The organism is Desulfosoma sp. (genome assembly GCA_037481875.1).
In the GTDB taxonomy this organism is placed as follows: Bacteria; Desulfobacterota; Syntrophobacteria; order Syntrophobacterales; family DSM-9756; genus Desulfosoma.
In genome coordinates this window covers 1-115343 of record JBBFKY010000007.1, presented here as the reverse complement: position 1 = coordinate 115343, position 115343 = coordinate 1, and the positions used below count along the sequence as shown (strand labels likewise).

The 115343-nt window shown below is 54.3% G+C and carries 94 protein-coding genes, 1 tRNA gene, 1 other RNA gene and 1 pseudogene (1 of these 97 running past the window's edge); 42 read left to right on the top strand and 55 right to left on the bottom strand.

Annotation, left to right across the window (positions count from 1 at the left end; translation table 11 throughout):
* Positions 1–271 carry the 5' portion of a LysR family transcriptional regulator gene (locus WHS46_10720; GenBank protein MEJ5349144.1) on the bottom strand. It extends 101 nt beyond the left edge of the window, so the window shows 271 of its 372 coding nt (coding positions 1–271); its start codon is at positions 269–271; its stop codon lies beyond the left edge, outside the window.
* Between the two features lie 194 nt (positions 272–465).
* Between WHS46_10720 and glp the strand changes: the two genes are divergently transcribed.
* On the top strand, positions 466–1737 hold the full coding sequence (glp, locus tag WHS46_10715) for a gephyrin-like molybdotransferase Glp (GenBank protein MEJ5349143.1): 1272 nt from the start codon (positions 466–468) through the stop codon (positions 1735–1737).
* 134 nt (positions 1738–1871) lie between these two features.
* On the opposite strand, the gene WHS46_10710 is transcribed toward glp, so the two are convergent.
* The 6 genes from WHS46_10710 to WHS46_10685 form a co-directional block, all read right to left on the bottom strand.
* Complete coding sequence (locus WHS46_10710) at positions 1872–2528, bottom strand: UpxY family transcription antiterminator (GenBank protein ID MEJ5349142.1); 657 nt, start codon at positions 2526–2528, stop codon at positions 1872–1874.
* A gap of 123 nt (positions 2529–2651) precedes the next feature.
* On the bottom strand, positions 2652–5594 hold the full coding sequence (locus tag WHS46_10705) for a DEAD/DEAH box helicase (GenBank protein MEJ5349141.1): 2943 nt from the start codon (positions 5592–5594) through the stop codon (positions 2652–2654).
* A 34-nt stretch (positions 5595–5628) separates the two neighbouring features.
* Positions 5629–6996, bottom strand: coding sequence for a hypothetical protein (locus tag WHS46_10700; protein ID MEJ5349140.1), 1368 nt, complete (start codon positions 6994–6996; stop codon positions 5629–5631).
* Positions 6997–7308: 312 nt separating this feature from the next.
* The gene (locus WHS46_10695) at positions 7309–8415 is read right to left on the bottom strand and encodes a DegT/DnrJ/EryC1/StrS family aminotransferase (GenBank protein MEJ5349139.1); all 1107 of its coding nucleotides are present in this window, start codon (positions 8413–8415) and stop codon (positions 7309–7311) included.
* A complete protein-coding gene (locus tag WHS46_10690; protein MEJ5349138.1) occupies positions 8412–8825 on the bottom strand; it encodes an FdtA/QdtA family cupin domain-containing protein in 414 nt (137 codons plus the stop codon). The genes WHS46_10695 and WHS46_10690 overlap by 4 nt, the downstream gene beginning before the upstream one ends.
* Entirely contained in the window at positions 8822–9262 is a 441-nt protein-coding gene (locus tag WHS46_10685; protein ID MEJ5349137.1) for an FdtA/QdtA family cupin domain-containing protein, read from the bottom strand. The genes WHS46_10690 and WHS46_10685 overlap by 4 nt, the downstream gene beginning before the upstream one ends.
* Positions 9263–9538: 276 nt before the next feature.
* Here WHS46_10685 and WHS46_10680 point away from each other — a divergent pair, with 276 nt between their 5' ends.
* The 8 genes from WHS46_10680 (at position 9539) to thiD (ending at position 17076) form a co-directional block, all read left to right on the top strand.
* The gene (locus WHS46_10680; protein ID MEJ5349136.1) at positions 9539–10168 is read left to right on the top strand and encodes an MBL fold metallo-hydrolase; all 630 of its coding nucleotides are present in this window, start codon (positions 9539–9541) and stop codon (positions 10166–10168) included.
* Between the two features lie 14 nt (positions 10169–10182).
* Positions 10183–11109: a radical SAM protein gene (locus WHS46_10675; GenBank protein ID MEJ5349135.1), complete on the top strand. Its 927-nt coding sequence runs from the start codon at positions 10183–10185 to the stop codon at positions 11107–11109.
* A gap of 11 nt (positions 11110–11120) precedes the next feature.
* On the top strand, positions 11121–11765 hold the full coding sequence (locus WHS46_10670; GenBank protein ID MEJ5349134.1) for a metallophosphoesterase family protein: 645 nt from the start codon (positions 11121–11123) through the stop codon (positions 11763–11765).
* A gap of 25 nt (positions 11766–11790) precedes the next feature.
* On the top strand, positions 11791–12873 hold the full coding sequence (locus tag WHS46_10665; protein ID MEJ5349133.1) for a type IV pilus twitching motility protein PilT: 1083 nt from the start codon (positions 11791–11793) through the stop codon (positions 12871–12873).
* A 47-nt stretch (positions 12874–12920) separates the two neighbouring features.
* On the top strand, positions 12921–14090 hold the full coding sequence (locus WHS46_10660) for a PilT/PilU family type 4a pilus ATPase (GenBank protein ID MEJ5349132.1): 1170 nt from the start codon (positions 12921–12923) through the stop codon (positions 14088–14090).
* 116 nt (positions 14091–14206) lie between these two features.
* Positions 14207–14857 carry a thiamine phosphate synthase gene (gene thiE / locus WHS46_10655; protein MEJ5349131.1) on the top strand — a complete coding sequence of 217 codons (651 nt, stop codon included), beginning with the start codon at positions 14207–14209 and terminating at the stop codon, positions 14855–14857.
* Positions 14854–16008: a thiamine-phosphate kinase gene (locus WHS46_10650; GenBank protein ID MEJ5349130.1), complete on the top strand. Its 1155-nt coding sequence runs from the start codon at positions 14854–14856 to the stop codon at positions 16006–16008. The genes thiE and WHS46_10650 overlap by 4 nt, the downstream gene beginning before the upstream one ends.
* A gap of 258 nt (positions 16009–16266) precedes the next feature.
* The gene (gene thiD / locus WHS46_10645) at positions 16267–17076 is read left to right on the top strand and encodes a bifunctional hydroxymethylpyrimidine kinase/phosphomethylpyrimidine kinase (protein MEJ5349129.1); all 810 of its coding nucleotides are present in this window, start codon (positions 16267–16269) and stop codon (positions 17074–17076) included.
* 89 nt (positions 17077–17165) lie between these two features.
* Here the strand turns inward: thiD and WHS46_10640 are convergent, their stop codons facing one another.
* The 3 genes from WHS46_10640 to WHS46_10630 form a co-directional block, all read right to left on the bottom strand.
* Positions 17166–17735 (bottom strand): hypothetical protein, encoded by a 570-nt coding sequence (locus WHS46_10640; protein MEJ5349128.1) that lies wholly within the window; start codon positions 17733–17735, stop codon positions 17166–17168.
* 218 nt (positions 17736–17953) lie between these two features.
* Positions 17954–18814: a PAC2 family protein gene (locus WHS46_10635; GenBank protein MEJ5349127.1), complete on the bottom strand. Its 861-nt coding sequence runs from the start codon at positions 18812–18814 to the stop codon at positions 17954–17956.
* Position 18815: 1 nt separating this feature from the next.
* Positions 18816–19493, bottom strand: coding sequence for an HAD family hydrolase (locus WHS46_10630; protein MEJ5349126.1), 678 nt, complete (start codon positions 19491–19493; stop codon positions 18816–18818).
* A gap of 544 nt (positions 19494–20037) precedes the next feature.
* Here WHS46_10630 and WHS46_10625 point away from each other — a divergent pair.
* The 7 genes from WHS46_10625 (at position 20038) to cobA (ending at position 26167) form a co-directional block, all read left to right on the top strand.
* A complete protein-coding gene (locus WHS46_10625; GenBank protein MEJ5349125.1) occupies positions 20038–21042 on the top strand; it encodes an aminotransferase class IV in 1005 nt (334 codons plus the stop codon).
* Between the two features lie 35 nt (positions 21043–21077).
* Complete coding sequence (locus WHS46_10620) at positions 21078–21710, top strand: D-sedoheptulose 7-phosphate isomerase (GenBank protein ID MEJ5349124.1); 633 nt, start codon at positions 21078–21080, stop codon at positions 21708–21710.
* Positions 21711–21720: 10 nt separating this feature from the next.
* Positions 21721–22692: a hypothetical protein gene (locus tag WHS46_10615; protein ID MEJ5349123.1), complete on the top strand. Its 972-nt coding sequence runs from the start codon at positions 21721–21723 to the stop codon at positions 22690–22692.
* Positions 22670–23047 (top strand): cyclophilin-like fold protein, encoded by a 378-nt coding sequence (locus tag WHS46_10610; protein MEJ5349122.1) that lies wholly within the window; start codon positions 22670–22672, stop codon positions 23045–23047. Before WHS46_10615 ends, WHS46_10610 begins: the two co-directional genes overlap by 23 nt.
* 50 nt (positions 23048–23097) lie before the next feature.
* Positions 23098–23331, top strand: a complete 234-nt coding sequence (locus WHS46_10605) for a zinc ribbon domain-containing protein (protein MEJ5349121.1) — start codon at positions 23098–23100, stop codon at positions 23329–23331.
* A gap of 223 nt (positions 23332–23554) precedes the next feature.
* Positions 23555–24490 (top strand): hydroxymethylbilane synthase, encoded by a 936-nt coding sequence (gene hemC / locus WHS46_10600; protein ID MEJ5349120.1) that lies wholly within the window; start codon positions 23555–23557, stop codon positions 24488–24490.
* A 144-nt stretch (positions 24491–24634) separates the two neighbouring features.
* A complete protein-coding gene (cobA, locus tag WHS46_10595; protein ID MEJ5349119.1) occupies positions 24635–26167 on the top strand; it encodes a uroporphyrinogen-III C-methyltransferase in 1533 nt (510 codons plus the stop codon).
* 144 nt (positions 26168–26311) lie between these two features.
* Here the strand turns inward: cobA and WHS46_10590 are convergent, their stop codons facing one another.
* A complete protein-coding gene (locus tag WHS46_10590; protein MEJ5349118.1) occupies positions 26312–27280 on the bottom strand; it encodes a calcium/sodium antiporter in 969 nt (322 codons plus the stop codon).
* 28 nt (positions 27281–27308) lie between these two features.
* Positions 27309–28103, bottom strand: a complete 795-nt coding sequence (locus WHS46_10585) for a VacJ family lipoprotein (GenBank protein ID MEJ5349117.1) — start codon at positions 28101–28103, stop codon at positions 27309–27311.
* 180 nt (positions 28104–28283) lie between these two features.
* On the opposite strand from WHS46_10585, the gene WHS46_10580 reads away from it, so the two are divergent.
* From WHS46_10580 to glnA, 6 genes are all read left to right on the top strand, one after another.
* On the top strand, positions 28284–29864 hold the full coding sequence (locus WHS46_10580) for a DUF4301 family protein (GenBank protein ID MEJ5349116.1): 1581 nt from the start codon (positions 28284–28286) through the stop codon (positions 29862–29864).
* Positions 29865–29911: 47 nt separating this feature from the next.
* The gene (locus WHS46_10575) at positions 29912–31459 is read left to right on the top strand and encodes a sigma 54-interacting transcriptional regulator (GenBank protein MEJ5349115.1); all 1548 of its coding nucleotides are present in this window, start codon (positions 29912–29914) and stop codon (positions 31457–31459) included.
* Positions 31460–32066: 607 nt separating this feature from the next.
* Positions 32067–32231: a hypothetical protein gene (locus tag WHS46_10570; protein MEJ5349114.1), complete on the top strand. Its 165-nt coding sequence runs from the start codon at positions 32067–32069 to the stop codon at positions 32229–32231.
* Positions 32228–32566 carry a P-II family nitrogen regulator gene (locus tag WHS46_10565; protein MEJ5349113.1) on the top strand — a complete coding sequence of 113 codons (339 nt, stop codon included), beginning with the start codon at positions 32228–32230 and terminating at the stop codon, positions 32564–32566. The genes WHS46_10570 and WHS46_10565 overlap by 4 nt, the downstream gene beginning before the upstream one ends.
* A gap of 35 nt (positions 32567–32601) precedes the next feature.
* A complete protein-coding gene (glnD, locus tag WHS46_10560; protein ID MEJ5349112.1) occupies positions 32602–35208 on the top strand; it encodes a [protein-PII] uridylyltransferase in 2607 nt (868 codons plus the stop codon).
* A gap of 179 nt (positions 35209–35387) precedes the next feature.
* Positions 35388–36800, top strand: a complete 1413-nt coding sequence (gene glnA, locus WHS46_10555; protein MEJ5349111.1) for a type I glutamate--ammonia ligase — start codon at positions 35388–35390, stop codon at positions 36798–36800.
* 242 nt (positions 36801–37042) lie between these two features.
* On the opposite strand, the gene WHS46_10550 is transcribed toward glnA, so the two are convergent.
* From WHS46_10550 to WHS46_10505, 10 genes are all read right to left on the bottom strand, one after another.
* Entirely contained in the window at positions 37043–37477 is a 435-nt protein-coding gene (locus WHS46_10550; protein ID MEJ5349110.1) for a GtrA family protein, read from the bottom strand.
* A 513-nt stretch (positions 37478–37990) separates the two neighbouring features.
* Positions 37991–38788 (bottom strand): tryptophan synthase subunit alpha, encoded by a 798-nt coding sequence (gene trpA, locus WHS46_10545; protein ID MEJ5349109.1) that lies wholly within the window; start codon positions 38786–38788, stop codon positions 37991–37993.
* 13 nt (positions 38789–38801) lie between these two features.
* A complete protein-coding gene (gene trpB, locus WHS46_10540; protein ID MEJ5349108.1) occupies positions 38802–40034 on the bottom strand; it encodes a tryptophan synthase subunit beta in 1233 nt (410 codons plus the stop codon).
* Positions 40031–40681 (bottom strand): phosphoribosylanthranilate isomerase, encoded by a 651-nt coding sequence (locus tag WHS46_10535; GenBank protein MEJ5349107.1) that lies wholly within the window; start codon positions 40679–40681, stop codon positions 40031–40033. The genes trpB and WHS46_10535 overlap by 4 nt, the downstream gene beginning before the upstream one ends.
* Positions 40682–41036: 355 nt before the next feature.
* The gene (gene trpC, locus WHS46_10530; GenBank protein MEJ5349106.1) at positions 41037–41885 is read right to left on the bottom strand and encodes an indole-3-glycerol phosphate synthase TrpC; all 849 of its coding nucleotides are present in this window, start codon (positions 41883–41885) and stop codon (positions 41037–41039) included.
* A gap of 33 nt (positions 41886–41918) precedes the next feature.
* A complete protein-coding gene (gene trpD / locus WHS46_10525; GenBank protein MEJ5349105.1) occupies positions 41919–42986 on the bottom strand; it encodes an anthranilate phosphoribosyltransferase in 1068 nt (355 codons plus the stop codon).
* On the bottom strand, positions 42976–43560 hold the full coding sequence (locus tag WHS46_10520; protein MEJ5349104.1) for an aminodeoxychorismate/anthranilate synthase component II: 585 nt from the start codon (positions 43558–43560) through the stop codon (positions 42976–42978). The genes trpD and WHS46_10520 overlap by 11 nt, the downstream gene beginning before the upstream one ends.
* A complete protein-coding gene (locus WHS46_10515) occupies positions 43535–45313 on the bottom strand; it encodes a chorismate-binding protein (GenBank protein ID MEJ5349103.1) in 1779 nt (592 codons plus the stop codon). The genes WHS46_10520 and WHS46_10515 overlap by 26 nt, the downstream gene beginning before the upstream one ends.
* A gap of 22 nt (positions 45314–45335) precedes the next feature.
* Complete coding sequence (aroF, locus tag WHS46_10510) at positions 45336–46394, bottom strand: 3-deoxy-7-phosphoheptulonate synthase (protein ID MEJ5349102.1); 1059 nt, start codon at positions 46392–46394, stop codon at positions 45336–45338.
* Positions 46395–47395: 1001 nt separating this feature from the next.
* Positions 47396–47632 (bottom strand): hypothetical protein, encoded by a 237-nt coding sequence (locus WHS46_10505; protein ID MEJ5349101.1) that lies wholly within the window; start codon positions 47630–47632, stop codon positions 47396–47398.
* A 95-nt stretch (positions 47633–47727) separates the two neighbouring features.
* Here WHS46_10505 and WHS46_10500 point away from each other — a divergent pair, with 95 nt between their 5' ends.
* Entirely contained in the window at positions 47728–49932 is a 2205-nt protein-coding gene (locus WHS46_10500) for an ATP-dependent RecD-like DNA helicase (protein MEJ5349100.1), read from the top strand.
* Positions 49933–50187: 255 nt separating this feature from the next.
* On the top strand, positions 50188–51696 hold the full coding sequence (locus tag WHS46_10495; GenBank protein ID MEJ5349099.1) for a hypothetical protein: 1509 nt from the start codon (positions 50188–50190) through the stop codon (positions 51694–51696).
* Here WHS46_10495 and WHS46_10490 read toward each other — a convergent pair.
* Genes WHS46_10490 through WHS46_10480 form a run of 3 tightly spaced genes read right to left on the bottom strand, consistent with a single transcriptional unit; the run spans position 51656 to position 55566 of the window.
* Positions 51656–53023, bottom strand: coding sequence for a hypothetical protein (locus WHS46_10490; GenBank protein MEJ5349098.1), 1368 nt, complete (start codon positions 53021–53023; stop codon positions 51656–51658). The genes WHS46_10495 and WHS46_10490 overlap by 41 nt on opposite strands.
* Before the next feature lie 21 nt (positions 53024–53044).
* Positions 53045–53860 (bottom strand): HAD family hydrolase, encoded by an 816-nt coding sequence (locus tag WHS46_10485; GenBank protein MEJ5349097.1) that lies wholly within the window; start codon positions 53858–53860, stop codon positions 53045–53047.
* 32 nt (positions 53861–53892) lie between these two features.
* Positions 53893–55566, bottom strand: coding sequence for a hypothetical protein (locus WHS46_10480; protein ID MEJ5349096.1), 1674 nt, complete (start codon positions 55564–55566; stop codon positions 53893–53895).
* 83 nt (positions 55567–55649) lie between these two features.
* On the opposite strand from WHS46_10480, the gene WHS46_10475 reads away from it, so the two are divergent.
* From WHS46_10475 to WHS46_10455, 5 genes are all read left to right on the top strand, one after another.
* A complete protein-coding gene (locus tag WHS46_10475; protein MEJ5349095.1) occupies positions 55650–56912 on the top strand; it encodes a glycosyltransferase family 4 protein in 1263 nt (420 codons plus the stop codon).
* Positions 56913–57623: an orotidine-5'-phosphate decarboxylase gene (gene pyrF, locus WHS46_10470; GenBank protein ID MEJ5349094.1), complete on the top strand. Its 711-nt coding sequence runs from the start codon at positions 56913–56915 to the stop codon at positions 57621–57623.
* 214 nt (positions 57624–57837) lie between these two features.
* On the top strand, positions 57838–58329 hold the full coding sequence (locus WHS46_10465) for a YbaK/EbsC family protein (GenBank protein MEJ5349093.1): 492 nt from the start codon (positions 57838–57840) through the stop codon (positions 58327–58329).
* Between the two features lie 40 nt (positions 58330–58369).
* Positions 58370–59179: a hypothetical protein gene (locus tag WHS46_10460; protein ID MEJ5349092.1), complete on the top strand. Its 810-nt coding sequence runs from the start codon at positions 58370–58372 to the stop codon at positions 59177–59179.
* A gap of 39 nt (positions 59180–59218) precedes the next feature.
* Entirely contained in the window at positions 59219–60046 is an 828-nt protein-coding gene (locus tag WHS46_10455; GenBank protein ID MEJ5349091.1) for a DUF169 domain-containing protein, read from the top strand.
* A 56-nt stretch (positions 60047–60102) separates the two neighbouring features.
* On the opposite strand, the gene WHS46_10450 is transcribed toward WHS46_10455, so the two are convergent.
* A complete protein-coding gene (locus tag WHS46_10450; GenBank protein ID MEJ5349090.1) occupies positions 60103–60768 on the bottom strand; it encodes a hypothetical protein in 666 nt (221 codons plus the stop codon).
* Between the two features lie 551 nt (positions 60769–61319).
* Between WHS46_10450 and WHS46_10445 the strand changes: the two genes are divergently transcribed.
* The 3 genes from WHS46_10445 (at position 61320) to murI (ending at position 64483) form a co-directional block, all read left to right on the top strand.
* Complete coding sequence (locus tag WHS46_10445) at positions 61320–62480, top strand: iron-containing alcohol dehydrogenase (protein MEJ5349089.1); 1161 nt, start codon at positions 61320–61322, stop codon at positions 62478–62480.
* 243 nt (positions 62481–62723) lie between these two features.
* Positions 62724–63473 carry a hypothetical protein gene (locus WHS46_10440; GenBank protein ID MEJ5349088.1) on the top strand — a complete coding sequence of 250 codons (750 nt, stop codon included), beginning with the start codon at positions 62724–62726 and terminating at the stop codon, positions 63471–63473.
* Between the two features lie 197 nt (positions 63474–63670).
* The gene (gene murI, locus WHS46_10435) at positions 63671–64483 is read left to right on the top strand and encodes a glutamate racemase (protein MEJ5349087.1); all 813 of its coding nucleotides are present in this window, start codon (positions 63671–63673) and stop codon (positions 64481–64483) included.
* Between the two features lie 694 nt (positions 64484–65177).
* Here the strand turns inward: murI and WHS46_10430 are convergent.
* From WHS46_10430 to WHS46_10410, 5 genes are all read right to left on the bottom strand, one after another.
* On the bottom strand, positions 65178–67517 hold the full coding sequence (locus WHS46_10430; protein MEJ5349086.1) for an FAD-dependent oxidoreductase: 2340 nt from the start codon (positions 67515–67517) through the stop codon (positions 65178–65180).
* A gap of 28 nt (positions 67518–67545) precedes the next feature.
* Positions 67546–69180, bottom strand: coding sequence for a glutamate synthase-related protein (locus WHS46_10425; GenBank protein ID MEJ5349085.1), 1635 nt, complete (start codon positions 69178–69180; stop codon positions 67546–67548).
* Entirely contained in the window at positions 69159–70274 is a 1116-nt protein-coding gene (locus WHS46_10420) for a glutamate synthase (protein MEJ5349084.1), read from the bottom strand. Before WHS46_10420 ends, WHS46_10425 begins: the two co-directional genes overlap by 22 nt.
* Before the next feature lie 351 nt (positions 70275–70625).
* Entirely contained in the window at positions 70626–73388 is a 2763-nt protein-coding gene (gene glnE, locus WHS46_10415; GenBank protein ID MEJ5349083.1) for a bifunctional [glutamate--ammonia ligase]-adenylyl-L-tyrosine phosphorylase/[glutamate--ammonia-ligase] adenylyltransferase, read from the bottom strand.
* A gap of 592 nt (positions 73389–73980) precedes the next feature.
* Positions 73981–75339: a hypothetical protein gene (locus WHS46_10410; protein MEJ5349082.1), complete on the bottom strand. Its 1359-nt coding sequence runs from the start codon at positions 75337–75339 to the stop codon at positions 73981–73983.
* 241 nt (positions 75340–75580) lie between these two features.
* Between WHS46_10410 and WHS46_10405 the strand changes: the two genes are divergently transcribed.
* Complete coding sequence (locus tag WHS46_10405; protein MEJ5349081.1) at positions 75581–76033, top strand: hypothetical protein; 453 nt, start codon at positions 75581–75583, stop codon at positions 76031–76033.
* A 42-nt stretch (positions 76034–76075) separates the two neighbouring features.
* Here the strand turns inward: WHS46_10405 and ffs are convergent.
* The 3 genes from ffs to WHS46_10390 form a co-directional block, all read right to left on the bottom strand.
* An RNA gene (gene ffs / locus WHS46_10400) (signal recognition particle sRNA large type) lies at positions 76076–76332 on the bottom strand.
* A gap of 674 nt (positions 76333–77006) precedes the next feature.
* The gene (locus tag WHS46_10395; GenBank protein MEJ5349080.1) at positions 77007–77765 is read right to left on the bottom strand and encodes a hypothetical protein; all 759 of its coding nucleotides are present in this window, start codon (positions 77763–77765) and stop codon (positions 77007–77009) included.
* Positions 77762–78487, bottom strand: coding sequence for an HAD family hydrolase (locus WHS46_10390; protein MEJ5349079.1), 726 nt, complete (start codon positions 78485–78487; stop codon positions 77762–77764). The genes WHS46_10395 and WHS46_10390 overlap by 4 nt, the downstream gene beginning before the upstream one ends.
* Positions 78488–78655: 168 nt before the next feature.
* Here WHS46_10390 and nadB point away from each other — a divergent pair, with 168 nt between their 5' ends.
* Positions 78656–80335, top strand: a complete 1680-nt coding sequence (gene nadB / locus WHS46_10385; protein ID MEJ5349078.1) for an L-aspartate oxidase — start codon at positions 78656–78658, stop codon at positions 80333–80335.
* 222 nt (positions 80336–80557) lie between these two features.
* Here the strand turns inward: nadB and WHS46_10380 are convergent, their stop codons facing one another.
* From WHS46_10380 to WHS46_10315, 14 genes are all read right to left on the bottom strand, one after another.
* Positions 80558–81007, bottom strand: coding sequence for a hypothetical protein (locus WHS46_10380; GenBank protein ID MEJ5349077.1), 450 nt, complete (start codon positions 81005–81007; stop codon positions 80558–80560).
* 24 nt (positions 81008–81031) lie between these two features.
* Positions 81032–81820, bottom strand: coding sequence for a hypothetical protein (locus WHS46_10375; protein MEJ5349076.1), 789 nt, complete (start codon positions 81818–81820; stop codon positions 81032–81034).
* A 240-nt stretch (positions 81821–82060) separates the two neighbouring features.
* On the bottom strand, positions 82061–83302 hold the full coding sequence (gene qrcD, locus WHS46_10370; GenBank protein MEJ5349075.1) for a menaquinone reductase integral membrane subunit QrcD: 1242 nt from the start codon (positions 83300–83302) through the stop codon (positions 82061–82063).
* Positions 83303–83340: 38 nt separating this feature from the next.
* Positions 83341–84102 (bottom strand): menaquinone reductase iron-sulfur cluster-binding subunit QrcC, encoded by a 762-nt coding sequence (gene qrcC / locus WHS46_10365; GenBank protein MEJ5349074.1) that lies wholly within the window; start codon positions 84100–84102, stop codon positions 83341–83343.
* A gap of 71 nt (positions 84103–84173) precedes the next feature.
* Entirely contained in the window at positions 84174–86582 is a 2409-nt protein-coding gene (locus WHS46_10360; GenBank protein ID MEJ5349073.1) for a molybdopterin-dependent oxidoreductase, read from the bottom strand.
* A 75-nt stretch (positions 86583–86657) separates the two neighbouring features.
* Positions 86658–87173, bottom strand: a complete 516-nt coding sequence (gene qrcA / locus WHS46_10355; GenBank protein MEJ5349072.1) for a menaquinone reductase multiheme cytochrome c subunit QrcA — start codon at positions 87171–87173, stop codon at positions 86658–86660.
* 461 nt (positions 87174–87634) lie between these two features.
* Positions 87635–88678 carry a cytochrome d ubiquinol oxidase subunit II gene (cydB, locus tag WHS46_10350; protein MEJ5349071.1) on the bottom strand — a complete coding sequence of 348 codons (1044 nt, stop codon included), beginning with the start codon at positions 88676–88678 and terminating at the stop codon, positions 87635–87637.
* A gap of 26 nt (positions 88679–88704) precedes the next feature.
* On the bottom strand, positions 88705–90021 hold the full coding sequence (locus WHS46_10345; GenBank protein ID MEJ5349070.1) for a cytochrome ubiquinol oxidase subunit I: 1317 nt from the start codon (positions 90019–90021) through the stop codon (positions 88705–88707).
* A 52-nt stretch (positions 90022–90073) separates the two neighbouring features.
* The gene (locus tag WHS46_10340) at positions 90074–91270 is read right to left on the bottom strand and encodes a flavodoxin domain-containing protein (protein MEJ5349069.1); all 1197 of its coding nucleotides are present in this window, start codon (positions 91268–91270) and stop codon (positions 90074–90076) included.
* Positions 91271–91340: 70 nt separating this feature from the next.
* Positions 91341–91916 carry a rubrerythrin family protein gene (locus tag WHS46_10335; GenBank protein ID MEJ5349068.1) on the bottom strand — a complete coding sequence of 192 codons (576 nt, stop codon included), beginning with the start codon at positions 91914–91916 and terminating at the stop codon, positions 91341–91343.
* Between the two features lie 120 nt (positions 91917–92036).
* Positions 92037–92426 carry a transcriptional repressor gene (locus tag WHS46_10330; GenBank protein MEJ5349067.1) on the bottom strand — a complete coding sequence of 130 codons (390 nt, stop codon included), beginning with the start codon at positions 92424–92426 and terminating at the stop codon, positions 92037–92039.
* A 408-nt stretch (positions 92427–92834) separates the two neighbouring features.
* Complete coding sequence (locus tag WHS46_10325; GenBank protein MEJ5349066.1) at positions 92835–95525, bottom strand: M1 family metallopeptidase; 2691 nt, start codon at positions 95523–95525, stop codon at positions 92835–92837.
* 124 nt (positions 95526–95649) lie between these two features.
* Positions 95650–96192, bottom strand: coding sequence for a nitroreductase family protein (locus WHS46_10320; protein ID MEJ5349065.1), 543 nt, complete (start codon positions 96190–96192; stop codon positions 95650–95652).
* Between the two features lie 287 nt (positions 96193–96479).
* On the bottom strand, positions 96480–97298 hold the full coding sequence (locus WHS46_10315) for an RNA pseudouridine synthase (protein ID MEJ5349064.1): 819 nt from the start codon (positions 97296–97298) through the stop codon (positions 96480–96482).
* A gap of 62 nt (positions 97299–97360) precedes the next feature.
* Between WHS46_10315 and rsmG the strand changes: the two genes are divergently transcribed.
* Complete coding sequence (gene rsmG / locus WHS46_10310) at positions 97361–98836, top strand: 16S rRNA (guanine(527)-N(7))-methyltransferase RsmG (protein ID MEJ5349063.1); 1476 nt, start codon at positions 97361–97363, stop codon at positions 98834–98836.
* On the opposite strand, the gene WHS46_10305 is transcribed toward rsmG, so the two are convergent.
* Entirely contained in the window at positions 98817–99488 is a 672-nt protein-coding gene (locus WHS46_10305; GenBank protein ID MEJ5349062.1) for an OmpA family protein, read from the bottom strand. The genes rsmG and WHS46_10305 overlap by 20 nt on opposite strands.
* Before the next feature lie 211 nt (positions 99489–99699).
* Here WHS46_10305 and WHS46_10300 point away from each other — a divergent pair, with 211 nt between their 5' ends.
* Positions 99700–100893: an MFS transporter gene (locus WHS46_10300; protein ID MEJ5349061.1), complete on the top strand. Its 1194-nt coding sequence runs from the start codon at positions 99700–99702 to the stop codon at positions 100891–100893.
* Positions 100894–101087: 194 nt separating this feature from the next.
* Here WHS46_10300 and glyS read toward each other — a convergent pair whose 3' ends face one another.
* On the bottom strand, positions 101088–103172 hold the full coding sequence (glyS, locus tag WHS46_10295) for a glycine--tRNA ligase subunit beta (protein MEJ5349060.1): 2085 nt from the start codon (positions 103170–103172) through the stop codon (positions 101088–101090).
* A gap of 42 nt (positions 103173–103214) precedes the next feature.
* Positions 103215–104099, bottom strand: coding sequence for a glycine--tRNA ligase subunit alpha (glyQ, locus tag WHS46_10290; GenBank protein ID MEJ5349059.1), 885 nt, complete (start codon positions 104097–104099; stop codon positions 103215–103217).
* 320 nt (positions 104100–104419) lie between these two features.
* Here glyQ and WHS46_10285 point away from each other — a divergent pair, with 320 nt between their 5' ends.
* Together WHS46_10285 and WHS46_10280 are read left to right on the top strand one after the other, a co-directional pair.
* On the top strand, positions 104420–105706 hold the full coding sequence (locus WHS46_10285; GenBank protein MEJ5349058.1) for an HlyD family secretion protein: 1287 nt from the start codon (positions 104420–104422) through the stop codon (positions 105704–105706).
* Positions 105703–107256, top strand: a complete 1554-nt coding sequence (locus WHS46_10280; GenBank protein MEJ5349057.1) for a DHA2 family efflux MFS transporter permease subunit — start codon at positions 105703–105705, stop codon at positions 107254–107256. Before WHS46_10285 ends, WHS46_10280 begins: the two co-directional genes overlap by 4 nt.
* Here WHS46_10280 and WHS46_10275 read toward each other — a convergent pair.
* The 3 genes from WHS46_10275 to WHS46_10265 all read right to left on the bottom strand — a co-directional run bounded on the left by WHS46_10275 (position 107243) and on the right by WHS46_10265 (position 110599).
* Positions 107243–109153, bottom strand: a complete 1911-nt coding sequence (locus WHS46_10275; protein MEJ5349056.1) for a PAS domain S-box protein — start codon at positions 109151–109153, stop codon at positions 107243–107245. The genes WHS46_10280 and WHS46_10275 overlap by 14 nt on opposite strands.
* Positions 109154–109256: 103 nt before the next feature.
* Positions 109257–109982, bottom strand: coding sequence for a DUF72 domain-containing protein (locus WHS46_10270; GenBank protein ID MEJ5349055.1), 726 nt, complete (start codon positions 109980–109982; stop codon positions 109257–109259).
* Positions 109983–110263: 281 nt separating this feature from the next.
* Positions 110264–110599, bottom strand: coding sequence for a hypothetical protein (locus WHS46_10265; protein MEJ5349054.1), 336 nt, complete (start codon positions 110597–110599; stop codon positions 110264–110266).
* Positions 110600–110953: 354 nt separating this feature from the next.
* On the opposite strand from WHS46_10265, the gene WHS46_10260 reads away from it, so the two are divergent.
* The 3 genes and pseudogenes from WHS46_10260 to WHS46_10250 all read left to right on the top strand — a co-directional run bounded on the left by WHS46_10260 (position 110954) and on the right by WHS46_10250 (position 113120).
* Positions 110954–111802, top strand: coding sequence for a hypothetical protein (locus tag WHS46_10260; GenBank protein MEJ5349053.1), 849 nt, complete (start codon positions 110954–110956; stop codon positions 111800–111802).
* A gap of 370 nt (positions 111803–112172) precedes the next feature.
* Positions 112173–112248, top strand: a tRNA-Arg gene (locus WHS46_10255).
* Positions 112249–112328: 80 nt separating this feature from the next.
* Positions 112329–113120 (top strand): annotated as a pseudogene (locus WHS46_10250) (CpsB/CapC family capsule biosynthesis tyrosine phosphatase).
* Positions 113121–113392: 272 nt separating this feature from the next.
* Here WHS46_10250 and WHS46_10245 read toward each other — a convergent pair.
* Positions 113393–113935: a hypothetical protein gene (locus tag WHS46_10245; protein MEJ5349052.1), complete on the bottom strand. Its 543-nt coding sequence runs from the start codon at positions 113933–113935 to the stop codon at positions 113393–113395.
* Positions 113936–114756: 821 nt separating this feature from the next.
* Between WHS46_10245 and WHS46_10240 the strand changes: the two genes are divergently transcribed.
* The coding region (locus WHS46_10240) for an IS1380 family transposase (GenBank protein ID MEJ5349051.1) at positions 114757–115343 on the top strand (587 nt) is incomplete at its 3' end.

Below are 115343 nucleotides of genomic sequence, written 5' to 3'. Positions count from 1 at the left end.
CCTTGGCAAACGGTGTGAGAGCCGAACCTCCGCCTTTGAGTCCGCCAATCTTCTTCTGCAGCATGGGGCGCCCCAAACGTTCTTCGGTGGCTCGAATCTTTCCCCACACAGCGGAATAACTCATGCCTAGTTCCTTGGCCGCTCCAATGATCGACCCAGCCCTTTCCACGGCTTCCAAAATGCGAAGACGCCCGGCACCAAAAACCAGGTTTCCGGAGTCGTCTTCTACCCATACCTTACAGTGGACAACGAGCCTTTTCCCCTGAGCCACGGTGCCTTTCCCCCTTTGACGTCTGCGTCGCCTGTCTTGTCTTAGCGCCTTCCGTTCGATACAAGAATCTTCGCACGGGGTGCGCTTGGGGTCAATCGGTGGGCTGGGCAGGTGTGTATAGGTCCCGGACGCATTTTTTGTCCTTCACCGAAGTGGAGAGGAAGATATTCGATCTGAAAGCAAAGGTGGTAAGAATGCCTGAATTTCTCAAGGTTAAGACAGCCGAAGAGGTCCTGAGTCTCATTGAAAACTTTACCCCTTTGGAAGAAGAAATGGTGCCTCTTGAGGAGGCTCTCGGGCGGGTTGTGTCCCGAAATGTTTCGGCCTCATGCGATGTGCCGCATTTTCGCCGCGCCGTCATGGACGGCTATGCCGTGAGGGCTCGCGATACCTTTGGTGCTTCGGAATCTTTGCCGGCCCTTTTGACCGTCGTGGGCGAGGTGTTCATGGGAAAACCTGCGGAGCGAAGTCTGGGTCCCGGCGAAGCCATGGCTGTGCCGACCGGTGGGTGTATTCCCGTCGGAGCGGACGCTTTGGTCATGGTGGAGTACACGCAGGAGGTGGGTGACGGAACCATTGAAGTCACCCGGCCTGTGGCTCCCGGGGACAACATATTGGAAACGGGAGACGATATCGCCCAAGGCAGGTTATTGTTCCAACCAGGTTGGCAGTTGCGGGCTCAAGACGTGGGGGTGCTTGCGGCTGTCGGAGTGCGTTCCGTGCCCGTGTTTCGTGTTCCCCGTGTGGCGGTGCTTTCCACGGGAGACGAAATCGTTTCCCCTGATTCCCTTTCGGTCCCTGTGGGCAAAATCCGCGATATCAACACCTTTGTCCTGGCGGCTCAGGTGCGGGAAGCCGGCGGCCTTCCGGGATGGATGCAGGTGGTTCCGGACGATCTGGATCTTTTGGCGTCCGCTTGCAGGAAAGCTTTAGACAATCATGACATGGTGCTTCTTTCCGGCGGTAGTTCCGTAGGGGTTCGTGACTACACGGTGCAGGTGCTGGAAAAGCTCGAGGGATCCGAGCTCTTGGTCCACGGTGTGGCTATTCGTCCAGGAAAACCCACCATTTTGGCCCGCATTGGATCTCGTATTTTGTGGGGTCTTCCCGGACAGCCGGCTTCGGCCATGATTGTTTTTACGGCCTTTGTGCGCCCGAGCCTTCTGCGGTTGCAGGGTTTGAAAGTGGATCGATCTTCCAAGACCCAGACCTGCCAAGCGGTGCTGCGCCGTAACATGCCTTCGGTGCACGGGAGAGCGGATTACATTCGAGTCCAACTCTGGGAAGAAAAGGGTCAAATGTGGGCCGAGCCGGTGTTTGGATCTTCGGCCATGATCAGCACTCTGACCAGAGCCGACGGCTATGTCATTGTTCCCGAACATGTGGAGGGCTTGGAGGTCGGAACGGTTGTCACCGTACACCTTTTCGGATCCATAGGGCGTCGTGCCATCAGCAACAACGTGTAGGCGACGAGCGGCATGCCCTCATCACGGCTTCCCACCTAGCGCGGACCGATGAGGCCTCTCGACAAATATTCGGTTTCGAGTGGGTAATCGGGCGCACACGCCGCTGCGCCCCTACAAAGCCAGATTCTTGGTGTTCACACGTCTTTCGCGGAATCTGAAAACGACTGACGACCTCGCATGTCACGGCGCCTGTCGGGAGGGCCGTCGATTCGCACAACATCTTCGATGGCCAGTTGAATGCTGGCCGCCTGGCGAATGACATCCACGTTGATGACCAGAGTGCCTTTCTTGGGATTAAGTCGCTGCAGAATGCCCACACATCCCGTAAAAGGCCCGCGAACCACTTCCACCCAATCGCCTTGGGTGAGGTAGGGATGCAGGGTAAGTGTATCCGCATGATCCAGGACTCTGCGCAGGCTTTCTACCTGATAGTCTGGAATCAAGGCAGGTCCTTGACTGCTTCGCACGATGTAGACACTTCCGGGTATTTTCAAAATTTCCACGTGGACTTCGCTTTCCAAGACCGTGTGCACGAACACGTATCCAGGGAACAAAGGCACCTGAAGCCGTACACGCCGATCACGCCTTTTGCTCCAGGTATGTAGCAGAGGAAGGAAGCATTCGATGTTTTTCTTAAGAAGCTGATCCGCCACTTTTTTTTCGTGATTGACTTGCACATACAGGGCATACCAGCCCGGTGCGTCTTCCCGGGATAAAAGGGGACTTTCTGTTCTCAAGGCGATCGGCGCATGCACCTTTTTGATTGAGGCGTCCATCTTGTCCGTCAGCATAAAGGCACCTTTTTTAGTGGCTTGTTTTGCGCCGATGCGGTCAGAAAAATCTTTGCATCGCTTCGTCCTTTCTCAAAGCTTTCATCGGCGAAAAGCAACAAAGCCTTAAACATCCCCGAAACGTCAGTACAGCCTTTTTGCGTCATCTTTGTCGCCTTTTCTTCCGTATTCTTCAAGGATCTTTTCAAGGTCCCACGGGGTTGACAGGCGCAATCGCTTTCCCGATCGATCTTCGTAAACAAGATAGCCCTTTTCCAGGGCGTGAAAGAAAAGGTCCCGTGTGAGCGACACATCCTCTTGGCAATAGCGGATAAGAAGATCCCACTGGTTTTCGCGGAACCACTGGACGGCTTGAATGCCGTCCGCCGTCTTCTTTCGACCTAAGGTTTTTTCACCTAGGTGATCCAGACTCAAGCGAAACCCTAACTGTCGTCGAAGCACCTCCAGCATATCAAAAGCCGGAAGAGCCCGCAGAGGTTTGGGTGTATAGACCTGCAATACCTGAAAGTCGAAATGCTTAATGTTAAATCCCACGATGAGATCAAAGGCGTGGAGTCGTTCGATGAGTACGGGCACGTCCGGTTCTTGAAACACTTCAAATTCGCCGCGGCTGTGATCATATAGGACGGCTACGGAAACACGCATGAGGTGTTTATAGTCCCAGCCGCCCACATCTTGAGCTAAATTTTGGGTTTCTAGATCGAAAAAGCCGATGGCCGCCTCTCGACGTTCCAGCGTTCGATCCTTCAGTTTCACCCTTTGGGGCTCTTCTTGCGGTTCTTTTCGAGTGTCTTCCGATTTCAATGGTTTCCGTCCCAGCATATACCGAAGTATTTCCAGGGCCGCCGCTTTGTCCAAAGGCGTATTCCCGGCACCGCATTTGGGTGAATGAATACATCCGGGGCACCCCTCGTCACAGGAACAGGTTTCAATGAGCTCCAGGGTCCGTTCCAAAAGGGATTCCACAATCTCATAACCGCGAGCGGCAAGGCCGATACCTTCCGGGTAACCGTCGTAGATGAAAACGGCACTTTTTCCCAATTGCGGATGTAGGGGTATGGAAATGCCACCGATATCGTTTCGATCGCATAGGGCAAACAGGGGAAACATGCTGATGGCTGCGTGTTCCATGGCATGAATACCGCCCATGAAATGGAGTCCGGCCCGCCGGATCTTTTCCACGATGATTTCTTCGATTTCCACCCAGAAACCTACGGTTTCAAAAACCTGCTCAGGAAGATCCAGGGGAGAGAAATCCAAAAGCTCCTGGGTGAAAAGGCGTTTCTTTTCGTAGCCCAGAATGCGCTCTCGCACTCGAAGGCGGCCGAGTCGCGCCACAAACGCCGTGCAGGGCTTGGAAGCCAAAGTTTCCAGAATTTCGGTCTCTTTTTCGCTCTTCACCCATGTGTAATATTCGGCGTTTTCCGGAACAGCTCGAGCAATTCGCTTTTCCAAGTCTAAGCTTTGCACCACATAGGTTCGACCACGATGCAGGTAGACCGCTCCCGGATGACATTCCTTAAAAGCACGCACCCCGTCCGTTGTGCCGATGGGGATCCATTGTGCGTTGTTTTGCGCATTGGGGCTCAGAATGGTAAACGACGGTCCGACACTGCGAATATCCACACCGCGATGCGGGTAGGACGAGGCGGCGAACCATCTTTGTCCGTCTTCCGATTGCACCAATGACCCTCGATGTGTGGCGGCCATCAAGGCCTGTTGGCGGGCTGGATTCCACGGGAGCGTTTCTTCGGCATGCAAGGGAATTTCGGCGGCGGCACAAGGGAGATGTTCCGCCACGATAGCCGGGTTGTCCGGATCGGTCACCGCGGTTTCACAGGAGCCGTCAAGAAATGTTTCGGGATGCCGCACAATGTATTGATCCAAGGCGTCAGGTTGAGGAAGAAGGATGACCGCACTCTCGCGACCGCTTCGGCCCACGCGGCCGCCTCGCTGCCACGTGGTCATGATGGTGCCCGGGTATCCCACAAGAAGGCACACATCCAGCCCCCCAATGTCGATACCCATTTCCAAGGCGCTCGTGGAAATTACCGCGGCTATACGCCCAGCAGCGAGCCCTTGCTCAATGCTTCGCCTTTCGGACGGAAGAAATCCTGCGCGGTAGGAACTCACTTTGGAGGCCAAATCCGGGGCCGCCCGCATCAGGCTCATGTGCACCAATTCCGTCATTCGACGTGATTGGGTGAAAACGATGGTTTTTAATCCTGAGCGCACAGCTTCGAGAGTGATTCGAGCCGCCAAGGTGGCCAGAGGGCCTTCCGTTTCCATGAAGACAAAGTGGCGAAGGGATTGAGGAGAACCGGATTGCGAGACGGTTTCCACTGGCTGGTCAATAAGTTTTTGGGCCAGTTCGCCGGGATTACCGATAGTGGCTGAAAGGAAGACATACTGGGGATGCGAGCCGTAGAGATTGGTGATACGGCGTAATCGCCGAAAAATCTGGGCCACATGGCTACCGAAGATGCCTCGATACGTGTGCAGTTCATCCACCACGACGTAGCGTAGCCCTTGAAAAAAGGACTGCCATTTGGCGTGGTAAGGCAAAAGGGCATAGTGCAGCATGTCCGGATTGGTTACGAGCACATGGGGAGGATTTTGGCGAATAGCCGCGCGCTGATGGTTGGCTGTGTCCCCGTCGTAAACCGCCGCTGTCAACGGTACAGCACTGGGCACTGCTTGAAAGAAAGTGGTGAGTGCCTCCAATTGGTCTCGACTCAGAGCTTTGATGGGAAAAAGGTACAGTGCGTGGCTGTGAGGTTCCTCAAGCAAGGCTTCGGTGACGGCAATGTTGTAAATAAGCGATTTGCCACTGGCGGTCGGAGTCGCCACCACCACGTGGCGGCCGGATCTTAGGTGATCCAGAGCGGCCGCCTGGTGGCTGTAGAGGCGACGTATACCCATTGCATGGAGAGCTTGTCGAATGGGTTGGGGAAATGGGTCTTGAGGGGCGGCGTAACGCGGTTCTTGAGCATTGATGACGGCGTGGTGAGCCACTCGAGCCGTTTTCCAATCTTTTGTCAGCAGCCGTTTGAGAAAGCTCTTCATGAATGAACGACCGATAAGGGCTTCATGGATCCGCTTAGAAATCCTGGTCCCATTGGTAGCTCAACACCACAAGAATGCCCTTTTCGGTCGCCTGCTCCAACAGTTTAGGCTTGGCGTAATGCGTGACCAGAATAGGCACGAGCTCTGACGGGGCGACGCGCCCGATCTTCTGCAGCTTTCGATGGAGAGTTTTTAGTTTGGAAGCGTCGTCCAGTTTCAGAACGGATTCTCCCACAAGCTGCACTTCCTTGCCGTTTTTCAGCGCCTTGGCCCAGAAGTTCACTTCTTCATCGGCGATCTCGGTCCGAATGAGACTTTCCAGCACACGAATGTTATGCACCTTATGCAGGTACGCCGGGAGCTTACGGTAGGCTTCATTTTCCAGTGCGTACGCCATGCTGTGGGCGAGACCTCCGACTTGTTCTCGCAATCCCTGAACCGCTTTGGCCAGAGAAGCCACTTGGGTTTCCGTGCGTTCCTGAGCCTCCACCAATCGATTGAGTCCTTCTTCCGTACGTTTCTGAGCCTCCACCAATCGGTTGAGTCTTTCTTCGGTACGAGCCTGGGCTTCTGCCAGCTGGTTCAGTCTTTCTTCGGTACGTGCCTGGGCCTCCGCCAACCGGTCGAGTTTTTCTTCCGTGCGTTCCTGAGCCTCCACCAATCGGTTGAGTCTTTCTTCGGTACGAGCCTGGGCTTCTGCCAGTTGGTTCAGCCTTTCTTCGGTACGTGCCTGGGCCTCAGCCAACCGGTCGAGTCTTTCTTCCGTGTGTTCCTGAGCCTCCACCAATCGGTTGAGTCTCTCTTCCGTGCGTTCCTGAGCCTCCACCAATCGGCTGAGTCTTTCTTCGGTACGAGCCTGGGCTTCTGCCAGTTGGTTCAGTCTTTCTTCGGTACGTGCCTGGGCCTCCGCCAACCGGTCGAGTTTTTCTTCCGTGCGTTCCTGAGCCTCCACCAATCGGTTGAGTCTTTCTTCCGTGCGTTCCTGAGCCTCCACCAATCGATTGAGTCCTTCTTCCGTACGTTTCTGAGCCTCCACCAATCGGTTGAGTCTTTCTTCCGTGCGTTCCTGAGCCTCCGCAAGTTTATTCAGTCTCTCTTCCGTGCGTTTTTGGGCTTCAAAGAGTTCGTTAAGCCGTTCCTCAGTTCGTTTTTGGGCTTGAGCGAGTTCGTTAACCCGTTGTTCGGTACGCTTTTGGGCTTCGGATAAATCACGCACCGACACGGCCAAATCGGTAACGGCGGCTTTGAGTTCAGCGAAATCGTCTTTGGTAACCACGTTCCGTCGATGATGCTCCAGTTCTTCGATGATCGCAAAGAAAGCTTCACGAAGGTCCGGAGGAAACTGTTCAAGTTTTCGAATCAACGAAATGGTGATAGCCATGGTTCGAAGTCCTCGATTCATGAGCACGTAAAGCTCGTCTAAGACCGCCCTTGAATTTAAAGTTATCTTACCCGAACGGTTCCGGCCAAGCAAGTTTCTCTGCGCATTCGCTGCTCAAAGGTATCACAGGGACACAAACAGATTCAGCAAGCGTGTGAAGGCCCCGCTTTGTGAATACACCCGCCTATTTTATCTTCCAAGTCATGCGCTTGGAGGAAACACTCAGTCCTGCCTCGTTAAAAAGCAAGAAAAGACTCTTGCGGCTACAAAAAGGCAGAACCCAAGGTCTTCCCCTTCAGATGGGCACAGACCATGGTCAGGCTAAAGCAGTGATCACCCTTTTCGTCGCAAGCTCAGCTCAAGGACTTCCAGAACACGATCCACGTCAGCTTCGGTCATGGTGGGTCCCATGGGCAGGCTCAGAACCTGTGCATGAAGGCGTTCAGTCACAGGATAAGACCGTTCGTGCATTTCTCCATAAGCCCTTTGCTTATGAGGGGGCACCGGATAATGAATCAGCGTTTCGATCCCTTGCTCTGTTAGGGCACGCTGAACATGGTCCCTATTATCGACACGGATGACGAACAAGTGCCATACGGGTTCAGCCCAGTCAGGCACCCAAGGCGGAACAATCTCGCAAAACTGATGCAGACCCATTAGATACCTAGATGCCAGCTGCCTACGCCGCTCGTTCCAAACATCGAGCCTCTCAAGCTTCACTCGAAGGAAAGCTGCCTGAAGCTCATCAAGGCGGGAATTCCATCCTCTGATTTCATGGAGGTATTTTATGGGGGATCCATAGTTGCGCAGGGAGCGAAGTCGTTCCGCCAGCTCATCATCATTGGTGGTGATCGCGCCCCCATCTCCAAAGGCTCCCAGGTTCTTGCCTGGATAAAAACTGAAGGCCGCAGCGTCCCCGAGTCCCCCCGTTCTTTTTCCTTTGTACCGTGCTCCATGAGCCTGGGCTGCGTCTTCGATGACATGCAACCTGTATCTTCGGGCAATCTCAACAATGGGATCCATATCGGCGGGCTGGCCGTAAAGATGCACGGCGATGATCGCCCTTGTCCGCGAAGTGACCGCCGCTTCAACCTTTTCAGGATCTATATTATAAGTGGATTCTTGAGGGTCTACGGGTACCGGTGTGGCGCCCGCCAAGCTTACAGCGAGCCAAGTGGCAATAAAAGTATGGGCTGGAACGATCACCTCATCCCCCGGCCCTATGTCCAGGGCTCGCAGAATCAGGTGCAGAGCGTCTAGTCCGTTTCCTGTGCCTACGCAATGTTTCACGCTGCAGTAGCGAGCAAACGCCGATTCAAAAGCCGCGACCTCCTCACCGAGTATGTACCGGCCCGAAGTCATGACCCGACGGTACGCGGCATCCAGATCGTCCTCCAACTCAAGATATAGGGCTCGAAGATCCAGAAAAGGCACCTTCATGAGCTTTTTTCCCGACGAAACAGATTGTAATCGCGTATGTAATCGGCTTCATCAAAGGGCAAAGAAGCGAGCACAAGACAAATTCCTCCTGAGGAAAAATTCTCCAGTTCCCTCCAAATCATGCTCGGTACATATAACCCGTAATAAGCCCGGTCCAGGTGGACTCGGCGCCGCTCGGTGCCATCGTCCAGGACAACATCAAAAGCGCCCATGACGGAGACGATAAGTTGTTGCAACTCCCGGTGCGCATGCCCGCCACGACTCACGCCGCCGGGGACATCGTAGAGGTAATACACACGCTGAATGGAAAACGGAATGTGCCCACCTCCGTAGATCGGAGTGATGGCTCCTTGGCGGTCGTGGATTTTGGGCAGATGGATAAGTCGGCAATCGTGGACGGTTGTTTTCACGCCTTCAAGTTGGTCCTTTGAAATTCTTTGTAATCTCGAATGTAATCATTCGGATCATACGATTTGGAGGCCAAAACCAGCGCCACGGCGTTGGTGGAAAACTGTTGCATACGACGCCAGATGAGGTTTGGCACATAGAGTCCGTAGTAGGCTCTGTTGAGCACCACCGTTTTCTGAGCCATGCCGTCATCCAAAAAGACCTCAAAGCTGCCCGACAGCGCAATGATAACCTCGTGCAATGTCCGATAGGCGTGGCTTCCCCTGGACTCACCCCCTGGAACATCGTAAATCCAATAAACACGCGTGATATCGAAAGGGATATGTCTTCGGGCTTCGATAAAGGTGAGGTTCCCCCGGTCGTCAAGAATCTTGGGGAAGTGAATGATGGCTGCATCGTAGACCGACCGCGATGCCAAAAACGCAACTTTGGAAACCACGCCGGCCTCCTTCATATAAGATACCGCTTTCGCGGATGAAAACTTTCCATAAGGAAAACGTCGCTGATCTTTCACGGCTCTCGTTTTTTGTCAAGCGACAAATGTGAGATATTTGAAGCGATCTGGACGCCTTCTCGGCCCTAAAGGGCCAAAGCGATAATGTGACGGCCTTGGGGATTGACACGGTCGGCGGGACCCGGTTAGGAGTCCATGGCAGGAGACTTTCAGCAAAACAGAGACGTCACGCATCGAGCCACGAAAGACAAGGAGGAGGCCATGAACCTGGATGAGGTTTTAAAAAAAATTCATTGGCTTGGTCATGATGCCTTTCGTGTGGACGGCTCAAAAATCATCTACTTCGATCCCTACGAAATCCAAACAGGTCCTTCGGCCGACGTCATCTTCATCAGCCACGAACATTTCGACCATTGTTCTCCTTCGGATGTGGCCAAGATTCAAAAACCCGAAACAGTCATTGTCACTGATGCTGCATCGGCCAAGAAGCTTTCAGGGAACGTACGGGTCGTTCGACCCGGAGATCACCTGGAACTGGATGGGGTGCTTGTTAAAGTGCTTCCCGCCTATAACGTGAACAAGAAATTCCATCCCAAAACATCGGGAATGCTTGCCTTTGTGGTCACCATGGACGGTGTTTCCTATTACCACGCCGGGGATACCGACCTCATTCCCGAAATGAAGGGACTTCAAGTGGACATCGCCTTTTTGCCTGTTTCCGGAACCTATGTCATGGATGCCGAGGAAGCTGTAGAAGCCGCCAAGACCATTTCACCCAAAGTGGCCATTCCTATGCATTACGGAGCCATTGTGGGTTCGGAACAGGACGCTCGAAGGTTTCAGAAAGCCCTGGAGGGCCAAGTGCGCGTGGTCATTCTCAAGAAAGAATAACGGGGGAGGAACCCATGGAGGCTGCCTACCTTCAGGCGTATCGCACCGGTCTTCTGCAGCGACGCATCGAAAAGGCCTTACGGTGGCTTAGAAAATGTACCCTGTGTCCTCGCCTATGCCGCGTGAATCGTCTGGCAAACGAAAAAGGTTTCTGCCGCACGGGGCGATATGCCATGGTGGCCAGCTACGGGCCTCATTTCGGTGAAGAAGACCCTCTCGTTGGCCGTAACGGTTCCGGAACCATATTTTTCACCCATTGTAACCTGCTGTGCTTGTTTTGCCAAAATTACGACATCAGCCACCAAGGTCATGGGGAGACGGCATCGCCGGAGCAGTTGGCGGGTGTCATGGTGGAATTGCAGCATCGTGGCTGCCACAATATCAATTTTGTCACACCTACCCATGTGGTCCCCCAAATTCTGGAAGCTTTGCCTTTGGCCGTAGAACATGGCCTGAAGGTGCCTCTAGTCTACAATTGCGGCGGATACGAAAGGGTGCCGACCCTAAAGCTTTTGGAAGGCATCGTGGATATCTATATGCCCGATTTCAAGTTTTGGGATCCTCAGGTGGCCAAGACCTTGTGTCAGGCCGAAGATTACCCGCAGCGGGCTCGCGAGGCGCTCTTGGAGATGCACCGACAGGTGGGGGACCTGACCTTGGATCCCACAGGGATCGCTCTTCGAGGACTCCTGGTGCGTCATCTAGTCATGCCGGACGGTCTGGCCGGAACGAATGAAGTTTGTCGGTTTCTGGCCCGGCAAGTCTCTTCTAACACGTATGTCAACATCATGAACCAGTACCATCCCTGTGGAAGAGCTATGGAAATTCCGTCTCTGAGACGGCGAATCACCATAGAAGAATATGAAAACGCCCTTGAGGCCGCTCGGCGTGCCGGGTTGACACGCTTGGACCGTCGAACCCGCCGGTTTATTCTATGGTAACAAAGGGGCACATGCGCAAGGAATCCGGTAAGATCTTCGCCATCGGCGATGTGCATGGCATGCTGTTCAAGCTGGAAAGGCTTCTGGACCGCCTTCCCCTTCGAAAAGATCGTGACCAACTCGTCTTCGTGGGGGACTACGTGGATCGAGGCCCGGATTCTCGAGGGGTTATCGAGCGTGTGCTCCAGCTGATGAAGGAAGGCTTTCACGTGGTCTGCCTTCGCGGCAATCACGAACTCATGATGGAAAACTACCTAAGGGATCAGGAAGTGGAATTGTTCTTGATCAACGGCGGCGCTGTCACGGTGCATAGCTATTCGGTGGGAAACGACGGCGGTCAATGTCTCGTTCCTGAAACCCACAAAAATTTCCTGCGTGGACTCAAGAAGTTTTATGAAACGGACGATTACCTTTTTGTCCACGCAGGGTTTCGACCGGGCGTCGCGCTCGCGAACCAGGCAGACCAAGACGTGTACTGGATTCGAAATGAATTCATCACCTCCGATTATGACTTCGGCAAAAGAGTCATTTTCGGCCATACGCCTTTCCTGAAACCCTTCGTGGACAGACGAAAGATCGGGATCGACACGGGCGCCGTCTACGGCAACAAGCTCACCTGTGTGTGCCTTCCCGATGAGGTGTTTTACAGCGTCTGAGATTCACCACGGAGGGCTCTTTCAGATGGCGAGAATCGATGCGTTTTTCAAGCTCATGCACGAACAGAAGGCGTCGGACCTGCACCTGGTGTCCGGGCAACAACCTGTGCTGCGTATTCGCGGGGAACTGGAACGCGTCAAGTACAAGGTGCTGGACGACGACGAACTCCGGACCATGCTTTACGAAATCACCCCGGAAGATAAGATCAAAATCTTTGAAGAGACCGGAGACTTAGACTTTTCCTACGAAATTCCAGGCCTTGGCCGATACCGAGCCAATTATTTCATGCAAAAGAACGGCATCGGTGCCGTATTTCGCGAGATTCCCGAAGAGATTCTCACCGTGCAACAATTGGGACTGCCTCCGGTCATCTCGCGCCTGGCCTTGTTGCCTCGAGGTTTGGTGCTCGTGACGGGTCCTACCGGAAGTGGAAAATCGACGACCTTGGCGGCTATCATCGACGAAGCGAACCGCAAGCGGAAAGATCATATCATCACGATTGAAGATCCCATTGAGTTCGTGCACAAGAGCAAGAACTGCGTCATCAACCATCGTGAAGTCGGGACTCATACACGAACGTTTTCCAGCGCGCTTCGAGCGGCCCTCCGTGAAGACCCGGACATCATTTTGGTGGGTGAAATGCGCGATCTGGAAACCATGCGTTTGGCCATCGAAGCTGCCGCCACAGGCCATTTGGTGTTCTCCACATTGCATACCACCAGCGCCGCCAAAACGGTGGATCGTATCATCGAAGTTTTTCCCACCGGGGAACAAGCCCAAATTCGATCCACGCTGGCCGACGGGTTGCGTGCGGTGGTGTCTCAAGCCCTTTTCAAACGTGTTGACATCAAGGGCCGGATCGCCGTTCTGGAAATCCTCATCGCCACCCATGCTGTCCGAGCCCTCATTCGAGAAGGCAAAACCCATCAGATTCCTTCGGCCATTCAAACCGGGAAAAAATACGGCATGCAGACCCTGGACGACGGCATTATGGAACATCTACGAGCCGGCCGCATCAGCCCCAACGAAGCGTACATGAAGTGCGTGGAAAAAGAAAAATTCAAACAGTACCTCACCGAGCCGCCCACGGACTTTACCGAGGTGTGATGGTTTCGGCATGGTGACAACTTCCACCACAAGGGAGCGGTCCTTCCATGAAGCGTCAAGACATAAACCGCGTCTTACATCGGCTTCTCGACGAACATCCTAATTTGTCGGACATTAATTTCACCGTGGGTAAACCTATTCAAGCGGAAGTGGACGGGGTGCTGCGCCCATCGTGCCTTGACCTGGGTCTTGGAATCCTTACTCCGTATCATACGGAACATATCGCGCTGGCCCTCATCGGTCCGGACAAGCGTCTTGTCAAAAACCTCCTGGATACCGGATCCTGCGACTTATCTTACGCGCTGGACGCTCGCGCTCGTTTCCGCGTCAACGTTTTTTCGCAACGTGGCTATTACTCCGTGGTCATGCGCGTGCTGCCCACTCGAGTCATGAGTATCGACGAGTTGGAGTTGCCTCAGGTTTTTAAAAAGATCGCGGAAGAAAGAAACGGTATCGTCTTTGTGACGGGCGCCACAGGAAGCGGCAAGACCACGAGCCTTGCGGCCATCCTCAATGAAATCAACCGGTCCAAATCGGTGCATGTGGTGACCTTGGAAGACCCCGTAGAATTTGTTCATCCGCAACTCAAAGCCACCTTCAACCAAAGGGAACTGGGCCAAGACTTCGACACCTTTGCCAATGGTTTGCGGGCTGCCTTGCGTCAAGCCCCCAAGGTCATACTGGTGGGGGAAATGCGGGATCGAGAGACGGTGGAAATCGGCTTGAGCGCCGCCGAAACAGGCCATTTGGTCCTTACCACGCTGCATACCATCGATGCGTCCCATACGGTGAACCGTATTGTGGGCATGTTTGAGCTGGAAGAGGAGCGACTGATTCGCATACGGCTGGCCGACGCCATGCGCTGGACGGTGAGCCAGCGGTTGCTGCCCAAGGTGGGAGGCGGGCGTGTGGCCGCCTTTGAAATCATGGGAAACAATCTGCGGGTTCGAGAATCCATTATTCACGGGGAATCGGAAGGCAAAACCTTTTACGAAATGATGCAGCAATCACGTCCGTTTGGATGGACAACATTTGACGATTCCATTGTCTCGTTGTACGAAAAAGGGCTGATCACAGAAGTGACGGCCCTGGGGTATGCGTCCAACCGAGCGGAAGTGAAACGCGGTGTGGACCGCATCAAGGCGGCTCGAGGCGAAAAAACCACAGACATTGAAGGGCTCGGCATCGACCAGGACTATTCCCGAAAAATCGCCTGATCCCATCCCTACCGGGCCAAAATCCTGACAGCGACCACCTTGTAGGGGCGGACCTGCGTGTCCGCTCCCATTCGTCCGCGCCGTCATGACGGCGCGGCGACCAGGACACGCGAACCATGACAGACTCTGCCAAACACCTGGACTTATCCCTTTACCTCATCACCGATGCCCGCATCATCGGTTCTCGTTCCCTTGAGGCCCTGGTGGAGGGGGCTTTACGGGGTGGTGCCACGGTGCTTCAGTACCGTGAAAAAAACAAGTCCACGCGGGCCATGGTGAAAGAAGCCATGACTCTGGCTGCCTTGTGCCGGCGATACGGGGTCACGTTTATCATCAATGACCGGATCGATGTGGCGTTGGCCGTGGATGCCGACGGCGTGCATCTGGGTCAGGACGATATGCCTTTGCCGCTCGCTCGGCGTCTTCTCGGGGCTGATCGCATTATCGGTGTCACAGTGCACAATCCGGAGGAAATACGAGAAGCCCAGGAGCATGGAGCGGACTATCTGTCTCTGGCACCAGTGTTTGCCACGACCACTAAGCCAGATCATCAGAAACCCTTGGGTATAGACGGCCTGAAAAAGCTTATGACGTGGGTGGAATGTCCGGCTGTGGCCATCGGAGGCATCAACGCGCAAAATATTCGAGACGTTCTGCTGACAGGTGTCGACGGTGTCTGCGTTGTTTCCGCCGTCCTGGCTCAGGACGATCCCGAACTGGCGGCTCGAACCTTACGGAGCCTTATGCCTACAAAGCCTGCATCATGAAATCTTTGAAACCTACCGTCAAAGATCTCGGCGAATTCGGCCTCATCGACCGCCTTCGACGGCTTCTTCCTCAGGAACCCTCATCGGTTCTTGTGGGTCTCGGAGATGATGTCGCTGTGCTTCGTTCCATGCCGGATCGCCTTCTTCTAGCCACCTGCGACAGCCAAGTCGAAAGCGTTCATTTTCTTCGACAATCCATTCCACCTCGTTTTCTGGGACAACGTGTCGCCGCTGTGAACCTCAGCGACATAGCCGCCATGGGGGGAACTCCACTGTGGGCCTTGATGTCCGTGATGCTTCCGGAAAGCACGCCGGTGGACTGGGTGGAAGATCTGTATGAAGGTGTCATCGAAACCCTGAGGACTCATGGCGCCGTTCTGGTAGGAGGTAATACGGCTCGACATCCAGACCGTATCGTCCTCGATATGACATTGTTAGGGGAGGTGGATGCCAATAGAGTGCTGCTGCGCCGTGGCGCGCGCGTAGGAGACGTGATTGTAGTGACGGGAAGTCTCGGTGCGTCTAAGGCTGGCCTGGAATCTCTGCGGATGTTCCCCTTTCTGGTTGAAGAAGCTGCCGAGGCATTTAACGCATGGAAAAAGGAACGGTCCAGTGGGATGGATGTATTGCAGGCGCAACCCCTGTCGAGAGGTGAAAATTTCAAAAACCCCTTGTCGGCACTGGATCGAGAGATATGGTTACAGGCGGTGTTCAAGCATTGGGTGCCTGAGCCTCGAGTCCGAGAAGGGCGGCTTATGGCCGCCTCAGGCTGGGTTCATGCCATGATTGATGTCAGTGATGGGCTTTTGGGGGATCTGGCTCATCTGTGTGAAGCGAACGGTGTGGGTGCCGTGATTGATGTGGACGCCTTACCGGTGGATTCGGCATGTGAGGCTGTGGCACAGGCTTTAGGGCAAGATGCGATCCTTTGGGCCTTGAGCGGAGGCGAAGACTACGAGCTTTTAGCAGCGGTGGATCCGGTGGGACTTGATAACATCGTGGAAAACCTGGCTCAGGCAGGAGCTGTTCCTTGCCGGGTTGTGGGGCGGATTGTGCCTAGGGATGACGGGATTCGGTGCATGCGCCGGGACGGATCTCTCATGGAAATCACATCCGGTCATGCCTGGGATCATTTCGGCGGGAAACCTTGATCCCTCGACGACTCCAAAAAACATGACGCTCCTTTGAAATCATTTCTAGAGGGCACACCTGCGTGAGCGCCGGAGATGCGCCCCATCCAGATCATGTTCGGGGCAGATTCATAGTTCTGCCCTAAAAAGTCGTTTTCCGATGACGAAATCCCGGTACCATGGACTTTGGTGTTTGTTTCCGCAGGAATGTGGCCGAGACCGTTCTGAGCCCAGGGGTTGGGTGGGGCTGAGTTCCAGGTCGTGAAAGGAGGTGGATTCATGAAGATTCCGCGAGCCTTGACCATTGCGGGTTCCGATTCTGGAGGCGGCGCTGGAATCCAGGCGGATCTTAAAACCTTTGCCGCTTTGGGAGTCTACGGCATGAGTGCTCTTACGGCTCTCACCGCCCAAAACACCGTGGGAGTGCGCGCCGTCTTGGAAGTGGATCCCGAATTTGTCTCCGCCCAAATACACGCCGTGGTGGAAGATATCGGCGTGGATGCAGTGAAGACAGGCATGCTGGCTACGTCGGCCGTCATCCAGCGAGTTGCTCGAGATGTGCGGGATCTAGGCCTGACCAAGCTGGTGGTGGATCCTGTCATGGTTGCTAAAAGCGGTGATTCCTTACTGCGAGCAGACGCCGTCACAGCTCTGGTTGAGGAACTCCTGCCTTTGGCTCTCGTGGTGACACCCAATCTGCATGAAGCCGAAGTCTTGGTGGGTTTTCCGGTCAGGAATACGGCGGATATGGAAAAGGCGGCTCGCAAGATTAAGTCGCTCGGCCCACGGTATGTGGTGCTCAAAGGAGGACATTTGCCGGGAGATCCCATGGACATTTTGGACGACGGCGAAACCGTGTCTCGTTTTCCAACGGTTCGATATGACACACCGCACACCCATGGTACCGGGTGCACCTTTGCTTCGGCCATCGCCGCAGGTTTGGCCAGGGGCTTGGATGTGCCTACGGCCGTGGCGCAGGCCAAGGCATACATCACAGGAGCCATTCGAGAAGCCCTACCCTTGGGTAAAGGTCATGGGCCCGTGCATCATTTTCATGCCCTGTATCGCCTTGCCGGATGGAAATTCTAACCGGTTTGACAAAAGACCGACGATAAAGACCTGGCCCTCCATAAAACATGTGGGATTGTTGAGGCTGATGTTTATCGCCACAAGAGGAACTAAAACTTCAGAATTCCAATAAGGACGGCTAAGAACGAAAAACCGATGCCCATAGTCCACTGGAGCATCGTAAACCTCTTGTCCATGGCCTCAAAGCGTTTGTCCACAGCCTCAAAACGTTTTTCCATAGCTTCAAAGCGTTTGTCCATGGCTTCAAAGCGTTTGTCCATGGCTTCGAAGCGTTTATCAACAGCTTCAAAGCGAGCCTGGATTTCCCGCATTAAGGCTTCAAAGCGTTTGTCCGTGGCTTCAAAGCGTTTATCAACAGCTTCAAAATGGGCCTGGATTTCCCGCAGTAAGGCCTCAAAGCGTTTGTCCAAGGACACAAAGCGGTCGTTGATGGCCTGGAAGCGGTCTGCTTCTATTTGTCGAAGGGCCTTTAGTTCCTCCTCTACACGAATAATGCGCTCCAGTAGGGACAGCTCTTTGGCCCGCTGCTCATTTGCCCGGACAAACTCCACGATCTTTTCACCGATCAGGCTTTGTGCTTCTTCCTGCACAAGCCGGCGAAGGGTGGCAATGATCTCTTCGTTCAGGGGAGGATTTTCAGGAATTTGTGATAAACTCATAAGGGTTTTCCCGTTTGGCGGCGTTGTGGCGCGTAATCCTCTGACCCCAAAAAACTATCATCTTGACGCCAATGAGGCAAGACATCCCGTCGACCGAGGCCGTCGTTCAAGCCGCCCGATCCATGTATAACAAATTCAAATACCGTCACGAGAGCCGGAGATCTGGATCTTTTATCGATGGAAAAGACCTTGCGCCGTGTGGGTTTTGGGAAGTGTCATCAAGAGTTTTCGACGTCGTTTTTACCTTTTTTCTTAAATTTTTGGAAATTGATGACTTCAGCTCGTTTGTTTTGACTTTCTATCCCATGGGACGAAATTCCCTCCTTTTTCAAGGCCCGTATTTGTTCACGAAGTGATGGATCTTGAGAAAGGATTTCCTCGATTTCCATTTCCCGGCTTTTCCATTCAACCAGAAGATCATCGAGATTCCACTCAATATGGGCGAGATCTCCGACGATTCTCATCACAGCGTGCACAAGAAGTTCGTGCGGACCTTTAAGGTAAAAGGGCACATGAGCCCAAAGACTGACGGCGGTTATGGGGCTTCGGCGCAATTCGTGAAGTATGGCCGAATACACCGAGGCCGGACCTTGGTAAAAGGCCGGCCGACATTGCCAATGCCGAAGAAGATTGTATCCAAGCGAGTTTACCGCCACACCTGAAATCTGGATTTCATCGTAGAAGATGTGATCGTAAAGACTTCCCACAAGAAGCAGCTCTTCACATTTCCAGGATGTTACCACGGTGATAAATTCGGAAACAAAGCGTCGCCATTGCATGGCAGGTTCCGGCCCAAAGGCAAACACCATGTCGTGATGAGTCGGATCGTCGGGGCGATAAAATTCCAGAGCGGGCCAATGAAAGTCTTTGAGGACACCGTGCTGAATGTGGACCGTCGGACGATTTTCCGAGGCCTGGACAAAAACGTCCATATCCATGCGGGCCACGACTTGACATGGAAGCCTTTTTTGAATGGCCTCAAGGACTGTATCCGCCAGGCCCCCGGCATCGGACCATCCCCTTAGAAAAACCACGATCTTAGAAAAATGCATGCTCTCTTCACGCGCCGTCAGGGCCATCTTATGCCTTTCCCGGAAGGAGTTTCTGGGCATCAAGAATCTGGATCAAAGCCTCGCAGTCATGAGCCACCCAATCGGGATGGCAGGCATGAAGGTCCTTAAAGGAAATTCGACCGCTGGCCACGCCCGCTGTACGCAAACCGACACGCTTTCCTGTTTCTATATCCAAAGGATGATCTCCAATCATCAAGGCATGGTCGGGGGAAGCTCCCAAAGCACTCAAAGCCGTGTGCAGATGATCGGGGTGAGGTTTTACGCGATGCACATGGTCTCGGGCAAAAAGCTGAAAGGAGTACCGGTTCGCATCGGGAAAGACGGTACGGACCGCTTTCGCGCAATTTCGAGTCACGACGGCGACCTTGACCCCTCGATCCGTCAGATCCTCAAGCATAGGCCGCGTAAAAGAAAATAGATTTCCTTTAACCGCAGCCTCCATTTCTATGGCTTCTACCGCCGCCAGAGCTTGGGATCGAAAAGCCTGGGCCAACCCGTTGGATCCGTCACGAAGTTCTTGGGCGATGGTGTCAATCCATTCCAGGACCGGCATGGTTGAAGCCTTCGGGTGACGCTTTGAATAAAGCGCAGCAATATCGGCAACCCGCCTTTTCATCTCGGAAAAATCAATATGCAATTCGGCCAGAGTGCCGTCAAAATCAAAAAGGACGGTGTCGATAACCATGCAGACCTCACGCTTAGAGAGCGTTTTTCAAGAAGCCTTTCAGCCTTTCTTTGAAAACTATAGCATTCCCTTTTGAAAGCGCAACAAGCCTTGCACATCGTATGCGGCTTGACTATTGTGAAGCCCTTCTTCTTTCAGGGTGTTCGACAATGAAGAAGACCGATGGTCTTGTTGGGAGCGTAGAAGAGTGACTTGGTTCGAATGCGGCCGGGAAGAACACGCTCTTTGGAAAACGGACGGTTTCGTACGTAGGGGCACGGCGCGCCGTGTCCCTATGGGCCATAGCGTTGCCTGGAGTGACTGATCATGAGTTTTAAGACATGCTCTCACGAGCTTGTTCGAGAACGGATTTTTCCCTGGGAGCGCTGGCGTTCCGCCGACACAAAGGGAAGGTCAGCGGTTCGCGCTTGCAGGAAAAGCATCGCTCAATGTCCTTGTTGGACAAGCTCTTTGGTGGTTCCACGCCCACGATTACGTGCCGAGGATTCGAGCCGTGATAGGAAGCATGGGCCTGACAGCAAAGAGGGGTTAAGGAGGATCAAAAATGGGCTTAAAGGTGGCCACATTGAGCTTTGACGCCGTGGTGGATCGGTTGTTAGAAAAAAAGGAACCGTTTCATGCCGACTATTTGGCCATGTATTCGTCTTGGTACGGAGGGATCTGCACCGATCCTCGCATGATGCTTCTCCCTATGGATGACCATTTGGTCCACCGCGGTGACGGCGTCTTTGAGGCCTTCAAATGTGTAAATGGCTTCCTTTATCTTCTGGACCGGCATCTTGAACGACTGGCAAGGTCATCCGAAATAGCTCAACTCACTTGGCCTGTGGACCGTCACGAGCTGGTTTCCCTTATCAAACACACGGTACGTGCGGCCGGTGTCCGTGATTGTCTGGTGAGGCTCTACATCTCTCGAGGTCCAGGTGGGTTCAGCGCCGATCCTTATGAGTGCCCGGCGAGTCAACTTTACATCGTGGTCACACGCGTCCATGAAGTCCCCGAGGAGAAGCTGGTTCGAGGGGTTTCTCTCAAAAGCAGCCGTATACCCATCAAAAAATCGTACTTTGCCAATGTCAAAAGCTGCAATTATTTGCCCAACGTTCTGATGACCAAGGAAGCTAGAGATTCCGGGGTGGATTTCACCGTTTCCATCGACGAAAACGGCTTTCTGGGAGAAGGTGCCACCGAAAACGTGGGCATTGTCACACGGGACTCCCGGTTTCTGGTGCCGCGCTTTGACCGGATTCTTCAAGGGACCACCGTGATCCGTATGATGGAACTGGCTCGAGAACTGGTTTCTGAGGGGCAACTAGCGGGAGTGGCGGAGGAGGACATTCGGCCTCAGGACGCCTACGAAGCGGCGGAAATCATGATTTTTGGTACCACCTATCCCGTGCTGCCGGTGGTCTTCTACGACGGGCGACCCATTGGGAACGGCCTGCCGGGTCCCTGGTTTCGTCTGTTTCGTTCCCTGCTCCTTCAAGATGCCCAATCCGGCGAAGGCGTGAGAACCCCGGTTTGGTCTGACGATGATGAGGAAACGAGCTGAACGAGGACGGGATCTTTCTGGGAGGAAGCGACATTATGGAACATGACCTCCTCCAGTGGGTGTCACGGGTGCACGGAATCTTTGAAGCGACCATGCTGGCTTTGGCTGCCGTCAAGGATCGCGATGCCGAAACCATCGTTCGAATGGCTCAGGTGGTCACCGACGCCTTTCGATCCCATAGACGGCTCTATCTTTTTGGTAACGGAGGAAGCGCCGCCGACTGTCAACATCTGGCGGCGGAATTCATCAACCGGTTTCAAAAAGAAAGAGATCCTTTGCCGGCCATGGCTCTGACCACGGATACTTCTGTGCTCACAAGCATTGCTAATGACTACGATTTTCGTGATATTTTTGTGCGTCAACTTCGAGGTTTGGGAGAAGCAGGGGACGTGGCTGTGGGTTTGAGCACCAGCGGGCGCTCGGAAAATGTGCTGCGAGCCTTGCGATGGGCTCGAGAACACGGCCTGCACACCTTGGGTTTGGCCGGCGTTCAGTCAACGGATATGGATGTTTACTGCGATCTGATTCTTCATGTGCCCGACACCGTGACCGCTCGAGTGCAAGAAGTCCATCTTACCGTAGGGCATGCCATCTGTGACCTGGTTGAAGAGATGCTTTTCGGACTCGGAACCTCCACGTCCTCGGCGCCCCCAGTGCCCTGTTGCTGAGTGATGTGACATGGAACCCTTGTCGTTAAAAAATGTGCGCAGGGTGAGCCTTTATGATCGGCCCTGCAAGGTGACCCTCAAGGATGCGGCAACACCCTGGAGACCCGGTGGATCCTTTGCCCAATTTCTTGAAGGCCTTCCCAAGCAGCTTGCAGGATCGGCATTCATGGAAGCCGTGGACCGAACGGCTCAAGCTGTTCGAACCGATCGTCTCGTGCTTTTGGGCATGGGCGCTCATCCGATCAAAGTGGGGTTGAGCCCGCTGGTGATCGATTGGCTTTGTGCGGGTATTCTAAAAGGAGTGGCTCTCAACGGAGCGGGTGTCATTCACGATGTGGAAATGGCTCTGGTGGGAAGAACCTCGGAAGATGTGGGATCGGAACTCCATGCCGGCCGTTTTGGGATGGCCAGGGAAACGGCGGATTTCATTCACGAGGCTCTGCGCCGTGCAGCGGATCAGGAATCTGTGGGATTTGGCCGCGCCGTGGGAGAAGCCTTGATCGAGGCCTCGGCACCCCATAAAGACCATAGCATTTTGGCGACGGCCGCGGCCCTTCACATTCCTGTCACGGTCCATGTGGCCATTGGCACCGACATCATTCACATGCATCCTTCCATGGACGGAGCGGTCACGGGGAAGCTGAGTTACAAGGATTTTCGTTTATTTTGCGCCTTGGTGTGCGACTTGGCCGGCGGGGTCTATATCAACCTGGGCTCGGCTGTGATCCTTCCCGAAATTTTCCTCAAAGCTGTGGCGATTGCTTTTAACCTGGGGCATGATCTAAGTGGCCTGACGACGATTGACATGGATTTCATTCGGCAGTATCGGCCTCGAGTGAACGTCGTGGAACGCCCGACGGCCGGTACCGGACGCGGCTTTTCTTTTGTGGGACATCATGAAATTCTTTTCCCTTTGTTCTGTGCCACGGTCAAGGAAAGGCTGTATCAAGGAGGAGCCCATGCCGACACGCATTCGTATTGAAACACCCACGTTGGTCATGGACGGCATGTTAAACGACAGTGCGACGGCACAGGCCATCGTGCGGGCTTTGCCTCTGGAAGCGGAAGCCAACAGATGGGGGGACGAAATCTATTTTTCCATCCCCGTGAGCATGCCTCTAGATGAGCGGGCCAAGGATCTGGTCCAAGCCGGGGATTTGGGCTATTGGCCTAGAGGAAAAGCCTTTTGCATCTTTTTCGGCCCCACACCGATCAGTGCTCCGGGGGAGATTCGCCCCGCCAGCGCCGTCAACATTGTGGGAAAAGTGTGCGGTGATCCCATCCATTTCAAAGCGGTCAAGGACGGGGACCTTGTTCGCATTGTCTTGGCGACTTAAGATGAAAGGGCACGAAAAGTACCGAGGAAACGAGAAGTGAGGTGATGATTATGCCCATTTACGAGTATCGATGTGGAAGCTGTGGAGAGCATTACGAATGTTTGGTGTTTCGAAGTGATGAGACAGTCTGCTGTCCCAAATGCGGGTCTTCGGAAGCGCATCGGGAAATGAGTGTCTTCGGGTTCAAGAGTGGTGGGGACAAGGGCGCTGCCAGTAGCCGTATGGGTTCAGGAACATCGTCATGTTCGGGATGTGCTGGTGGCAGTTGCGCCACGTGCCACTGATCGATCGCCCAGGAGCGAATCCGATAACGGATTTTCTGTTGGGAGCGCTGGGGCCCGCTCAAGCAATATGCGGGCCAAAGACTCGCGCTCCCAGGAAAACAAAGGGTTTGGGACCAGGGGCACGGCGCGCCGTGCCCTTACGTCTTGGCCTGGAATGGCTCATTCTAAATTGTCGGATAGGCTCCAAGGAGCGAGTGGGCGGCTTGAACGCGAGGAGGAATGCTTGAAACCGCACCTGGTTATCGGGACTCGAGGAAGTCTTCTGGCTCTGCGTCAGGCGGACATGATCAAGCAGGCGTTGGAAGACCAGTGGCCCGGCCTGCGAGTGACCTTGGAAATCATCAAGACCACGGGGGATAAAATCCTGGATGTGCCTCTGGCGAAAGTGGGGGGCAAAGGGCTTTTTGTCAAGGAAATCGAAGAAGCCCTCATGGACGGTCGTGTGGATTTGGCTGTGCACAGCATGAAAGATGTGCCGTCAGAATTACCAAACCTTTTGACCCTTGCGGTGGTTCCGCCTCGAGAAGATCCTCGGGACGTTCTCGTCGCCCATCGAGCTTCCGGGCTGGATGCCTTGCCTTCGGGGGCCGTCATCGGCACCAGCAGCCTACGCCGAGCTGCCCAGATTCGGCATCTTAGGCCGGATCTACGCGTGGAAAACCTTCGAGGGAATCTGGACACGCGCCTTCGCAAGGTGCGAGAAGGTCTATTCGATGCCGTCATTTTGGCCGCGGCGGGACTTCACCGTATGGGCTGGCAGGACGCTATCACCGCCGTGATGGACCCGGATGAATTCGTTCCCGCCATCGGCCAGGGGGCGCTAGGGATTGAATTACGAAAGGAAGATAGGGCGGTTCAGGAGCTGGTCGCCCCTTTACATCATGAACCCACATGGCGGGCTGTGACGGCGGAACGTGCCTTTCTGGATGAACTTCAGGGAGGATGCCAAGTTCCCATTGCCGGACATGCCAAGGTGCATGACGGCACCGTGACCCTCACAGGTCTGGTAGCATCCCTGGACGGGGCAACTGTGTATCGTCTGACAGACGGTGCGCCTTTTGGTCAAGAAGAGCACTTGGGACGGGATCTTGCTCGACGTCTTCTTCAGGCGGGGGCGCAAAGCATTTTGGAAACCTTGTTGCCTTGGAAGGCTGGTTGAGAAGGTGCTATACCAGGGCATGAAATGCCGGTTTAAAGAAGGGGGTGAGACGCGCCTCGCCTCTTCAATCTGTGTCTTATCCGCGGGTTTGAATCATAAAACCCCGTGGCTTGGCATCGAGCTGAACCTTGGAGTGAGGAACCTGTGAAAAAAGGGAAAGCGTACCTTGTGGGGGCGGGCCCAGGTGACCCGGGTCTGCTCACCGTGAAAGGCCGGGATGTGCTGGCCATGGCCGATGTGGTCATTTACGACTATCTCGCTAACGAAGAACTCCTGAAATATGCTCCACCGCACGCGGAACGAATTTACGTGGGTAAAAAGGGTGGGGAGCATACCCTAAGCCAAGAAGCCATCAACCGTCTTTTGGTGGAAAAGGCTCGGAATCACGTGGTGGTGCGTCTGAAAGGAGGGGATCCTTTCGTCTTCGGCCGAGGCGGCGAAGAAGCTCAGGAATTGGCGGCTCTCGGAATCGACTTCGAGATTGTTCCGGGAGTCACCGCAGCTGTGGCTGTCCCCGCGTATGCAGGGATTCCTTTGTCCCATCGGGATTACGCTTCCAGCATGGCTTTCATCACAGGTCATGAAAGAGCCGACGGTGCCGCTCCGGAAAGCAAAGAAGGTATCGATTGGGAAAAGGTGGCCTCAGGCATTGGAACCCTGGTTTTTTTCATGGGGGTGAAAAACCTTCCTGAGATTACCCAACGGCTCATGGAGCACGGCCGTTCCCCCAAGACTCCAGCGGCGGTCATTCGCTGGGGTACCACGCCGCAGCAGCAGACCGTGGTGGGAACTCTGGCGGATATCGCCGATAAAGTCCAGGCCGCGGGTTTGAAACCTCCGGCCGTCATCGTGGTCGGCGAAGTGGTGCGTCTTCGAGAATCCCTGAATTGGTTTGAAAAAAAACCCCTTTTTGGCAAAGCGATTCTTGTGACGCGAGCTCGAGAGCAAGCCAGTGATTTGCGAAAAATGCTGGAAAATCTGGGTGCCCGATGTGTGGAATTTCCCACCATCGCCATTGTTCCTCCGGCATCCTGGGAGGCTTTGGATACGGCCTTGGAATCCCTCGACCAATACGACTGGGTGGTCTTTACCAGTGTCAACGGCGTGAAATTCTTTATGGAAAGACTCTGGGCTTCGGGCCGTGATGTGCGTGCTTTGGCCGGAACACGCCTGGCGGCCATCGGTCCCAAGACGGCGGAATCCTTGGAACACCGAGGTCTTCGCCTGGATGTGGTGCCCAAAGAATACAGAGCGGAATCTCTTTTGGAAGCTTTGGGTGAAAAAGCCGTGCAAGGCCGCCGCTTTCTGCTGCCTCGAGCCGCCCAGGCTCGGGATGTTTTGCCGCAAACCTTACGCCGGTGGGGAGCTCATGTGCATGTGGTTCCGGCGTATGAAACCGTTCCTGCCGCCGAAGGGGTGAGTGAAGTGACGGCCATGCTGGAACGCGGTGACATTCACGTAGTGACCTTTACAGCATCGTCGACCGTTACTTTTTTTGTCCAAGCTCTTGGAGACCGCCATGCAGCCGAGCTTTTGAAAAAAACAACCGTCGCCTGCATTGGGCCTATCACGGCGTACACTGCTCGATCCTTCGGCATCACGCCGAACGTGGTGGCCGAAGAATACACCATGGACGGTTTGGTGCGCGCTCTGACCTCCCACATCACGGCGTCATAGATTTGCTCGCCTCTACGCCACACCCAACCGGATTCTGATTTCTCTGTAGGGGCGGACCCATGTGTCCGCCACGAAACACATTCCCCTGGGGCTCGCCTTCAGCTGCACACAATGGTGAGCGCCTACGAAGCTTCCTGCTTTTTCCTACGATTTGAACAGGTAGACCGAATACACCACATACCCGACCAACAAGGCGCCGCCTTCCATCCGGTTAACACGGCCTTGACGGCCGCTCCAGGATCGACACACGGGCCACAGGACAAGGGTAGCCAAAAGCATCACAGGAAAATCCCGATGATACGCTTCGGGGGAAACGATCAAGGGTCGAATCGTGGCGGGAATCCCCAGAATGGCCAGAGTGTTGAAAAGATTGGATCCCACCACGTTGCCGACGGCGAGATCATGCTGCTTCTTGATAGCACCGACCACCGATGTGGCCAGTTCGGGAAGACTTGTGCCCACGGCCACTAAGGTGAGCCCAATAACCAATTCACTGACGCCAAGAGATCGAGCCAGGGCCACCCCCCCCCACACCAAGCCCCGGCTTCCCGCCGTCAGGCCTATCAGGCCCAGGATCAAAGAAAGGAGCGATTTCTTAAGCGAAACATTCTGTGGACCCATGGGGTTGCTGAGGGTTGTTTCATGAAGGAGGACTTCCGAAGCGGTTAGTTTGGCGTCGGCTACCATTTTGGCAAGGAAAAGCAGGAGACCCGCAACAAGAAGAATGCCCTCGAAACGACTGAAGGTACCATTTTGTGCCATGAGCCACGCGATGACGGAAACACACACCAGAAAGGGATATTCTTGGCGCAGGATGGATTTGTGAACCATGAGAGGCCGAAACAGGGAAGCGGCCCCCAAGATAAGTCCGATGTTGGCGATGTTGCTTCCTACCACGTTTCCGACGGCCACATCGGGATGCCCCATGATCGTGGCGGTCAGACTCACCAGCAATTCGGGCAATGACGTGCCCATGGAGACCACCGTAAGACCGATGATAATCGGTGAGATGCCGAGACGACGGGCGAGAGCCGCAGCCCCGTCCACAAAACGGTCGGCTCCCCATACCAACAATAGGGTTCCTAAAACGACGGCTGTCACATGAAGGAGCATAGGCGACTCGATATCCAGATGGAGTCAGTTATTTTCGAACTTGCCGGTTTCGATAGTTAATGTAGGCATCACGCATGGAAACATATGGATCTACGGCCGAGGCCTTGAAATCCTCGTATTCGCCTAAAGTCAATGAGGTGCGGTTGACCTCACGAACCCCTTTGGCGATGCCGTATGGTTGCCATGAAAGGTAACTTAAGGGATCCAAAAAATGATCGCCTGCCAACCCCACAGTGTCTCTTAGGGAGGACGGCCCTAGGATAGGCCAGATGAAAAAGATACCGTTCCCTAAGCCGTAATGGCCCAGGGTTTGACCGAAATCCTCGTCATATGGCTTCAGACCGAATTCCTGTTCTGCGGGGTCGAACATGCCAGCGGCCCCGAGGGTGGAATTGATGGCAAATCGAGCCAGCTCGGTGCCGCTTTGTTGGAATTTCAATTGCAGCAGATTGTTGGCGACGCGCACCGGGGCCATGAGGTTCGTAAAAACGTTACGGACACACAGGCGCACACCCGTGGGGACAAAGGTTTTGTAGACTAGGGCCGTTGGCTTGAGAACCCAGAAATAGATCTTGTCATTAACATGAAAGAAGGCTCGATTCAGCGGCTGCAAAGGGTCCGCCACCGCCAGATGCTTGTCGGCAAAGGGATCGTGCAGGTAGCTGTCGTCTTCTTCCTCATTGGTTGCAGCCCATACCGTGGAAGGGCCTGCCAAAGAACTCTGGATTGGCCAAAGATGACTCACCACTCCAACGGCTGTGACGAGAAGAGCCATCATCCAGACAACAATACCGAGCCGTTCCAATCTTGCCTTGTGTTCCATAGTGTCCTCCATGGCTCGTGAAGAAGAAGTTTCAACGTGGTTCGCCATTAAAGTCGTCCCTTGGTGGTCTTGTCAATGACTAAGGGACTCTTTTGTCAGTGACGGGGTTTGTGTTATGTGACAAGACAAGACCGCAGTGCAAAGGAGTGGGGCAGGACGGATTCCCCGGAGGACGCCTTGATGGACTTAACGATCTTTACCGAAGCGGATCTGAAGCAAATGCAAGAGTTGGGCATTTCCCGCTGGGAAGTGGAACGCCAGTTGGCCCTTTTCGAAAAGAGAAAAATCACCTTGGAACTGCACAGACCATGCACCCTTGGCGACGGTATTGTCGGCCTAGACTCGCAGATGGCCCAACTATGTGAAGAAGCCTACAAGAAGGCCCTTAAAAAGGGGCGCTTTCTTAAGTTCGTGCCGGCTTCCGGGGCGGCGACCCGCATGTTTCAGGATCTTTTCGCCGTGCTTGATCGAAAACCGGTCCCCAATCTTGCCACCCTCGCGGAACAAGCGGCCTCGGGGGACACATCGGCGCAAAGGGTCTGCAATTTTTTTAGGCATGTCCGTCGGTTCCCCTTTTATGAAGCTTGGTGCCAGGCCATGGCGAAGTTGGGAGCGGACCTGGATGAGGATCTGCGTGCCGGAAAAATCGATAGAGCCCTTCAGGTGCTGCTCACGTCCAAAGGTTTGGATCTGGGACGCCTACCGAAGGCGCTCATCCCCTTCCATCGTTATGAGGATGGACCTCGCACAGCCCTGGAAGAACACCTGGCGGAAGCCGTGGGCTACGTGCGTATGCCGAACGGATTGTGCCCTGTGCATTTCACCGTGAGCCCCGAGCATGAAGAGCGATTTCTGGAACACATCGCCCGGGTGCGTCCGCGTCACGAAGCTCTTTGGGATTGTTCTTTTCAGATCACTTTATCCAAACAAAGTTCGGCGACGGATACCATCGCCGTGGATGAAAACAACCGCCCGTTTCGAGACGCCGCAGGTCGACTGGTGTTTCGGCCTGCTGGACACGGAGCCCTGCTTGAAAACTTGAACCGGCTTAAAGGCGACCTCATTTTTATCAAAAACATCGACAACGTGGTTCCGGATCACCTCAAAGGCGAAATATGGCGATGGAAAAAAATCTTGGGTGGGTTTGCCATTCTGATTCAGGAACGGATTCATCGGCATATGAAGGCGCTTCGACAAAAGTTGTCGTCGGAAACGGTGGAACAGGCTCGACGCTTTATCCAAACCACTTTTTGGGGAAGCACGTGCGCCATTGGAGGTGCTTTAGTGGCGCAAAGGGATTTGCTTCTTCACGTGTTGAACCGGCCCATTCGAGTCTGCGGCATGGTGCGTAACGTGGGGGAACCCGGCGGTGGTCCTTTTTGGGCTTGGGACCGTGAAGGACGCCTCACATGTCAGATTGTGGAAAAAGCCCAAGTGGACATGACCGATCCACGGCAGAAGGCTATATGGGAACGAGCGACCCATTTCAATCCCGTGGATTTGGTCTGCGCCGTAAGGGATGTGGACGGGAACCCTTATGACCTGATGCGATATCGAGATCCTGACGCGGTGATCATCACCCAAAAATCTCTCAACGGACGGCCTCTCAGAGCCCTGGAACTTCCCGGCCTGTGGAACGGTTCCATGGCTATGTGGAATACCATTTTCGTGGAAGTTCCATCACAAACCTTTAACCCCGTCAAGACGGTCCTGGATTTGTTACGGCCGGAACATCAGGCCAAGGAAAGCGTCAATGAATAAGCGGCGAACCCTGCTTCCTGATTTGCAGACGAGTGTGCATGTAAGGCATGAGCGAAAAATATAGTCTTAAAGAGCTTGTCGTGTTGCATCATGTGGCCCGCATCTTGGCTCGCCCTGATGACATCAAGGAACAGTTTCAGGGTGTTTTGGCGGTCCTCAGCGAAGAACTGGGCATGCAACGTGGCATGATTTCCATTCTGGACCACAAGACCGGAGAAGCCTGGTTGGATGTGGCTCTCGGTCTCGATGTGAGCGCAGGGAGCATCGTTTACCGGCCTGGGGAAGGCATCACGGGCAAGGTGGCTCAGACGGGACGGCCCATGGCCATTGCCGATCTCGGGGAAGAAGCCCATTTTTTGGACCGCACCGGAGCCCGAAAGAAACTCGACCGCAAAGAACTGGCCTTTTTATGCGTGCCCATTTTTCACCAAGGACGAGTGGTAGGTGTTCTTTCCGCAGACAAGCTGAGCCGGGACGTGGAGGATCTGAGTCGGGAAGTGGAGCTGCTGGAGGCGGTGGCGGAGCTGCTGGGAAGAACGGTTCATTTTCGAGCGGTGGAAGAAGAAAACCGTAAACTTCGCAGCATACTCGCCGAAGCGCACCGTCCCAAAACACAAATTCTTGGACGTTCCAAGGAAATTCGGGATGTGCTTCGCCTCATCGATCAGGTGGCCGACACCAACACCACCGTGCTCATTCACGGCGAAACAGGCACGGGCAAGGAACTGGTGGCTAAAGCCATTCACGACAACAGCTCTCGAGCTTCCGGGCCGATGGTGCGGGTTAACTGCGCCGCCATGCCGGACACGCTTCTGGAAAGTGAACTGTTCGGCCACGAAAAAGGAGCTTTCACGGGAGCTGTGGCTCGTCGCAAGGGCCGTTTTGAAGAGGCGCAAGGGGGCACGATCTTTTTAGATGAAGTGGGGGAGCTGTCCCCCGTAGCCCAGGCGAAACTGCTGCGGGTGCTTCAGGAAAGGGAATTTCAGCCCCTGGGGGCCTCACGAGTGGTCAAGGTGGATGTGCGTGTGGTGGCCGCCACCAACAAGGATCTGGAACAGGAGACGGCTCACGGGCGGTTTCGTTCGGACCTGTATTACAGGCTAAATGTTTTCCCCATCTTTCTTCCTCCCTTGCGGGATCGAGGGCCCGACATTTTGCTTCTGGCCGATTACTTTGTCCAAAAATATGCCCAAATCTTGGGAAAGACCGTCAACCGCATTTCCACTCCGGCCATTGACCTTCTCATGGCCTATCACTGGCCCGGGAACGTGCGTGAGCTGGAAAACTGCATCGAACGTGCCGTCGTGCTGGCCACCGGGGATGCCATTGAAGCGAGGCATCTGCCACCCACGCTGCAAATGAAACCTATGGAACTGCAAAGACAGTCTCGAGGAAAACTGGAAGCTCTTGTGGGAGCCTTTGAACGGGACATTCTTGTGGAAGCCTTAAAGGACGCTCGAGGCAACCAAGCACAGGCGGCTCGACTATTGGGCACCACAAAGCGTATCGTTCAATACAAAATTCGAAAATACGGGATCGACCCCCGCCGCTTCCTGGACCGAACCCGTACAGTTCTCGAAGCACCTTTGGACTGATAACGTCAAATGACCCTTGGCGGTCTCTATGTCCCCGCCTCGAAAAACCGACCCTCCATGGCGACAGCCGGCCATGTCCACCCAGCCCCCGTAGGGGCGGACCCATGTGTCCGCCCGCAAATTGACGGGTCATGGGAAAAATGGGGGCGCACACGCCGGTGTGCCCCTACAGATTGTTGCCACGTGCATGCGATCCGGGAAAACGCGGTCTTTCGTAGGGGCGGTCCCATGTGTCCGCCCCAAAAATCCTCTGCCGCCACCCAATAACCATGTGAACCCTGCCCACCCTTGGGGCCCTTCAATCCTTTCTCCAATACCTTTTACTTTCTTGTCCAAATACTCAAAATAGGCCATACCAGACACTGGAATGACAGGGGCAGGGGAAGGGCCGGGGTTCGAGGCGTCGCCTCGCCCCTACAAGGCTGAAACCGGGCTGTTCCGTAGAAACGCAAGTTTTCGGCCGGGTTTTTGTGTGGGCGGGACGCCCTCGGTTCGCGGAACCTACCCTAAACAAAAGGACCAGGACAGGCTGCCACCCTATGAGGTTCTGGACCCCACTCTCAAGGCCCATATGGAAGAAGGGAAATCCGTGGACGACATGTGAGCCGTGGGATGGGATGAAGATTTGGTAAGGTTGGTGGTGCGCCGCGTCGATGGAAACGAGTCCAAAAGGCGCCAGACACCGCCGGTGTTGTCCGTGACCACCAAGGCTTTTGGGTCCGGGCGGCGCCGGCCCATAGCTCATGGGTATCGAGAGGATGATGACGCATGAAGAAAGTGGAAGCGATAATCAAGCCGTTCAAGCTGGATGATGTGAAGGAACGTCTCACGGAACTGGGCATCAAGGGCATGACGGTCACGGAAGTGCGAGGATTCGGCCGCCAAAAGGGTCATACGGAAATCTATCGAGGCGCCGAATACGTGGTGGACTTCATTCCCAAACTCAAGATCGAAGTGGTGGTCGGTGACGATCAACTGGACGAAGTGCTGGACGCCATTCAAGCATCGGCTCGCACGGGAAAAATCGGAGATGGCAAGATTTTTGTAATACCCGTGGAAGAATGCCTGCGTATTCGAACGGGGGAACGCGGTGAACAGGCGGTGTGAACGGCACAAGCGGCCTTTGGGCTGAAAAAAGGATCATGGACTGCTCAAATCTAATACAACTTCGAAAAGATTTTCAAGAAGCCTGTGCCCGTGATGTTCCGGGTGTCATGGCGGCCAGGACCTACGCGACAAGGGTTCTGGAAGAACTTCGCCGCCTTATAGGCGCCTCAAGCGAAGCCGAAAAGGACGGCTGGTGCGCGGCGGCGGTAGGGGGATTCGGTCGAGGCCAGCTTAGTTTTTTTTCCGACCTGGACCTCGTCTTTCTTCATCAGAAACGCCTGCCTTCGGGCTTGGAAGCCTGGATTCGTCATATCATTCCAAGCCTTTGGGATGCCGGCTTTGAAGTGGGCCATATGGTCACCTCCCCCAAGGGCCTGAAAAAACTCATGGCCCAAGATTTCAGTGTTCAGACCACCTACGTGGAAGCTGCTCCGGCCGGAGGAGATGCCGAGTTTTACCGACGATGGCGTAAGGATTTTCTCGGGGATTTTTCCAGATCCAAGCGGGCTCGATTTCTGGAAAACCTTCGTCAGTATCGAAAGGCTCGGTACAGCCGTTACGGAGAAAGCAGTTATCTTCTGGAACCGCACTTGAAGGAAGGTGTGGGAAGCTTGCGGGACATTCACACCATTCGCTGGGTGGGAGTCATCTTTTTGGGGACCCCTTTGGTGTCCGCCCTTCAGGAGGCAGGGTGGCTGTCCGCGGAAGAAGCCCTGTGGCTGGAACAGGCGGAAGATTTTCTGTGGCGTGTTCGCCTTCAACTGCATCGTCTCAGCGGCAAGCGCCAAGATCGGCTTCTTATGACGGATCAGGAAATTCTCGCCAAGCGTCTGGGTTTTCTGGACGGAACGGCAGGCAGTGCCGTTGAAGCTTTCATGCACCTTTATTATCGTCACACGGCCCGTATTCGCCGAATCGTCGGGTTTCTTTTGGATCGCCTCACCCACGAAACCCAAAAGCCTCAACGCTTCAGAACCCATCGAAAAACCGTGCTGCCCGGCCCGTTTCTTTTGGAAGACAACCACTTATCCTTTCTGGAACCGGAACGGATTCGAGAAAGGCCGGAATGGCTCATGACCCTCTTTTGGGAAGCCGCCAAAAGAGGTGCCCATTTCCATCATCAAACGGGGCGCCTTGTACGGGAAAATCTTTCCGCCGTCACTGACGCCGTGCGCCGTGACCCGACGGTGGTGGAAAAGTTCTTTGATATACTGTTGCATCCCGTCCATGCCTTTTCGGTCCTGCGGGTCATGATGGAAACGGGTTTTCTTGAGACCTTCATCCCGGAACTGGCATCGGTGCGCTATCGAGTTCAGCACGATGTTTACCACCTTTACACCGTGGATGAACATTTGCTGCGCACGGTGCGGGAAATGCACCGACTGGAACAGGGCCTTTCTTCCTTGGAACCTCAGCTGGACTGCCGGCACCTGTTTCATGAGCTTCCACATCAGCGTGTGCTGTACCTGGCTGCTCTTTTGCACGATGTGGGGAAAGGGCAGGGGAAGAACCATTCGGTGCGTGGCGCCGAAATGAGCCGAACCATTGCGGATCGTCTGGGACTTCAGGCGGAAGAAAAAAACCTGCTGGAATTCCTCATTCGCCATCATCTGCTGCTTCCGGACACGGCCCTCAAGCGTGACCTGAGCGATGAAAAACCCATCGTGCGTTGTGCCATGCAGATCGGCAGCCGCGCGAAACTTAGACTGCTTTATCTTTTGGCCGTGGCCGATTCCCGGGCTACGGGACCCGGAGCGTGGAACACCTGGCGAGCCTCCCTCATGGAAGAGCTTTATGCCAAAGTGGACCGTGTCCTTCTGCGCGGTGAATGGCTGCCGGAAGATGTGACACAAAGGGTGGATGCACTGCAGGAGCACGTTCTGGCCTTGTGCGAGCCGGCCCAACGAGCTGGCGTGGAGCGCTGGTTGGAAAGTCTCTCCCTTCGATATCTTCTGTCCCAGACGCCTTACGATATGCTGCGCCATTACGCCATGGAAAATGAGGTGCCCGAAAAGATTCTTGTGCTGGAGGCCCGCCCGCTGGAGGGGGAACTCTGGCAGGTGACCACGGCATGCCGGGATCGGCCCGGCTTGTTCGCGACCATCTCAGGCGTGCTCTGGCTGCACGGCCTCAACATTCTTTCGGCGGACATTTACACACGATCCTCCGGGATCGCTCTGGACATACTCATCGTCGAAGATGTGCCGGACCCTTTGCATCCTGAAGAAAGCTGGCGTCGTGTGCAAGAAGATCTCACACGCTGTGTGCAGGATCCCGCGGCTCTCACGGCTCTCAAGGAACGGTATCGCCCCCCGATTCCTCGAAAAGCCGTCCTGGGGCCGAGAAAACCCGACCGAGTCGTTTTGGACGAAAGTGCTTCCGATTTCTACACGGTCATTGAAGTTTACACTTGGGATCGTCCGGGCGTGCTGCACGCCGTCACACAGACCCTTTATGAACTGGGCTTGACCATTCAGCTTGCCAAGATTTCCACACCCGGAGCTCAGGTGGTGGACGTCTTTTACGTCACGGACCTGGAAGGAGCCAAGATTCAGGATCCCGAAACGCACGGCCTGATCGAAGAACGCCTGCTGGCCTGTCTACAATCCTGGGATGTTCCCCATTCCAAAGGTCGAGGATGACGAATTTGTCCTTTTCATGCCGGAATTTGGGAACAAAGTGACAATTTTGTTCTGTGGACGTGGGGCCATGGGGAGGGATTTTCAAAAAGAGGGCTTTGGCAAAGACTTGGCCTGAAATTTGCCCTCTTCGCCATGGAACCGGACATATTATCCACATGATTCGACAAGGAGGAAACTGCATGACCCCTCAGGAAGTGATGGCTTTTGCCAAGGAACACAACGCTCAAATGGTGGATTTTCGCTTTTTGGATTTTCCGGGTATCTGGCAGCATTTTACGGTGCCCATCAGCGAATTTGACGAATCATCCTTTGAAGACGGTTTCGGATTTGACGGATCCAGCATTCGTGGCTGGCAGCCTATCAATGCCAGTGACATGTTGGTGATTCCGGATCCCGACACGGCCGTCATGGATCCTTTCTTTCAGGTACCTACCCTCACGCTCATCTGTAACATCGTGGATCCCGTGACCAAGGAACGTTACACTCGGGATCCTCGCTACATCGCCCACAAGGCGGAATCGTACCTCAAGTTCACAGGCATCGGGGATACGGCCTATTTCGGTCCGGAAGCGGAATTTTTTATCTTCGACGACATTCGCTACGCCTCGGCGGCCCATTACAGCTACTACTTCATCGATTCCGAAGAAGGCATTTGGAACAGCGGTCGGGAAGAAAACCCGAACCTGGGCTACAAGCCGCGTCATAAGGAAGGCTATTTCCCTGTGCCACCTACCGACACCCAGCAGGACATTCGTACGGAAATGGTGCTCATGATGCAGCAGGTGGGCATTCAGGTGGAATGTCAGCATCATGAAGTGGCCACGGCGGGTCAGGCGGAAATCGACATGCGCTTTGCACCGCTTGTCAAGATGGGTGACCAGCTCATGTGGTTCAAGTACATCATCAAGAACGTGGCTCGAAAACACAAGAAAACGGTGACCTTCATGCCCAAGCCACTCTTCGGCGACAACGGCTCGGGTATGCACACGCATCTAAGCATCTGGAAAGAAGGTAAACCTTTGTTTGCCGGGGACCGCTACGCGGGGCTCAGTGAAATGGCCTTGCATGCCATCGGGGGTGTGCTGCGTCATGCGGCGGCTCTGTGTGCCTTTACCAATCCCACCACCAATTCCTACAAGAGGCTTGTGCCCGGCTATGAAGCGCCGGTGAATCTGGCCTATTCCAGCCGAAATCGCAGCGCCTCCATTCGTATTCCCATGTATTCGCCGTCACCCAAGGCGAAACGCATCGAAATTCGCTTCCCCGATCCCTCCTGCAACGGGTATCTGGCTTTCAGCGCCCTGCTCATGGCCGCTTTGGACGGCATTGAAAACCGCATCGATCCTGGAGAACCTCTGGACAAAGACATCTATGCTCTGAGTCCTGAGGAACTGGCCAATGTGCCGTCTACGCCGGGATCTTTGGAAGAAGCCCTCAAGGCTTTGGAACAGGATCACGACTTTCTGCTCAAAGGCGATGTGTTCACGGAAGATGTCATCGCCAAGTGGCTGGATTACAAACGTTCCAACGAAGTGGACCCCGTTCGGCTGCGCCCGCACCCTTACGAGTTTATGCTCTACTTCGACATCTAAGAGCTCTAAGATACTCCGTTCTTTTCCCCGCTCTCCCCTCAAAATCTGCCCTCTCGCTTGCAAAGGCGAGAGGGTCTTCCCAAAAGGGTCAGCCCACCGGTCGTCCTCGCCCCTTTTCTGCTTTGTTTCCAACCTGGCAGAGGTCCTGACGGCTGCAAGAGACGGACAACTTTAAGAGCCAATTGAGGTTTGTAAACTTAGATATGCCAGCCGATGTGAGTGGGATAATCCATTTTTTCTATTTATGATCGAGATTGGAGCGCGGTGAAAGCGAGATAGCGGCTGCCGAGGAAACCCACGAGGGTGTATACGCCGCCGGCGACAATCTGAGCCACATAAGGATTTACGGCGAGAAATTTCAGGAGCGAAAAGAGGACGGCGAGATTGGCTAGATAGGCGGTCCCGAGGGAAGCCAGAAAAAGGGGAAAGGCGATGCGGTCGGGAGCCGAGGATCGAAAGCTGAAACGTTTATTAAGAACATAGGAGAAGGAAATCCCAATCATGTAACCTAGGGCATTGCTGAGATACGGGTTGAAGCTGCAGGCCATGAGGCCGAAGATGATTCCATAGCCTAGGACCGTATTTAACACGCCTACCAAAATGTATCTAGAAAAATAGGGAATTTCCTTAGCGACCACACGCCGTGCCGTGCCAATGGCGCTCTTTTTCGACCCCATTTCTCAGTCCAACCCCTTCGATGGCGATCGCCACGAAAAAGGATTCGTAAACGGTTTGCATATCCTTCAGGCGCTGTTCCTAAATCAGATAGATTCCCGGCGTTCAGAGGAGCCTGAAGCGAGTGCGTTCATAACACGCCGCGCTTTCGGTCCTTATCCAGGCAATAAACCAAACACTGCTGTGAGATGCAAGGACGATGGCACCCAGGTTGTCTGAGAGAGCACAATGACCGTTGCTACGAACGTTTTGTCAAGGGAAGGGCGAGGCACCGCCTCCTTCCTAAAGGCGGACACATCGGTCCGCCCTTCCAGGGTCATGTGCCCTGGCTGTATGGGCGCTCCGGTGTGTGCGCCCCCTATTCTCCAGGTGGCGTATGTTTTTGGGGCGGACACATCGGTCCGCCCCTACAAGTCTGAATCGTGTTTTTCCCTGAGAAAACGACGCTCTGGCCCGCTCATGAAGCGAGCGGATCGCCTGCGCTTCCAGGGCTGGGTCCGTTGTCGGACACGATCCTACTTGCGGGTGGCGGCCTTGAGGGACCGGGCATAGCGGCCGATGCGTTCGGCAAGGTCCGTGGCTTCCAGGTTTTCTTCGATAAGCCGCTCAAAAGCGCTTCCTACCACAGCCCCTTCGGCCATGCGGCAGACGGCCGTTACATGTTCCGGTTGAGAAATGCCGAAGCCCACACAGACCGGAAGGGAAGTCACCTGTTTCAAACGCCCGGCGGTTGCGGCCACTTCTGAAAGATCCAACCCTGAGCTTCCCGTCACCCCGGTCATGGACACAAGGTAAAGAAACCCGGAAGCTTCACGGGCGATGGCCGCCATGCGTTTAGTGGGTGTGGTCGGGGCCACGAGCCGAATGAAATCCAACCGGTTTCCGGCCCATTGGTCCAGAAGTTCTCGGGATTCTTCAGGGGGCAGGTCCACCACAAGGACAGCGTCGGCTCCGCACCTAAGACTTTCCTCATAAAACCGAGCATTTCCCATCGCCAGAATGGGATTATAGTAGCTGAAAATCACAACGGGAATATCGGTCCATTCCCGTAATGCTCGGCACATTTGAAGGGTTTTTTCCAAGGTCATGCCTTGAGCCAGCGCCCTTGCCGAAGAGCGCTGAATCACAGGGCCGTCGGCTGTAGGATCCGAAAAGGGGACACCCAGCTCGAGAATATCCACCCCTCCGTCGATCATGGCTCGAAGAAGGCTCATGGAAGTTTCCGGGTTGGGATCCCCTGCCGTGACAAAACCCACCAGAGCGCCTTCGCCTTTTTCCTTGAGTGTTTCAAAGGTGTGTTGCAATCGGCTCATCGTGTGCACCTTTCTAAAGATCCTTGAAGACGATACCCAGGTCCTTGTCGCCGCGACCCGAAAGATTGACGATGAGAATATCTTCGGAGGGTCTTCGGGCCGCTTCCTTTATGGCATGCGCGACGGCATGGGCACTTTCCAGCGCGGGAATGATCCCTTCCAGAGTGGACAAGGTGCGAAAGGCTTCAAGAGCTTCCGAATCGGTGATGGAAACATAGCGTGCTCGGCCGCTGTCTTTTAACCAGGAATGTTCCGGACCAACACCCGGATAGTCCAAACCGGCCGAGATGGAATGGGCTTCAAGGATCTGTCCGTAAGCGTCTTGAAGCACATAGGATTTGGATCCGTGCAAAACTCCTATGGATCCCGCTCCCAAAGTTGCGGCGTGTTTTCCCGTATGAAGACCTTTTCCGGCCGCTTCTACGCCGATCAGTTCCACAGGATCTTCCAGAAAGGGGTAAAAAAGGCCCATAGCATTGCTGCCGCCTCCCACACATGCGATAAGAGCCTTGGGCAGCTCGCCCTCCTGTTCCAGAATCTGACGACGGGCTTCATCGCCTATCACGCGCTGAAAATCCCGAACCATGGTGGGGTAGGGGTGAGGTCCCGCCACGGACCCGATGACATAAAAGGTGTCTCGAACGGCACTCACCCAATAGCGCATGGCTTCGTTCATGGCGTCTTTGAGCGTCCCCGTGCCGGAAGCCACGGGAATCACTTGCGCTCCAAGAAGTTCCATGCGGCGTACATTGGGGGCTTGGCGTTTCACGTCTTCGGTACCCATGAAGATGCGGCATTCCATGCCAAAAAGAGCCGCTGCGGTGGCGGTGGCCACCCCATGCTGACCGGCTCCCGTTTCCGCAATGACCTTTGTCTTCCCCATGCGTTGCGCCAGCAAGACCTGACCCAGCGTGTTGTTGATCTTGTGGGCTCCGGTATGGGCCAGATCTTCGCGCTTGAGGTAAATTTTGGCGCCGCCGCCATAGGCCGTGAGACGTCGAGCGAAGAAGAGGGGCGTGGGGCGGCCGGCGTAATCCTGTAAAAGCCGATGAAAGGCTTTGTGAAAGGAGGGATCTTTTTGAGCATCCATGTACGCGGCTTCCAGCTCCAGTAGGGCCGGCATGAGGGTTTCCGCCACATAGCGGCCTCCGTAGGGGCCGAAATGGCCTCGAACATCCGGCATGGGGTGTCGGGGTTCGAATTTGGGGTTAACCTGAACGGGTGTCACGGCGATTGTGGGATTCATGCGAAAATGCCTCCTTGCATGGGCCGTGGCCGCAAACGGCGCACGGCGTTGACGAATCTTTGCATCTTTTCAGGATCCTTTCGGCCAGGTTGACTTTCCACACCGGAACTTACATCCACACCGTCAGGTTCCGCGATGCGAATGGCTCCCTGAACATTTTCGGGTGTGAGGCCTCCGGCAAGAATCATGGGTGTGCCGTGGACGATGCCTCGGGCTTGACCCCAGTCCCAAGCCAAAGCGTTGCCTCCGGGACGGTGAGTTCCGGCGCATTCCACCAGAAAGGCCGAAGGCGCGTAGCGAGGGTGATCGAGAAGAGAAGGGTTTCGATTCACAAAGAGAGCCTTGATGACGCAAAGTCCTGCAGCTTTGAGATGGATGATGTCTTCGGGGGGTTCTAGACCGTGCAGTTGTACGGCATGAAGCCCCAGGGAATGGGCCGTGGCCAGGATGGCTGTCGAAGGGACATCCACGAAGATACCGACGGCCAGGATGTGGGAAGGGAGTACGCGCACGATGTCCCGGGCGGTGGCTTCAGGCACGTAGCGTGGGCTTTTGGGGTAAAAGACGAGCCCCACCGCCTGAATGTCCAAAGATGCGGCCTCTTGGGCGTCTTCAGGGGAAGTGATCCCGCAGATTTTAATGAACATGGTGAAAGCCTCGCAGGTGAAGTGGGACTGTGGGTCGGTGTCCAGGTTTGGAAAATCGTGCGCAGGGACCGACATCTGTAGGGGCGTACCCATGTGTGCGATCGAAATCGGGCCCTATGGGTGCCATTTGGGATGGACAAGTCTGTGCGCCGCGACAGGGTCCCCCGGTAGTTGGGCGACACATGAATGGAACGGTAACGGGTCCCGCGATGGGGAGCTGACAGATCGGTCCGCCCGTAAAGGGTTCTGCTAGTGGGGACGGACACATGGGTATGCGAAGACGGGTAGGGTCGGTTGAAGAATTTTTAATGGGGTGACGATGCCTCATGGCTCCCTTTTCCTCCATATAACGGCTTCACGGGTTGCCGACCGTGGTCCTAACTGTTCCAGACCCAAAGGGTTCGGCCAATGTTCGTACGGCGGCTTCGGGATTTGGAGCCTTGACCAAGGATTCTCCCACCAACACGTTAAAAATTCCTGCTTCCAGAAGCCGTTCGATGTCCGAGCGGTCTCGAATGCCGCTTTCCGCCACCATGATGCGGTCTTCGGGAATAAGGCGCCTCAACCGAATCGATGTCTCCACTCTGGTTTCAAAGGTTTTAAGGTTTCTGTTGTTGACCCCCACCAGCCGGGCACCGTACCGAAGAGCTGTTTCCAGTTCCGTTTCATCGTGGACTTCGGTAAGTGCCGCTAAACCCAGAGCATCACACAGAGCGAGAGCATCCCGCAGGAATTCCGGGGAAACCGCCCGCACGATCAAAAGCACCGCATCGGCTTCAAAGGCTCGAGCTTCATAGATTTGGTAGAGGCTGACCGTGAAATCTTTGCGGAGCACCGGAAGGGATACAGACTTTCGAGCCGCCTGCAAATCTTCCAGAGATCCGGCAAAAAAGGGGCCGTCCGTGAGAACGGAAAGGGCGGCGGCTCCACCGCGGGCATAGGCTTGAGCATAAGCCACAGGATCCAGATCGGGACAAAGGATCCCTTTGGAAGGAGACGCCCGTTTGATTTCAGCAATGAGCCGAACTCTTTGGCTTTCAAACTGGTCATTAGACGTTCCCCCGGCGTAAAGGGTCGAAGCGAACGGGCGCGGTTTCGGCATGGCTTCCGCCATGCGACGAAGTTCTGCCAAAGGCCTTTGAGCCGATCGAGCCGCCACTTCTTCATGTTTGGTCTTCAGGATTTTCGAAAGAATGTCACTCATGAATGAAAACCCCCACAAAGCCCCTAAGCCTCTTCAGTTTCCCGAAGTGAAAGCCGTCTTAGGCGGTGGCTCGAGCGATTCACTTGGTGCTTTTTCACGCGTGAGACGCACAAGGCTTTTCAACTTGTCAAAGGCGGCGCCGGAATCGATGCTTTGTTCCGCCATACGAATGCCTTCTCGAAAATCCTCTGCCTTGCCTGCGGCGATCAATGCCGCCGCCGCATTGAGCACCACCACATCCCGGCATGGTCCTGAGGATCCTTGAAGGACTGATTGCAGAATCCGCGCGTTTTCCTCAGAAGATCCCCCGCGCAGGGCGTCAGGATCGGCCGTTCGGCCCAGAAGACGTTCCGGATCCAGGTCGTAGGTCCGCACAAGACCGTCCTGAAGTTCTGTGACACGTGTCGGTGCACAAGCGCTGATTTCATCCAGGCCGTCATGGCCGTGGACCACAAAAGCACGACGTGTTCCCAAAAGTTGCAAGGCTTTGGCGAACATTTCCGTTAATTCCGGAGCAAACACACCAAGCACCTGGCAGTTGGCTCCTGCCGGGTTGGTCAAAGGGCCCAGCATGTTGAAAATGGATCGAATCCCCACTTCTTTGCGCGCTTTGGCTGCGTATTTCATGGCGCCGTGATAAAGCGGCGCAAAGAGGAAACCGATCCCGATATCCCCAATGATTTCTTCCACCACTTCCGGATCCACATCCAGCCGAACCCCCAGGGCTTCCAGCACATCGGCGCTACCGCAACGACTGGAAACAGAACGATTCCCATGTTTGGCCACAGTGACACCACAGCCTGCCACCACAAAGGCGGCTGTCGTGGAAATGTTGAAAGTTTGAGCGCCGTCACCGCCCGTGCCGCATGTATCCACCACGGTGGAGGCGGGTACGTGCAGACGATAAGCTTTTCGGCGCATGGTTCGAGCGGCCCCCGCCAGTTCGGTAAAGGTTTCGCCTTTGGTGGCCAGAGCCGCCATGAAGGCTCCGATTTGAGCGTCGGTAAGAGCTCCGGACATGAGCTGTTCCATAAGGCCGCTCATTTCGTCTTCCGTGAGGTCGATTCGTCGTGTGAGACGCTGAAGCAGATCAACAAACACGGCTGTTCCCTCCTTGCCCGTTCAGGAAATTGCGCAAAAGGCGTTTTCCCACAGGAGTCATGATGGATTCGGGATGAAACTGAATGCCTTCACAGGGGTAGGTTTTGTGGCGAATGCCCATGACTTCGCCGTCATCGGCCTGGGCGCTGATTTCCAAACATTCAGGCAGCACTGCGGGGTCCACGGCCAAAGAATGGTAGCGCATGGCCTGAAACGGCCCCGAAATCCCTCGGTAAATGCCGCGACCGTCCGAATGCACCATGGATGTTTTGCCGTGCATCAGATGACGGGCCGAACCCACACGTCCTCCATAAGCCACGGCGATGGCCTGATGGCCTAAGCAGACCCCGAGAACGGGGATGGAGCGAGCAGCTCGAATAAGAGCTACCGAGACGCCTGCATCTTCAGGCCGACCGGGTCCAGGAGAAATGACAATGCCCTGAGGACGCCAGGACAAGATTTCTTCCACCGACGCCGCATCGTTACGGATTACCCGAACGTCGGCTCCTAGCATCTGAAGATACTGCACCAGGTTGTAGGTAAAGGAATCATAATTGTCGATCATGACAATCATGGAAAAGTCCTCCTTCACTTTGGTGATTGAAGGTTTCGGCGTTTTGAAGCAAGGCCACGGCCTTGAGCATCGCCTTGGCTTTGTTCACGGTTTCCTCGTATTCCCGTTCGGGGACGGAGTCGGCCACAATCCCGGCACCCGTTTGAACGGTCATGAGGCCGTCGTGCAGGCAAGCGGTGCGAATGGTGATGGCCAGATCCATGTTGCCCGTGTATGAGATGTAGCCCACCGCCCCGCCGTATGGACCTCGCGGTGTGGGTTCCAGCTCGGCGATGATTTCCATGGCTCGAATCTTGGGGGCTCCGGTGAGGGTTCCCGCCGGAAAAGTGGCGCGCAACAGATCCCAGGCATCATAGTCCCGCCTAAGGTCGCAGGTGATGTTGGACACCAGGTGCATCACATGGGAATACCTTTCCACCACCATGAGGTCGGTGACCTGCACGGTCCCGGTTTCGGCCACTCGCCCCAGGTCGTTTCGGCCTAGATCCACCAGCATGAGATGCTCAGCACGTTCCTTGGGGTCTTTGAGAAGTTCGTCGGCCAGACGTCGATCTTCCTGTTCGGTGGCACCTCGAGGCCGTGTGCCGGCAATGGGCCGAAGTGTGGCCACACCGTTTTCCAGACGCACCATGGTTTCCGGAGATGAACCCACAAGGATCCGGTCGTCCAGTTCCATAAAAAACATATAAGGGGATGGGTTGATAAAACGCTGGGCTCGATAGAGAAACCAAGGGTCCGGAGCCGGCTGGATCACGAAGGGCTGGGAAATGACCGTTTGGATGACATCCCCGGCACGAATATAGTCCTTGACCGTGCGAACCATGGCCAAAAAATCATCTGGGGCCACCAAGGACCGAAACGCGCTTGAAGTGGAACCGGATCGCGCGGCGAAAGGGCGCTTTGTAGCGTCATGATAACCAGGGGAAACGGGAGTGAGTGAACCAAAGGGCATGGATGAGAACGGGTCTTCTTCTATGAGTGTAGATGTCCCGCCCGCAGAATGAGAGGGTCCAGAAAAAGAGACGGTTTCAGGCAGGGAGGGATGAGCCGGCGCCTCTGTCCTTCTTTGACATGCCATTCGAGGATCGGTCTTTGACGTTCTGGGATAAGCTCCTAGTGGAATAGGAGGAAAAGGCAAGGGTTTTTCCAAGGATTCCGCCAGGGATTCCAGGCGTGTTACGGCCCCGTCATAACCACGATCAAGATCGGCGGTTTCCTTTGATGAGACAACGGGTACCAGCAAGGTCAAGGTGTGTCGCACATTGTCAAAGATGATCAGTTCGTCGGTCATGACGAAATGGCCGAGAGGGGCTTCTGAAGGCAATGAGTTGGGAATCCTTTCAAAAAAGGAAACGGTTTCGTAGGCGAACCATCCCACCAAACCGCCCCAAAATCGTGGAAGTCCGGCAACAGACACAGGCCGATAGGAAGCCATGAGGTTCCGCAGAACCTGCAGAGGATTTCCATGATGCGGCAGAAGGTGCCGGCTGCCGTTTTCGGTGATTTCCACATGATCCCGAAACAGACGTACATGCCGAGAAGCCGATACTCCGAGAAAGCTGTATCGCCCCCATCGTTCCCCGCCTTCCACACTCTCCAGAAGAAAGACGGGACGGCCTGGTTGTCTGATCTTGGCCAAGGCCGACACCGGGGTTTCCGTGTCGGCAAGAATTTCACAACATACCGGGACCATGTTTCCTCGTTGAAACAGGTCCTTGAATTCACTTCGGGTTGGGAAAAATCTGAGCTTCATGGTTGAAGAACTCCTGTAGAGGTCACGAAGAGGCAGCTCGATGAGCGGAAAAGCCGGTGCTTTCCGGTTCCGGGGCTCGAGCGTAGAGTTGCACTAGAGGAGCGATTTCTTCGCAGAGCCTTCGAAACTGTTCGGGATACAGAGATTGGGCACCGTCGCTTAGAGCTTCTTCGGGCCGATGATGCACTTCCACCATAAGCCCGTTGGCCCCGACGGCGACGGCGGCGCGGCTTAAAGGGATCACCTGGTCACGGCGTCCGCAGGCATGGCTGGGATCCACCAGAATGGGAAGATGGCTTTCTTTGCGGACGACAGGCACGGCGGAAAGATCCAGGGTGTTACGGCTGTGGTCCGTGAAGGTACGAATGCCACGTTCGCACAGAATCACGTGAGGGTTTCCGCCTTCCAGGATGTATTCGGCGGCCATGAGCCATTCTTCCAGGGTGGCCGCCATACCGCGTTTCAGCAGCACCGGCTTGGAAGAATGCCCGGCACGTCGAAGCAAGGTAAAATTTTGCATGTTCCTGGCGCCGATCTGCACAATATCGGCGGTTTCTTCCACCAGGTCGTAGACGGTGTGGTCCAGAGCTTCGGTAACGATGGGAAGACCCGTTTCTTGACGTACCTTGTCGAGGATTTTCAAAGCCTTTTCTCCGAGCCCTTGGAAGGCGTACGGGGACGTGCGCGGCTTGAAGGCGCCGCCACGAAAGAGGTGCGCTCCGGCACGTTTCACATGCCGTGCAATGGTCAAGGCCTGCTCCTCACTTTCCACAGCACAGGGTCCGGCAATGATAACCAGTGAACCGTTGCCGATGCGCACATCCCCGACGGAAATCACCGTGTCCTGGGGATGAAATTCGCGGCTGACCAGCTTGTAGGGCCGTGTGACGGGAATGGCCTCCTTGACCCCGGGCAGACTCAACACCCAGTTGGGATCCACAGGTCCTCGGTTGTGCAATATGCCAATGGCCATACGTTCCCCGCCTTGAATGGGACGAGCGCTGTAACCTCGACTTTCAATGGCACGCACTACCTGGGCGATGTCTTCCGGGGTGGCCCTTTTATGCATGACGACAAGCATGGCGGAAACCTCCTGTGCCTAGAGGGAGATGGGTTCGGCCATAAAAGGCCGAAAAATGAAAAAAGGCCGAGGGATCAAATCCCACGGCCTTTGGCTCACAAACAAAAGGACCGTGGGCCGGGTGGCCCACGGTCCTAATGGCTTCTCTGATGCCGGTGGTCTAGAGCGACACACCTCCGTAGGCGCACCCATGCACAACGCACCACCACCAGCACCACCAGAAACGCGCGTTATGCCTACACACGGATGAACCCACGGTGCATACCTTTCTTTTGAAGTTCATGTCGCCTCTCGTAACGGCTTTTGCCTAAGACATTGAGAAGGTTTTTGTCAAGAAAATTTTTCAGCCCATCACCCAAAATGCCGGCAGGAGCGTAGGCATGGGTGTCTGGCCGCCATGACCAGAGGCGTAAGGGAGCGGTCCGTCTCTATGTGCCAACATGTGACCATGGTCATGGGGACAAACCTTTACCCCTAGACGAGCGTTCATCGCTTGGACTAGTGGCAGCATGTCGTTAGGGGCGGACCCGTGTGTCCACCCATCAAACCTGTCCCTTTTTAGAACGAACCCAACGGACGGAAGTTGACCAGGAACGACAAAGACGGTTGGATCGCATGCCATTTGGTAGGGACGAAGCGGCGCCTTCCCCCTACAAACCCGAAATGATGCCGTTCCCCCTGAGAGTGCGGGCCTCTGGCCCGCTATTTTTGCGGGCGGGACACCCGCGCTCCCTGGGTCACATCCGTTCTCGGACAATCTCTCAGGTCATGGGCCATCACTCAGTGGGGGCCGACCCATGGGTTCGTCGCAAAAACTGCCGCCAGCGCATGTTTTCGGGGCGCACACACCGGTGCGCCCCTACAGGGTCTTACCCTACGTGCATGTCCAACCTATGGGACCGGTTGCACATGCGCTCCCAAGAGGCTCAACCTACGTTCGGGTGCCATGCACATGTGTATCCATGCGGACTTGCCGGGTGAATCGATTTATCTTCAGCGTTTTATTGTGGGCGATGGCGTCGACGTCGATGGCTTCGTGCGTCTTGAGAACGGCCCCTTTGGCGACGCCCTCGAGGTTTGAGGAAGTCCACACGAATGAATTCGTGCCGATTGACGAACCGCACGAAAAGCGGATAAATATTAAACTCTTTTTGGACCACAGCTCGCACCTGTTCCAGCGTGGAAAACTTATTGATGCCGTACTTTCGATAATCATCCGTTTTTATGTACAGAGCCATGGTCATCCTCCCTCTACCTGGAATCTCGGGGATTTCAATGGTATTCTAACCATTACGCCCTGGTTGTCAAAATCCTTGCACGGAACAAAAACGTCATGACGACGCACATCTTGGAGGGTCAAGTGGAACGGATCACCTATGCCGGTGAAGAAGACGGCTACAGTGTGCTCCGTCTCAAAGTCCGGGATCGGCGGGATCTGGTGACGGTGGTGGGATCCTTTGTCTCGGTCACACCCGGCGAGGTGCTGCGTCTTCATGGTTCCTGGACGCGTCATCCCAAGTACGGCGAACAGTTTCGCGTGGATCAATATGAGACGCTCACTCCCGACACGGTGGAAGGTATCCGTAAGTACTTGGGTTCCGGGCTTATCAAGGGTATCGGACCCGAAATGGCCAAGCGTATCGTGAAAACCTTTGGATCGGCTACCCTGGATGTGATTGAGCGTGAACCTAAACGACTTCTTGAAGTGGAAGGGATCGGGCCGAAACGCCTGAGCGGCATCATCAAGGCATGGGATGATCAAAAAGAAATCCGTGAAGTGATGATTTTTCTGAAAACCCATGGTGTAAGTGCAACCCATGCCACACGCATCTTTAAACAGTACGGTCAGGAATCCCTCAAGGTGCTTCAGGAAAACCCTTATCGGCTGGCCATGGAGGTGTCCGGGATCGGGTTTGTCACGGCGGACAAGATCGCCCAGAGCTTGGGATTCAGCCGTGATTCGGTGCGGCGCGCCGAAGCCGGGCTCCATTATGTGTTGTTTCATGCGACCGACGAGGGCCATGTGTGTCTACCTCGAAACCGGCTTCTGGCGGAGGCCGAAAAGCTTCTTGAATCCTCCCGCGAGGTCTTGGAACAGGGACTGCAGGCGTTAGCGGCTGATGGCCGAGTGATTGTGGAAAAATTGACCGATACAATGGCCCAGGCGATGGGGGACAGAGAGGTCGTGTATCTTCGAGGCTACTACACGGCAGAAACCCAAACGGCTGCCCGATTGGCTTCGATTGCCTTTCTTGCCAAGCGGTTTTCTTCAAGTACCATCAATCAGATCCTTACGGATATAACATCTCGGTTGCCGTTTCCATTGGCTCCATTACAGTTGGAGGCCGTTCGCAAAGCCCTGACGGAAAAGGTTCTGGTCATCACCGGAGGCCCCGGAACAGGTAAGACCACTCTGGTTCGAGCCATCTGTGCTGCTTACAGGGCTCTAGGGGCTCGCGTGGCCCTGGCCGCTCCTACGGGGCGTGCGGCCAAGCGACTGAGTGAAGCCACAGGCCGGGAAGCCGCGACTATCCATCGCCTTTTGGAATTCAGTCCGGCGGCTGGAGGTTTCCAGCGGAACGAACAGAAACCTCTCACGGCCGATTGCCTTATCGTGGATGAAGCTTCCATGCTGGACGCCTTGTTGGCTCATCATCTTCTTAAGGCCGTCGCCCCCAAAACCACGGTCATCTTTGTAGGGGACGTGGATCAGCTGCCTTCTGTCGGTGCCGGAAACGTTTTGCAGGACATCATCGCCTCCGAGGCTTTTCCCGTCGTGCGCCTGACGGAGATCTTTCGGCAGGCACAAAAAAGTCTCATTGTGGTCAACGCCCATCGGATTCGGGAAGGATTGTTTCCAATCAATGGCAGTACCCAAAAGGACAAACTTTCGGATTTCTATTTCATCGAAAAGGATGATCCGGAAGAAGTCCTGGGTCTTGTGGTGGAATTGTGTGTGAGCCGCATACCGAAACGATTTCGTTTGAACCCAGTGGACGACATTCAGGTTCTGAGCCCCATGCATCGAGGGGTCGTGGGAGCGCAGCGATTGAACGAGGTGCTGCAAAAGGCCTTGAACCCCAAGGGCCGGGCTGTGGAACGCGCCGGAAAAGTGTATCGTGTGGGCGACAAGGTCATGCAGGTTCGCAACAATTACGACAAGGAAGTTTTTAACGGGGATGTGGGCCGTATTCATGCGGTGGACGAAGAAAACCAAGAACTACGCGTTCGAATCGACGGCCGGCTGGTAACCTACGATTTTTCTGAACTGGACGAGATTACCCACGCTTATGCTGTGAGTGTCCATAAATCTCAAGGAAGCGAATACCCGGTGGTGGTGGTTCCTCTGGTGACCCAGCATTACGTCATGCTTCAGCGTAATCTTCTGTACACGGCTGTAACCCGAGGGAAAAAGCTTGTGGTGCTGGTAGGTTCTCGTAAGGCTTTGGCCATGGCGGTGCGCAACAACCGTATCCAAGAGCGCTACACACTGCTGGCGCATCGTTTGAATCGAGGCTTGCCTGCCTCGGGGCGATAAGGACCGACCTAGATACTTCTAAGGAAGACCTCGATGGACACCCCGTTAAGTCACCACCCTATAGGGGCGGACCGATGTGTCCGCCCCTGCCAACAGCACACCTTGGCGCATCCATGGCCTTGATCGTTACGTCATCACCGTGTAGGGATGGACCGATGTGTCCGCCCCACAAACCGGCAACGGGGTCCGAGTGAGCGGCACACACACCGGTGCACATCTACGCTCACGATGCCTTAGAAATATGGAGAAAGCATCATGCCTTTAAACGAGCTGGCCCCTCATGTCTTTCGTGGCACCTTTCCCGTCCAGGCAGGATCCCTGGGTTCCCTTCTGGCCCGGTTTGATCCTGCCCATGTGGTGGGACATCCCACCTTTCGCAATGCGGATAACATCGGTTCGGAACTGCGTCGGGGTATGGAGGCGGCTTTGGCCGCCTTTCCCACCGAACGCATCGCCTTTGTGGTTTCCGACGGCACCTGTACGCTTCAGTCCCCGGATACCTCCACCTTGGATGCGGCTCTTTCTGCCGCCGTCGAGTTCCTTCAAACCCTGGACGCCTCTTCTCGAGCTCGGCTCCTTGTGGTCGCCACACCCTATGACGGCTACCAAGGAGATCGCACGCCCGGGAAGGGAAGCGCTCTCAAACTCCTTTTTGATGAAACGGCCCATTGCCCGGCCATGCAGACGCTCATTCTTCTGGACGGGGACTTGAGAAACGATTTTCACCCGTGGTTTCGAACCTTTGCTGCCGTGATCAGGGAACATCGATCCATGTGGCCGAATCGGCATTTTTTCATCACCGCCCGTTACGCGCGCCATTTCGTGGACGCTTCCTTGACACGCTTCATCGTGGGGCCTCTCACCACGCTCATGGGCTGTTACGTGCCCGGGGGTATTTCCGGGGATATCGTGCTTTCAGCCGGGGCCGTGCAGCATGAACGGAAAGCTCTCTGGGACGATGCTCGTCGCCGCTACGGCACTGACATTGCCACTACCTTTGACAGCATTGCGGATCCTGAAACGGTCGTTTACGAAGTCTATCTAGGAGCCAAACTTCATGACATCACCGATGAAGCGAAGCTCTCCGTGATGCCCGGAGAAGTCATCGGGTCCGCTCTGAACCGCCTGCTTCACTACGAAGATCTGGATGGCAGGATTTCTCGACTCTTGGTTTCTCAGGAACCCCTGGGACGCCCTGTCACCTGGGGACCGGAAAAGACCGGCATTGCTTTTATCGACCCTGGGTATACGGATGTTTTTGACGTGGACCGAAAGCGGCACACGCTTCTTTCCGGTTTTGCGCGCTATGAAGAGGCCATGAAACAAACCCTAAACCCGAAAACGTTTCTCGACATACACCACCGTGTGCGGGCTCTCGAGAACGCTTCGACACACGACAGCGATCCTGTTTTGTTTCTGGGGGTGACTCGGGACTTTTGGATACGGCTACTCTATGAATGTCTAGGCCATCTACTGGCCGTTCGAGACGTGGGTGCTGTCAAGGACTGCCTTAGCTACCTCTATACCGCAGCTTTTTTGGAATTTTGCCGGGAAAAGCTCGAACGCCTAGGGGCAAACACTTACGGAGCAGTGCGTGCCTTGCAAAAAAAGCTTGGTGTCCCCCCAGAAGAAGCCGAAAGGTTTTACCGAGAAGAAGTAGACGCGGTGGTGGAATCCATGGCTCTCTCCTTTTACCGAGGAAGACGGGCCATTCTGGATGAGATTAATCGGCGTACTTCTGCTTTTCATCCTCCACCACGTTGATGATGTCGTAAATGATGCCAGGAATCTTGCGAAGAACCCGATCCCAGGACATGGTTTGCGGGGTTTCAAAGAGTTGGGTGCGGGCGTTCTGAGCGCACTCATGAATGGTTTGTATGAGGCCTGAAGCCACGTAAGGTTGAAACGCAGGTTGGCTTCCCACAAAGGAAACGAAACGATCGGCCAACCGATACGGAGCCAACAGCAGGTCTCCGGCATACAGAATGGCGTTTTTAAAGACACCGTGAACCATTTCTTCTTCGCGATCCGGGTCGTAGTCCAGGCCGCAAAACGCGGCGTTGTCCGAATACATCTTGATAAGGTTGTCGGCCACGTTGAGGTAGGTCAAGGTCAGATCCCGAATGAAATGATCGGAAATTTCCAAGCCTTCTTCGATTACGAGAGCGCTCAACAGGGTGGTCACAATGTCGATGGCCATCTTATGCAGGCCTCGATCCTTGTCATCGGGCGAAACGGGCTGATGTTTGTGGTCAAAGGGTTCATGTGAAATTTCCACCTGCGCGATGTTGTTGGCCTTGCGGTAAACTTCAATAAGCGTAAAGATTTCCACACCCCAGTTCATGGCGAAATGCATGCGCTTGAGAAGGCTCATGTCAAAGACCACTTCACCCGAAAGCTGGTAGTTAAAGGTAAGCAGAAAGTCCACAAGGCGTAGAACCTTTTCTTCCTGGCTTTCAGTGAATTTGCGTTTGAGGGCGATGAGCAGAGGGTCCAGAAGAAGCCGTTTGACACGGCCGTAAAGTTCGCCGTTCTTAAGTCGAGCATAGAAGGCTTTGGAGAATTGGTAGTTAAGGACCTGCACAGGATAGATGAGCCGGTCCAGCTGGTCGCAGTTAAAGGTGCGGATATCCGCGTCCAACAAAGCCACGGTTTGAGCGCCCAAAGCCAGGGCGATGCCGAAAGACAAGAACATGTTTCGGCCTTTGCCTCGCACATCCAGCGCAAAGCCGGCTTGGGACAGCTGATTGTAAATGCCTCGAAAACCCGGCCCATCGTTATGCACGATCAGGCTGTTATGGAGCTTACGGCTACGAACCATACTCCACAGCTCACGGGCTTCTTCTTCCGTCGCGGCATCCAACCCGAAGAGAATGCGGGAAATGTACGGAGCCCCTTGAAGTTCATCCAAAATGTTTTCAAAAACCGGTCGGTTTTCCGGGTCGGTGAATTCGGTTGCCAGCAAAGGAATGACCAGAACCGTTTTCTTCCACCGGGAATGCTGAATGAGTTCCTCCTTCATTCGGGGATTGTCGGAAGTCAGGAGATAAAAGGTCGCGATTTTTGTATGCTTTTGCGCAAAGTTGGACATAAGAGGCTCCTTTGAAGCATATCAGCCGTTTGCCAAGGCCTGCACCAAGGTGTCGAACCGGTGCAGGCACGGCCCTCCCCAGCGGGAACTTTGTGGGGATGCCGCCGTCACGGGAAGAAACAGCACCGCTTGCAGGCCGTGGACTGTAGCGGCTTCCATGTCATTGAAGGGATCATTTCCCACCATGAGCACGGCCTGAGGCTCCAGGCTGAAGCGGCGAGCGCGTGTCGCGATAATACGAAAAAAATGAGGATCCGGTTTGGCAAAACCTAATTCATAGGAAAAGAAAGTCCAGCGCGCATCAAAAACCGCATCCAACGGGGATTCAAGAATATATTCCAAAATGGCCCGTGTGTAAAACTGAGCGTTGGATGCCAAGCCTAAAAGGTAGCCTCGACGCCGCAAAGCTTTGAGCATTTCGGCCACCCCTTCATAGGGAGCCACAGGGTTAGCCACCAGTTCTCGATACATGGCCACATCCATGGGATGAGGCTCCGGGTTTGGCGCCTCAGGGACGCTGTGCATCAGTTTCTTCCAGATTTCTTCCACCAAGATTTCGGGTCTTGAGATTCCAATCGCCCGAGCGTGTTCATGTTCTTCCATGACGGCTCGGCAAAAAAGGTCCGCCCACAAGAACCCGGACTTTTCTGAAAAGCCGAAAAACCGAGCTGTTTTCATGAAGCTTTCCTGCGCCAGGTTTCGGCGCATCTGTTCCTCCAAATCTCCATAACGAGCCGCCACAAGAGTGCCGTACACATCAAACAAGATGACTTGAGGTTTGGGATGGAAATGCGGCACCGGACCCGATTTCGGCGTGGGGATCGGGATACGACTCACGTGAGCTTCCATCCAAGCCCGCCATCGCTCCATTACCAACCTCCGAACAAAGGCCTTTGGTAGACGGGGTCAAAAAAGAGTGCCGTCAGGCATGACCCCAGCCCACGCCGTGGACCTATAAAAGTTGTCTTTTGGGAAGCTTTTTGCAAAACCAAGGCTTGCGATTCATCCTTTTCCCAAGGTTTTTCGTTCTGTTGTGATACCGCCTTTTCGAAGGGCTGTTTCCAGAGCGCCTCAAAGGCTTCTATCAGCCGACGGGCATGGGCCGTGGGACCAAATTCAACGAAAAAGGATGTCAGCGTGGCTTCATTAAGCAGTACCGTCCCCAAAATCTTTTGAAAATCCTTCTTGAGTTCCCCTTGTAGCGCCCTTTTGAGCAGGTCTTTTTGTGCGGCAAAGTCCAACATACCGAAATCTACCTTACTGTTTCCATACACCGTGTCCAGGCGTGCAAGGAATCGGTCCGTGTCTTCCTTGGTAAGTGTGGGAATCGTGCGCCGATAAAATTCGGCGAAACGACTTCCATGCATTTGCAAACGTGATCGATGCGATGGTTCCAGTTCCACGGGAAGTTCTTCATAGAGAGGCTTTACGGGAAACCCGGCTTCGGCGAAATCCGTAGTAACTTCGGCGAGATTGCGTCCAAGAAGAGGGCGTCCCAAAAGGGGCCCTTCCAGAAAAGCAAAGCCGAAGCCTTCCATCAGAGATGTGGTGACCACGGTGTCGCTCCAAGCCATAAGCTCTTCAAAAGAAAAAGCCGTCCCCACCAGGTCGCTCCCAAAACCAATGACGCACAGAAGCCGGTTTTCACGGACACATCTTTTGACCTGGTCCGCGTAAGGTTTTTCCTGAGCTGATGTGGCATCCAAAGTGATAAGGACTTGAGGCGCCAGGGGCTGTAGGGAGGCCAAAAACAAGGCTTCCAGCACGTTTTTTCGTCGGATTAGCCGAATGGGAAGAAGCCATTGAGGTCGATCAGGGTCAAAGACGTAATGATTTTCCATGGCGTAGCGGCTCAAAGCGGTGGCCACCGCCCGCCTTCTGGAAGGGGTTAGAACAGGGCGAGGATCCGTGGGAGGAAGGAGCACATTGGGAAGCCAGAACACGCGAGAGGAAGAAAGGCCGCAAGAAAGAAGCCTGGATCCGTCCGTGGAGTTGAGTACGGCATAGGCTGTGTTGGGCACCTGAGGATAAAAATCTTGCAGGCCGCCGTGTTTCCAGCACCGGTGGAGCCGCACCATGTTTTCCACGCGTCCGCATTCGGGAAAATCATGAATGTGGTAAAGAAAACGGTGATCAAGCCCGTCGGTCCAGGCTTTTTCAGCCGCTTCCTTCCATGCGGCGGTGACCGCGGGATTCTTTCCTAGGGTGGGGTTGTGTAACCAAAAGATCGCCGATTCACCACCCCATGCCAGCATGGCATCCCGTAGAGCGAGCACTTCCTTTCGAAAAGATTTTTCATCAGGCCATGGGGCGTCTCGATAGTCCAGCCGTTCGTCCACGATAACTTCCACGTCGGCGACCAAGGTTTTCAGGGAATGGGCAAAACTTCGAACCCCATCGATACGGCCTACGGCAAGGATCAGCTTGCGATGAGCAAGCCATCCCTCCTGAGCCAGGCATTGCAGGCTTCGCATTAAGGCTGTACGCACCCCGCCGCGCAGGAGATGGTAATGAAAGAGCACCAGGTTTTGTGGATGCGTCATGATGAACCGTCCTTGCCTTTTCTGTCAAGTATGTGCACAATTTTGCTTTCGGTTCAACCTCTCATTCGATCAGGAGCTTTTTCATGGCCCTTCATATCGGTTTTGTCTCCACTCGGTTTACAGGCGCCGACGGCGTCACCATGGAAGCAGGTAAGTGGGCTGAAATCTTTAAAGAATCCGGACACGAGTGTTTTTGGTGCGCAGGTGAAGTGCACAAGGATCCTTCGCGTGCCATGGTGGTGTCGGAAGCCCATTTTCTTCATCCGGAAAACCAAAGGATTCAGGCGGAAGCCTTTGGTCGTGAGATGCGTTCTCAGGAGCTGACGCAAAGGATTCACGATTACCGGGCCGTGCTCAAGGAAAAACTGGCCTATTTTCTTCGAAATTTTGATATTCAGCTTCTCATCGTGGAAAACGCTTTAGCCAGCCCGCTACACATCCCTTTGGGGCTGGCCCTTACGGAGCTTATTGCGGAAAGAAAAATCCCAACCATTGCGCATCACCATGAATTCTACTGGGAACAAAGCCGTTGCGCCGTCAACTGCGTGCAGGATTTTCTCCTGATGGCTTTTCCTCCCGTGTTACCCACCATCCAGCACGTGGTTATCAGTTCGGCGGCCCATGAAGACCTGGCCCATCGAAGAGGGGTGTCTTCTTTTGTCATTCCGAACGTTTTGGATTTCGATCATCCGCCGCAGCCAAACCCGCAAATGGGTGAGACGTTACGCTGCATGATCGGGCTCGGTGCCGAGGATAAGCTCATCGTGCAACCCACGCGCATCATTCGACGCAAGGGCATCGAATACGCGATTGAAATTGCCGCGGCGCTCAAAGACCTGCATTACCGGTTGCTGATCACGCATCACGCAGAAGAAGGGGATCCGGAATATGCTTCCTGGTTGCAGAGCCATGCCCGCGAGCATGGAGTGTCTCTCCACTTTATGGGCACCCATGTGGTGGATCCCTGGGTGGAAGTGGCATCGCCCACGGACCGAATCACACTGTGGGACATTTATCCTCATGCAGACCTTATCACATACCCAAGCCTCTACGAAGGATTTGGGAACGCGTTTTTGGAAGCCATCTATTTCCGTAAGCCTCTCGTGGTGAACCGCTACGCTACATTTGTGCGCGATATTGAACCCTTGGGCTTTGATCTTTTGATTATGGACGGTTATGTTGGTCGCCGGCTCATTTCGAAGATTCGCGATGTTTTGAAGTCAGACGAACGTAGACAGTCCATGGTGGAACACAATTACCTTTTGGCCAAAAGGCATTTTTCCTATGGGGTGCTACGACGACGATTGAATTTTCTGCTTATGAACTTCTTTGGCATGGAGGTGTAGGTGAAAACCGTTCCTTTGCGTGAAAGGTTGATTTTTGCTCTGGATGTGCCGTCGCCTGAAAACGCCAAAGCGTGGGTGGAGCGGCTCAATGGGTTGGTCGGCTTTTTCAAGGTGGGGTTTGAACTGTTCCTTGCAGGCGGCTTTCCCATTGTGGAATGGATTCAAAACCGAGGCGCCAAGGTCTTTTTGGATCTGAAGCTGTTTGATGTGCCGGAGACGGTTCGGCGAGCCATGGTCCAGATTGCCAAGAGAAGTGTGAGCTTTACCACGGTGCATGGCAACGACGCCATGCTTCGAGCCGCTGTGGAAGCCAAGGGTGATGTGAAAATTTTGGCTGTGACCGCCCTGACCAGTTTGGATCAGGGAGACCTCCAGGACCTGGGTTTTGCCTGTTCCGTGGAAGATCTCGTGTTGTCTCGAGCCCGAAGGGCGTTGGCTCTGGGCTGCGATGGGCTGATTTCTTCAGGACTGGAAATCCCGCGGCTACGTCGCGAAGTGAAAGACCGCCTCTTGTTGGTGGCTCCCGGCATTCGCCCGGTCGCCAATGTGGACGATCAAAAAAGAACCGTGGATGCTCGAGAGGCTTTTGCCTCGGGAGCGGATCACATTGTGGTGGGCCGTCCTATTCGGGATGCCGCCGACCCCGAAGGACTGGTGAAGCAGATTTTCGATCAGATCGAAAGAGGATTACAGGAACGGGCGTCCGTTTGATACGAGAGGCGTTCTTTTATGCGGGAAGCGTGACACATGGGCTGCCTCGTGTCGAGCCACACCGATCCATGTGTTGTTGAGGTCACGGATACATGTTCCGTAAAGGCGCACCGATGCATGTTTTGGATTGGACGGGGCAACGGTCTGTGCGCCCGTAAAAGGCCCCCGGGACATTTTTGGGGCGGACACATTTTTTGAGAAGGAAGTGACATCCATGCCCACCATTTCGGACGTGAAGGCTTTTTTGAAACAGCACGGCATTGAGGTCTGGGAATTTCAGGAATTGACTCCCACATCGGAAACGGCGGCCAAAGCCGTAGGATGCTCCGTGGCGGAAATCGCCAAAAGTATACTCTTTCTCGTGGGAGATCAACCCGTGGTGGTGGTCACGTGTGGAGACCGTCGCATCAAGGGATCTCGACTCAAACAAGTCACAGGTCTCAAGGGCAAGGTGCGTCTTCCGGGACAGGATGAGGTTTTACACTACACGGGCTACGCTCCTGGTGGGGTCTGTCCCTTTCTCTTGCCGAAATCGGTCAAAATTCTCATCGATGCCTCCATGCGCCAATTTCCTTGCGTCTATGCGGCGGCGGGTAATGACCGTTCGGCGGTGCCCATCACTGTGGATCAGCTTTTGACCATCACCGGCGGCACGGAAGTGGCCGTTTCCGATGCCTTCGAGCAAAACGGGGAAAATTCCGGCTAAGAATGGTCCCTTTTGCGTGACTCCACGCTGGAGGGGGCTCATGAGACCCATCGGTATTCCGGCACTGTGTTTGTGGATGCTTCTTGGGATTTTGTCGGAGTGGTCTGCCGCCGAGAAGCCTTACACCCCCGGTCCTGGAAGTACGGAACGTCGAGCCGTCCTCAATGCTTTCAGATTGGGCCTGCAGAACTTTCCTCAAAACCACCATGCCGGCTTTCAATACCTTCGGAATAATGTGGGGATTCACTATGACGAGCCGGTCCGGTTTTTGGTGGATTGGATCAGGATACAAAACGCCTGGGCTTGGGTCGAGGCCCGGGACCAGAAGTATGGGCGGCGATTCTGCGGGCTTCTGCACAACGAAGACGGCTCGTGGAAATTGTTAGCCATCATTCAGCCGGATGGCGTGGTCTGTGACGAAAAGCCGGCACAGTGTCTCGATCTTCGAAATTGGCTTTACGCCCGAATGCGGCTCAAGTTTCCCGATGCTTCCCCAGCGATTTTCCCCGAGGTTTCCAAAGAACAGCTCGCTGTACTTCGAACCCTAGTGGGTGTTCCACCATACTGTTGTGACCTCGTCTTTTGGGTCACCCACTTCGGCCATCAAAACGACTGGGTCTGGATTGAAACCGAGCCGCGCAGTAAGGATGGCACGAGCGGTTTTGAACCTATAGATGCTCTGCTGCAGAAGGTTCAAGGGGAGTGGGTTGTCCGCGAGGTACGTCCCTGTTGCGGTGATTGCGCCGATGATCCGGATTGTGACGATCCCAAGAGGTACTATCAAAAGTTAATGAAGCGGTTTCCCACGGCGCCCAAGGAAATCTTTCCAGCGCGATGGTCTCACTGGTGAGCCATGTTCACCTAACCTTAACCAGAAGGAGGGCACAGGATGCTGGATTACGCGGCGTTGCAGGCCATGATTCAAGAAGCTTTGAAGCCCAGAAGCTTGCCCCTGGCGGTCTTCTTTCTCGCCGAGGGTGACGATTTTCCGGAAAAGACGCGTCGCCCTAGGATTTTCTTGAAGAAAAGGGTGACCATTTGCCAGGGTATCACCATGGCGCGCCTCTACGGCTGGACCGTGGGCCTCAAAAAGGAAGACATCATTTGTGTTCCGGCGCTTTTGGGGTGGGGCATGAGCGGGGCTTCAAACCGTGATGAAGAAATGAAGCAGCTCATGCAGGCGGTCGGTTTTGCTTCCAACTCTGAGGTGGCTGAGGTTCAACGGCAAGCCATGACTTGTGTTCCGGAAGGTGCCGTTCATGGGATTCTGCTTACGCCCCTGGCCAAAGCGCCTGAGGAACCGCACACCGTTGCTGTCTACTGTAATCCGGCTCAGGCCATGCGTCTGGTGCAGGCTTTGACCTATTGCGGTCACGGCGGTTCAGAAGGTCAGGCGCCGTGCGCCTCGGTCACCGGATCCTTCGGCGGCAAAGTGGAATGCCTGCAGACCCTGTATGCCCCTTACGCTTTAAAGGCACCTCGGCTGGCCATTCCAGGTATGGGGGACCGCATTTTTTCCATGACTCAGGACGATGAGCTTGTGGTGGCTTTTCCTGGAGGGCTCCTGCCTAGCGTGGCCACGGGGCTTAAGGAAGCCGGTAAAGTCATCGGTGCCCGTTATCCCGTGACTTTCTACCAGAATTTCGAACCGGAATTCCCCGCTCCCTACAAAGAAACAGCGGCTCGCTTGCGCCTCTTTGACCCTGAAAAACCTTGATAATAAAGCCGGACATTCTCAGGAAGACTGGGAAGAAGATTCAATCGAAGACGAAATTACCCGAGAAACTTCAGGGCGCTCATAAATGAAACAATCAGCATAAAACCAATGCCCATGGTCCATTGCAGCTGCGTAAAGCGTTTATCCATGGCCTCGAAGCGGGCGATCATTTCGCACTGGAGAGCTTCAAAGCGTTTGTCCATCGCCTCGAAGCGGGCGATCATTTCGCGCTGGAGAGCTTCAAAGCGTTTGTCCATGGCCTCGAAGCGGGCGTTCATTTCGCGCTGGAGAGCTTCGAAGCGTTTGTCCATCGCTTCAAAGCGTTTGTCCATGGCCTCGAAGCGGGCGTTCATTTCACGCTGGAGAGCTTCAAAGCGTTTGTCCATCGCTTCGAAGCGTTTGTCCATGGCCTCGAAGCGGGCGTTCATTTCACGCTGGAGAGCTTCGAAGCGTTTGTCCATCGCTTCAAAGCGTTTGTCCATCGCTTCGAAGCGTTTCTCTGCAGCGCTAAATTGGGCAGCCTGCACTTCACGAAGTGCTTTGAGCTCTTCCTCCACGCGGATAATGCGCTCCACGAGCGACAGCTCACGTGCCTTCAGTTCGTTTTGCTGCACGAAAGCCGCCACATGCTCGGCTACAAGGGCGCTAAGTTGTCCGCGAACAAGCGTTTCGACGAAGGCTTTGATTTGTTCGGTGTCCATTATTCCGGCTTTTTCGGTCATCACTTCGACTCCTCAAAGATTACGGAAACTCTAGCACGGCAACGGGCGCGCAGGCAAGCGGCATCAGGGCAAAATTCTACCACAAAAAGATCTTATGATCTGGCACCGGTTGTTGTAGAAACCTTTATACATTCGAAATGGAGTCATGGCACGTTTTAGCAGTTTGTCGAAGGAAAGCATGGGGGCAAAACGAACAGACGACATCCACGGGAGCGTGGAAAAAGACCCGTTTCGGATTGTAACTCACGGCCAAGGAACTTGTCCGAACATTTAAAATGGGCCATTTCGGGCCAAGACGTAGGGCATCGCGCGCCGTGCCTCTACGACTCAAACCTTTTGTTTTCCTGGGAGCTCGGGCCTCTGACCCGCCATTTATGCCAGCGGGACGCCCGCTCCTTGGAAAAGACACGGTTTCGGGTTTGTAGGGGTGAGGCGCCGCATCGCCCCTACCTTGAAATGCCATTAAACAACTTTGTATTGCGACTTCTCGGACGGGCTCCTGGTGTGGGGGGCATTGTCAGACAGACTTTCGGGATGAGGCAATGGTGAACATGGAGCGATATGCAGAATTTTTCGGGCAGCCCCTAAGTCTTTTCGGAGTGGGGGCTCGGCGAAAACTGATCAATTATCTTCAAGGTTTTTCTCCTCAACGAGTAATGATCTGTACCGATCCAGGTGTTGTGGCGGCGGGTCTCGCCGACGAGGTCCTGAAGATCTTTCGGGAAATGGCTTCCACCATAGATGTGGTGGTTTTTGACGGTGTCGTTCCCAATCCCACGGAAGAGTGTGTGAACCAGGGAGTGGCCTACTACAAAGAGCACCGTTGCAACATGATTCTTTCCCTTGGCGGTGGAAGTGCTCATGACAGCGCCAAAGCCATTGCGGTCATGGCCTCCCACGACGGTGTCCTTTGGGATTTTGTAGGGATAAACAAGCTCAAAAACCCCGTGCCGCCTCTTGTGGCTGTCAACACGACGGCGGGAACGGGCAGTGAGGTCACGCGTTTTGCAGTCATCACCCATGTGAAAAAAAAGACAAAACTCACCATAGTGGATCCTCGAATCACCCCGCATATCGCCGTAAACGACCCGGAACTCATGGTCGGCCTTCCACCCGAGCTTACGGCGTACACGGGTTTGGACGCTTTGACACACGCTGTGGAAGCTTATCTCTCCCGCATAGCCACACCTTTAACCGACGCCTGTGCCCTGAAGGCTATGGAACTGATTCGGGAACATCTTCCCAGGGCCTATACCCAGGGGACAGACATGCAAGCCCGAGCCGCTATGGCTTATGCTCAATACCTTGCAGGCATGGCCACCAACAATGCGGGAGCCGGCGCCGTCCATGCCATTGCGCATCAACTCGGCGGCTTCTACAACATGCCTCATGGTTTGTGCAACGCCGTGTTGCTGCCGTGGATTCTCGAGTATAATGCTGAAGCATGTGCGGAACGGCTTATGCCTATCGCAGAAACCCTGGCCGGGCATCGAAGTGTGCGATCGGTCGATGAAGCGGTTCAAAAGGCTGTTGAGGTTGTTCGGAACCTTGGGCGTCAGCTCCATGTGCCCGAACGCCTCGGCATGATCGGTGTCAAGGAGGAAGATGTGCCCGTGATTGCCCGTCAGGCCATGGAAGATCCTACGGTTTGGACCAATCCTCGGCGGGCGACGGCATCGGACCTGGAACGTGTTCTCAGGGCCGCGCTCTGAACCTACGCCCCAAAGAGCTTGCCCGAAAACGGCTTTTTCTTGGAGGTCTGGCGTTCGGCCCGCATGAGAAACGGGCGGCAAGAACACGCTTTCGGAAAAACAAACGGTTTCAGATGTAGGGGCACGGTGCACCGTGCTCCTTCGCCTTCAATTGTCATTCTGAGCAATGGTTTTGCCAATTTTTGGATAGACTTTTTGACCTGTGGGTGCAAGGTGAGACAAGGGGAAAGGGAGAGAAGGCTCATGGCGGTTTCCATGGAAGGCATACAACCCTATCGGCGCATGGCCACCACCTGTCAAACGCGTCCGTTAAGGGAAAAGAGGATCGTGTGGCCTAAGCTGGACCCTGTGGATGTGGACCCGGGAAAATATCGGGTCACTCTCCTGCGTGAGGATCTGGTGGAATCAGCGGCACGCTTGTGGCGTTTGGGATATCCCGAACTGTACGGTTCACCGCATGAGTTCCTTCTGGATTCCGGTGAATACGATCGCTGGGTGGCCTTATGGGAACGATGGCCGCAGGATGCCGTCTCCAAGGTTTACTGCATGGCTGTTTTGGAAGATATGCAGGCAGGTTGTGTGGTGAGCGGATCTGTCCTTACCAAGTATGACAAGAATCTTCAGGTGGAATTTTCGCTTGTGACCACACTTCCCGAATTTCGGCAAAAGAGGCTCACGGCGCAACTGCGTCAGTTTGTAAGAAGGGTTGCCGCCGGCAGTGGAGCCGAATACTTTACGACCTTTTGTGAAACATGGCATGATATTACGCAGGGTTGGTGCTTGAAGGGAGGCTGGAAAATCGCCGGTGTTTTTCCGGGTAATTTTGTCCGATGGAACGGAGGCGATCAGGAGTATCGGGGCTGCACCGTGCATTTTTATCGGTTTGCGAAAGGCGCCGAGGCCTATGTCACCCGTCCCGAAGAATGGCACCTGGCACCGGCGGTGGAAAAAGTCTGGCGCGTGCTCTGGGAAGTTAACGGTGAGACCCTATAATCCTAAGAATCCAAGGTGCTCCAAGGTTTGGACGGATCTACGCATCGGCGGCCGTGATGGACGCACAGGAACGGGCAAGAAACCAAGCGCTCTACGTGCTCCTGCCCTTCGCTGTTTCAACCGGCATGTCTGAAAGCAGGGAGGCTCATGGAAGGTTTCCCGCACACAAGAAAGCAGGCAGAAAGGAACGACAAGAGGTGACAAGAGATTCGGCACGGCACTTGCCCATCGGGGTTTTCGATTCGGGGGTGGGAGGCCTCACCGTCGTTCGAGCGCTCATGGAACGGCTGCCTTTTGAAAGCATCCTTTATTTCGGGGATACGGCCCGGGTTCCTTACGGAGTGAAATCGGTGGAGACCATATGTGGATTCGCTCGGGAAATCACCGACTTTTTACTCCAAAGAGGGGTCAAGCTTCTCATCATCGCATGCAACACTATGGCGGCTGTGGCTCGACATGTGGTGGAAGAAAGATCCCATGTGCCCGTGTTGGACGTCATCGACGCTGGAGCTCGATGCGCTGTGAATGTGACACGGGCTCGGTACGTGGGAGTCATCGGCACTCCGGCGACCATCAACAGCAATGCCTATGCTCGGGCCATTCATCACTATGACCCTTCCGTACGCATCTTTTCACAGGCGTGCCCTCTTTTTGTGCCTCTTGTGGAGGAAGGATGGCTGGATCATCCGGTGACCCGCCTGACTGCCCAGGAATACTTCAAGCCTGTGCTCTGCCATCCGATCGACACTTTAGTCCTCGGCTGTACCCATTATCCCCTTTTAAAACCTCTGTTACAGGAAGTGGCCGGCCCTGGCGTGCAGTTGGTGGATTCGGCCGAAGCTATGGCGGATCAGACCGCCGAAATGCTTCTCGCTTCGGAATTGGGGGCTACGGAAGAAAGACTGCCCGAATACGTTTTCTATGTGACCGATGTGCCCTTTCGCTTTCAAACCATCGGAGAACGTTTTCTGGGACGAAGTCTTTTCGATGTGCGTGTCGTCAAGTGGTGATCCACTTTGGACAGCGAATTCTCGTTTTCCCTCAAAGCCGTCGAGTGAAGTAGAGGTATAGCTGGTCTTCATCAACCCCAATGCGGCGGGCTGTAGAGCAGCCATCGTGAACCAAGTTTTGTGTTCGCCGCAAATCCCGGTGTTTTTGAGGTTCATTCCTCACGACAAATCTTGTAGGGGCACGGCGCCGCCGTGCCCCTACAGACTCTGCCATTGAGTCTGAACAATTCGGCAAACCCGTTTCAGGTTCCATCCAACTATCACACGTGCTTTCAAAGTCTTGACGACGCGGCGGATCAACTGTGTGCGAGGCACGTCTGGTCACCTGTCTGGCAACGTTTTATGACGAACATGTCATTCGTCATGAGGGGGCACTGGATCGGACTCGAGAGTAAATCGCTGAGAACCCGAAACATTGGGAGATCGACCGCGAGAATTCCGAAGCTGCACAACCGCAACCCGAACATGCCTGGCGCACCTGAGCGAATCCGTTGTTGTACAGGTTGATCTGGCGTCGTTGGGGAATACTACATGCCGCGGCGCTTGCCCGTGCCTCTGGCCGACCGGTGACGTTAAAGGCAGAAAAGGCGTGCATCCATCCGCCGGTATTTTTGAAAACCGAATCATGAGGATGGCGCGGCTCCCGCAGAAGTCCGGCAAAAGCCGCGCCGTCCAATGCTATGTCCAGTACGGATTATTCGAGCGGATCGTTTTCCACCAGGTTCCAGATGCCGCAAGGGCATGCCCCGACGCAGAAACCGCAACCGATGCACCGATCGGGATTGACCACCAATTCAAAATCGCCGTTGTTTCCACTCACGCGGCTGATGGCGGCCTGAGGGCACATGGAGACACAGATGCCGCAGTCCCTGCACGAACCACAAGAGGCACACTCGCCGGCGCATTGGTCCAGCCCATCAAAGCCCAGGCGTCGAGGATCAAAGTATTCCAGCTTGACACGCCGAGGATCGATCATGGGACGCACAGACCGTTTCGGACGACGTCCTTTGAAAATATTGTCAATGGTTTGAGCCGCCTTTCTTCCAGCCCCAATGGCGTCGGTCAGAAGCCCCAGACGGACGGCATCACCGATGGCGAAAATCTGAGGGTCCGTGGTCTGGTAGGAGTCGTCCACCTTGATAAAGCCGCGTTCTGTTTCTACCGTTTCCGGTAAGAATTCCAAATCCGGCTGATCCCCGATGGCGACGATCACGGTATCGGCCGGAAGGATTTCTCCTGTGGTCAGTTCCACGCCCTGTTCCGTCACGGCCTTGGTGAAACACGGCCACCGAAATTCGGCTCCAGCCGCTTGAGCCGCTTGCCGTTCTTTGCCAAAGGAAGAGGGTTCCTGAATGTCGATCAACGTCACCTTTTCGGCACCGAGCCGATAAGCTTCCGTGGCGGCATCGCATCCCACATTACCGGCCCCGATGATCACCACACGGCGTCCTACCTGAATGGCATCCTGACGTGATTTTTGAAGAAACTCCAGGGAAGGAAGGAGTCGTTCCTCGCCGGGTACAGGCAACAGGCGTGGTTTTTGAGCTCCAACGGCGATCACGATCATGTCGAAATCCGCCTTGAGCCGCTCCATTTCTTCCTTGGTCAGTTCCTGTTGAAGATACATGTGGGGCAGAACGGACCGAATACGTTGCAGCTCCGTTTGGACCACTTCGTTGGGAACACGATTCTTAGGGACCGCGGCGGTGATTTTCCCCCCTAGTTCCCTGCTACGATCATACAGGACCGCTTCATGGCCTAAGCGGCGCAGTTGCCAGGCCACTGAAAGCCCTGCGGGTCCCGCACCGATCACGGCCACTTTTTTGCCGGTAAGCGGCGGCAGATCCGGCAGCTTGGCCTCGAGACTCGCTTTGCCCAGTTGCGTCACATCCACAGGGGCCATGCGCAGCCCTCGGCGTGTGCATGATTGCATGCAAAGATTGGGACACAGGTACCCGCAGACCGTAGCCGGAAACGGTGTGTAAGCCAAGGCCATGTCCACGGCTTCATCCACCCGGCCTTCTCGAATAAGCCGCCATCGTTCGTGAACCGGAATCCCCGTCGGACAAGATGCCTCACAGGGTGCTGCATATTTCTTGTTCTCATAAACAGGCACATGGCGACGAAGATTTCCTGTAACGATGACCGGAATCAAGCTTCGTTCCAGGTTTGTCAGATCTCCAATGAGACCTCCGGGTCCCAGCTCACGGTCCCACATGTTCCGATGAAAATCGCTCATGGATTTCCTGGGCACGGCTGCCTTTTCTTGTGGGCTTCGCGCCTCCAGAAGCTGCCATTGACTGCGTTGAGCAAAAAGAGGGAACAGTTCGGTTTTGCGGATTTTTTCCAGAAAATGCTGCAGATTCTTGACCAGCCAATGCCAATCGTCGTCACTTAAGGGCACAAGCTTGGCGTCCGCTTGGCTATATCCGCCGTGGGGGCCTCGAAAGAAGATTTTTCCACCCACCATGCCCACACAGGGTCGATACCCAAGCACATTGCCGGGACTGGCGGATTCGTGCCCGCAAACCACAGCGATACCTCCGGCCATAAATTCGGCAAAATAATCGCCCACAGATCCCAGAACCCACAGTTCCGGTGGAGCGAACCGAGGATTGTGTTTGGTCATGGTCATGCCACGGGCTCCGATATTGCCGGCGATAAAGATCTTGCCTTGAGCCATGGCGTTGGCCACACCGTTGGCGGCATGACCGTGCACGATGATTTCGGCGCCGGCATTCAGCCAGCCCACATCATCGGAAGCCGGTCCGAGAGCTTCGATGGTGGTGTTGGGAAAACCCATGGATCCCAAGCGCTGTCCCGAAGCGCCGTGGACGATCACATGAATGGGTTCACTTCCAGAACGCCACAGGCGGCCTCCGATGCCGTGTTGGCCGAAGGCTTCCACTTCCAGGCGACGATGACCTTGGGCCACGGCCTGTTGCAGACGTTCTTCCAATATTCTCGATTCCAGGCGTCGGCCTTGTTCGCGCCCAGAAATCCAATAGGCATCTTGCGATAAGCTCTGTTGCATCGCTCCTTCACCTCTAGGTCGGTCTTTTCTAGACCACATAAGATATTTGTAGCCGCTGAGCCGCCGCCGCGTCATCGATTCCCAAAGCGTCCGACATACCGATAGGAAGGGAAGTGGATCGACCCAGAGGGGCGATGATTTTCTTCAGTTCCGTATCAAAGGCGAGAAAAACGTCCACGAGGCGTTCCGCAACTTTTTCGGGATCCAGACGCCGATAGAGGCGTGGATCCTGGGAGGTAATGCCCTTGGGACAGACGCCGATATTGCACACATTGCAGCGGTCAGACTCGGAACCCAAACATCCGGCCGTTGCCTGCATGATGTATTTTCCCGTCTGCACACCGCTGGCTCCCAACATGATCAGAGCGGCGGCGTTGGCGGCCAGATTGCCGTTTTTGCCGATGCCTCCTCCGGCAAACAAGGGAAGCTCGTTTTGTTTCCCGAGTCGAACCAGGGTAAGGTAGCTGTCCCGAATATTGGATGCGATGGGATGTCCCATGTGGTCCATGGAAACATTGTAGGCGGCGCCGGTGCCACCGTCTTCCCCGTCAATGGCCAATCCCGCCGCGTAGGGGTTTCGAGTGAGATTGTTCAGGACGGCGAGGGCTGTGGATGTTCCTGAAATCTTGGGGTAAACGGGAACACGAAAGCCCCAGGCCATGGACATGGACTGAATCATCTTAGCCACAGCTTCTTCAATGGAATACTTGGTCTGATGGGTCGGCGGACTGGGAAGACTCACTCCCGGTGGCACACCGCGAATGGCGGCGATAAGCTTGTTGACCTTATACCACATGAGCAGACCACCGTCCCCGGGTTTGGCACCTTGGCCGTACTTGATTTCTACGGCGCAAGGGTCTTCCCTCATTTCCGGAATGGCATGAATGATTTCATCCCAGCCGAAATAGCCGCTGGCAATCTGAAGGATGACATACTTCAGGAACCGGGATCGCAGCAAGCGCGGTGGACATCCGCCTTCCCCCGTACACACGCGAACAGGCATGCCTAGTTCTTCGTTGAGATAGGCGACACCCATTTGCAAGCCTTCCCACATGGTCGGGGACAGCGCGCCGAAGGACATGCCGCCGATAATTAGCGGGTAAATTTCGCGAACGGGAGGAATCCAACCGTTTTCCTTAAGGATCCTTAGGTTTTCCTCGGGTGCCAACACACGGCCCAAAAGGGTGCGCAGTTCAAATTCGTGACGGCCAGCATCCAAGGCCGGGTCGGTGAGCATGGAGATACGAATGAATTTGATCCGGTCCAGAAGACCTCCCGGAACGTTTCGGCGCCCGCCTCGACGCCTGGGCTGCCCGCCTCGGTTGATATGAAACCGTAATTTGTCCGCTTCTTCGGATCGGTAAGCCATGATGGCGTCATTGGGGCAGACCATGGAACACATGCCACAGCCGATACACGCATAAGCCGGATCGTTTTTCTGACGAATGCCGTAAAAAACTTTATAGACATTGGACGGAGCCTGCAGAACCCCGAAGCCCGTTTCGACGGTCCGTTTCCGAAACACACCCAACTCAATGGCGTGCACGGGACATACCGTGGTACAGCGGCCGCATAGAGTGCATTTCGCAAGGCTCCAGTGCACCTGCCAAGGCAAATCTCGAAGACTCAATGAAGTGGGGCTTAGGAATCCATCTGAGAGCATAGCCGAACCTCCTGGCGATCCGGACCCACGATCACCGTGTCCAGGTGCATGGGTTGCATATCCTTGGATTTATCCCGATCTGGAATCAAGACATCTAGGCCGCACATTTCCGAAGAAAAGGCATATAAGCCTGGCTTTCCACCCACAACGCCGGGGCGGAGTTTCTTTCGATCCTGCACCATAAATACCCTCTTATCGGGAAGGCAGCCGATGACGCAATTGGGCCCGTCGATGATAAGACGCCGGCAGGACCGCTTGAGATGTTTCAAAAAGGGGCCGTTGGGATGTGTGTCCAAAACCTCGTCTTGAAGCGGCGTGATGATCTGTTTGTAGTAGTGCAGATCCAGTTTTAAGAAATAGAGCATGTAATGCATAATATGCGTGAACAGTTCTGAATCCGATTGATAGCCCATGTAGCCCGGAAAACCTCGTGAAGAAAGAAATTCACGAATCGGCACAAAAGCCGTGTTTTCACCGTTGGTCATGGTGGCGATGCCCTGAATGAAAAAGGGATGGCAGGCGTAGAGGTTGATAGCGTAGTTGGTGTTTTGGCGTCCTTGAGCCAGAATGATGCGGGCATGAAGTTCCTTCCGGTCCAGCTGAAGGTATTCCGCCACAGTCATGGGATCTCCGATTTCTTTAATCATGATGCAGTTCGGCCAAAAACTGAAGACCATCATGTCCTCTTTTTCCGAACCCATTTGACGCAGCTGCAGCCGAACCTGCATCAGGCGATGACCGATTTCCTTTTCAGGAAGATGGTCCCATTCTTCGGGTAGCTCGTAGGCTCGAATGAGATACACATCTCGTTTTGGAACGCCGGGCGGTGGCGTCTTGGGGGTCTTGATGGACAGCTTGTACTTGGTCATGAAGCCGATTTCCATCATGAAGCGGTCCAGACGCTTCAGACCGTCGTTGGTAAAAGTTCCGGAAAGAATGGGAGCCCCTTCAAGCTCCTCCCATGGCCCTCCAAGGTCGCTTAGAAACAGCCCCACCCCTGAGCCGTCGTGACCTTCGCGCATGACATCCAAAGCTTCCACAGCCCTCATCGGGGACAAAGGTTCCGTGCTGGTCAAGGCACATAATCGACACATGGCCGGTACTTCTCCTTCCTGGTTGTTTTCAGAGGACGACGTTGTCCGAGAATCGAGGCAAGAAAGGCCCTTGCATAAGCTCAAGGGCCTTTTCGAACTGCGGTGTTCGAGGGTGGAATCCAAACGGCTTTGTTTGGAGGGGGTTGCAAGATGACAAGAATGAGAAATTGTGTCAAACAAAAAACGAACAGGAGTTTTGCAGTGGCGGAAAAAATATGTCCGCCCGTCATGCCCAAGTAGGGGCAGACCGATGTGCCCGCCCCAAACTCTCCTGGACAATCCGGCGCCTCAACTTGCCACACGACTTTCGAAGGAGCCTTGGGCCCCGTGGAAAAGCCCAACGTCAAAAAATCACGACGTGGACATGGCGACCTGGGCTTCAGTGCACACCGACTGAAAAAGGCGGCGAACACGACGGCGCATGGCCAAAAGATCTTCCCAGGTTTCGATCCGGCGGGTTTCGGCGGATGAAGGCCACAGACCTAGGCGATTCATGTGCTGAAATTGGTTTTTGGTCAAGAGCGAACCTGAACGGTTGGTCATGAGATGGAATCGATGATCCAGACTGCGAAGACAGTGAAAGGCCTCAAGCATATCCGCTGATGATCGCCGTCCTTCGGGAAGGTGAGCCAGCGCTTCCGTCAGCAGGGTCGAAGTCGTTCCTTTTTGAAGGGCACGGTTGGCGTGACCATGAATCAGCTGGATACCTTGTGTGAGAAACTCCAAATCCGTGAGACCTCCTAGACCGAGTTTGATATCCACGGCATCATCCCTTTCCGTGGCACGTTCCTCCTCCATGCGCCTGCGCAAGTGGCACAAACGAGGCCAGACCATGCAGGGTGCCCGTTCTTGAAAACAAAGATCATGGGCGGTGCTTACCAAAACCGCTCCAAGATTGGAATCTCCGGCCACAAACCGAAACCGCAGCAAGGCTTGAATTTCCCAAATGTCCGCCTTGTGGCTGTAGTAGTCTTTCCAGGTGGTTCGCGTCACCACCAGAGGGCCGTAAGATCCCGTAGGACGCAGGCGGGCATCCACATTGTAACCGGGACCTTCTTGCAGAGGGGTGCTTAACATACGCATGAATCGCTGCAGCATGCGAATGACCGGCAAAGGAATCTCATCGGGTTTTTCCCCTGGACGGGGATCATAGACAAACATCAGGTCCAGGTCGGAAAGATAATCCAGTTCACGGCTCCCCAGAGAGCCCAAAGCCATGACGGCCAGGGGTGTTTGAGGGTCCAAGCCCACGGCGTTCATCACTGTCAGCAGGGTGTGGCGGACCACGAAATCGGCCAGATCAGAAAGGGCGTTTTCTAGAGCCTCTTGGGTCAGGGCACCCTGAAGATCCGCCAAAGCGAGAAGCAAAAACCTTTCGTTTTTGAGGCGTCGCAACCATTCCAGGCGTTCTTCGTAAGAAGAAGCCTTGGCCAAAATGCTTTCAGCCGAAGGTTGCCATTGTGCGTGAGACACTTGTGTTACATGCCAAGTACTGAGGGCTTCGACCAAACTGGGCTGGCGGCTTAAAAGATCGGCCACCAGATCGCAGCGTGCCAGCGCGGGAAAAATGACATCTGCTAGGGATCGATGGGTTCCGAGAAAATGCAGCAAGCCGGGACGTCGTCGTACTTGAGCTATGTATCTGTCGAGGCGGGAGGCTGTGGCCTTTAAGATTTCCCCGTCCATATCCTCGGCATAGGCTTCCACAGCCTTGAAAAGAGAGGTTCTAAGCGGCTTGGCCAGAGCCTTGATGGACGGAATGAGGCGTTCCAGGGTTGATTCCGTCAAGGGTTCGCCCAGAGCTTTGACGGTTTCGACCGGAAAATCTTCATTTTCCTCAGTTCTTTCACACGAACTTGCTTGAAAAAGGGCCGTGAAATGCCGGTGCACCGCCTGCGTATGAGAAGTAAGGGCTTCCTGGAATAAAGACCAGTTGCCATTAAAACCCAGGGCTTCCGAGAGCCTTTGACGAGCATCTGGAGAAGACGGGATCTTTTGGGTTTGGCGGTTTTGGTCCAGTTGAATCCAGTGCTCCACACGACGCAAAAATACATAGGCCTCGTGAAGTTCCTGGGCGACATCCGGCGGAAGAAGCTGCAAGGTTTTCAATTTATGAAGAGCCGCTAGGGTGTTGGGTTCGTCCAACTGCGGCATACGGCCGCCGTAAATGAGCTGAAATGATTGCACAAGAAATTCCACTTCACGAATGCCGCCCACACCCAGCTTAACGTCAAAGGGAGTGTCCGGTTGTTGGCAACGCAGTTCATGTAAGATGCGATCGCGCATCCCTTTGAGTTCATCCAAGGCTTGAAAATCCAAGAAGCGTCGAAAAACAAACGGACGCACTTCCACAAGAAAAGCCATGCCCAGGGCGCGATCTCCCGCTACGGGTCGCGCTTTCAAAAGCATCTGGCGTTCCCATGCTCTGCCGTGAAGCAAATAATGGGATGCGGCGCCGGCGAGATGCGGCACTAGCTCCCCGTCTTTTCCTTGAGGCCTCAGCCGGAGGTCAACGTGAAACACGCGGTCACCTTCCACGGAATCCGCCAGCAGGCTGACCAGCTTCTGGCATATCAAGCACAGAACTTCGTAAAGACCTTCATCATCATTAGGAAGTTTCAAAGACGGCTTATGTTGCCGTAGAAACAGGAGATCGATGTCCGAGACATAGTTGAGTTCTCGACCGCCAAGCTTTCCCAAACCCAGCACAGTCAATGTGTATCGGTCGAAGACCTTATGGACCCGTGAGGCCATGGCGGGGGATGCCCAAAGATACGGATGATTGTGAAGCCATCGTAGGCCCGCCTCCAAAGCCACCTGAGCCAGATCGCTCAGCTGAGCCGTCGTTTCCGAAAGATCGGAAAGTCCTAAAAGATCGCGACCTCCGATTCGTAAAAAATGCTTTTGTTTAAAACGCCGAAAAACCTTTTGCGCCTCAAGCCATGATGTAGCCGTGACCAGCGTGCGTGAAAGGTCGTCGTAAAGGTCTGTGACCGCATAACGCCGAAGAAGGTTCTTCTGATGCCAGAGCCATTGCACATTTTCCTCGGAACGGCGTAGAAGTGTCGCCAGGTACGTGGAAGACCGATTGATTCTCTCAAGCTCATCCGACATAAATATTCCCGTTTATCCTTTCCTCTTGGTCCTTAGACATTCCAACGAACCAAGACGTCCTCCCCACCCGCAACACCCCTGTAGAGGCGGACCAATGTGTCCTTCCCTCATGCCCGTCACCCCTATAGGGACGGACCAATATCTCCGCGCAGTTTAGTCTGTGCCCTTCGCGCAGCACCCTGTAGGGGCGGACCTACGTTTCCTCCCCCTTGTCCATCACCCCTGTAGGGGCGGACCAATGTGCCCGCCCCAAAATGTGCACTTTCTTCAAACAGCCGCTCTACGAACATGTCTGAAAACCAATTTCTTGCTGTAATCGAGGGTTTTCCGCCCGCACAAACGGTGAACCATAGGCTCGCACTCCCAGGGAATGGCTCACTTTTGGGCTTACAGGGGCGAGGAGCCGCCTCGTCCTAAAAGGGTGCAGCCGTGCCTTTTTCCTGGAGGTGTATGCGTTCCGTACGACCAAAGACAGAACCGAAGCCCCCGGCCTTAAGAAAACGCCGTGTGCCTAACTTTTCAAACGATCTGGTGATCTTGAGGAAACTTTTTCCTGAAGCCGACACCCTTGCAGGACGAAAGTTTCGCTCTTTCATGTCCAAAAATTCCCCGAAGAAAGCCTTCTGCGACAACGGAGTTCCAAAGTCCAGTAAACCAAGGCATCCAAAGTGTCAAAGATGTCCTGGGCAAGCCCGGAGTGGCTCATGCCGTGCCCGAAAAGGGTTTCCCGCAGATGATCCACCTTAGCGTTGACCGGCTGCAGTTTGCTTACCGGACCCTGTTGGCTTGCCGCCTTTTCCTGCAAGAGAAGCTTTCGAGCTTCTAGGCAAAACAAACGCGTGTCGTTCAAAAGGCTTTGAGCAAGTTCATCCCAGGGGTGTGAGGGTTCGACCTTCAGGGTGAGTCGAGCACACTGGGAGACCACGAAACGCAAACACACAAACAAGAAACCATATTCAAGCCCTCGAACCCCTCGCTGCCATTGAAGCAGCCATGGACGACGCCAGCGCCACAAAAGATGTCTCTCTCCAAAGGCGATGAGAGAGCGAGCCTCTTCCAAAGCTTCCTGCAGAGCACGGTAGGCGGAAACACTAGGAGGTTTCGGGATCGAATCTTGGGGGCATGCACCAGAACACTCGAGCTGGGTCTTCAAAGCCGAACTTCTCGCATCTCGAAGACAATGCAGTATGTTCAAAAAAAGGCGTCTTCCCCAGCCTTCGGGAGTTTCCAGGTGAGGGTAGGAAAGGACGGCGATTCCCTTGCCGACATGACAGCACAAAATGGCCGCCTGACCATTAAGCAGTTCGGGATTCAGGTTGATTCCGTAGCTTTTTTCCCAATCCTTCCAGGATCCACCGCAACGTGCCACATCCTTGACGCATAGATCCGCCACCCAAAAATCTTCTCCATAACCTCGGTAGCGGGCCACGGCTTCCACGCCAGGGCCCTCGTTCCAAGCAAACTGGGAAGGCCACCAGATGGAAACGGGAATCCTCTCTGGCAGACCTTTCCAGAAGGGATGTTCCAAACGACCCTCGATCCATACTTCACCGCTGGCGTTAGGTAGGCGTTGGGCGAGGGGTTTTCTCTGAATGGGCACAAGATTAAGGGACGAAGAGCCCGCAAGAGCAAGTCCCGCCCCTCCGCAAAACCCTACATAGGCTCCTCCTTCCATGACGAAAGCTCGAATCCGATCCAAACCTTCGACACCTAGAAGCCGCGCCTTATGAGATGCCCAGCCTCCGGGAACGAGAACAACCCCATAGTTCCCCAAAGTCTGGGAACGGATGTGAGCGGACGTCAAAAGGCGATAAGGCACATTCATGGCCTCAAGAGCTTCCACCAGCAGAAGCCCCCAAACCAGGGACTGGTCCCACAAAACGGCCACAGGGGGTCCGGTCCATGAAGCTTTTTCTTGGGCGCTGTCGGCGCGATCCATGTCGGGTGTCATGTTTGACCTCTTTGTTCACCATTTCCTTTCGAACAAAAAGACAAGTCCGAAAAATTCCCTGTTCGATGATAGACGCACGGGCTTCAAAAGCTTCAGTAAAGTTGCCTGTGGGATCAAGATTTTTTTGTCGTAAAAGGGCGTTTTCATCAAAGTGCGCGTAGCCGCTTGTCATAAGCTCAGGAAGGCGTTAGCTTGATGCTATCAGGACAGCAAACTTTTTTACAATGAGGAAAGGATGGGCATGAAGCCTTCGATGTCAGGGATGCGCCTGGACTTGGAAGTGGTCCCTAACAAAACTGAGCCGTCACGCTCTACCTTTGTCATCAACTGGATCGGGCAGGAAACATCCTCGAAGAGCCTTCTGCGTTGCGGCTCGTTGGAAGAGCTACACCAGGTGGTGCAGGGCCTGAGAGAAAACTTGGAAAACATGATGCGCCAAGCCGAAGAGGCCGTAGTCAAGATACGAGAACAACAGGAAAGGGATGAGGAGAAACGCATGAGTCCATCGGATATTTGGCGACAGATGGAACAAGCCCCGACGGAAGAGGCCATGTTTGCCTGTTTTAATGCGCTTTCGGAATCCAAGCGGCTTGAAGTAGCCGAATGGGTCCTCACCCATGTGAGTATGTTTAAAGGGCGAGGACCTGTATTTGCCGAACACTATAACATTGTGACCCACACGCTGGATGAATGAGGCCGCCAGGGCGCCGAAGCTGAAAGACAAAAAGACCCTTGGCCGTGCACCCTTTGTCGAGTCGCTCGGCGCCGACCCGGCTTCCCTGCCGCACCTAGTCAGAATAGACCCCGACACAGACCGCAATGCTTACCGCTGCTTCCTTCCGGACCTGACGGGGTTCACATCCGTCTGTTGCGAGGTGTCCGACCGGTGAAACAGTTCCGTTCGGATCACGCCGACCGATCCCTCGAAAGGGGATTCAGCCCCGCTAAGCGGATTTCGGGTACAGGGAACCGCTAGCTCCCCACCTAGCACGACCAAGGGCTAAACCCGTTTAAACCTAAAGACTTCCCGAGAATTCCCAACAGCCATTGCAACGAATGTTTTTACAACTTAGGGGCGTACCGCACCCCAACCCCACAAAACTGAAATCGAGTTTCTTGCCGGGAGCGCGGGGGTGCCACCCGTAAAAATCAGCAGACCAAAAGCTTGATCTCCCGACGCCAAATTCATTCTCGGTTAAGTTCCCACAAGGCCGTTTGAAGACGCTTGGTCGTTTCTCTTTATCAAGCGATCTTGCCATGCTCTCGGCCTTCGGTTTTGAGCCAACAATATTTCATACCAGAATCGACACCGAATGGCAACGTGCAACCAGGGGGACCCTTGGGGCTTCAAGAAAGTTTGCTTTTCCGTAGCATTTTCCTGGCGCAATGAGCCCAATTCTCCATGAAGGGGAAGTGCGTTGGGTGCCGGTGTGGTTTGTAAGGGCGGACCTGCGTGTCCGCCCCATGTGGGTGGCCCCCGAAGGATTTTACAGGGGGATGTTTTTTGGGGCGGACACATGGCTTCGCCCCTACACAAGGGATTGGCGTGTGCTGTGGTTAATTTGAATGCGGACATAGAGCATCGGTCCGCGGTTACAGGGGGTTTATGGCGGAATGCTGAATTGTTGGTTTGAATGGGGACACAAGGGGCCGCCCCCACAGGGGTTTCATGGCAGCTGGAATGTCGCGACAGTTGGATTGTCGGCCTCATCGAGGAGGACCGTCTGCGGTGCCAGATCGTGCAGGCGATGGTAGAGGTTCAGGGCATCGCCTGGGACGACATGGTGCCATCCCCCTAGATAGACCAATCGATGAGGCCGCAGCCTTTCCAAGGTGGCACGCACCGTTTTTTCCATCCATTGTTCCCTTTGGTGCCATCCCCATCCAAAAGAATCCCCATTCCATCGTCGATTCCGTAAAGCACGATTTCCATGCGCCAAGATCCATCGGGCTCGAGCATACTGTTCCGAAGCCGAGGGAGGGAGCGGCAAGCCTCCTTTGAGTAATCGCTCCAGGTTCGCCGAAGACAAGAGCTCGGGCCAGTCGGCCATAAATAGGCGGCTTGCGTCTACAGCGTCCACACAAAAAAAAGATGAGCCCGTTTCCCGAAACCTTTGCCGAGCCGCTCGAAATTCAAAGGGCAAAGCACATTGTCGAGGGATGGGTTTGATAAGAGGGGAGCGTAGAGCGGAGGCAAAGGGCATGTGGGTTGCTGCGGAAGCCTTTTTGAGGTTTTTCAAAAAAAGCTTTAAAAAAAATCTGCCGTGGTCCCGCCGAAGCCGCACAGCGAAAGGGCTCACTTCCACCAAGATCACATCGGGGTTAAGCTTTTTTAAAAGCGCACGGCAGCGACCAAAACCCTGTGGGTCTCGATGGCATGTCCCCACAAGAAAGACAGTTGGACCTGGCTTAGAATCACGGTTCATAAAGGTGCGGGCAGAGGCTTTGAGAGCACACCGTCCAAAGACAAGGCCAAAAGGGCTTTAAGCTCTGCAAAGGACGGCACATGAATATGAGCCGAAAGGGATGGATTCTTGTAGGCGGCAAAGATCACCCCGGTCCTTTGAGCCAAAAGAGCGTCCACTTGAGAGTCCCCGATGAAAAGGACATGGTCCGGAAGAGCCCGAAAGGCCGTAAGGATCTTTTCCATACTTTCCGGATGCGGCTTGGGATGGGTCACATCGGCGGCGGTCACTACCAGGTCAAAGGCCTTGTCCAGGTGAAAAGATGCCAAAAGGTCCAGCGTGGAAACCGTGCGGTTGGTGGCCATGGCTAGGAGGCATCGAGGTTTCAGGTACTGGAGCAGATCATCGAGCCCGGGTTCTTTTTTCAGATACCTATTGAACATGCGAAAATCCAAACTCTGACAAAAGGCCCAAGCCGCTTCCAGATCCGATCCGGACCCTAAAAGGTATTCCAGGGATTCCCGTGCAGAATGCATATGGATATAGTCAACTTGGTCGGGCCTCAGAGGCGGCCGCCCAAACCGTTCCATGACGAAGTTGTAAAACCGGATGTTTGCTTCTCGAGAGTCAAAAAGCACTCCATCACAATCAAAAACCACGGCGGAAGGCAGCCCTGCGGGAAACAAGGCCTCACGGGTCGTAAGCTTCTTCGTGTCCACGATATTCGGCGCAAAGGTCTGCATGGGGGACTCGATCATTTAAAAGTTTTTGATCTTCCAATACTTTACACATCATTCCTAATGCACTAGAGTCGCCTCTGTCAAGCAGGGTTGCCAGACAAAAGCGCACCTTTATGGAAGCGCCTTGGAAAGGTCGCATCAGATCTGAGGCTTTCAGGAAAGGACGGGTTCATGGAACATCGTTTCGATTTTCTTGTCATCGGAAGCGGGATTGCGGGTCTGACTTTCGCTCTGAAGGTGGCTCAAAAGGCCACGGTGGCCATCGTCACCAAGAAAGACAAGCTGGAGACCAGCACCAATTACGCTCAGGGAGGCATCGCTTCCGCTCTAGGTCCTGATGATTCCTTTCAGTTGCACATCGAAGATACGTTGAAGTCCGGAGACGGTTTGAGCAAGCCCGAGGTGGTGGAACTGGTGGTGCGGTCGGCTCCGGAACGTATTCAGGAACTGGCCTCCATGGGTGTGCCTTTTACACGTGGTCAAAGCCCCAACGGCCTCTTTGACTTGGGAAGGGAAGGGGGACACAGCCGAAACCGAATCGTTCATGCCGAAGACATGACCGGGCAGGCCATTGAACGGGTTCTGGTGGAGGCGGTGGAGTCGCACCCCAATGTGTCCATCTTTGAAAATCATCTGGCCCTGGATCTAATCATCGATCATCAAGCCATTCGAGCGGGATCCGTCACGGTGCAGCAGAAGCAGTGTTGTTGGGGGGCTTTCGTTCTGGATGCCATGAGCGGCGAGATTCATATATTTACGGCCCATGCCACCTTGCTGTGCACGGGGGGGGCGGGGAAGGTGTACCTCTACACGAGCAATCCCGATGTGGCCACGGGAGATGGTTTGGCCATGGCGTATCGGGCCGGAGCGGCTCTGGCGAACCTGGAATTCGTCCAATTTCATCCCACATGCCTGTATCATCCCCATGCGAAAAATTTTCTTATCTCGGAAGCCGTGCGCGGTGAAGGCGGGCGCCTCATCGATAAACGCGGCCGAGCCTTCATGGAAAAGTATCATCCGCTTAAAGATTTGGCTTTTCGAGATGTGGTGGCTCGAGCCATCGATACGGAAATGAAAAGGACCGGAGACGATTGCGTGTATCTGGACATCACGCATCGGGACGCCGACTTTCTGAAACAGAGGTTTCCCAACATTTACAAGAAATGCCTCAGCTTAGGCATCGATATCACCAAGGATCCCATTCCCGTGGTTCCGGCGGCGCACTACATGTGCGGAGGCATCGTCACGGATATTTGGGGCCGAACATCCATTGAAAATCTTTACGCCATCGGAGAATGCGCCTGCACGGGCTTGCACGGCGCCAACCGCCTTGCCAGCAATTCCCTGCTGGAAGCGGCCGTGTTTTCGCACCGTGCCGCTGTTCACTGCAGTGAAAACCTGCCTCGTTGGCAAAAAAGATCTTACCCTCATGTGCCTGAAGTGACCATCGAAACCTCTGCCGGAGACGGATCCCAAAGCGAAATGATTCTCATTTCACACAACTGGGATGTGATCCGCCGACTCATGTGGAATTACGTAGGCATTGTGCGTACCGATAAGAGGCTGCATCTGGCGGGTCTTCATATCGCGCAGGTGCGCATGGAAATCAAAGAACATCTCCCTCATATTCCTCTGCACCCCGACCTCGTGGAACTGCAAAACTTAGCCCTGGTGGCGGAACTCATCGTTCGTTGTGCCATCACGCGCAAGGAGAGCCGCGGTCTGCATTACAATGTCGATCATCCTCAAAAGGACGATCTGCGTTGGCGAAAGGATACGGTGCTTACCCGTTGGAAAGAACCCACCTTGCCGGCCATGAACCTGACACGCCTGGATCCAGACGTGCCGTGACAAGGGATGCTGGCGCACCATGGTCCTCCTTGACTGAGGTCGGCGTTTTTTCTGGGAACGTGGAGGTTTCGCCCGGATAAAGAGCGGCTCGGAAATCGATCCTCTTCGGGCAAAAGGCGCATTCTTGCACAGGCTTGGACAGCTTTCGATCAGTCATGCACGGGTGGCGAGAAGCCTTTCGGGGATGAATCACAGGTTCGGGAAAGGCCTCTCGGCCGTCCATTAACGGGATAAGCCGGCGATCTTAGGAGGAATTGCGGCCGCGGCGGCATCCAGCGTTTCCGTGTCCACCACAGCGCTGGAATGGTCTTCCAGAAGTTTACGTGGGTTGTGTTCCACTCTCATGGTCAGCATGCCGCCCATGAAACTGATCTCGTAGTTTCGATCCGACAGATCCACATGTTTCAAGGCTTCACGCATCTTACGGAATTGGCGCTGAGCCTTTTTGTAGATGTAGTAACAGGCTGTGGCTCCTACAGCCAGGCTGAAAAGAAAGACCCAGAGTGGAGTCGCCAAGACTTTGCCTAAAGTGATAATGACGGCCATGAGGCCGAAAACAAAGAGGACCTGCAAGCCGATGATCAGATAGAGATAGAAAATGCCCTGGTTGATATCAGGCTTTTTTTCCTCGGGTTCCTGCTTCTTTTTCTTGAAAAGCCGGCTGAAGAACATGGGCGGATCCTTTCCCGGAGTCCATTATCCGTCGGAGCGGGGTTCGGAGGGCGAAGCCGTCAGCAGTTCCATGGGTCTGTCGTCGCCCGTGCGATGGTATTCAAGCCGAAGTCTTTCAATTTCCACTTGATTTTTAAGAACCTGTTTCGACAGCTGATAGCGCAGATAGATGATCCAGATCAAGACACCGGCCAGGAATAAGGCACCTCCAAAAACCAGGATCTTGTATTCCTTGAGAAACGCCCAGGCCACTCGACCAAAATCACCGAGCAAATTGGGAACCATCCAGAACAGAACAACCCCCACCACCACCAAAACACCTACATGAAACACGGAAATTCCCCTGAAAAAGTCAAACAGGGACCCAAAACGTCCTTCCGTGGATCCTGTTTGGCTGGCAGCCGTAGGGGGTGATTCGGTCTCTCCATAGAGGAGGTTCAAAAAAGCCTTGATGGCAAAAGCGATGATCAAAATAAGCCCGATGGGAATCCCCACGGCGGCGGAGAGCCAAGCTCGAAACGGGAACGGCCGTTCCTCACTGTGCAGTTGCATGCGGTAACGATCCAGAGGCCCGAAGGTGCTTTCAAACACCATCTTTTCATAACTGGAAAGGGTGCTTCCCGTGGTCTCGTAAACTTTTTGCCCTTCCGTGTTGGTGATGATCAACCGTGTCCTTTGGCCCGCCTGGCTTGCTGCGGTTAGGTAAATGAGGGTCTCCAGAATGAGCAAGAACAGCACCGTCAAGGAAAGAACCAACTTCAGATGATGATGGCTTTCAAAGAAATCCAGAAGCCGGGGTTTCTCAGTACGCATGGAAGACAATCGCCTCAGCCTTCATAGAGTCATTTCGAACGCCGAAAGGTAACATTCGGGGCAAGCTGTGTCAAACCCAAAGGCCCGACCAAAAAAGCATCAGGGAGCGAGGCTTGCCAACGCCGTCCGCTCCCTGCTTGGTGTCCTTTCCGTTTCATGCTGTCGGAGTTACCTACACGCGGCAGTCCTCCACATCCACCCGTCCTGTTCGGCGATAGCCTCTTAGATCGGCTTTGAATTCTAGGGGTTTAACTCCTTTTCTCTTGGGAAAATGGGCAGGTACCGATACGACAAGGACACGATCACAGCCCCGTAGGCCAGCATGGCGATGCACGGAGCCCATTCGGCCCACGTGGGAATATAGACGGCCCACTGATCAAAAGGCATCACGGGAATGGCTAAGGCTTCCACGGTCATGGCAAAACGGTTGATGACAATGCCTGCACAGTTGAGGAAAAAGCCTAGAAAGAGCAGCCCGTTGGAATTTCGAGTCTGAGGCGTGAGCAATAGGATGATGGGTAGGACACCACACACCCCAAGTTCCGCAAAAAGGAGCCACATGCCATAGGGAGCTCGGTAGAAGTCGCTGAGCTTCAAGCCGAAACCAGGGGCCGTATCCAGAGCCCAATACAGCGTGTCCAGGCTCTTGAAGATGAGGTAGATCAAAAGCAGACTCCCTGTGATCTTGGCGATAAGTTCATAGACACTGCGATCTACCAGTGTCTTACGGCTCACCTTTTCTATGATACGGCAAATGATGGCCGTAAAAGCAGGTCCGCACGCCATGGCCGAGAGAGTGAACAGAAAGAAGGTCCAAGGCCAGATAAAAAAGCCGGTGCGGTACGCAAAAGGCCGACCGAACATCACACCGGGCACACCACCTAGAGATCCTTGATGGAAAAAGCTCAAAAAGGTGCCCGTCATGGCGAAGACGGCCATGATTTCATGCAGGTTATGTCCGAAAATGTGAAGGGGCTTGATAGCGTCCAGCTTGCGGTTTTCCAAAATGATGGGCACAAATTCGATGACAAGCACAATGGCGTAACAAGAAATGCAGAAGATGACTTCTGTAAGCATGGAATGCACATTGGCATGCCAATACCCGAACCAACCTCGCAACGGCTGCCCGATTTCCAACAAAAGCACCAACAAGGCGCCTGTGTAACAACAAAAGCCTACGATGACCGCCAAATTGATGATCTTATGGAGCTCCTTGAGCCGAGGAAAGAATCGAGACAGCCCGTAATACATAAAACCCGAAAAGAAGGCTCCCGCACCTAGGGCGATGATGCCGAGGTCGACCGTAATGTAGAGCCCAAACCCGAAGTAGTTGTTGAGACCGGTGACGTTTAAACCCTTGAAGAGCACGGTGTAACCGGCGTAGATGCCCCAGGCGATGACGGCCGACAAAAAGAGCATCCACAGGCCAAAGACCGGTAGAGGGCAACGCTTCACACCTTCCGGAATCAATGCCTTATCCATGACGGACTCCTGAAAAAAGTCTAAGGGGACTCAGGACATCACAGACCATTGTCCGACTGACGCCGTATCCACTGCGCGGAACTCAGGTAATAAACCTTGGGTTCCGTGTGGAGTTTTTCCAAAATACGAAAGGCTCGAGAATCCTTAGCCAGTTTGGCCACCTCACTGTTGGGATCCTTGAGATTGCCAAAGGTGATGGCACGAGCGGGGCACGCCTCCACACATGCCGGTGTGTAGAGGACCGTGTCGGGGTCTTCTCCGTTGAGTCGAGCTCGGTCTCGAGCCAGATTGAGGCGGTGGTGGCAGAAGGTACACTTTTCCACCACACCGCGCATGCGCGGGCTCACTTCAGGTGTGAGCATGGCTTCCATGGATTTGGGCCATGTAGGATCCCACCAATTAAAAGAACGGGCATGGTAAGGGCAGGCCACCATGCAATAACGACAGCCGATACAGCGCACGGCCACATGGTCCACAATGCCCGTGTGTTCATCACGAATGGTGGCGTTCACCGGGCACACAAAGGTGCACGGAGAATGGTGGGGTGAGTCACAGTGCATACAGGGCCGAGGCAGCATGGCCGCGCGATAGTCGGGGTAATCCGCCCCGTTTTCCAACCGATACAAGGTCATCCAGGACAAGGTGCGCAGCTTGTCGCTTTCATCGGGCCGAAAAGAAACATTGTTTTCCTGCTGGCATGCCACCGAACAGGCGCCACAACCCGTGCACTTGTCCAAATCGATGACCATGCCGTAACGGACCTTGCTTTCCGCATGCTCCGAATGTGCGCTTCCACTCATGGGTGACATCCTTTGTTAGGCTGACAACCATAGGCCGCCAAGACGTTCCCGCGGCCGATGCGTTGAATTCCCTAAGCCCGCCGCAGTTGGGCTCGAGTCGCCCAAATGGTGCCGAGCCCTGTCACAGGGTCCAGTTGGACCTCGATCAGGCTGTTGGCATTGAAACCTTTCTTTTGCACATAGGCATCATAGGCAGTGTGACCGAAACCCTGAGGCACCGCCACAACCCCAGGCCGAACACTGGTGGTGATTCGAACCCGCACCGAGGCTTGCCCTCGAGGGGTTTTCAGGACAGCTGCCGCCTTGTCGGCGAGTCCCAGCTTGCGGGCCGTTTCCGGGTGAATATCCACGAACACGTCTTGAGCGAGCAGGAGATCATCCGGAAGCAGCTTGTTCATAAACGGCGCGTTGGGAACATAGCCTTCGGAAACCATCAAGGAAGTGTACGCGGTCATCAGCAGCGGGTACTCGCTCTCATCGCCTGAAGGTTTTAGAGGATGAAACCGCGGCATGAAGAGATCGTCGGCCGCCGTAGCGGACACACTGGCCATGAGTCCCTGACAGGCCAATTCATAACGTTGTGAAGGTGTGGAAAAGCTTTGAGGTGCCGGCGCCGTATCCACCCAGCAGGCTCCGGCTTTGAGCTTATTCCAAAGATCCGTGGCGTCTTTGAAATTGGGCGATAAGCCACGATCCCCGGATACCCTGGCGGGATCGAAGCTAGCCCGCGCCGCCACAAGCCCTGATCCGGCTTCTGCGATGGCCGTAACCCTTTTCTTCAGCACCTCTTCATAGGTTTTCCACGGTAGACTTTCCGCCACACTGCCTTGCAGGGCCGCCGCCAAAGAAAGCACCACATCCCCGGTGGATTTGGTGTCGTGTTGAGGCTTCAAAATAGGAGAAGCCACTGCGTAATAGCTGAAAGGGACCCCTGGAAGACCGACCACATCGTCCAGCCGCTCCAGAGCGTTGTGGTTGGGGAGCACCAGATCGGCCCACTGGGTGGTTTCATCCATGTAAGATGAAAAGGAAACGACCATGCCGACCTTTTGGAAAGCCTGGGTCACCAGGGCTGTTTCCTGAAGCGTGTAAACCGGATTGGCTTCGTGGATGAACAAAAGCTCAACAGGATATTCCGATCCGGACGCCACGGCTTCCAGGAACGGCATGACCGTATTGACGGGGACTCGGGTTCGAGGAGCCGTGGTAGGACGTCCTAATGGCGCCCGGCCAAGACCTCGGTAGGCTTCCGCATCCAGGATAGGTTCGGGAAAGACCTGCCACGGGTCGTGGGGCACCAAAGCCAAGGTTCCGGCAGGAGAAAGATTGCCCAAAAGGGCATTGAGGGCGAGGAAAGCCAGATCGTGGTAGAGATTGTTGGGTTTGTCCCCCTTGTCTTGACCCCAGACCACGAGAGAATATTTTTGCTGAGACAACTGCCTGGCCAGTTCCTGAATGGTTTGGGGAGCCACTCCAGTGATCTTGGACACCTCGTCCAGGCCGTACTTGGCCAGCACCACGCTCTTAAAGCCTTGACGTTGCGCTCCCGTAAGGTCCACCCAATCTTCAAAACCGAAGACCTTGTCGGCGACAAAGGCGGCATCGTAGAGTTTTTCACGCACAAGAACATGGGCGATGCCCAAGGCCAAAGCGGCCTCAGTGCCAGGCTGGCAGGCGATCCAACGGTTGGCCTTGGATGCCGTGAGACTCGCTCGTGACTCCACATGAACCCACATGGTTTTAGGCACTCCAGGCTTTGCCTCCTGCCACTGCCCAAAAACCTGATGAAGATACACGGGACTCCCCCAACCTTCCAGCAAGGGAGCTCCGAAGGAAAGGACAAAGGTAGCTTTCTGCCAATGAAATCCCACATCCGCGTCCATTCCCGTGGTCAGCGCCACGGCCAAACGCCCGCTGTCTGAGGCATCAGGCATGGTATAAAAATTGGGGGATCCATAGGCTGTTAGAAATTGTCGCCATAGAGAGGCCATGGTGGAACGCTTCTGACCGCTCAAGCATGCCACGGTGTGGGATTTTCCTTCAGAACGCAGCCGGGTGAGTTGAGAGGCCACTTCTTTGAGGGCTTGATCCCAGGAAATTTCACGAAAACCATTGACGTCACCGCGTGACCCCATTTGTTTCAAAGGCTTGGCAATTCGATACGGGGCGTAAAGATACTGCAGGCTGGACGCTCCCAACGGACAAACGCCTCCCCCGGTCAAGGCGTGCGCCGCGTTTCCCGTCACAGCCACGGCTCGGCGCCCATTAACAAGACGCGCCGTGATGCCGCACCCTCCCGGGCACATTTGGCAGATGCTATGCACGCGCGAAATCTCCCCCCGCTCGGGCGACGGCCGCCATGACCAGTTCTGGGTCCAGATGGCGGAATCGTCGGCCAACTTCCATGGAATGGGGGTGAGCAGCGTGCCCCCGATGGCTCCGCCCACAAACTGTAAAAATGCTCTTCGCCCAAGACTCATTCCAAATCCCTCGCGTTCATTCGGTTAGGGACCTCACGGGTCTAAACCAAACCTTCAAGGCGCGACGGCGCCTGCCTACTTGTGACAGACATGACAGGCATTGCTGGCTCCGCGTTCCGCATGGCACTTTTCACATTCCACCATCTTCATGGTCTTGTCGCTGTAGCCTGTCAGACGGTTTTCCTTGAAAGGAGGATTCTTGGTTTCCTTGGTCACGTCTCGATGACACCGAACACATTCAATGCCTTGAGTCTGAGTGTGTGCGGCATGGGAAAAGTACACATTGTCCGGCTGCCAAGCATAAACCAGCCACGGAATTTCCCGCTCCTGCTGAATGAATTCCTCCACCAGCCTCTTTTCCTCAGGACTTTCCCCCATAGGTTCGGCATGACATTCCGCACATTTTTCCAGCTTGGGAAGCCCGCTGAAAGATCCGTCTTCTCGAAAAGAATGGCAGTCCTGACAGTCGCTGTCCTGGTGAGAAGAATGCAGGAAGGTGACCGGCTGCGTCTTGGTGGAATACAACACATTGGGAAAGACCACCCAGCCGACCAGAAGCGCTCCAATAAATCCGGCAAGAAAGAAAATCATGCCGACGCCCCTTTGTGACGCGCTCTTTTTCACTTCGCTCATGACTCCGCCCCATGCCTTTCAAGGGTTAACGGAAAAGAAACACAAGAAAAAACGAAATGAAAACTTTTTCGCCAAGGGCCCTGGCGTTCGGGTAAAAGCATTTTTTCACAAACAGGACCCATTTACCTCTAATTTTTTCTTCTTGTCAAGAATAGGAAACGTTAAAAAAGATCGCTCGATGAGGGGAAAGAAAAACGAAGAAGGCCCGTGACATCCGGGTTGCGGCTATGGCGAGGAACCTCCCAAGAGTCATGACACGTGGTGGTTTTCCTGGGAGCGCGAGCGTCCCGCCCGCAAAGTGAACGACCCCGAGGCTCGTGCCACGAGGGCTCAGCCCCGTTTCCATTCGTAGGGGCGAGGCGGCGCCTTGCCCCTATGTTCCGGCCTAAAAGGCTCGTTCTCAATTTTCGGACAAGCTCCTAGGCTTCATCATAACCGTAAGCCGGCTCTTCAAGGCTCACTTTGCGGTGAAACAGCTTATAAGCCCAGCCCTGGTAAGCCAAGACGATGGGCACGAAAATCACGGCCACCACCAGCATGATCTTTAGGGTCAAGGGGCTGGAGGAGGCGTTATGGACGGTGAGGCTATAGGTGGGGTTCAGGCTGGAAGGCAGCATGTTGGGGTAGAGCCCCACCACGCCGAAAAAAGTGGCTCCCACAATGGTCAGCGCCGAAGCGATCCAGGCTCGACCCCACTGATTCTTTCCTGCAAAGAACCGAGTAGCTATTAGAGCGGCAACGGTCACGAGCGGAATCAGCGCGATGGGAACGGAAAAGAGCATGGGGTTTTGCAGGTAATTGGCGTAGAGCCTTGTAGCAAACCAAGTGGCCACCAGAAACCCTACGGCTGCGGCCGCCAAAATCCACCACAAGCCCTTGGCCAGTCGACCAGCCCTCTCATGAAGGTCTCCGGTGGTCTTAAGAGTCAGCCACAGGGTGCCGTGTTCCACGAAAAGCAAAAGGAACAGCAACCCTCCCAAGAGCCCGTAAGGGTTCAATAGAGTCCAGATAGTCCCTTGAAAGACGCCGTTTTCATCGATGGGAATGCCCTGAAAGATGTTGGCGAAAGCCACCCCCAAGAGAAACGCGGGAAGAAAACTTCCTACAAAGAGGCAGACATCCCAGAGGGATTTCCAGCCGGAGCCGCCCCCGAGGTGGCGAAATTCCAAGGCGACACCGCGCACGATGAGCCCGAAGAGGATGAGCATCAAAGCTGCATAAAGACCGCTGAACATGACGGCGTACGTGGTAGGAAAAGCCGCAAAGGTGACCCCTCCGGCGGCGATGAGCCAAACTTCGTTGCCGTTCCAGTAAGGTCCCATGGCTTGACCAATTAAGCGGCGATCCTCTTCCGTTCGTGCCACGAAAGGCTGCACGACGCCCAGCCCCAGGTCAAAACCTCCCAACATGAAGTAAACGGCCCACAAAAGGCCCCATAGGAGAAACCATACGGTTGCAAGCATGGACCAACCTCCTGTCTAACATCCCGTCACGATTGAGTCGTTTCCATCGCGGGTCCTTGTTTGGCATACCGGGCAATCAGCGCAAAGGCGGTCAGACCCAGCAGGGAATAGACCACGATGAAAGCCGTCAACGACATGCCTACCTGAGAAGCGGCAATCGGGGAGACGGCATCGGCTGTGCGCATGACGCCGTAAACGACCCACGGCTGTCGCCCCACTTCGGTGACGGTCCAACCCGCCTGGCAAGCGATGTAAGGTAAAGGGATAGCGTAGAGCATCACCTTGAGCATGCGAGGACTTTCCAGCAATCTGTGGCGTTTCCACCATGCCCAGAGAGCCAAAACCGGGAAGAGGAATCCGAGGCCGATCATGATGCGAAAGGCCAGAAACGTGAGGGTTACGGGAGGACGGTCTTCCTTGGGAAAATCCTTTAAGCCTTTCACCGTGGCATTGACGTCATGGTAAGCGAGCAAACTCAACAGTCCGGGGATGGCTCCAAGTTCCAACCGGTTCCGTTCCCCCTTTTCATCCGGAATCACCAGAAGGTATTGCGGCGCCTTTTGCTTGGTTTCCCACAGAGATTCCATGGCCGCCAACTTGGTGGGCTGGGTGCGAGCCACTTCGGAGCCCTGAACATGGCCGTGGACCACGGCGACCACGGAAAAAATTAGCGCCATCACCGTTCCCATACGAAACGATCGGCTGAAGAAGCTCACTTGTTGACGTCGCAACAGATGGTAAGCGCTTACACCCATGACAAACATACCCGAAAGAATGTAGGCACCGCTTAGTGTATGAAGAATCGTATGCCAGGCAAAAGGCTGGGTCACCACGGCAAAAAAGTCCGTCAGTTCCGCTCGGCCTCCTCGAATGGTGTAGCCTACCGGATGCTGCATCCAGGCGTTGGCCGTGAGAATCCACACGGCGGAAAGGTTGGAGGCAAAAGCGACAAGCCAGATGGTGACCGCATGGGCCTTGGCGGACAAACGATTCCAGGTGAGCGCCCAGACGGCGATAAAGGTGGATTCCAGAAAAAAAGCCGCCGTGGCTTCAATGGCCAGCAAAGATCCAAAGATATCTCCCACGTAGCGCGAATATCGAGACCAGTTGGTGCCGAACTGAAATTCCAGAGTGATTCCCGTGACCACACCGATGGCAAAGTTGATAAGGAAAATCTTACCCCAAAACTTGGCCATACGTTGGTACTCTTCGTCCCCCGATCGCGCAAACTTGGTTTCCATCAACGCGATCAAAATGGACAGTCCAAGAGTCAACGGTACAAAAAGGAAATGAAAATAAGTGGCGGCGGCAAACTGCAAACGTGACAAAAGCAAGGCATCCATCGAATCCTCCTTGGCGTTCGGCCCGGTGGTTCACCGCGCCGAACTCTTTCGCTCACGCTACCCGTTCCTTAACGGCACGACCCACTCGGCGTCCCAGTTCCACACACTGGGCCAGTGTCTCATGGTTGGGGACATATTGCGCCCGAACGGGCGGCTCCACGATTTCGATCTTCATTTCTTCCATCCATCGCACGATGTCCTTGACCGCTTCGCCGCTCCAGCCATAGGAACCGAAAGCCGATCCGATCTTGCCGCTGGGTCTGAGCCCCTTCAAATAGCAGAGAATATCGGCCATGGTGGGAAGCATGCCGTTGTTGAGGGTAGGGGAGCCGAAAATGAGGGCGGCGCTGTCCAGGACTTCGGTGAGAATGTCACTGCGGTGATTGTGTTTAAGGCTCAGGAGTTTGTAGGAGACGCCTTCATCAGCCAAGCCCGAAGCCACAGCACGCGCCATCTTCTCCGTGGATTGCCACATGGTGTCGTAGATGACCAAGGCTTTGCGTTGCGCCTTTTGAAGACTCCAGGTGTCATAAGCGTCCAAAATAACGTCAGGGCGAGTTCGCCAGATAATACCGTGATCCGGAGCGATCATGTCGATTTCCAGTTTAAGTTCGGAAACGGTCGCCAGAAGCTTTTGCACCAACGGGGAATAGGGAAGCAAAATATTGGCGTAATATTTTGCGGCATGGCGCAGGAGTTCAGACATGGGCACCTGATCGTCAAAAGTTTCACTGGTGGCCCAATGCTGACCAAAGGCATCGCTGGAGATGAGAAGCTTGTCCTGCGGAATGTAGCTGAACATACTGTCGGGCCAGTGGAGCATGCGGGTTTCCAGAAAACGCACCGTGCGCTCTCCCAAAGAGATTTCCTGACCGTTTTGCACCACTTCCAAAGGCCAGGCGTGGGATCCGAAATGGGCTTCCAGAGCTTTTTTACCCATGGCGGAACAAAAAACCTTTTCAGGTTTCACTGCCTCGATGATTTCAGGAACACAGCCTGAATGGTCCATTTCCACATGGTTGACCACCAGGTAGTCGATCTTTTGAGGGTCCGTGATTTTTCGAATATGATGCAAAAGGTCGTTCTTGAAGGGTTTCTTGACCGTATCGAACAAAGTGATCTTTTCGTCTAAGACTAAGAAGGCATTGTACGTGGTGCCCTTGTATGTGGAATACCCGTGAAAATCGCGAATGTTCCAATCCACGACACCCACATTGAAAATGTTTTCCTTAATGGCCACGGGTGCCATGAAAAATCACCTCCTTTCCGGCAGTCGGAGCAGGCGGCCCATGGGACCGCCTGCTTCGTTTGCGACCTTGTTACCAGTTTTCTCCCAAGAGCTCAAAATAGGCTTGAGGATGGGCACAGGCGGGACACTGCTTCGGTGCTTCGGCCCCTTCGTAAATGTAGCCGCAGTTAAGACAACGCCACATCACGGAAGCTTCCCGCTTGAACACGCGTCCCTTTTCAATGTTTTCCGCCAGATCTCGGTACCTTTTTTCGTGCTGCTTTTCGCTCACAGCCACGTTCATGAAAACCGCGGCAATATCGTCAAAGCCTTCTTCCTTGGCCACTGCCGCGAAAGCCGGATACATCTGCGTATGTTCGTAATGTTCCCCGGCGGCTGCGGCTTGAAGGTTTTCCAAAGTGGATCCCACTTTTCCCGCGGGAAAAGCCGCTTGCACTTCCGCTTCTCCGCCTTCTAGAAAGTTAAAGAAGCGTTTGGCGTGCTCTTTCTCATGATTGGCAGTTTCTTCAAAAATATTCGCAATCTGCACATAACCTTCTTCGCGGGCTTTAGAAGCGAAATAGGTATAACGGTTTCGAGCTTGGGATTCTCCGGCAAACGCCGTCAAAAGGTTTTTTTCCGTTCGGGTACCTTTCAGTCGTGCCATCTTTCTCCTCCTCTTTTGGGTTAGGTTTGCCTCTAAAATTTCCTACCAGAACATTTTCCCGAGCCTACCCTCCTGATGAGACTAGGCGTCGCACCTTGAACCAGCCGCGCTTCTTTTGTCTCAAGGTCGTGCTTTTGAAGCACACCGTCGACACAGGCCGGTAAATTCCAGGACAAAGGAACGAACCACCTGGCCCGTGCCTTCGTCCACAAATTCCTTGGGATCGAAAGTTTTCTTCAAAGGCACGTCTTCCAGAACACCGCATCGTTCACAACGGATGTGAGCGTGCCGATGAGGGTTGCCATCAAAGCGCATAGGGCCTGAAGAAGAGGCAATCTTTTGAATCAAACCCTTTGAAGCTAAAATTTCCAAGTTTCGGTACACGGTTCCTAAACTGATGCGCGGAATGCTTCGGCGTACCGCATCGTAGACTTGATCGGCCGTGAGATGGTCACAGGAATGGCGCAACACATTCAGCACAGCTTCTCTTTGTCGAGTCATTCTAACCATCTTGCGACACTCCTCAACCACCCTACAAATGCATCTAGTAACGATTCCTAACTGAATCATTACGCTTTCAAAAGTCAAGGGTGCGCGCTGAAAAAATTTTTATGGACCTATCGCCGGCGCGAGGCGGGACTTTGGCGAAGAATGTGCCGAGACAATACCTTTTCAGGAACCGAAGGTTTGGTCGGAAGGGCATGTGGGCCATGGTGTCCAAAAGAATCCAGTCATGCGATATTTCTGTTTGAAAGCCTCTGCTTCTGAGCAGCTTGCGCTAAGGACGAGACGCCGGCGGTCCTGAAAACAGCGCCGATTTCAGGCTCTTAAGGGTTTTTATTGGTTACCACCAAGAACCTGAAGCGTGACCCTGGCGGCGAGAGTTCATGGGTTGAACCCCGATGACATGGTTCTGCCTCAAGAAGACGAAGCCTCCGTCCTGTTTGAACACTTTTCCAGATAGCTTTGAGCCTGCCCGGCGATGCTTGGATTTTCTTGGTAGGGAACATGGATCAGGATGTCTTCCAGGGCCGCGCAGACACGCAGACGCCATGGGGGCTGAAGACCTGGAACATGTTGAAAAGTGTTAAGAAGTCTTCGAGCGATGTTGGCATTGATCGGTGCCATTTCAATAACGTGGCGTCGAATCCAGTCGATGCCTTCTTCAGTCCAAACTTTCTTGGTGTTTGTGGCCACAGTGACCAGTAGCGCTCGACTTAACGTCGGATGGGTTAGGTCAAATCCCGGACGGTTTTTTTCCCTTTCCACCAAGTCCCAAAGATCGTCATGAATTCCCTGACCGACAATCTTGAGATAGTTGGCATAACCGGTGACATCACGATGCCATTGAAGGTAAGTCTCTTCCAGAAGTTGCAGGCGTCCTTCATAGGAACTGCGGTGTATGGCGGTAAGAATTCGAAAGCGTTCCGAAGCGGTGTGAGCCTGACGGAGATGGTCCAAAAGCATGTCATGCACCGCCGGAGTGTCGGCCACAGCCAAAAGATCCACAAGAACCCCGAAGAGTTCCCTCTTTTGTATGCCGACAGGCAGTGGGTCCTGAGGATTCAGAATGCTTTGGACCTCTTGGAAAGTGCAAACGAGATCTTCATGAAACCGAGAACTTACCGCCTTCATGAGAGCTTCTCGAGCCCTTACCAGTTCCGAAAACCAGGCGGCGTAGCGCCGGTCCAAAGGTTGTTCGTCGATACGGAGCATGGCGGCTTTGAGAGCCCAGGGGAGGGCGGCATTCTGCAGCAGTTTTCCGAAAACGTTCAGCCAAGTGTCGGAAACGGTAGATGTTGGGTGGGTCATAAGCCTGACTCGTTCCAGGTCCGTAAGTTGACGAAAGGCTTCCACGCGATTGAAAGCGTTCGGATCCTGGAGGGCTTGACGTTGGAGAAGCTGAGGGTCCGCTGAAGTGTCCTGAAAGGTGCCGTAAAAGGAGGCGTCACGATTCAGGGATGCAAACGCCGGCGTTTCCGTAAGCCCGGTCAGAGTGAAGCTCTGTTCCCGCCGAGTCAGAAAGAGAATCTTGGATGTTCCCTCCATGTCTTGACCCTGGGCGTTCACCAAGGCCATAGCTACGGGAATGGGATAAGGTTCTTGATCGTCTCTGAGGTCTTGACGGAGCGTCACCGTAAAGCTTTGAGTCGCCGGGTCATGGTGCGTATGGGCTGTGACTCGAGCATAACCCGGTTGTTCCAGCCACTTTTTCTTGAAAGTTTTAAGCGAAAGCCCCGAAGCTTCTTCAAGACATTGAAAAAATTGGTCCGTATTGGCGTTGGCGTTTTTGTAGCGTGAAAAATAGAGGCGGGTTCCTGCATCAAAAGCTTCGGACCCGAGCATGAGCCTGAGCATGCGCACCACTTCGGCCGCTTTGACGTAAGTGACCGAATCCACCAATTCATCGGGGTCGTTGAACCCTCGGCGCACAATAGCACCCGCATGGCCTCCGTCTTCGATGGCCAAAGGCCCTAGGAGCGGGTGGCGAAGACTGTCCACCTGTTGCAAGCGCACATAGGTGGGATCGAATCGATCGGCCATGTAACGGCGTTCCACATCCACGGTGTAGGCTTCGTTGAGCCACATATCGAAAGGGGTTTCCATGGTGGTTTCGCTGCCGCACTGGTTATGTTCGAATTCGTGAACAATGACGGCATGCGCATAGAGCAGATGGCTGTCCAGGCTGTGTTCCGTTACCAGGGCGGCATCGGTGACAATGGTGGTATTCCCGACGTTTTCCATGCCGCCGTAGTTGGATTTGGTCATGCAAATGGTGCGGTAGGTTTCTCCCGGGTATTCGTAACCTTGATGGTTATAGATCCACAAAATGGCGTCCTTGAGAATGTCCATGGGAATTCGGGCGTCTTGCATTCGACCAGGGGGCACCAGGTATTCCAAACGCACGGTGCGCCCGTTGGGATAGGTGACGAAATCCACCAGAGCATCCCATGTGCCGGCGCAGGCGATGAAAAGATAAGGAGCAATGGGCACGGGATTGTGGTACGTGATGCGTTTACGGTCAGGGCAGCCCGGCACGGGCACGGGAACTCCATCAGGGTTATGGCGGCGGCTGATATTGCCGTTGCTGATCATGTGAGTGTATCGAGCGTCCCCTTCCAGCGTGGTGGTCATGGTGCACTTGGCCCGGCAATCGTCAATGACGGGCATGATTCTTTGAAATCCCCATTGTTGGCATTGAGACATATATTGCTGGGGTGCTCCCGGAGGCGTAACGTCTCGGTAAATGCCTTCCAAAAGATGATCGGAAGGATAACAGACAGAATTCGTCACCACGATAAACCTTTCACCGATGACAAGAGGGCGTGGCGGACGAATCAGGAGTTTGTGATTTATCGCATCCAGGCGGTAGGGGACGGGGAAAGCTTCGATGCCCGGTGTCTCGGGAAAGCGCCAGCGGACCGAGCGCATTTCCAGGTCCCTGGCATCCAAGGCCAGTTCTTCAAGAGGTTGGAGGGCTCGAAGATACAGAGTGTTGGAAGCTTCCACTCGGTCTTCAAAAAAGCGAATCAACATGTCCATGTGTTCAATGGTGACAGGAAACGCAAGAAAATCTTCACGCTGGTACCGAAAGCGTCTTTCAGGCATGGAACTCGTATCCTTGACTGATAGGTTCTTAAAAGGAAAACCGCCGGGGTTCGAAATTTTTCAGAAAGCCGGCGATCCGCCTGTCTTTCTTACGGGCGGGTCGCCGGCTTTCTCAGGTGTGGTTTTAGAACTTTTCGTAGTGAGTAAATTCGTCGATTTCTCTTCTTTTAGGAGCCGAGGGCACTTTGGAAGGATATCCTAAGGGGAGAAGCACCACGAGCTCATAGCCTTCCGGAACACCCAAGATTTCCTTGGCTTTGTCATGGTCAAAGAGGCCCACCACGACGGTTCCGAGCCCTGCATCCGTGGCGGCGAGGCAAAAGTTCTGGGTGGCAATGCCCAGATCAAACATGAACCAGTCGCCGAACTTGGTGGTTTTTTCTCCTTTATAGTAACCGGCGCTTTGAAGCTTGCCGCACAGGGCCACCACCACAGGGGCCGCCGTGATGGATTTGGTGGCGGGGTTTCCTTTAGCCAGGGTTTCTTGCAGTTTGGCTTTTGTTTCCGGATTTCGCACGACGATCGCTTCCCAGCACTGGGTGTTGGCCCATGACTGCGACCATTTGACAGCATCCAGCACCTTTTGAAGCAATTCGTCTGGAACGTCTTTGTCTTCAAAGTTTCGAATACTGCGTCGCGAACGAATCACGTCCATCAATTCGGCCATGGTGTCCTCCTCTTTCGATGTGAGAGCGAGAAAACAAGCCTTTCAAACAAAACGTATTCTTTCACAAAACCTGATCCAAGACAAGCGCGGGGGTTAGGCCGTTAGAACGGTGCCGTTCGGTAGGGACGGACCGACGTGTCCGCCCCGAAAACATGCGGGTGCCGGTGGTTTTTTGGGGCGCACACGCCGGTGCGCCCCTACAGGACCATGGGCTCGACAGCCCAAGATCCACGCATGTTTCAATTCCCTCGAAATCTTGGGTTTCGATTCAACGGCGGTATTCCCTTTCAGGTCAATTCGGCTGCGTATTGGTGCCAATGCCATCGGGGCCGAAAAGGGCTGCTCAAAGACAGATCGTCTATGGTTACGAACCAAGGCCAGTTCAAAGGAATAGGACAGCTGAGATCAACCGTTTCCCCCTTCGTGGGGTGAGGCAGAACCAGCTTCCAGGCATGCAAGGCGATGGCGCGTTGTTCCAGAGCCTTGGATGCTCCATAACGCACATCACCTAAAATGGGGCAGCCCATGTGGGCCAGTTGAGCTCGGATCTGATGCTTTCGGCCTGTTTTCAGATGCACGGCGAGAAGGCTGGAATCTTGCGCACAGGCCACTGTGCGGTAATGAAGTTCAGCTCTTTGGGTACCGGGAGTGTCTGCAGGACACACAGTCACTGGACCGGTCTCCCGTCTTATCAGACCATGGATGAGGGTTTCCGTTGTGTTTTTCGGACGGCCTTCCACAACGGCCAGATAGATTTTTTGGATGCGCTTTGCTCGAAACGCGGCGCTCACACGCGATGCCGCCTTGGAAGTACGAGTCAGAAGCACGAGTCCGGAAACCGGCCGATCCAGCCGATGCACCATTCCCACAAAAACATTGCCCGGTTTTTGGTACCGGTCCTTGATCCACCTTTTGGCCAGATCCAAAAGACATGGGTCTCCTGAGGGATCACCTTGAACCAAAAGCCCTGCAGGCTTATAAACGGCGAGAAGGTGATTGTCCACATAGAGCACAGGCCAATGTGGATGCATGAAAGCCATGGGGTTTCGGACCGTCTCGTAACCCGAGAGCATCGAAACATCATGCATGTCTTCGTTTCGGTTCATGAAGGCTTTCTCCGAGGATAAGCGTAACGGACGTGGATAAAGAAAGGAACAATCGTCCCTTCATGGTAAAACGACTTTCTTCGCATGTTTTAAGCCCAAGCCCTCAGAGCCTGGCCGCTATTCTTGAACAAAGCGGCGTTCGGGCCACCGCGCGACAGCTTGATCAATTGTGGACATACCATCAATGGTTGAGGAAGCACAATGTGGAGCTCAATTTGACTCGAGTCCACAACTTCGAGAACATGGTTCGAAAGCTTTACGTGGATTCTATTCTGCCGGGGATCCTAAGACCCCTTCCTTCCCCTTTGCTGGACTTGGGAACAGGGCCGGGAATGCCGGGAATTCCATTAAAAATTTTCAATCCGGACCTTCAGGTGGTGTTGGCGGAAAGCCGGCAACATCGCGTGCGTTTTTTGCAAGAGGTCTGCGAGGCCTTGCAACTGAAGGGTGTTCAGATTGAAGGGCGCCGTATCGGTCCCTCCTACGATCGACCTGTGCGCGGCGTGATCACGCGCGCTGTGGAATCCATGGAAGAAACCATGGAGCGCATTGAAGGATGCCTGGAACAAGGCGGACACCTTCTCTTTATGAAAGGGCCCCATTGCGACGAAGAACTGGAACGTGCGCTCAGGCTTTTTACCGGACGTTTCGCCTTGCTGGAAGACAGGGCTTATGTGCTTCCGGGAACATCCCATCAAAGGCGTTTAGTGGTTTTCAAAAGACTTAGTGAACGGCCCGTGGTGGCTCGCAAGGCGGCGGCCGCTGCGGGACGTCACAAGACCATCACCAGTTTCGACAATGCGGATTTCAAAAAGCTTCAGAGGGCTTTGACCTCTAAAGGGATTCGAAAGGAAGGGATCTGCCTGGTCAGCGGCCCCAAAGTGGTTCGGGATGTTTTGGGGTCTCAACCGAACCTGGTTGAAGGCTGGATCTCGGTCCAGGGTGGCCCTCCCCCTCCTTCGACCTGTGGCGAGCATGTGACCTGGTTGGAATTGGATAAGGCCCTTTTCGATGTTTTGGATCTGTTCGGCACAGACCAGCCTTTGCTGAGTGTACGGGTGCCGGCTATGCCTTCATGGACGCCTGCCGACGGTTTGAACAAGGGTTGTACTCTTTTTGTGCCGTTCCAAGACCCGGAAAACGTGGGGGCCGTGTTACGTTCCGCCGCAGCCTTTGGTGTCACCGCGGTGGTTCTTCTCAAGGAAAGCGCCCATCCCTTCCATCCCAAAGCTATACGGGCCTCTTCAGGAGCTGTCTTTCGTCTTCAGCTGTTTTCCGGACCGGCTCTGGCCGACTTGCCCACCACGTTGCCTATCATTGCTTTATCCCAGGAAGGTCGTCCCGTGCATGAAGTGAGCTTTCCTGAAACCTTTGGGTTATTGGCCGGATTGGAAGGTCCGGGACTGCCGGAACCATGGAGACGGCACGCGATGGCCATCCCCATGGCCCTGGGTACGGAATCCCTCAACGCCGCCACAGCCACAGCTGTCGCTCTATACGAATGGCGTCGTCGTGCTGTCAGCCCTGCACAGGTGTGATGACAATAGTCACGCGACGGTTCAACTGTCGGCCTGCTTCCGTTTCGTTGGAAGCGATCGGTCGAGTTTCCCCATATCCGATGGTGTCGATTCGAGCCGGATTCACCCCACGGTTCACTAAGGCGTCTTTCACACTTTGAGCCCGCCTTTCGGACAGTTGCTGGTTGTATTGAAGGGATCCGATGGAATCCGTATGCCCCTCTACGATAATACGGGTTTCCGGGTAACGATTCAGGACTTGAGCGACCCGCTCGATCTCGCTGTAAGCCCCCGGTTTCAGCACCGACGAGTTGAAATCAAAGAGCACGTCCGATTTAAAGGTGACAGCCAAAACATCCTGAGAACGCTGCACGCTGGCTGCTTCCGTAGCGGCCAAGGCCTGACGCATTTCTTGTTCCTGCCGGTCCATGTAGTTACCGATCATGCCTCCCGCAACCCCACCCACAAGGGCCCCGGCCGCGGCCCCTATGAGGGTTGATTCTGTGTTCCTCCCGATGGCCTGGCCTAGAACCGCTCCGGTAGCGGCCCCCACTCCTGTGCCGATGAGCGCTCCCTGTTCCGTTCTGTTTCGAGGTCCCGCGCAGGATGTCAAAGCCAGGACACCCGCAAGCCCAAAAGCGATCCACATCTTGAAAAATCTTTTCTCGGTCATTTTTTTCTCTCCACTAGATTCTAACTATCTTTCTAAAGCCACTCTCTCGTAACCGAATCGAAACCAAGTGTCAAAGCCAGAAGCCTTGAAAAACATCCAGCGTTGATTCCCCCGATCCAAAGAAGCGTTCAAGAAACTTGCGTCCCTTGGCGAATGATGTAGAGTGCCTCCTCTGAATCAAAAATGGATTCCAAGGAGGCTGAAAGCATTCATGAAATCCGGCCCCGCGGTCGCTATGGCTCTATCCTTTCCGGCACGTCTCGTGACCTTTCCTCTGTGCGGCTTTCTGTACACGGCGGTGCTTTGGATGATGTTTTCCTTTCTTCCCGTGCATCTTAAGTCCCGAGGCCTTTCCGATGCCATGGTGGGCATGATCATGGGTTTTTATTCCATCTCCGCCTTGGCTCTGATGATTCCCTTAGGCATTTTGTCTGACAGGGTCAGTCCCAAAAAGGTGTTGCTGGGCGGAGCCGTCCTTCTTTTTGTCCATTTGGCTGGACTTCGTGTAGCCGAATCCTGGTATGTGTTTCTTACCCTTGCCGTTCTAGGAGGGCTTTCCTGGGCGATTTTTCAAACCGTGCTCCAGGCGCTCTTTCTCAAAGTCGTCTCTCCGGCCCAACGTGGCGTAAAAATCGCCTTGTATCAGATGGGCAGCTACTTGGGCTTTGGCGTGGGACCTCTTTTGGCGGGCAGCCTGTGGGGCGATGCCAATTATGTGCGAATGCTGGGGTTTGCCCTGGGTGGAGCCGCCTTGCTCATCGTCCTTGTGCTCACCCTACAGGACAGCGACCCCATTCGATTCAACCTTGGAGATTACCGTGAAGATTTGAAACAACCGAGGGCCTTGGCCTTTCTGGTGGTTTGGCTTGTCTATGCCACCCATTTCGGCGTGGAACAGACGTCCTATACATTGCTCATGAGGCACGATCTGGGCTTTACCAGCACCCAGGTGGGTTGGACCTATCTTGCGGTGGGTTTATGGATGGCGGCCATGGCTCCGGTCACCGGACGAGATTTTGACGTGCGTCAAAGTGTGGTCCGGCTTTTGGCTCTGGGGTTAGTCGTTTCATCCGTGTTTCAGGGGCTTACCGCCTATGCGCAGACGCTTCCTCAAATGATTGCCGTGCGTGTGTTGCACACCACCGGGGATGTTCCCGTGATCTTGGCCATGGGAATCATGACTGCGGCTTTTTTCCCTCAGGGAAGACTGGGAGGCCATTCGGCCGTCGTGTACGCCGTCAGAACCTTGGGGGTCTTCGCCGGCAATTACGCGGCCGGTCTCGTGATTCCTCTGGTAGGGTACCGAGGCACCTTTGTGGCCAGCGGTGTTTTGGTACTCGTCGCCAGCCTTCTGCTCCTTCCCTGGATTAGAAAAGTCCTGGATATGCGGAAGCCGCCGACATGAAATGTTGTGGCAGGAATATCGTCGGCCGTCATCATCGGCTCCTTCAAGCCACAAGAAATTCGTTCAGATGATTCGACTTTACAGATGTAGGGGCACGGCGCGCCGTGCCCCTACCGGCATCATCGGGAATAGTTCATGCTTGGAGCTTGGACAGGCTTCAGGAGAACTCCCCCCGTTGCCCGACATGAATACACTTATCCTGCCTGAATTTTTCTAAAGTCGGCGATATGGTTGAACAATTCATGAACAGCCGTCAAAAGCGCCAAGCGATTGCGGCGCACGACTGGATCGGGATCCATGACCAAGACGGCTTCAAAAAAGGTGTCAACGGGGGAACGCAGCTCGGTGAGACTTTCCAGGGCGGCCGCGTAGTCACCTCGGGCCATCTTTTCCAACACATCCGTCTGCACACGACCGTAGGCTTCATAGAGTGCTTGTTCTGCAGGAAGCCTCAGCAGTTCCGGGCGTACGGGTTCCGGTTCACCTTCTTTGATGATGTTCCCCACACGCTTGAAGGCCAAAATCAAAGCCTCGAAATCATCGCGCTGTGTAAAATCCGCCAAGGCCTTGACTCGAAGCACCGCATCCACGGGGTAGGCGATCCCTGAGGCCAGGGCGGCTTCGACGATATCCGAAGCGTAGCCTTCCTGTGTCACCAAGTGGTGATGCAGACGGCCGCGGAAAAAGTCCAGCACGCCTTTTTTGACTGTCTCGGCCGGTTCAGTCATCTTGGGCCGCAGAAGCGGCAGTGCCTGATCGATGAGTTCTTCCAGAGAAAAACGCAATTGTTTTTCCAGGATGATACGTAAAATTCCCAGAGTCTGACGACGCAGGGCAAAGGGGTCGGCGGTTCCTGTCGGCAACAGTCCCACACCGAAACAGCCCACAATGGTGTCGATTTTGTCGGCAATACTCAGCACCGTGCCTTCCATGCCTTCCGGCAGTGGTCCTCCCGCACGAATGGGCAGGTAATGCTCATAGATAGCCTGAGCCACCGATTCCGGTTCTCCCTGTAGCCGAGCATAGGCTCGACCCATAACCCCTTGAAGTTCCGGAAATTCGCCCACCATGCCGCTGACCAGATCCGCTTTGCACAGTAAGGCGGCTCGGAGCACATGATCCATGGAGTCGGGGCAGAGTCTTTCACAGAGCCATTTGGCCAGCTGGGTGAACCGTTCCACCTTTTCCCAGCTGGTGCCCAGTTTGGCATGAAACACGACCGATTTCAGGGCTTCGGCGCGATCTTCCAGCTTCACTTTTTGATCTTCTTCGTAATAGAACCGCGCATCTTCAAGTCGAGCCCGCACCACCCGGGCGTTTCCTGCAGCTACCACATCCGCGTCTCTAGGGATGGTGTTGGCCACCGTGACAAAATGCGGTTTGAGTTTTCCCAAGTCATCCACCACCGCAAAGTAGCGCTGATGTTCCTTCATGACGGTAATGAGCAGTTCCGGGGGCAAAGCCAGGTATTTTTCTTCAAAGGATCCGAGAAGCGGGTAGGGGTATTCCACAAGGTGCGCGACTTCATCCAAAAGCTCTTCATCCTCGAGAATCCGCCCGCCAATGGAAGCCGCCTTTTCTCGAATGCCTTCCAAGATGAGTTGCTTGCGTTCGGCCGTGTCCAATATGACCTTGTTTCGGCGAAGATTTTCTCGATGATCCGCAAAGTTTTTCACCTCCAGCCATTGGGGGCTCATAAAGCGATGCCCAAAGGAAAGACGTCCGCTCCGTACATCACCGTACGTAAAGTCCAGGACTTCGTTCCCTAAAAGACAGACGATCCAATGCACCGGCCGTGCGAAGGTTACGGAAAGATTGCCCCAACGCATGGATTTGGGAAAAGGAATGTGGGCGATAAAGTCCGGAAGCATACGTTCCAGTAGTTCCTTTGTGGGACCTCCGGCTTCTTCCTTGACTAAAGTGACATATTCCCCTTTGGGGGTCGCCTTGATGGTCAATTGCGTCACATCGATCCCTTGATTTTTGGCAAAACCTTCAGCGGCTTTCGTAGGACGTCCTTGTTCGTCAAAGGCGACGGATTTGGGTGGCCCGATGATTTCCACCACCGTGGGTTCCTGTCTTTCGGCCACATCAGGAATCCAAAGACACAGCCGACGCGGGGTCCCCGTGGTTACGGGTTCTCCGTGCCCAATACGATGATCGTCCAGAAAGCGCACCATCTGTTGGGCCATGGATTCCAAAGCCGGCACGATATAACCAGCCGGAATTTCTTCACTGCCGATTTCCAAATAAAACTCTTGTCCCATAAGGTCCCTCATCTTCTCCTGGAATGAAAATCGATGCCGCCTTCCGGGAATCTCTCAGTCCTTGAAAGCGTTCTTTTTGAGCAAAGGATATCCCATGGCTTCCCTTTGAGCTGCATAACCGTGGGCGGCCAATCGGGCCAGGTTGCGCACGCGGGCGATATAATTGGTGCGTTCGGTCACGCTGATGGCCCCTCGCGCGTCCAACAAGTTGAACACATGGGAACATTTCAGGCAGTAGTCGTAGCAGGGAAGCACCAGGCCTCGGTCTGAAAGGCGCAAGGATTCTTTTTCGTACATGTTGAAAAGTTCCAGAAGCATGGAGACATCCGCTTCTTCAAAATTGTAATGGGACCATTCCACCTCGCCCTTGTGATGCACGTCCCCGTAAGTCACATTGTCGGCCCACCGCAGATCGTAAACGTTGTCCACACCCTGTAGATACATGGCGATACGTTCCAGACCGTAGGTAAGTTCCACGCACACCGGAGAAAGGCTGATGCCTCCCGCCTGTTGAAAATAGGTGAACTGGGTGATCTCCATGCCGTCCAGCCAGACTTCCCAACCCAGTCCTGAAGCACCCAAGGTAGGAGATTCCCAGTCGTCTTCCACGAAACGAATATCATGGTCCAAGGGATCGATGCCGAAGCTTTTCAGGCTTTCCAGATAGATTTCCTGGCTGTCGGGCGGAGATGGCTTGAGAATCACCTGATACTGGTAATAATGCTGCAATCGGTTGGGGTTTTCTCCGTAACGACCGTCGGTGGGACGTCGTGATGGTTCCACATAGGCCACCTTCCAAGGTTCCGGTCCCAAAACGCGAAGAAAGGTGGCCGGATTGAAGGTTCCCGCTCCCACTTCCAAGTCGTAAGGTTGTTGAATGACACACCCTCTTTCGGACCAAAACGTGTTTAGAGCATGAATGAGTTCCTGAAAAGTCATGACGACTCCTTCTTGGTGCAGGATGACCCTGCGACAAAACTCTCGGCCCCCAAAGCCCCTTAAACCGGGGATCTTTCATTCAAAAAAACCCTGTAAATTTCGATCTCTAATGGGCAAGGGAAACTTCTGTCAAGGGAAAAGCTTGGGGCTTTATGGGGAGCTTTATGCTGGATGTCACCGTTGCTGAGGAAGGCATTGGACCGGGCGGAGTGGTTTTTACCGTTGACGTTGCCCATGGCCTCACGCCATACACAAAGAGAAAGACAGGTTTTTTGAAAAACTTGTTCCTGAAGTTATAGGCATGAAGAAAACGGAGGCGCATGGAAAAGGCTATGGCCGAAAACGTGGTGCAAAGCGTTCCGGAGGCTTCGTCCAGCAAACCGCCTCGCAACAACAAGCAATCTCTCAAAAGGGCTTTTGTCGGCGTGGCTCTTGCCGGGTTGGTGGTCGGAGGGCTTTCCTGGTGGATCTTTTTCAAGGACAAGGAAACTACGGACAATGCCTATGTCATGGCCGATGCGGCCGCGATTTCTTCCCGGATTCCCGGAACCATTAGGGCCGTTTTCGTGGAAAACGATGACGCTGTCCTTCAGGGCCAGGTCCTTATCGAGCTGGACACGGCGGATGAACAGGCACGATTGGAAGAAGTGGAGGCGGCTTTGCACCGAGTGCAGGCGGAAATTCAAGCAGCGCGCGTTACCGTGGACTATGTAGAAAAAACCACGCTGGCGGCGGTCACAGCCGCCCTGGCGACTTGGAACGCCGCTCAGGCTCAAGTGCAAGCGGTACGAGAAAAGGTCTCAGAAGCCACTCAGGAACATGAAGCCGTGCTCGCCGAATTCCGGCATGCCAAACGGGATTGGGAACGCTATGAAGCCCTGGCTTCTCAAGGAGCCTCTTCGGTGCGGGATCGTGACCGTATGAAAACGGCCATGACCAAAGCTCAAGCGGCCGTGGGAGCTTCGGAGGCGAGGCTTCGGTCGGTGGAAGCTTCTTTCCAGGCGGCACAGAAGGAAGCTTCCATGGCGGAAGCCCGTCTCCAGGAAGCTCAGGCAAGCCGCCTGAGGGTGCACGTGGAACAGGAACGTCTCAAAGCCCTGACGGCCCACGCCAAAGAACTGGAAGCTCGAAGGGACATGGCTCGACTGAATCTTTCCTACTGTCGCATCACCGCTCCTATCGCCGGTTTCGTGGCCCAGAAAAAGATTCAGTTGGGAGAACGTATTCTTCCCGGCCAACCCCTTCTCGCTGTCGTACCGCTTCAGGAAGCTTACGTGGAAGCCAATTTTAAAGAAACCCAGGTGGAAAACATTCGTATCGGACAGCCGGTTTACATTCGAGCCGATTGTTATCCGGGGCGTAGATTTTCCGGGACGGTGGAAGGCATTCGTGCTGGAACCGGGGCGGCCTTTTCTCTTTTTCCACCGGAAAACGCCACCGGCAACTGGATCAAGATCACGCAACGTGTCCCGGTCAAGATTCGACTCACCGATCCCTTTTCTCCGGAATATCCTCTAAGGCTTGGTTTTTCTTTGAAAGTCACCGTGGACACTTCTGATCAGAACGGCCCGCGGTTGCGGTTGCCTGAACGAAAGGCATCCCGATGAACCCGTCCAATCCGGATCGGCGCAAATGGGCCATTGCCCTTACGGTGATCATCCCCACCTTCATTGAGGTGATGGACACAAGTGTGGTCAATGTGTCCTTGCCCCATATTCAGGGCAGCTTGAATGCGGGTTTGGATGAAGTCACCTGGGTGCTGACGTCCTATCTGGTTTCCAACGCCGTAATCATTCCTATCACTGGATGGCTGGCCGGTCTTTTTGGACGGCGTAATTATTTGTTATTTTCCATAGTTGTTTTCACAGTGAGTTCCGTGCTGTGTGGTGCGGCACCGTCTCTGGAAGTTCTTGTGGTGGCTCGAGTGCTTCAAGGGTTGGGAGGAGGCGGGCTTCAGCCTTTGTCCCAGGCTATTTTGTTGGAAACCTTTCCCGTTCGGGAACACGGTGTGGCGATGGCGGTTTTCGGCATGGGAGTGGTGTTTGCACCCATTTTGGGTCCTGTGCTCGGAGGTTTCATCACGGACAATTGGTCTTGGCGTTGGGTTTTTTACATCAATGTGCCCTTGGGAGTTCTGGCCGTTTTTATGGCCATGCTCTTTGTGCAGGATCCCCCATATATTCGAGCGCGTACCGTCCGTATCGACCACTGGGGTTTGGCCCTTCTGACTGTGGGGTTGGCTTCTCTTCAGGTGGTGCTGGACAAGGGTGAAAGGGAAGACTGGTTTGCTTCGAATTTCATCGTCACTTTATCCATCGTGGCTGTAGTGACGCTGACAGCTTTCGTCTTCGTGGAGCTTCGTGCCTCTCATCCCGTGGTCAATTTAAGGGTTTTTAAGGACAGGACCTTTGCCGCCGGAAACATCATCATGTTTACCGGGTACTTTTGCCTTTTCGGAAGCATCGTTCTTTTACCTCTATATCTGCAAAATCTCATGGGTTATACGGCCCTGTTGGCCGGCTTGGTGCTTGGCCCGGGAGGTCTGGCAAGCCTCATGGTCATGCCTATCGCGGGAATTCTCATGAAACGCGGTGTTCCTCCGAAGCGCTTGCTGGCTCTGGGACTGATTCTGGCCGCTGTGGCGCTGACCCTCATGTCCCGGTTTAACCTACAGGCGGACTTTTTTTCCGCAGCGTGGCCCCGTATTGTTCAAGCCCTGGGAATGGGCCTTTTCTTTGTGCCGCTTTCCGCCGCCACTTATGTGAATATTCCTCGAGAACACATGGGAAATGCGACCGGAATCTTCAATTTGTTACGTAATCTTGGAGGCAGTTTCGGTGTGGCTGTGAGCACCACCGTGTTGTCCCAACGCTCTCAATGGCACCAAAACATGCTCGTGGACCACCTCACGCCTTTTGATCTTCCATTTCGACGTGCCATGGACAAAATGCTCACCGTGATGGGTGGGGATTCGGCATCGTTTTACGATCGTAAACTTGCCATGGCGGGTATTTATGGGGAAACGCTGCGACAAGCCGCCATGATGGCTTTCAATGACACCTTTTGGATCTTTGCCTGGATGACCGCCGCCCTTGTTCCTGTCACCTTCGTTATGAGGGGTCCTCAAAGGCCCCAGACCACGGTCATGGAGCCTTAAGGGCGTTGCTGATTTTTTCCATAAGAACCTCAACAGAATAGGGCTTGGCCAGAAAATCAAAGGCTCCGGCAACAAGAATATCCTGAATGGAGTCATTGGCGGAAAAGCCGCTGGCCACTATGATTTTGGCATTGGGACGAAGGCTCAAAAGTTTTTCCAGGCATTTGCGGCCCCCCATTCCGGGCATGATGAGGTCTAAAAGGACCACATCAATGTTTTTCCCTTCCCGCGCAAAAATCTTCAAAGCTTCTTCACCGTCGGCGGCCGTGATCACACGATGGCCGAAAAATTCCAGCATTTCCTTGCCGGAAACTCTCAGAGACTCCTCATCGTCCACAAGGAGGATGGTGGCCGGAGGGGAAGCTGAGGCACCGGCTTTGTCCGGAATAGGCTCCTCCTCGTTTGAAGCCGCCTCGCGCAGGGCGGGAAAGAAACAATCGAACCGAGTCCCTTGACCGACGCGACTGTCGCACAATACGGCTCCATGATGATTGGCCATGATGCCGTAAACCATGGAAAGACCGAGACCTGTGCCGAACCCCAGAGGCTTGGTGGTGAAAAAGGGCTCAAAGATGCGATCCAGCACGTCTTGGGGAATGCCTTTTCCTGTGTCTTCCACGCTAAGACAGACGTAAGAGCCCGGTCTTAGCCCGGAAGAGTGCTCTTCAAAAAGATCGATCCGTTGAGTTCGAAGCGTCAGGGTGCCTCCGTCGGGCATGGCGTCCTTGGCGTTCACCGCCAGGTTCATGACCACTTGAGCCACTTGGGACGGATCGGCATGCACGGCGGGAATGTTGGAAGCGGTTTCCAGCTTAATGGTGATCATTTTGGGCAAAATACGAGCCAACATATCTTTGATTTTGATGAGTTCCCGGTTGAGGTCCAAGCGGCGAAGATGGGGTTCCATCTTACGGCTGAAGGTGAGAAGATTCCGCGTAAGTTCACGACCTCGTTGAACCCCCTCAAAAATTTTTTGAAGCCATCGGCGATCGGTTTCCGTGCACTGGGAACGATTGATCAGGAGTTCTGCATATCCCTGAACGGTTTGAAGAAGGTTATTAAAATCGTGAGCGATTCCGCCGGCTAGGGTGCCCACGGCTTCCATCTTTTGAGCGTGGGCAAGCTGCGCTTCCAGTTCCTTTTCTCGTGTGAAATCTCTGGCGAAATTGATGGTGGCCGGTTTTTCGTTCCATTGGACCAAGATGGCGTTAATGTTGATCCACAGCGTGCGGCCGTCTTTAGTCAGAAAACGAAAGGTGTAGGAGCTGGGAACGGATTCGCCAGCAAGACGTTTTCGATGCAGGTTCAGCACCGAATCGCGATCTTCCGGATGCAGAAGTGTGGCTACAGAAAGACGGGCAATTTCGTCGTCTTCGTAGCCGCATAGTTGTCGAAACCTGGGATTCCAAAATTGAAACCTTTCATCTTGAACAACAAAGATGGCATCATTGGAATGGTCGACGATAAGTCGGTATTTTTCGTCCATGTCGCGCAAGGCGCGTTCTGTCCTCTTTCGGCCTGAAATATCTCTGTAGCTGGCATAGATGGCCACCATCACGCCGTCTATGTAAATAGGAGCGGCCGTGACGGCCACATCCACAAGGCTACCGTCTTTGCGTTCTCGGCGGGTTTCCACGTCGAAAGGAAGCCCTTTTAATGCCTTTGTGGAAAGATCTTCGGCCTCCGAACGCATTTGGCGTGGAGCCACAAGATCGTTAATAAAGGCCCCGCGAGCTTCTTCGGCGGAATACTGAAAAAGCTTCGTAAAGGCCCGGTTGATCATGACCACGCGATCGTGCGCATCCAGAATGGCGACGGCGTCGGGAGAATGTTCAAAAATGGCTTCGAAATACGCTTTCTGCAGGCGAAGGTCGTTTTCGGTGAAGTCTGGTTTCATGCACGCCCTCAGGGTTTGCGAGATCGAGCCTTCTCAAAGACCCACGCACAGTTACCACAAAACAAAAGGGCTGAGCTAGAGACAATTTTTCACGATCTGCTATTCAAGATGAATAAAGGCACTGCTTCAGGGACAAGGCGTTTTGCACCGCATAACCCTCAAAGTCATTGTCGAAGTAAATGAAGGTTTCGCGGTTCCAAGAGCGGATTTTATCGGCCCAGGTTCGAATTTCTTCTTCGGTGTAGCTGGAAGCATAGAGCTTTTTGGAACCATGCAGGCGAATGTACATGAAATCCGCTGTGACGGCTTCATGGTAGGGGTATCGACCAGCCGTGTCCGAAACACAGAAAGCTAGGCCATGGAATCGAAGCTGGTCCAAGAACCGGTCGTTGATCCAGGAACGATGACGCACTTCCACGGCCACACGTTTTAAAGGCGAAAGCTGCGCCGCAAAGTCTTCAAAGAGAGTGGAATCATAAGTCAGGCTTGGTGGCAATTGAAAGAGAACCGGCCCTAGTTTTTCTCCAAGCAGAAGAGCTCGCGACATGAAGAGTTTCAAAGGCTCTTCCACCTGGCGCAGACGACGGTTGTGCGTGATAAGCCGAGAGGCTTTCACGGCCCAGCAGAATCCTTTTGGTGTTCGCTCCTTCCATAGGAGAAAAGTCTTTTCCGAGGGAAGCCGATAAAAGGTGGCGTTGCATTCCACCGTGTCGAAATGGTTCGTGTAATAATGCAGCCATTGAGAGGTGGGCAGTTTGTCTGGGTAAAATCGGCCCCGCCAGTGACTGTAATTCCATCCTGACGTGCCTACGCGACATGGTGCCTCCATGAAGCGGCCTCCTTGAAGTTAGTGCGAAAACCGGCTTTTCCGAGGACCCGGAATTTACTCCCGGAACGGATTTTTCCCAGGAAGCGCAGGTGTTCCGCCCGTACAAACGGCGGACCCAAGTGCTGTGCTTCCGGGAAAAGCATTAGGCACCTTCATTCCTGAACACGTTTTTTTCTTGACGACGCAGTCTGGATCCGCAGCGTCATGTACCATAGAGGCCACAAGAAAACCATGGATGGTATGGAATCGAGGGGGTTGAGGCATGATGCCGATGCACAAGGTCAAGAGGCGCTCTGAGAGACCAGGGCGCGAAGTTTACTGATAAGAAGTTTGCCGTCCTTACGTTCCAGGTGCCATCGAACCAGGCAGTCCATGTGAGATTCCTTGAGCACATCCAGGCAAAAAGCTTGAAAATAACCGTCGGGCACGGCCTTTTGAAAAGCTTCCAGATCGGAGGCACGCAAAATCTTCCAGCCATCGAAAGGCTCATAGACCGCTTCAAAGGTGATTTCTTCCTGACGGTTCAATTGAAGCCGGCCTCGAAACGTCAAAAAAAAGAACCGACGGCCTTTCGCTTCGGCCGTCACCGACGATGTCTGTTCCAGAATGTAGGCCATAGCGCACAATCCGTCTCCGCAAATTGCCGTGCCGGCGTGGAATCGAACCTGCCTCATCGGCATCATTGTTTTTATCGTCATGATGGGCTGAAGGCTTGAGGAAAAAGAAGAAGGCCGTAACCTTCGGAAGGTTGAAAGACACGGAAAGCTAGGGCACATGCGTGACCATCGAGAGGATGCTCCAAAGGCTCATCTCCAATTATAATGAAACGGGACTAGGCGATTCGTCATTCTTCTTGTTTCGCGGGATTTCGTCCTGTAGCATTTTTCAGAAAGGCAATCCCACAAAAGGGGCTTCATGGCCCTTATGGTAAAGCCTCGTCAGGAAAGCAAAGGGGAGAAAATTTTATGGGCATGAGTGTTGCCCTGTACAGAAAGCTGGAGCGCGTGGCGCCGGATCTTCGAGACGCTCTCTTGAGTCTCTTTGAAGAGGTGGAACGAAACCGCGAAGAATCGGTGAGCAAGCCCGAATTTAACGAATTCAAGGACATCGTTCGGGATTTGGCCGAAGCGCAGAAGCGTACGGAAAAACACGTGGAAGAGCTGGCGGAAGCGCAGAAGCGTACAGAAGCGCGTATGGAGGAGCTGGCGGAGGCTCAGAAGAAGACGGAAGCCCGGCTGGATAGCCTTGCAGCCAAAGTGGAAGAGCTGGCGGAAGCTCAGAGGCGTACAGAAGCTCGCATGGAGGAGTTGGCGGAGGCTCAGAGGAAAACGGAAGCTCGGCTGGATAACCTTGCAGCCAAAGTGGAAGAGCTGGCGGAAGCTCAGAAGCGTACAGAAAAAGCAGTGGTCGGGCTGTCCCGGGGCCTCAAGACCACTCGAGAGCAGGTGGGAGGGCTTTCCCGGAGCATGGCCTACGCCTTGGAAAACGAGGCCTACCGGAAACTTCCGGCGTATCTGGCTTCCGTTTACGGAATTCAAGTCAAGGACCGAATCGTGCGGGCCGACGTGGCGGATGAGGAGGTCAATTTCTTCGCACGAGCCCAGAAAGATGGGAAGTCTTTGATCCTTATCGGTGAATCGGTGCTGCGGCTGGATGACACATCTAAGCTCAAAAGCCTGCGTCTCAAACTGGACAAGATCACCCCCATCATGGCTGAAGAGCTGATGCCCATCGTGGTCACCCACTACGCCAAGCCAAAGGTCCTGGAAAAGGCCCGGGGAGCCGGTATCCTAGTCATTCAAAGTTTCGAGTGGGATTGAGCTTGACCGATTCTACGACGTAGGGACGAAGCGGCGCCTCGCCCTTACCGAAGACGGCGGATTTCTGGGAGCTTGTGCGAGTGCTCGGAATACCAAAGGTCTTTCATGGCATTTCAAGTTAGGGTGTTAGGGTTTGGGGTATAGGGCTGGGGCTGCGCCTCGCCCTCACAAGTTGCGTTTTCTGGGATCCGTATGTCTTTCCCGCATGCGAAACATATCTGAAGTCCGCGCTCCCACCGAAAACGCCGGTTTTAAAAAGGAGAACGCGCAGACATTTTTAGGAGCGCCTGACACCGCGTTTCCTGACGACGTTGACACCGATAAGCCCGTGTGGTAGACAGAGCGCCATTGAAGGCACGGGTAACGTTGTGGGCGACTAGCTCAGTGGAGAGAGCGTTGGTCTCCGGAACCAAAGGTCCCGGGTTCGATCCCCGGGTCGCCCGCCACGACGAAAAACACCTCAAAGGTAATTTCGTACCTAGACGAAACCCCAGGTTTGAATACCTAGGATTGGGAGCTGAAATCATTGATAGATCTGCATACTCATATCCTTCCAGGCATGGATGACGGCGCTTCCTCGTGGAGGGAGGCTATGGACATGGCCAGCGCGGCTGTGAAGGATGGCATAAAAGTCGTCGTTGCTACGCCGCACTGGAACAAAGGAATCTATGACAACCGCCGGGAACGCATCCTTGCCATGACCGCCGAACTTCGAAAGCGTTTGGATCGTTCCGGAATCTCCTTAGAGGTGTATCCGGGATCGGAATTGCGGCTTCACCCGAGGATTCCCCATGGCGTTCATTGCGGCCGGCTCATGACCATAAATGATGGAGGCCGTTATCTTCTTGTGGAACTTCCTTCCACCTTTGTTGCCGCAAAATTAAACGCTTTTCTTTTTGAGGTGCAAAGCTTGGGGATGACACCCGTGATGGCGCATCCCGAACGGAACCCGCTCGTGAGGTATCATCCCGAGTAGCTGGAAGAATGGATTCGTCGCGGAGTGCTTGTCCAGATGACGGCGCAAAGTCTTTTGGGAGAATGGGGAAAAGAAGTGCAAAGGTTCTCCGCCGAATTGCTGGAAGAGGGTCTTGTCCACATCATGGGTTCCGACGCTCACGATGCGGAATATCGCCCGCCCAAACTTCGAGAAGCCCTTTTGCTTGCTGCGGAGCTTATTGGTGAAGAAGCGGCCAGGGCTCTGGTGGACGGCGTCCCCAGGCGGATTCTTCAGGGAAAACCAATCATCTCGGCAATACCACTTTCCGGTGTCGGACGTCGAAAGCCCTCTCTTTGGAAGCGCATTTTTGGAGCGCCATGAACCAGAGCTCATCAATTTCCCCCGATTTAATTGGATTTGGATATTTTTAAACTAATCAGGGTTTATAAGGATCCTGGGATGACCCGTGGGACTAGGCCTTTTCGTGGAAGCTGTCTTGAAAAGTGTTTCGTGTAAGGGGCACAGAGCCTACAGCAGCACAGGGCACACAGCTACCAAAAGCGACAGAACCCTTAAAGCCGAAAAAAGGGCACACAGGAGGGAGTTACCAAAAACCGAGTAAACCTTTGGTAAGCTCCGGTCGCCAGCCGGCTCTAAAGCAGCCGGAAACTGCGAAGCACCTCGGCCAGTTTCTGATCCTCCATGGAAAGCCTTCGAAGAGCGTGAACCAGATCTTCCACTTTACCCTCTTTTTCTATAGCCTCTACCGCTTCTTCCTTGGCCTTGCGGATTATGGTTCGGCGATCCCAATAGGCAAAACCTATTACCACCGCGGTCAGGGTTGTAAATATCCCCACCAGCATCCAAAGAAAAGCTGTTAATTGCTCGAAACGGCTTCGTACCTCCTCGAAGCGCTTATCTGCCTGCTCGAAGCGCTTATCTACCTGCTCGAAGCGTTTGTTCATATCTTCACGCAGCTCTTCGAAGCGCTTGTCCATCTGCTGCATGAAAACCTGGAGGGTGGCCTCGAGCCTTATGAGCCTGTCTCTGTCGTCCTGAGTGAAACCTTTCTCTTGAGCCCATGCACCGGTCACGCCTAGGGGTATTAGGCTCAAAATCATTAACATAGCACCAAAGCGTCTCATGGTTCGCGACCTCCCTACTAAACTGTACAGCAAGGGACCGCGGGCGTCCATCAAACAATCCTTAGCCCAGTAAAAAGAACCAAAATTCCCCTGGGAAATATTCCCAGGAAACCAAACAGTTCTTACCCAAATCCGCTTTGAGCGAAAATGGGTAACAACTCATAATCCTCTGTTGGAAAGCCCAAGGCTCATGGCCTTGCTTCGCTGCCTTGCCAAGCTCAAAAAGGTCCGCAGAGTTTTTATCATGATATTTCCTGCCAAGTGAAGCCTCTCGTCAGGGTGCATTTCCCTTCTGAGAATCCCTAAACCTGAGGATTCCCAAATGAAATCTAGATCCACTTATGGCATCGGTGGCCATCCTGTTTATTTCCCTGGCCCGAGTTGGTCACATATTAGCACAGAAAGGCCCAGAGTGACCGGTTTTGGCCCTCTAAGTCATTAAAAACACGGGTTGCAAGGGTCAAAAATTCACCGGAATGCGTGAGGTGTGGTGGAGCGAGCTGAATTGCTGGCATGGTGATCCTGTTTTGATCAGTCGACGATGCCCTATTTCGGCCATTGCCCGAATCATCTGCTCTCCGGTGGCAGAAAAGTGGTCATGACTTGGATCATTGAGCTGTTTTCGGGCATACCTTACCCCCGTTCAACGTGAACATAGAATAGGTCCAGGCTCTTGCAACGACTGCCTTTTGCGTTACCCAGGGGAAAAATGAGTCATTGAGTCATTAAGTCATTGAGTCACTGAGTCATTAATCTTAATCCGTGAGATTGTGTCTATACATAAAAGTATCATTCCTCATGTATCCTATGGAATTTCATTCGCTTTTGTGCTCTAGGGTCTCCTGACACAATTTCACCCGGCAGGTGCGCTGATGAAAAAAATCGAGATTGAACAATCTTCCAAGGCCTTTTACAGCGGGCACTCGGGCCTGGTTCTTGTGGGCCATTTGATCAACGGCAGCACGGACCTCTGCCAACGCTTGGAAAAGGAAGTTCCGGGACGGCCGGTGATCTCTCATGCCGATGTGGTCAAGACCTATGTGGGGCTTTTGTGTCTGGGGAAAAGCGACTTTGAAGCCGCCGAGGGGGTTGTCTGCGATGACTGGTTCAAAGAGGCTCTGGACATCGAAAAGGTTCCTTCGCAGGAAACCTTGCGACAGCGCTTCGACAAGCACGCGAGAGTTTTCGAACGTCTTGCCGGCGCCGCCAGCGTTGAACTGCTTGAGAGGGCCCAGGTTCCTGTAACGCCTCTTTCCACAGGGGATGTGGCTTTGGACCTGGATGTGTTTTGCCTGGACAATTCCGACACAAAGAAACAAGGGGTGTCGCGGACGTCCCAGAACGATGAGGGATACGCTCCCATTGCGGCCTACCTCGGCCGAAAGCGATGGTGTCTGGGCATGAAGCTTCGCCCGGGGTCTCAGCATTCCCAGAACGGATTTGTGGGGTTTCTGTGCAA

What these genes read in the sequence shown, in the direction of transcription:
- WHS46_10490 (MEJ5349098.1), bottom strand. Translation starts at nt 53,023, where the DNA reads ATGTCCAACTTTGCGCAAAAGCATACAAAAATCGCGACCTTTTATCTC.
- WHS46_10590 (MEJ5349118.1), bottom strand. Translation starts at nt 27,280, where the DNA reads ATGCTCCTTCATGTGACAGCCGTCGTTTTAGGAACCCTATTGTTGGTA.
- WHS46_10515 (MEJ5349103.1), bottom strand. Translation starts at nt 45,313, where the DNA reads ATGAAGCTCAGATTTTTCCCAACCCGAAGTGAATTCAAGGACCTGTTT.
- glnE (MEJ5349083.1), bottom strand. Translation starts at nt 73,388, where the DNA reads ATGTCGGATGAGCTTGAGAGAATCAATCGGTCTTCCACGTACCTGGCG.
- WHS46_10330 (MEJ5349067.1), bottom strand. Translation starts at nt 92,426, where the DNA reads ATGGTTAGAATGACTCGACAAAGAGAAGCTGTGCTGAATGTGTTGCGC.
- WHS46_10260 (MEJ5349053.1), top strand. Translation starts at nt 110,954, where the DNA reads ATGAGTGTTGCCCTGTACAGAAAGCTGGAGCGCGTGGCGCCGGATCTT.
- WHS46_10300 (MEJ5349061.1), top strand. Translation starts at nt 99,700, where the DNA reads ATGAAATCCGGCCCCGCGGTCGCTATGGCTCTATCCTTTCCGGCACGT.
- WHS46_10455 (MEJ5349091.1), top strand. Translation starts at nt 59,219, where the DNA reads ATGCTGGATTACGCGGCGTTGCAGGCCATGATTCAAGAAGCTTTGAAG.
- WHS46_10275 (MEJ5349056.1), bottom strand. Translation starts at nt 109,153, where the DNA reads ATGAAACCAGACTTCACCGAAAACGACCTTCGCCTGCAGAAAGCGTAT.
- WHS46_10285 (MEJ5349058.1), top strand. Translation starts at nt 104,420, where the DNA reads ATGGAAAAGGCTATGGCCGAAAACGTGGTGCAAAGCGTTCCGGAGGCT.
- WHS46_10445 (MEJ5349089.1), top strand. Translation starts at nt 61,320, where the DNA reads ATGGAGCGATATGCAGAATTTTTCGGGCAGCCCCTAAGTCTTTTCGGA.
- WHS46_10450 (MEJ5349090.1), bottom strand. Translation starts at nt 60,768, where the DNA reads ATGACCGAAAAAGCCGGAATAATGGACACCGAACAAATCAAAGCCTTC.
- aroF (MEJ5349102.1), bottom strand. Translation starts at nt 46,394, where the DNA reads ATGCTTGTCGTCATGCATAAAAGGGCCACCCCGGAAGACATCGCCCAG.
- WHS46_10665 (MEJ5349133.1), top strand. Translation starts at nt 11,791, where the DNA reads ATGGCGAGAATCGATGCGTTTTTCAAGCTCATGCACGAACAGAAGGCG.
- WHS46_10325 (MEJ5349066.1), bottom strand. Translation starts at nt 95,525, where the DNA reads ATGCCTGAAAGACGCTTTCGGTACCAGCGTGAAGATTTTCTTGCGTTT.
- WHS46_10335 (MEJ5349068.1), bottom strand. Translation starts at nt 91,916, where the DNA reads ATGGCACGACTGAAAGGTACCCGAACGGAAAAAAACCTTTTGACGGCG.
- WHS46_10315 (MEJ5349064.1), bottom strand. Translation starts at nt 97,298, where the DNA reads ATGAACCGAAACGAAGACATGCATGATGTTTCGATGCTCTCGGGTTAC.
- WHS46_10345 (MEJ5349070.1), bottom strand. Translation starts at nt 90,021, where the DNA reads ATGGATGCCTTGCTTTTGTCACGTTTGCAGTTTGCCGCCGCCACTTAT.
- WHS46_10605 (MEJ5349121.1), top strand. Translation starts at nt 23,098, where the DNA reads ATGCCCATTTACGAGTATCGATGTGGAAGCTGTGGAGAGCATTACGAA.
- WHS46_10615 (MEJ5349123.1), top strand. Translation starts at nt 21,721, where the DNA reads ATGGAACCCTTGTCGTTAAAAAATGTGCGCAGGGTGAGCCTTTATGAT.
- WHS46_10410 (MEJ5349082.1), bottom strand. Translation starts at nt 75,339, where the DNA reads ATGACACCCGACATGGATCGCGCCGACAGCGCCCAAGAAAAAGCTTCA.
- WHS46_10495 (MEJ5349099.1), top strand. Translation starts at nt 50,188, where the DNA reads ATGCCTTTAAACGAGCTGGCCCCTCATGTCTTTCGTGGCACCTTTCCC.
- WHS46_10270 (MEJ5349055.1), bottom strand. Translation starts at nt 109,982, where the DNA reads ATGGAGGCACCATGTCGCGTAGGCACGTCAGGATGGAATTACAGTCAC.
- glnA (MEJ5349111.1), top strand. Translation starts at nt 35,388, where the DNA reads ATGACCCCTCAGGAAGTGATGGCTTTTGCCAAGGAACACAACGCTCAA.
- WHS46_10475 (MEJ5349095.1), top strand. Translation starts at nt 55,650, where the DNA reads ATGGCCCTTCATATCGGTTTTGTCTCCACTCGGTTTACAGGCGCCGAC.
- nadB (MEJ5349078.1), top strand. Translation starts at nt 78,656, where the DNA reads ATGGAACATCGTTTCGATTTTCTTGTCATCGGAAGCGGGATTGCGGGT.
- WHS46_10390 (MEJ5349079.1), bottom strand. Translation starts at nt 78,487, where the DNA reads ATGCAGACCTTTGCGCCGAATATCGTGGACACGAAGAAGCTTACGACC.
- WHS46_10575 (MEJ5349115.1), top strand. Translation starts at nt 29,912, where the DNA reads ATGAGCGAAAAATATAGTCTTAAAGAGCTTGTCGTGTTGCATCATGTG.
- WHS46_10405 (MEJ5349081.1), top strand. Translation starts at nt 75,581, where the DNA reads ATGAAGCCTTCGATGTCAGGGATGCGCCTGGACTTGGAAGTGGTCCCT.
- WHS46_10550 (MEJ5349110.1), bottom strand. Translation starts at nt 37,477, where the DNA reads ATGGGGTCGAAAAAGAGCGCCATTGGCACGGCACGGCGTGTGGTCGCT.
- WHS46_10635 (MEJ5349127.1), bottom strand. Translation starts at nt 18,814, where the DNA reads ATGGCCCTGACGGCGCGTGAAGAGAGCATGCATTTTTCTAAGATCGTG.
- WHS46_10320 (MEJ5349065.1), bottom strand. Translation starts at nt 96,192, where the DNA reads ATGGCCGAATTGATGGACGTGATTCGTTCGCGACGCAGTATTCGAAAC.
- WHS46_10670 (MEJ5349134.1), top strand. Translation starts at nt 11,121, where the DNA reads ATGCGCAAGGAATCCGGTAAGATCTTCGCCATCGGCGATGTGCATGGC.
- qrcC (MEJ5349074.1), bottom strand. Translation starts at nt 84,102, where the DNA reads ATGAGTGGAAGCGCACATTCGGAGCATGCGGAAAGCAAGGTCCGTTAC.
- WHS46_10340 (MEJ5349069.1), bottom strand. Translation starts at nt 91,270, where the DNA reads ATGGCACCCGTGGCCATTAAGGAAAACATTTTCAATGTGGGTGTCGTG.
- trpB (MEJ5349108.1), bottom strand. Translation starts at nt 40,034, where the DNA reads ATGAATCCCACAATCGCCGTGACACCCGTTCAGGTTAACCCCAAATTC.
- WHS46_10695 (MEJ5349139.1), bottom strand. Translation starts at nt 8,415, where the DNA reads ATGAAGGTGCCTTTTCTGGATCTTCGAGCCCTATATCTTGAGTTGGAG.
- WHS46_10700 (MEJ5349140.1), bottom strand. Translation starts at nt 6,996, where the DNA reads ATGAATCGAGGACTTCGAACCATGGCTATCACCATTTCGTTGATTCGA.
- WHS46_10380 (MEJ5349077.1), bottom strand. Translation starts at nt 81,007, where the DNA reads ATGTTCTTCAGCCGGCTTTTCAAGAAAAAGAAGCAGGAACCCGAGGAA.
- glnD (MEJ5349112.1), top strand. Translation starts at nt 32,602, where the DNA reads ATGGACTGCTCAAATCTAATACAACTTCGAAAAGATTTTCAAGAAGCC.
- thiD (MEJ5349129.1), top strand. Translation starts at nt 16,267, where the DNA reads ATGAAGATTCCGCGAGCCTTGACCATTGCGGGTTCCGATTCTGGAGGC.
- WHS46_10640 (MEJ5349128.1), bottom strand. Translation starts at nt 17,735, where the DNA reads ATGAGTTTATCACAAATTCCTGAAAATCCTCCCCTGAACGAAGAGATC.
- WHS46_10625 (MEJ5349125.1), top strand. Translation starts at nt 20,038, where the DNA reads ATGGGCTTAAAGGTGGCCACATTGAGCTTTGACGCCGTGGTGGATCGG.
- WHS46_10305 (MEJ5349062.1), bottom strand. Translation starts at nt 99,488, where the DNA reads ATGACCGAGAAAAGATTTTTCAAGATGTGGATCGCTTTTGGGCTTGCG.
- WHS46_10580 (MEJ5349116.1), top strand. Translation starts at nt 28,284, where the DNA reads ATGGACTTAACGATCTTTACCGAAGCGGATCTGAAGCAAATGCAAGAG.
- WHS46_10265 (MEJ5349054.1), bottom strand. Translation starts at nt 110,599, where the DNA reads ATGGCCTACATTCTGGAACAGACATCGTCGGTGACGGCCGAAGCGAAA.
- WHS46_10650 (MEJ5349130.1), top strand. Translation starts at nt 14,854, where the DNA reads ATGAAATCTTTGAAACCTACCGTCAAAGATCTCGGCGAATTCGGCCTC.
- rsmG (MEJ5349063.1), top strand. Translation starts at nt 97,361, where the DNA reads ATGGTAAAACGACTTTCTTCGCATGTTTTAAGCCCAAGCCCTCAGAGC.
- WHS46_10420 (MEJ5349084.1), bottom strand. Translation starts at nt 70,274, where the DNA reads ATGTGTCGATTATGTGCCTTGACCAGCACGGAACCTTTGTCCCCGATG.
- WHS46_10505 (MEJ5349101.1), bottom strand. Translation starts at nt 47,632, where the DNA reads ATGGCTCTGTACATAAAAACGGATGATTATCGAAAGTACGGCATCAAT.
- qrcA (MEJ5349072.1), bottom strand. Translation starts at nt 87,173, where the DNA reads ATGATTTTCTTTCTTGCCGGATTTATTGGAGCGCTTCTGGTCGGCTGG.
- glyQ (MEJ5349059.1), bottom strand. Translation starts at nt 104,099, where the DNA reads ATGACTTTTCAGGAACTCATTCATGCTCTAAACACGTTTTGGTCCGAA.
- WHS46_10280 (MEJ5349057.1), top strand. Translation starts at nt 105,703, where the DNA reads ATGAACCCGTCCAATCCGGATCGGCGCAAATGGGCCATTGCCCTTACG.
- WHS46_10440 (MEJ5349088.1), top strand. Translation starts at nt 62,724, where the DNA reads ATGGCGGTTTCCATGGAAGGCATACAACCCTATCGGCGCATGGCCACC.
- WHS46_10620 (MEJ5349124.1), top strand. Translation starts at nt 21,078, where the DNA reads ATGGAACATGACCTCCTCCAGTGGGTGTCACGGGTGCACGGAATCTTT.
- glp (MEJ5349143.1), top strand. Translation starts at nt 466, where the DNA reads ATGCCTGAATTTCTCAAGGTTAAGACAGCCGAAGAGGTCCTGAGTCTC.
- WHS46_10660 (MEJ5349132.1), top strand. Translation starts at nt 12,921, where the DNA reads ATGAAGCGTCAAGACATAAACCGCGTCTTACATCGGCTTCTCGACGAA.
- trpA (MEJ5349109.1), bottom strand. Translation starts at nt 38,788, where the DNA reads ATGAGCCGATTGCAACACACCTTTGAAACACTCAAGGAAAAAGGCGAA.
- WHS46_10705 (MEJ5349141.1), bottom strand. Translation starts at nt 5,594, where the DNA reads ATGAAGAGCTTTCTCAAACGGCTGCTGACAAAAGATTGGAAAACGGCT.
- WHS46_10630 (MEJ5349126.1), bottom strand. Translation starts at nt 19,493, where the DNA reads ATGGTTATCGACACCGTCCTTTTTGATTTTGACGGCACTCTGGCCGAA.
- trpC (MEJ5349106.1), bottom strand. Translation starts at nt 41,885, where the DNA reads ATGAGTGACATTCTTTCGAAAATCCTGAAGACCAAACATGAAGAAGTG.
- WHS46_10680 (MEJ5349136.1), top strand. Translation starts at nt 9,539, where the DNA reads ATGAACCTGGATGAGGTTTTAAAAAAAATTCATTGGCTTGGTCATGAT.
- WHS46_10675 (MEJ5349135.1), top strand. Translation starts at nt 10,183, where the DNA reads ATGGAGGCTGCCTACCTTCAGGCGTATCGCACCGGTCTTCTGCAGCGA.
- WHS46_10460 (MEJ5349092.1), top strand. Translation starts at nt 58,370, where the DNA reads ATGAGACCCATCGGTATTCCGGCACTGTGTTTGTGGATGCTTCTTGGG.
- WHS46_10360 (MEJ5349073.1), bottom strand. Translation starts at nt 86,582, where the DNA reads ATGAGTCTTGGGCGAAGAGCATTTTTACAGTTTGTGGGCGGAGCCATC.
- WHS46_10430 (MEJ5349086.1), bottom strand. Translation starts at nt 67,517, where the DNA reads ATGCAACAGAGCTTATCGCAAGATGCCTATTGGATTTCTGGGCGCGAA.
- WHS46_10520 (MEJ5349104.1), bottom strand. Translation starts at nt 43,560, where the DNA reads ATGATTGTCATGATCGACAATTATGATTCCTTTACCTACAACCTGGTG.
- thiE (MEJ5349131.1), top strand. Translation starts at nt 14,207, where the DNA reads ATGACAGACTCTGCCAAACACCTGGACTTATCCCTTTACCTCATCACC.
- WHS46_10245 (MEJ5349052.1), bottom strand. Translation starts at nt 113,935, where the DNA reads ATGGACGCCCGCGGTCCCTTGCTGTACAGTTTAGTAGGGAGGTCGCGA.
- WHS46_10710 (MEJ5349142.1), bottom strand. Translation starts at nt 2,528, where the DNA reads ATGCTGACGGACAAGATGGACGCCTCAATCAAAAAGGTGCATGCGCCG.
- WHS46_10465 (MEJ5349093.1), top strand. Translation starts at nt 57,838, where the DNA reads ATGCCCACCATTTCGGACGTGAAGGCTTTTTTGAAACAGCACGGCATT.
- WHS46_10425 (MEJ5349085.1), bottom strand. Translation starts at nt 69,180, where the DNA reads ATGCTCTCAGATGGATTCCTAAGCCCCACTTCATTGAGTCTTCGAGAT.
- WHS46_10585 (MEJ5349117.1), bottom strand. Translation starts at nt 28,103, where the DNA reads ATGGAACACAAGGCAAGATTGGAACGGCTCGGTATTGTTGTCTGGATG.
- WHS46_10395 (MEJ5349080.1), bottom strand. Translation starts at nt 77,765, where the DNA reads ATGAACCGTGATTCTAAGCCAGGTCCAACTGTCTTTCTTGTGGGGACA.
- qrcD (MEJ5349075.1), bottom strand. Translation starts at nt 83,302, where the DNA reads ATGGATAAGGCATTGATTCCGGAAGGTGTGAAGCGTTGCCCTCTACCG.
- cydB (MEJ5349071.1), bottom strand. Translation starts at nt 88,678, where the DNA reads ATGCTTGCAACCGTATGGTTTCTCCTATGGGGCCTTTTGTGGGCCGTT.
- WHS46_10535 (MEJ5349107.1), bottom strand. Translation starts at nt 40,681, where the DNA reads ATGTTCATTAAAATCTGCGGGATCACTTCCCCTGAAGACGCCCAAGAG.
- WHS46_10375 (MEJ5349076.1), bottom strand. Translation starts at nt 81,820, where the DNA reads ATGCGTACTGAGAAACCCCGGCTTCTGGATTTCTTTGAAAGCCATCAT.
- WHS46_10610 (MEJ5349122.1), top strand. Translation starts at nt 22,670, where the DNA reads ATGCCGACACGCATTCGTATTGAAACACCCACGTTGGTCATGGACGGC.
- WHS46_10480 (MEJ5349096.1), bottom strand. Translation starts at nt 55,566, where the DNA reads ATGACGCATCCACAAAACCTGGTGCTCTTTCATTACCATCTCCTGCGC.
- glyS (MEJ5349060.1), bottom strand. Translation starts at nt 103,172, where the DNA reads ATGAGGGACCTTATGGGACAAGAGTTTTATTTGGAAATCGGCAGTGAA.
- WHS46_10565 (MEJ5349113.1), top strand. Translation starts at nt 32,228, where the DNA reads ATGAAGAAAGTGGAAGCGATAATCAAGCCGTTCAAGCTGGATGATGTG.
- WHS46_10500 (MEJ5349100.1), top strand. Translation starts at nt 47,728, where the DNA reads ATGACGACGCACATCTTGGAGGGTCAAGTGGAACGGATCACCTATGCC.